Here is a 115343-nt window from a genome sequence, read left to right on the forward strand (position 1 = left end):
GTGGGTGGGGTGGGTGGGGGGCGGGGCGGGCGCGCGGCGGGGGGGGGGGGGCCCCCCCCCCGCCCCCCCCCCCCCCCCCCCCCCCCCACTACCGCCATCTGACGTTACTTCGCCTTCAGGACCACTTTGGTGCTGATCGCGGTCTCGTTCGGGATGGTCTTGGTGTCGGCCCAGTCGCCGCCGCCCACGCCGAAGTCCAGACGCTTGACCGTGGCCTTGCCGGCCAGCACCGGCTGCGCGCCCGGGGTCCAGGTGAAGGTGAGGGTGACCGGCTTGCTGACGCCGCGCAGCTCCAGCGTGCCGTCGGCCGCGTACTGGTTGTTGCCCAGCGAGCGGAACTTGGTGGCGCTGTACTTGGCCTGGGCGAACTTGCCCACGTTGAAGAAGTCCGCGCCCTGCAGGGTCGAATCGCGGTCGCTGTTGCCGCTCTTGGCGCTGGCCAGCGGAATGGTCACTTCCAGCTTGGCGTCATCCAGCTTGGCCGGATCGAAGCTGAGCTTGGTATCAAAGCCCGGGAAGGTGCCGGTAAACACTTCGCCGTCGTACTTGGTGGCGAAGGCCAGCACCGAGCCGGGGGCCTGCACATAGTCAGCGGCCAGTACCGGTGCGGTAGCCAGCAGCCCGGCCAGGGCAGCAGCAACCGCGGCGGGAGAGGTGAGCTTGATGTTCATGGTCAATCCTTCTGGGGGGAGGCAAGCCAGCGCTGCGGGAGCATGCGCGCAAGCGTGGCATCGCGTTGGTAAAAATGGTGATAAAGCGCGGCACCGGCATGGGCCACGACCACGGCGATCAGGAGCCAGAAGCCCCACTCATGGATCGCGTGTGAGATCTGGGTAACCCGTTCGTCCGGTGGGCTCAACTTGGGTACGTCGACCAGCCCGAACCAGCGGAACGGACGCAGGCCGCTGGCCGAGTCGTAGAGCCAGCCCGACAGTGGAATGCCGAACATCAGCACGTACAGCAGCCAATGCGTGGCCGAGGCAATACGCTCCTGCCAGGTCGGCGTGCCCGGCACCGGATGCGGTGCACCGGCATACAGGCGCCACACCAGGCGGGTCACGACCAGCGCCAGTACCGTGATGCCGATCGACTTGTGCATGGTGTAGACCCAGAAGTACTTCGGGGTCCTGGGCAGTTCGCCCATGGTCAGCCCGACGATGCCCAGGGCGAGGATCAACACGGCGATCAGCCAGTGCAGGGTCTGGCTGACGCTACCCCATCGGGTCGGGGTGTTCTTGGCGGTCATGGCGTGGTCTCCTGGACCGGCTGTGGGGTATCTGAGTCGGTCGGGGCGGCGGGAGTTCCCGGCGCCTCGGCAGGGGCGGCATCGGCAGGATCGCCGGCGTTGCGATCACGCACGGCTTCGGCCTCGATCCGCAGCTGCACCTCATCGCCGATCATCGAGGCCCAGCCATTCACGCCGAAGGCGCTGCGGCTGAGCGTGGCGGTGGCCGAAAAGCCGGCCGTACGACGGAACGGGGGCAGTGGATGGCGCTTGAGCGAATTGAGGGTGACCGCGAGGGTCACCTCGCGGGTCACCCCGCGGACGGTGAGCTGGCCGGTAACGTTGGCGTGGGTCGGATCAATGGGCTCGACGTGTGTGGAGACGAAGCGTGCCTGAGGAAATCGCTCGCCATCGAGCAGGTTGCGCGCCAGCGTGGCGGTGTTCCATTTGGCATCGCCCAGGTCCAGCCGCTGGATCGGCACGCTGACCTCCAGTCGCGCGCTGCGCCAGTCCTCCGGGTCGAACACCAGCACGCCTTCGCTGCCCGATACCGTCCCCAGCGCATGTGAGAAACCGGCATGCTCGACCGCGAACAGTACACGGGTGTGCACCGGATCCAGCCGATAGCTGTCGGGCGCGGCAAGGGCAAGCAGCGGGGTGGCGGCCAGCAGCAGCGAAAGGGTCAGGCGCTTGAACACGTCGCAGCCTCCATCAGGGTCTGGAGCGATCATACGCACAGCCATGTCATGGGGCGCAGCGTCATGGCTGCAACAGATCGTGGTGCGCCCGGCAACAGCGCCGAGCGCTTGTGCTGCGTGCCATGTGATCGACGGAAACAGCCCGTTCCATCCATGGCCGCCGGGCCAGAATGCGGACACCGTCCTGATCGCTGTGTGACAATCCGGATCAACAGGGAGATTCGGATCGATGAGCACGCGCCGCTGGGGTGCAGGCATCGTGCTGTTGGTGCTGTGGTTGTGCGCAGTGCCGTCAGTGTTGGGCGCCGCAGGGACATCGGCAGAAACGCCACGTTTGCGCCGCCTGAGCGCCGCCGAAGGCATGCCCTCGCGCATGGTGCTGGCTGTCGCCCAGGATCGCCAAGGCTATATCTGGGCGGGCACCGATGATGGCCTGGCCCGTGTGGACGGGGTCGGCCTTCGGGTCTGGCGCAATGACCCGGCCGACCCGGGCTCGCTGCCCGGCAATGAGGTGGAAACCCTGTTGGTAGACCCGCTGGACCGGGTATGGGTGGGCAGCAATGGCGCTGGCTTGAGCATGCTCGGGCCGGATCGCACGGCTTTCGTGCGGTTCCCCGGCTTGAACGAGGCATGCGAGGGTCAATTCTGGTCGTTGGCCTACGCCTCGCGATCGTTGTGGATCGGCACCAACCAGCACGGCGTGTGCCGGCGCAGCGAAGATGGCACGCTGGTGAACTACCAGGCAGACCCGGCCGATCCGCGCAGCCTGCCGGACAACACCATCTACAGCCTGCTGTCCGACCCGCAGGGACGGGTCTGGATCGGCACATCCAACGGTGTGGCGCGCTGGGATGGCGATGGGTTCACCCGCATCGCGCCTGCGCTGCTCAGTGGAAAAAGCGTGTTCCGCCTGACCCGTGAGCCTGACGGCACGGTGTGGGCGGGCACCGAAGGCGGCCTGTTCCAGATCGGTACCGATGACCAGGCCCGGCCCGCGCCCTGGACGCTCAGTGCGGACGTGCGTGCGGCCACGGTCATCCATGATCGCAACGGAGGCTACTGGCTGGGCACGGCCGATGGGCTGTACCGCGGCGACCACCGTGCGATGCGTCTGCTTGCCGGGGATGCCGGCAGCGGCTTCCTGACTGCACGCAGTGGCGTGCTGGACATGCTGCAGGACCACGAGGGGGGCCTGTGGGTGGCGATGCTGACCCAGGGCCTGGCGTATCTGCCACCGGACTGGAAGCGCTTCTCCAGCTGGTACCAGCTGGATGGAAAGCCGTTGGACAGCGTCTATCTGCTCGGGGCGGCAGCGGCAGGCGATGACTACTACATCTCCGGCGCGCACGGGCTTTACCGTCTCGATGCGCAGGGCGAGCTGCGCCAGATCGCCGACGACAAGCAGATCGGTGTCGGCGCAGCCTGGTCGCTGTTGCCGCGCGAAGACGGGGCCCTGTGGATCGGGCGTGCCGGTCGCTTGAACCTGTACCACCCCGCAACGCACACACTACGCGAATGGAAGATCGGCGGCGGCGCGGATGTGCGCCAACGCATCGATCTGATCCGGCAGGCGCCCAACGGCGAACTGTGGCTGTCGATCATGAATTTCGGCATCCAGCGCCGCGATGCGCAGGGCAATGTGCTGGACACGATCCGCAACGATCAGGATCGTGGGCTGGGCGAGGAGCCGGTGGAGCAGATGGTCTTCGATCCGCGCGGTCAGCTATGGGTGATGGGCGCCGGGGCGGGGCTGCAACGCTGGCGCGAGGGGCGCTTCGAGCGGGTGCCGGGTGTTTCCCAAGGCAGCATTTACGACGCGGCGTGGACCGGGCCGAATGAGGTCTGGCTGGCGCGGCAGGGGGCGCTGGAGCGCTATGGATGGGATGGGCTGACCATGAGTCTGCGCGAGCGGATCGGCGCAGCCCAGGGCATGCCCGCCATATCGATGGGGGGGCTGGCGCTGGGCAAGCACGGCCAGGTGTGGGCGACCACGCCACGCGGCCTGATCCGCTGGCACCCGGATGAGCGACGGCTGCGGCTTTACGACGAACGCGATGGACTGCCGGACGTGGAGTTCAGCAATCGCCCGCCCGTGCAGACGCGCGATGGACGCGTGCTCGCGGTGACCGCGACCGGGTTGGTCGGCTTCGACCCGGATGTGCCGGACCGGGGGCTGCCGCCCTCACAATTGGTGATCGACAGTGTGCAGGTTCGCCGCGACGACGCCGAAGGCCAGCAGATGCTGCCCACGCACGCGCCGATCGTGCTCGGCCCACAGGATCGCGACCTGATCATCTCCGCGCGCCTGCTGTCGTACGCCAATCCACACGGCAACCGCTATCGCTATCGGGTTTCCGGCTATGACCAGAACTGGGTGATGCAGGCGTCTGATGGCGAGCGCCTGCTGTCGCGCCTGCCGGCCGGGCATTACCGCATCGAGGTGCAGGCGGCGACCTCGCAGGGAGCCTGGACGCCGCCCAGCACTCTGGCGCTGGAAGTGCGGCCGCCGTGGTGGCGCAGCAGCTGGGCGATCGTGGGCTACGTGCTGCTTGGCCTGATGACGGTGGCGGCCCTGGCGTACGTGGCGCGTGTGCGCCTTCGGCGTCGCCAGCAATGGCAGCTCACCGTGCACAAACAGCAGTTGGCCGAGCAGGCCTCGCAGGCGAAGAGCCGCTTCCTGGCGACGCTGGGGCATGAAGTGCGCACCCCCATGACCGGTGTGCTGGGCATGAGTGAGCTGCTGCTGGCCACCCCGCTGGATGAGGTGCAGCGCGGCTATGCCGGATCGATCCAGCATGCCGGCAAGCACCTGCTGCGACTGGTCAACGACGCCTTGGATCTGGCCCGTATCGAAGCCGGGCGCCTGGAACTGGACCTGCGCCCGTTCGACCTGATGTCGCTGATGGAACAGGTGGATGCGCTGATGGAGCCGATGGCTCATCACCGCGGCCTGGCATTCGAGCGCAGCTTCAACCTGCCCGGCCCGGTGCAGGTCAGTGGCGATGAAATGCGCGTGCGCCAGATCCTGATGAACCTGCTGGGCAACGCGATCAAGTTCACCGAACAAGGCCATGTCGGGCTGGGCGTGGAACTGTGCGCTGATGGGCGCGGGCTTGTCTTCGAGGTATCCGATACCGGACCGGGCATCAATCAGGATCAGCAGGCGCGGCTGTTCCATCGCTTTGAGCAGGCCGATGGGCCACGCACGGCGTCGCGATACGGCGGCAGCGGTTTGGGGCTGGCGATCTGCCAGGAACTGGCGGTGGCCATGGGCGGTCGCATCGGCATCGACAGCCGCCCGGGCCAGGGCGCACGCTTTACCGTCGAGCTGCCGTTGCCGTGGGCGCTGTCCGCTGCGGGCATGGCGCGCGACGCGGGCGCGGAACCCCGCACGCCGCTGCCGCCGCTGCGGATCCTGCTGGTCGAAGACGACCCCACCGTGGCCGACGTGATCGCAGGCCTGCTGCGCACGCGCGGCCACGACGTCGTGCATGTTCTGCACGGCCTGGGGGCCCTGTCCGAGGTGGCGGCGGGAAGCTTCGATGTCGGGCTTCTCGATCTTGATCTGCCGGCGCTGGATGGCATTGCCATTGCCGGACAGCTGCGTGCAATGGGATATGAGCTGCCGTTGATTGCCGTCACCGCACGCTCGGATGCCTATGCAGAGCAGCAGGTGCTCGCAGCGGGCTTCGATGGTTTCCTGCGCAAGCCGGTCACCGGCGACCTGCTCGTGGATGTCATCGCACAGGCGCGGGCTGGTCGGGCGCTGCATTACGGATCCTCACGCGGGCGGTGAGGCTTTCATCGCGTTTGTGTCTCGAACCTGAGATTTCAATCTAAAACTTCATTGATTGGGATGTGACGGCCGCACGTTCTGAGCGTCTGTGCAGCCACGGCTTCGTCATACCTTGCTGTTCGAGCAGCGAAGGATGGTTGGGGTACACGTGGCAGGAGCCCAGTGCGGCCATGCAGGCAAGGGCTGGATCGCCCTCATTCTCGTGCTTGCGCTGTTGCTGCCCGCACGCGCATTGGCCGATGGCCTGGTTACCCTGCCGTGGCCACGGCCGCTGGGCCCGGCCGATGCGTTGCCGACGGCGGCGATCCGGGCGATCGATGAAGACCAGGACGGCTACCTGTGGATGGCCAGCGACGATGGCCTGCTGCGCTTTGATGGGCATCGCTTCCGCGCGTGGCGCCGCGAGCAGGGCTTGCCGGACGGCGACCTGCGCGCCTTGCATGTGGACGCGCAGCAGCGCATCTGGTTGGCCACGGCATCGCAGGGGCTCGTCATGCTGTCGGCGGATCGTCGCGTCTTCCACAGCGAGACCGGCGAGCGCGGCGTGGTGTTGCCACGCATCGGTATCGTGCAGGTGACCGGCACGCCCGACGGCACCCTGTGGATCGCAACGAGCGGCCACGGCCTGTTCGCACGGCAGGCCGACGGCCGCTGGCACAGCGTTCCGCTGCAGCACGATGGCGCGCAGGTGAACCGGATCACCGCCTTGGTGGTCGATCGCCAGGGGCGGCTCTGGGTCGGCACGCCGCATGCCCTCATGCGCCGCGATGGCGTACGGTTCACCGCCCTGCCGCTGCCGGCAGGCGATCACCAGGGCCTTGCATCGCTGTGGGCCGATCCGCAGGGCGGCGTCTGGGGACATACCTGTTGCGATGTGCTCGGCTGGGACGAGGACGGCGCACGCATTCCATCGCCCCCGCAGCGGGGCATGCCGGTGCTGCGCAGCACCGAGGGTGAGCTGTGGACGACCGGCCCGACCGGATTGGTCCGGCATCGTATTGGCGACACCGCACAGCCGGTGCCGCTCCCCGGGCACGACGGCACACCGGTCCGCACGCGGGTGGTGACGGCCTTCCAGGACCGTCTGGGTGGATTGTGGTGGGCAGGGCAGGTTCAAGGCCTGTGGCATCTGCCTGCACGCTGGCGCCAGTTCGCGCGGCTCCCGGCGGCCGGCAACGGCAGCCCTGGAGTGGAGAGCGGGCACGTGTGGGCAGTGGCGCCCTCGCGCGGTGAGCGGTTGTGGGTCGCTACGGATGGCGGGCATGTGCAGCGTGTGGATCTGCGCACCGGCACCAGCCGGCTGAGCATCCACTACAGGCCCGAAGGCATGCGGCAGGCGGCCGTCGGCATGGCCGAGGATCTGCGCGGCCGTCTGTGGTTGGCCAGCGGCAACACGCTCTCCCGCTACGAACCCACCACCGGCGGGATGCGGCACTGGCTGCTGGATCTGGGCAGCACCGCAGGTGGTGTGGATCTGAAGGCATGCAACGATGATTCGCTGTGGTTGGCCCGGGTGGACCGGATACAACGGCGCGATGCCGATGGCGTGCTTCAACTGTCAGCGGTACCGCAGACGCTGGGGTTGGTGCCGCCCGCTGCGGGGCCACAGTTGCTGTGTGGTGAGGACGGCTCGCTGTGGGCGACCGATCGCGCCGGTATCAAGCGCTGGCTGCCGGCGCAGGAGCGTTTCGCGGCGGTCGTCGGCGGTCCGGTCGAGGAGGTGGGTGCCATTGCCCACGCGCGGGATGACCACTACTGGGCCAGCAGCCCCGGTGTGCTGCGCCGCTATCGCTGGGATGGGCAGCAGTTGCGTAAAACCCACAGCTTCAGCGCGGTGCATGGCTATCCGCAACTGTTGGTGCGGGCGCTGACGGTGGATGAACATGGCGTTGCCTGGGCGGGGTCCGCACGCGGATTGATCCGCGTCGATCCACACGGAGGCGGCGTCCGCCAGTTCGGCAGCGACGATGGCGTGCCCGCGCATGCGGTACTGCCCCGGCGGCTGATACGCACACCTGGCGGGCGCGTCGCTGCGGCCGTACACGAAGGCGGGCTGTTGCTGTTCGAGCCGGGCGCGGTCCAGGCCCCGGCACGCATGCCCGGCCTGGTGGTTCACGCGATCACGGCCCGGCGAGGCACCCGCCAGATCAGCTTGCCGGCCGGCACTGCGCCGGTGCCGCTCTCCGGTGCTGACCGACACATCCGGGTGGCGGTGCGGCTGTTGGGCGGCGCACCGACCAGTGTGCAGTACCGGTTCCGGTTGCAGGGCCACGATGCGGATTGGGTGTACAGCGGATCGGCCGGGCAGCGTGTTTTCGAGCGATTGCCCGTGGGTCTGCATACGCTGGACGTGCAGGCGCGGAAGGGCGATGGCGACTGGTCGTCCATCCGACACATCGCACTGCAGGTGTGCCCTGCCTGGTGGCAGACCCCTGTCACCCGTTGGAGCGCGGCTGCGGCCGGCGCAGCTCTGCTGTGGCTGGGTGCATGGGCAGCCCATGCGCGGCGCAGACGCCGGCAGCGCTGGCGCGCACTGCGCGAACGACAGCGCCAGGCCGAGCAGGCCTCACTGCAGCGCACGCGTTTTCTGACCGCGCTGGGGGCACGCATCCGTGTGCCGATGACCGCGGTGCTGGGCTGGAGTGAACTGTTGGCGCGCGCAGCCCTTGCGCCCGCCGAGCGCAGCCGGGTTGAGAGCATTCGTCAGGCCGGCGGCCATCTGCTGCGGTTGATGGATGACGCACTTGATCTGGCCTGCATCGAATCCGGACGACTGCAACCGCAGGCGGCGCCGTTCCTGCTGCAGCCGCTGCTCGAAGCGGTCCATGCCCTGTTGCTGCCGGTGGCACAGCGCAAGGGGCTGGTGCTGGCGTGGCGCAGCACGCTGCCGGCGTCTGCACGCTTCAACGGTGATGCTCGGTATCTGCGTCAGATCCTGCTCAACCTGCTGGGCAATGCGCTCAAGTTCACCGGACACGGTACGGTTCGGCTGGAGGTGCGCGCTGGCCGCCAGGGCGATGGGATCATGCTGCATGTGATCGATACCGGCCCGGGGATGAGTGCGACGCAGTGCGCGCGTCTGTTCCAGCCGTTTGAACAGGCTGATGGCGCGCAGACGTTGGCGCGCTACGGGGGCAGTGGCCTGGGCCTGTCCATCTCGCGCGATCTGGCGCGGGCGATGGGCGGCGATATCGACGTGTCGAGCCGGCCGGGCAAGGGGACGTCTTTCCGGGTCCTGCTACCGCTGCCGTGCTGCCCTGCGGCCCTGCCGGAGCCGGTGATCCCTGACGTCGTTGGCCAGGGGCCCGAGGACAACCTCCGTGTGCTGCTGGTGTTGCCGACCACCTCCGTGGCCGAGGTGCTGCAGGCGTTGCTGGCCTCGATGGGGCACGCGGTGGCGACGGCAAGCAGCATTGATGACGCTGCCGCTGCATCGGTGGGCGACGCGCGCTGGGATCTGGTCGTCAGTGATCTTGACCTGCATCTGGGCGCGGAGCGCAGCGCCGTGGCATTGCAGCGCCGATGGCCCGGCATTCCGCGCCTGGCGCTGACCCCGCGCGCGGACATGGCGGCCGAGCGTGACGCGGCGGCCGCCGGGTTCGATCTGTTCCTGCGGCTGCCGGCGAGCCGGGAGCGGCTGGCGGCGTGCCTGTCGCAATGCCGGAAGCGCGCATGAGCAGGGAGGTGCCGATGCGATGGGGGTGCGCCGTGCTTGGCTGGCTGTTGTCATGGGTTCCGGTGCTGGCACTGTGCAGTCCCGCACAGCGCATCACCACGGCCGACGGCCTGCCCGCCAACGAGGTGAACCAGGTCGTTGAAGATCGCCACGGCTACCTCTGGTTTGCAACTGCCGATGGCTTGGCCCGGCATGACGGCAGCGGCTTCCGCGTGTGGCGCATGGAGCATGGATTGGCCGACAACGACGTGCGGAGCCTGGCACTGGATGGGCAGGACCAGCTCTGGATCGGCACTGGCAATGGCTATCTGCAGCGCCTGTCGGCGGACCGGCAGCATCTGGCGCGCTGGGCAGGCCCGCGCGCCCAGGCGGCTGCCGCCAGCCCGGTGCTCGCGGTGCAGCCGCTGGTTGATGGCAGCGTCTGGTTCGGGACCCGCGATGCGGGTGCCTATCGGCTGGGCGTCGATGGGCGTCTGCGCCAGTTTCTGCCGACGGCCGATGGCCGTGGCCTGCCATCGGCCCGCGTGGACCAGCTGGTTGCAGATGCCGCCGGGGGCGTGTGGCTCGGCACGGCTGCCGGTCTGGCGCGCTGGCAGGACGACCGGTTCCAGCCGCCGGACATGCTCGGTGCGAATGCGCTGCCGGTGACCGCGCTGGGGCTCGACGCACAGGGGGCGTTGTGGTCCAGCACTTCCGTGGGCACCGACGTCCGTCAGCTGCCGTCGTTGCAGCCGGATGCGGGACGGGCTCACGCAGGCCACCGTTGGCTGGGTCACAGCCGGGACGGCGGACAATGGTTCTCCGATGGGATGCGGGTGTGGTGGCAGGACCGGTCGGGGCAGCACACCCATGCGATCGCGTTGCCTGGATTTGACCGACGCACCCGTCCAGGCATCGCGCGCGTGGTGGAAGATCGCCAGGGCCGGGCCTGGCTGCTCGGCAGCCATCAAGGCCTGTGGCGCCTCGGTGCGCAATGGCGGCATGTCCAGCGGTTCACGGCTCCGGTCAGCCAGGGCGGCGCCGCAGCGGCCGGCCTGGCTGCCGCGGCGGACGGTACGGCGTGGCAGGCGCGGGGCGGTTGGCTGACCAGGGTGTCGCCGACATCCGGATTCGACCGGCTGCGCTGGCCGTATGCGCATGATCCGGCGCGGACCGATCGCCACGCCGTGGCGGACGATGGTCGCGGCCAGGTGTGGGTGTTCGCCGCACCATGGCTGACCCGCATCGATGGCACACGGGGACCTCAGCAGCACTGGCGCGTGGCCGACGAACACGGCGCACTCCCCGACCCGCCATCAGGCGGCCACGCCGTGCTGCGCATCTGTGGTCACCATCTCTGGCTCGCCGGCCTGGGGCGGCTTGAACAGCGCACCAGGGCCGGCACCGTGCTCGGCACCTGGTCCTACGATGCGGTGCAGTTACGTCCGGGGGGCGCGCCCTTCGTTCTGCACTGTGATGCGACGGAACAGATGTGGCTGGGCGACCGGGATGGACTCAAGCGGTGGCAACCGGCCGTTGGACGCTTCGTTCCCGTGCCCGGTGCGGCCCGGCGGCAGGCCGGCGCGCTGCATGTGGCAGCCGATGGACGGCTCTGGGTGGCCGATGCAGAGGGCTGGGTGGCGTACCGGGACGACGCCGGCCGCCTGCAACGGTCGCACCAGTTCGATGCGGCCCAGGGGCTTCCAGCGGTACTACCGCGCGGTCTGGTCGACGCCGGCGACGGAACGTTGTGGGCCACCACCGCACGCGGTGTGGTGAGTCTGCAGCCGGACCAGCGCCGCATCCGGCTGTACACCGCCGAGGATGGAATGCCGATGATGGTCCTGGCCAGCGACCTGATCGTGGCAGGCCAATACCTCATGGCGATGGGAGTGGACGGCGATCTGCTGGTGCTCGATCCGGCAGGAATGGCGGCTGCCACGGTGCCGCCGATGCTGGTCATCGACCGGGTGCAGGTGCGTCGACACGGGCGCTGGATCGAGCTGCCTGCAGCCGACCCGCTACGGCTCAATGCCGATGATCGCGACATCCAACTTTCCGCGCGCCTGCTCACCGGCGGTCAGGGTGGGGTGAGTGACTACCGGTTCCGTCTGCGCGGCGAAGACCCGGACTGGGTCCGCGCGGGGCAGCGCGGCACACGCGGATTCCCACGGCTGCCACCGGGCGAGCACGTGCTCGAGTACCAGGCTCGCGGCGTGGATGGCCGCTGGTCGCCACTGCAGTCCACCCGGCTGCAGGTGGCCTACAGCGGCTGGTCGCATCCGGGGGCCTGGGCGTTGCTGCTGCTGGCAACACTGGGGGCGGTGATGCTCATCGCGTGGCAGGTGCGTCGTCACTGTGCCAGACACCTCGCACGCCAACGCGCCGCGCGGCGGCAGGCGCGTGCCGAACAGGCGGCCCAGGCCAAGGCGCGTTATCTGGCCACCCTCGGCCATGAGATACGAACCCCGTTGACCGGCGTTCTGGGAATGAGTGAACTGCTGTTGACGGCGTCGTTGCCACCGCCGGCGCGTGCGCAGGTGCTGCATATCCAGCAGGGAGGGCGCGACCTGCTGGAGGTGGTGGATGCCGCGTTGCAGAACGCACGCCTGCAGGCCGGCAAGCTGCCGCTGCAGCCACGCTGCTTCGACATCGCCGCGTGGTTGGACGACCTCCACGTGACCCTGGAACGCGTGATGGCCCCGCACGATTGTGCGCTCACCGTATCCCGGCAGCTTCCGGCCGGGGCACACGGCGAAGGCGATCCGGAGCGCGTGCATCACGTGCTGGAGAGTCTGCTGCTGGCGCTTGCCGCGCATGTCAGCGCGGCGCGGATCGTGCTGCGCGCAGCCTCGCTGCCGGGGCGCGCCGGGTTGGTGATCGATGTGATCATCACCGTCGGCGCGGGTCCGGCGCCAGCGCTGTCGACGCTGCGCGACGCGCTGGCCGACACTGACATCCTGATGCGGGCCCTGCATGGCCGGCTGCACGTGTCTGCGCGCTACGACCATACCTGGCAGGCGGCGCTCAGCCTGCCACTGCCCTGGGCAACGCGTGACCCCATCGTCGCGCACGCCTCCCTAGCCGATGCGCTGCAGGTTCTGCTGGTGGAAGACGATCCGCTTGTTGCCGAGGTGATCTGCGGGCTTCTGCGGGTACAGGGCCACGCCGTGAACCATGCAGCCCACGCCCTCGCCGCCCTGTCGCGGCTGGCGGAGGCCGGGACGCAGTTGATCCTGCTGGATCTGGATCTGCCCGGAATCGATGGGCTGTCGCTGCTGCGGTTGATCCGCCAGCAGGGGCATTGCCAGCCGGTCCTGGTGGTTACCGCGCGCCGCGATCCGGACCTGGTCGCACAGGTCACACTGGCCGGCGCGGAGGGCCTGCTGCACAAACCCTTGGCCGGCGATGCACTGCAGGCGGCGTTACGGCGGGTACGACCGTGTTGAGTGGATCGTGCCGGCGCAGGGAACCGTTTACTATGCGAGGCATTGCCGGGCGGCGGCAGGGGATCCACTGACAGACCCGGGAGAGCCATTGGTGTTGCGTGTGCTGTGGCCGTTGCTGATCGGCCTGTGTGTGCTCTGGTCGACCTGCGTGTCGGCCCAGCCGGTACCGCCGACGCCGCGGCAGCTCACCGTGTTCGATGGCCTGCCCTCCAATACGGTCAACCGCATGGCCGAAGATCGCTTCGGCTATCTGTGGATCGCCACCAACGATGGCCTGGCCCGCTATGACGGCCGCAACTACCGCATCTGGCGTGCCGAGGACGGCCTGCGCGACAACCACGTCTGGACCGTGCACGTGGATGCGCGCAACCAGGTCTGGATCGGCACCGAAAATGCCGGGCTGGCGATGATGTCGGCCGATCGGCGCGAGATCCGCTTCTATGATCGCCACAGCCATCCGGAGATCGGCAGCAACACGATCTGGAGCCTGGCCTCCACGCCGGACGGGGCGATCTGGTTTGGGACCTACCAAGGCGGCCTGCATCGGCTGGATCGCGACGGCACGCTGACCCGTTACATGCCCGAAGCGGGCAACCCGCGCAGCCTGCCGGCGGCATCGGTCGGGTATCTGACCACCACGCTCGATGGCAGCCTCTGGGTGGGCACCAAGGCCGGGCTGGCGCGCTGGACCGGCCAGGATTTCGATCCGGTCCCGGATGCGCAGTTCGCGCCCCGGGTGATCAACGGCCTCACCGCCGAGCCGGATGGCAGCCTGTGGATCAGCAGCAATGCCGGGGTCACGGTGCGGCGGCCGGACGGCCGTTTCGAACCAGCGCCGTGGAAGGTCACCGAGGGCGACCAGATCCTGGGCATGATGCTGCGCGATGAGCAGGGCGGTTACTGGCTCGACACCCGCTCCGGGCTGGGCCGGGCCATGAACAACCAGTACCAGCAGGTACCGCTGTACAGCGCGGTGGCGCGTGGGCAAGTGCGGCCCAACTGGACCGGTGCCTACGAAGACCGCGAAGGCGGCATCTGGCTGGCCAGTACGAATGGTGGGCTGTGGCATCTGTTGCCGCGCTGGTGGCAGTTCTCGGTACTGTCGCGGCTGGAGGACGATCCGGCCTCATTGCGCAATGCCTATGTGCTCGGCATGGGCGCGGCAGCCGATGGCGGCGTGTGGACGGTCGGTACCCACGGTGCGTTGGACAAGTTCGATCCGGTGAGCGGCGAGATCCAGCAGCATCGCACCTGGGTGGATGGCACGCAGTGGCTGCAGTCGGTGCTGGAAGATCCCCGTGGGCAGGTCTGGATCGGCTCCTGGGACGCGCTGCTGCGGTACGACCCGAAGCAGGATCGGATGCAGCGCTGGGATCGGGACGCGGCGGTCGATGCAACGATGGAGGGCGCGATCGAATCGATGGCGCTGTGCGATGGCCAGCGGCTGTGGACGTCGTCGACGAGCGGGCTGCAGCAGCGCGATCTGGATGGGCGCGTGCTGCACCGGGTGACGTTGGGGCATGCCGGGCTGGCGGCTACCCAGATCGCGCAGGACATCCAGTGCGGTCCGCAGGACCGGCTCTGGGTGGGGACCGGGCAGGGGCTGCTGCACTGGGTGCCGGCGCGCTCCCGTTTTGAGCCCGTGCCCGGGGGGCCGGCCGGTGGCGTGCATGCGCTGGCCTTCGCGGCCGATGACAGCGTGTGGCTGTCAGAAGAAGGCAAACTCTCGCAGTATCGCTGGGACAGCGGGCGACTCACGCTGCAATCGGTGATCGGCAGCAGTGCCGGGTATCCCGAGGTGACCGCGACCGGGCTGGTCGTGGACCACCAGGGCGTGGTCTGGGCGGCGAATGCACGGGGGCTGATCCGTGTCGATCCGGTCACCGGCAGCGTGCGCCCGTACGGCGTGCATGACGGCCTGCCCAGCCAGGAGTTCCGTCGCCGCACGCTGACGCTGACGCCGAGCGGGCGCATCGTCGGCGGCACCCCGGCCGGCGTGGTGGTGTTCGATCCGGAACAGGTCAAGCCGGCTACGCGTCGCGCCCCGCTGGTGATCGAACGGGTGGAAGTGCGTCGCGGTGAGAAGGTGCTCGACCTGACCCACGTAACACCGCTGGACGTCGCCGATGGTGATCGCGATCTACGCATCGTGGCGCGGTTGCTGTCCTTCGCCGATTCCACCTCGAACAATTACCGCTACCGGCTGGCTGGCTACGATCCTGACTGGGTGGAAGTGGGGCCGGCAGGCGAGCGTCTGTTCTCGCGCCTGCCGCCTGGTCGTTATCGATTGGAGGTGCAGGCGCGCTCGGCCGATCACATCTGGTCGCGCGTGCAGGTGCTTGAGTTCCGCGTGCAGCCCCCGTGGTGGCGCAGCCTGACGGGATTGCTGCTGCTGACCTCGGCGGTGTTGCTGTTGCTGAGTCTGTTCGCGTGGCTGTACCGGCGCCGGTTGCAGCGCCGGCATGCGTACCAGCTGGCCCTGCAGAAGCAGGAGCTGGCCGAGCAGGCCTCGATGGCCAAGACCCGCTTCCTGGCCAACCTGGGGCACGAGGTACGCACGCCGATGACCGGCGTGCTGGGCATGAGTGAGCTGCTGCTGTCCTCGCCGTTGAATCCACAGCAGCGCAGTTACACCGAATCGATCCGGCACGCCGGCGAACATCTGCTGCATCTGGTCAACGATGCGCTGGACCTGGCGCGGATCGAATCCGGCCGGCTGGAGCTGCAGGCGCAGCCGTTCCACCTGCAGCGCCTGGTGGATGATGTGTGCACCTTGATGGCGGCACTGGCCGAGCAGAAGGGGCTGCATTTCGTGGTCGACAACGCGTTGCCGGTGGGCACCAGTACGGTGGGCGACGAACTGCGCGTGCGCCAGATCCTGCTCAATCTGCTGGGCAACGCGGTGAAGTTCACCAGCCATGGCGAAGTACGCCTGATCGTGCGCGGGATCACCGCCGAACGGGGCCTGCATATCGAGGTGGCAGACACCGGACCGGGCATCAGCAGTGATCAGCAGGAACGGCTGTTCCGGCGTTTCGAGCAGGCCGATGGCGCACGTACTGCCGCGCAGTACGGCGGCAGCGGGCTGGGCCTGGCGATCTGCCGCGAACTGACGCTGGCGATGCAGGGGCAGATCGGTGTGCGCAGCCAGCTCGGCGTCGGCACGCGCTTCACGGTGACGCTGCCGCTGGCCCTGCAGTCGGGTATGGCGGCCGAGGTGGTCGGTGCCGAGGGCGAGCGGTGGGTGCTGACGCCCTTGCGGATCCTGCTGGTGGAGGACGATCTGACCGTGGCCGAGGTGGTGCGCGGACTGCTGTCGGCGCGCGGCCATGAGGTGGTGCACGCCGAGCATGCCCTGTCGGCACTGCGCGAGGTCAGCGAGGCGCTGTTCGACGTGGTGCTGATGGATCTGGATCTGCCGGGACTGGGCGGCATCGCGCTGGCCGAACACCTGCGCAGCCAGGGCTTCGAGATGCCGTTGATCGCGGTGACGGCGCGCACGGACCCGGCGATCGAGGAGCAGGCGCGCGCAGCAGGTTTCAACGGGTTCCTGCGCAAGCCGGTGACCGGCGATCTGCTGGTGGAGGCGATCGCGCGCGTGTTGCACGCTACCCGGTAGCGGCGGTGCGTTGGTCCGCTGACCGTGCGTGCGTGCAGTTACGTAGCCGCCGTCATTCGGCGACCTCTTCAACGTCGCGCGGGGAGGGGCGGGTATCGGGCAGCTGCCAGAAGATCAGCGTGGAGGTCAGGGTGATCGCACCCACGCAGACGAACGTGGCGTGCAATGCGGCCGTGGCCCCGTGCGCGACGTCGAGGTGGTTGAACGCGGCGAGCAGGCTGCCCGCCGCCGCGGCACCAAACCCGGTGGCGAGCATCATCACCATCGACAGCAGGCTGTTGCCGGCGCTGGCGAAGTCGCGATCCAGATCGCGCAGGGTGACGGTGTTCATGACGGTGAACTGCAGCGAGTTGACGGCGCCGAACAAGGCCAGCTGGATGACGCGGACCCACACGGGCTGGCCGGGCGTCATGAAGATGAAACTGGCCATCGCCAGGCCCACCAGCACGGTGTTGACCATCAGCACGCGGCGGTAGCCGAAGCGTTCGACGAGTTTGACCGCATAGCGCTTGGAGACCATGCCGGCGGCGGCGACCGGGATCATCAAGAGGCCGGCGTTCATCGGGCTCATGCCCATGCCGACCTGCAGCAGCAGCGGGATCAGCAGCGGCATGGCGCTGCTGCCGATGCGCGAGAACAGATTGCCGAGGATACCGATGCGGTAACTGGGCACATGGAACAGCGCGAGCGAGAACAGCGGCGCCGTGGAGTTGGCCGCGTGCAGCCAGTAGCCGACCAGCGCGGCGAGGCCGGCGACGGTCATGAGCATCACCAGCGCATGCGGTGTCGCCATGCCGGAGATGCCGTCCAGCGCGAGGGAGAGCACGACCATGCCGAAGGCGAGCATGAGGTAGCCGGCGATGTCGAAGCGGGTGCGGTGTTCGGCATAGTGATCCGGCATGATTTTCATGGCGGCGACGTAGCCGATGATGCCGATCGGCAGGTTGATCAGGAACACCCAGTGCCAGGAGGCGACTTCAACCAGCCAGCCACCGAGGGTGGGGCCGATGAGCGGGCCGATCAGGGCGGGAATGGCGATGAAGCTCATGGCGCGCAGGAATTCTTCGCGCGAGACCGAGCGCATGACGGCCAGGCGGCCAACCGGCAGCAGCATGGCCCCGCCGATGCCCTGAAGGACGCGTGCGCCGACAAGCTGGTGCAGCGTCTGGGCGAGGGCGCAGGCGAGCGAGCCGAGGGTGAACAGGATGATGGCGACGAGGAAGGTGCGTCGGGTTCCGAAGCGGTCGGCGATCCAGCCGGAGGCGGGAATGAAGGTGGCCACGGCGAGGGCGTAGCTGAAGACGACGGACTGCATCTGCAGGGGGCTTTCGCCGAGGCTGCGGGCCATGGCCGGCAGGGCGGTGTTGACGATGGTGGAATCCAGCATCTGCATGAAGATGGCCAGCGATACGAGCCACAACAGGGGCCGGATCGAGGCGTAGCTGCTGGTGGTCATGGTGCGGGGCCTTCGTCAACGAGGGCGATATGATCGCCGATGTGGGATCAGGATGTGGTCAAAGCCGAAGCCGAAGCCGAAGCCGAAGCCGAAGCCGAAGCCGAAGCCGAAGCAATAGTGCGGTCGGTGTCCCGGAGAGGGTCGGGCACGGGTGGGTTGGCGGGACACGCCGTAAACCCGTCCCTGGGGGCTCATGTCGCGCCATCCATGGCGCTCATGGTCCCGCCAACCCACCCGTGCCGCACCCATGACAGTGGGCTGGCTGCCACGGGAAGTGCTGGCAATCACGCGCTCGTCTTGGTGGCGCGAGTGGATGTGATGCCGGCAATGAATGTGATGCCGGGAATGCCATCGGTAGATCCACGCCATGCGTGGATGGCCGCGCACAGCGCGGCAATGATCGGCGCCGATCAGCTGCAGACGAGATGCCCGATTCGTATCAAGGGTGGAAACGAGCGCACGCGTTCTGGATGCAGAACGCGTGCGTCGTCGGTCAAGCCCGGGTAGTGCCGGCCGCTGGCCGGCTACCTGCCGATGGAGATCAGCGCCGACTCAAGCGATGTACGGCGTCGACCAGAACCTGCACGTGGTCGGGATTCATGTCCGGCGACATGCCGTGGCCGAGGTTGAAGACGTGGCCTTCGCGCGAGCCGCCGTTGCCTTGGGCGTAGCTGTCCAGAACGAGCCCGGCGGCGCGTTCGATGGCGGCGGGGTTGCCGTAGAGGGTGGTGGGGTCCAGGTTGCCCTGCAGGGCGACGCGGCCACCGGTGCGGGCGACGGCATCGGCGAGGTCCAGGGTCCAGTCGACGCCGAGGGCGTCGGCGCCGGTGTCGGCCAGGGCGCCGAGGTGCAGGCCGGTGCCTTTGCCGAACAGGATCAGCGGGGTGCGCTCGGCACCTTCACCGCGTTCGAGTTCCTGGGCGATGCGGGTCAGGTAGCGCAGCGAGAATTCGCGATACATGGTCGGGCTGAGTACGCCGCCCCAGGTGTCGAAGACCTGCAGTACCTGGGCGCCGGCCGCGCGCTGGGCGGCCAGGTAGGCGATCACCGCGTCGGTGACGACCGAGAGCAGTTGGTGCAGCGCGGCGGGTTCGTTCAGGGCCATCGCCTTGATGCGGGCGAAGTCCTTGCTGCCGCCGCCTTCGACCATGTAACAGGCCAGCGTCCAGGGGCTGCCGGAGAAGCCGATCAGGGGCACGCTGCCGTCCAGTTCGCGGCGGATCACGCGGACGGCGTCCATCACGTAGCGCAGTTCGGTTTCCATGTCCGGCACCGCCAGCTTGGCGATGGCGGCCACGTCGCGGACCGGGTGGCGGAACTTCGGGCCTTCGCCTTCGACGAAGTACAGCTCCAGGCCCATCGCGTCGGGGATGGTGAGGATGTCCGAGAACAGGATGGCGGCATCCAGGTCGAAGCGGCGCAGCGGCTGCAGGGTGACTTCGCAGGCGATGTCCGGGTTCTTGGCCATGGCCAGGAAGCTGCCGGCCTTGGCGCGGGTGGCGCGATACTCGGGCAGGTAACGACCGGCCTGGCGCATCAGCCAGACGGGGGTGCAGTCCACCGGTTCGCGGCGCAGGGCGCGCAGCAGGCGATCATGGCGGGAGGGGCTGGTCACGGAACGCTTCCTTGGGATCTGGTGGCGCAAGGCCGAATGGGGTCGTGGCGGTAGGGCGATGGCGGTGGGGGGGGCGCTCACGTCGGCGGATCACCGCTGGTATAGGTCACTTCGTAGCCGCGGTGCAGGTGCGCGTCGCGCGCCTTCTCGAACGCGGCCAGCGCCAGGTCTTCCTCCAGGTACAGCTCGCGGCGCAGTTGCCCGCGCCCGCCGATCGGGCCGGACTCGAGCAGCAGCTCCCAGCCACCGAACAGGTCCGGTTGCAGGGTGAGTTGGAGATAGCGGGCCGGATCGGCACCGCGGGGGTGTTGGTGCAGGAAGACGCGCATCACCCGATTGTAGCCGTGAACGCCGGAGGCGGCCGTCGGCGACGGGCAGGTGCGGCGCAACGTCGCAGGCTCAGCCGGCGGCGAGTACGCGCAGCACGTCGGCCTCGTCGACATCGCCGACCACTTCGGCACGGCCGATGCCACGCCACAGCACCAGACGCAGGCGGCCGGCCACGTTCTTCTTGTCCAGCCGCATCCGGGCCAGCAGGGCTTCGGGCTGCAGGCCCGCCGGAATGGCGACCGGCAGTTCGTAGCGCAGCAGCAGCTCGCGCAGCTGCCCGGTGTCGGCGTCGTCACTCATGCCCAGCTGGGCCGACAGGCGCGCGGCCAGGACCATGCCGACCGCGACGGCTTCGCCATGGTTGAGGTTGTCGTTGCCCGGTGCGCCGTAGCCCTGTTCGGTTTCGATCGCGTGGCCGAAGGTGTGGCCCAGGTTGAGCAGGGCGCGCTCGCCTTTTTCCAGCGGATCGCGCGCGACGATCTCGGCCTTGTGCTCGCAGCTGCGGGCGATGGCCTGGGCCAGCGCGGTGTCATCGCCGGCCAGCAGCGCGGCGTGTTCGGCCTGCAGCCACTGGAAGAACAACGGGTCGCGGATAGCACCGTACTTGATCACCTCGGCCAGACCGGCCCGCAGCTCGCGTGGCGGCAGGGTACGCAGGGCGGCGGTATCGGCAATGACGGCGCGCGGTGGATGAAACGCCCCGACCAGGTTCTTGCCTTCGGGAATGTCCACGGCAGTCTTGCCGCCGACCGAGGAATCGACCATCGCCAGCAGCGAGGTCGGCAGTTGCACACAATCCACGCCGCGCATCCAGCAGGCCGCCGCGAAGCCGGCCAGATCACCAGCGACGCCACCGCCGAGGGCCATCACGCAGGCATCGCGGGTGGCGCCGAGCGCGGCGAGCGCCGTGATCGCATCGCCGAAGTGGGCCAGGGTCTTGGAGGCTTCGCCGGCCGGCAGCACCAGCTCACCGATCAGCAGGTCCGGGCGCGCGGCCAGCAGCGCCGATGTCACCCCGGCCAGATACAGCGGCGCTACCGAGGAATCGCTGAGCAGCAGCACATGGCGACCGCGCACATGGCGGGCCAGCAGCTCGCCCTGGCCAAGCAGGCCCGGGCCGATGTGGATGGTGTAGGGGGTGTCGCCGCTGACGGCAACGGTACGCGGGGCGGGGATCATTCAGGTGTGTCCTGTCGCTGCCACTGCGCGGCCAGGCGCAGCACCAACTGCGCGGTGGCCTCGGCGGGCGTGTAGAGATCGGTATCCAGGGTGAGGTCGGCCAGGCTCTGGTACAGCGGGTCACGGGCGGCGGCCATCTCGTGCAGTACTTGTTCGCGGTCCGGTCGCTGCAGCAGCGGGCGGCCGCGGTCACGGGCCAGCCGCTCCAGCTGGGCCGGCACACTGACCCGCAGGTACACCACGAAACCGCGGCGGGCGATCGCCGCGCGGTTGTCCGGATCCAGCACCGCGCCACCGCCGGTGGAAATCAGTTGACCGTGGCCATCCAGCAGGGCGTGCAGGACCTGACGCTCATGCTGGCGGAAGCCGGCTTCGCCGGAGTGTTCGAAGATCGCCGGAATGCTGGCCCCGGTGCTGTCCACGATGGCCTGGTCGGCATCCACGAAGTCCAGCGTGAAGCGCTCGGCCAGCCGGCGCCCGATGCAGGTTTTGCCGGCGCCCATCGGGCCAATCAGGATGAGGTTTGGAGCGGGATTCATTACCCTCGATCCTAACATCTCCGTGCCATCGCCTTTACGCGTCTGCCCCCATGGTGGGTCGGCGCGGACTGTCCCGCGCGCCATCGGAGCGGCCCATGTCCGTCGCCAAAATCATCGAGATCAACGCGTCCTCCACCACCAGCGTGGAAGACGCCGTACGCAGTGGCCTGAAGAAGGTGTCCGAGACGGTCAAAGGCATCCAGGGTGCCTGGATCAATGAAACCAAGGTGGTGACCGATGGCGAGGGCAATATCACCGAGTGGCGGGTGAACCTGCGGGTGACCTTCCTGGTCAGTTGAGCCCCAGGGGGCTAGCGGCCGGTCGAACGCCTGCGATCAGCGGGTTGCGATGATCCGGCGCTGCTCGTCCAGTGCGATGACCGTGTCTGCCAGCGCGGGCAGGGTACGCAGCGCCTGGCGGCTGACCCGCTCGTAGTACTGCACAAAACGCTCCAACTGGGAGCGACTCATACTGCTGCGGTCAGGCTGGGCTGCCTGCAGGTTCTGCTCCTGCTGCCAGCGCCAACGCGGGATCACCGAAAAATCGGGCGGCTGCAGGAACCAGAGCCGGTCGCAGCGCTGCCACAGCGCGGGGTAGTCGGTGGCAAGGGCGTGGTTGCACCAGTGGCGCCAGCGGCCGTCCGCATCGGCCTCGCGCTCCAGCGCGTTGAGCGGTGAGTCCAGATCGGTTTCGTCCTGCGCCGGGGTTCCGAGGAACCAGCCTTCGAACACCAGCAGGTCGAGTGGCCCTTCGATGCGCGGCCAGTCCTTTTCGGGCAGGCGCTCGTCGGCGAGTTTGTCGAAGCGGGGCAGGGCGGCCTGGCCGCCGGCCGCAACGGCGTCCAAGGTGGCATGGGCCAACGCCAGGTCATGGGTGCCCGGCGGGCCGCGGGTGAGCAGTAGTGGGTGGACCTGCCGGGCCAGACGCTGGCGCTGGGCGCGGGTGAAGTAGACATCGTCGATGGAAAGCATGGCCGCACGCAGGCCGCGCATTTCCGCCAACGCGACCACCTGGGCGGCCAGCGTCGATTTGCCGCTCCCCTGCAGGCCGCTGATCGCCAATACTGGGAGGGCCGCACCGCAGTTCATTGCGTCGTCCAGCGCCTGCGCAACCAGTGCATCCGGAAAACCTTTGATCGGGGGCATGTACGCAGGTGCAGGCATGCAGCGACAATAAACCCAAACCGCGTGACAAGAAAACCGCCATGACCGATCTGTATGCCGAAGCGTTATCCACCTTTGCCGGGCTGTTCGAAGAAGCCAAGGCGAGCCGCGAAGTCGAACCCAATGCGATGACGGTGGCCACGGCCGATCAGAACCGCCAGCCCTCGGCGCGCACCGTGCTGCTCAAGGCATTCGATGCGCGTGGCTTCGTGTTCTATACCCACCTGGACAGCCACAAGGGCCGCGAGCTGCAGCTCAATCCGCAGGCCGCGCTGCTGTTCCTGTGGCGCAGCCTGCGCGAAGCCGGCATCCAGGTGCGTATCGAAGGCCGCGTGGAGCAGGTCAGCGACGCCGAGGCCGATGCGTACTTCGCCTCGCGCCCGCGCATGAGCCAGATCGGCGCGTGGGCGTCGCTGCAGTCCAAGACGCTGGCCTCGCGCGAGGAATTCGATGCGCGCGTGGCGACCACCGAGGCGAGCTTCGACGGCCGCGATGTACCGCGCCCGGACGGCTGGAGCGGCCTGCGCGTCGTGCCGCAACGGATCGAGTTCTGGTACGGCGCGCAATTCCGCCTGCACGAGCGCTGGTGCTATGAGATCGGTGTGGACGGGCAGTGGAGCAAGCGGATGCTGTTCCCCTGATCTAGCTCGGCGTTGTGTCGCGCAGCCAGCGCCACAGCGTGGTGCGCGATACGCCCAGCTGCGCACAGGCCTGTTCGCGGTTGCCGCCGCAGTCGGCCAGCAGCTGCTGGAGTGCGGCGGCATCCGGCCGCACCGTCGAGGCAGCGGTGAGCGCAGCCGGGGCGGCGGCGCCTGGCGCCATCAGCGGGCGCTGCACCGCATGCAGCTCCGGCAACCACTGCAGCATCTGAGGTAATGACAGCTCACCCGGCTGCTGCTGCCAGTGGATGCGCAGGCGATCGACCATGTTGCGCAGCTCGCGCACATTGCCCGGCCACGGGTACTCACGCAGCCGCGCCAACGCCTCGGAAGACAGCGGTGCGTCCATCGCGGCCAGCTGCCGGAAGAAGTGGTTCACCAGCAAGGGCACATCCTCGCGGCGGTCATGCAGCGTCGGCAGCGCGATGCGCAGTGCGGCCAGGCGGTAGTACAGATCGCGGCGGAAGCGCTGGGCGTCCACCAGCGATTCCAGGGTCTGCAGCGTGGCCGCGACCACGCGCACATCCACCGGCGTCGGCTCGGTCGCGCCGACGCGCAGCACTTCGCGCTCTTCCAGCACCCGCAGCAGACGGGTCTGCATCGGCAGCGGCAGTTCGCCGATTTCATCCAGGAACAAGGTGCCGCCCTCGGCGGCTTCCACCAGGCCGACACGACCGCCACGACGCGCGCCGGTGAACGCACCTTCGTTGTAACCGAACAGCTCGGCTTCCAGCAGTGACTCGCTGATCGCGCCGCAGTTCAGCGCGACGAAACGCCCCCGGCGGCCACTGGCGGCATGCAGCTGCCGCGCCACCAGTTCCTTGCCGGTGCCGGTGGCGCCGGTGATCAGCACGGTGCTGTCGTAGGGCGCATACAGCGCGATGTGCTCGCGCACCTGCTGCATCGGCGCGCTGTCGCCAAGCAGAGCGTGGTCCGTATCGCGGTGCTTGGCCGGTGCCCGACGCCGCAGTGACGGCGCACCGGAGCGGGCCAGGGTCTGGGTCAGCTCCAAGGCATGTTCGAAGGCTTGCCGTACCGAGTCGGCCGAGTACAGCAGCACACCGGGCAGGCCCACCTGCTCGGCATAGTCGATCGCCATGCCGGTGCCGACGATCACCTCGATACCGTTCGCGCGCAGGTCGGCGATGCAATCGCGCGCATCCTCACGGGTGACGAAGCGGCGGTGCTCGATATCCAGCCCGAAGCTGTTCTGGAAACTGCCGAAGGTCGGCACATCGGTGGCGTGGGTGACCAGGCCGATCCGCGGGGCGATCCGGCGCGCGCGCGCCAGCGCTTCCATCAGGTCGAAGCCGTTGGCCTGGATCGGCACCAGTGGCACCTCCAGCCGGCTACGCAGGTAGGCCGCATTCGAGCCGCCGGCGATCACCACATCACAGTGTTCGCGGCGCAGGCGCTGACCGATCACATCCACCGCCTCCTCGAAGCCGAGGTTGATCGGCACGATGCGGGCGCGGCGGTCGAATTCCGGGATCACATCGCCCAGCAGCCCGGTCAGGCGGGACACGCTGACCGTCCAGATCACGGGCAGCTGGCCGCCATCCGGATCGGCGAGGCGGGAACGGTGGCGGGGCAGGCTGATCGACATGGACATGTTTCGGTGTTTCAGTTCCAGCCATGTTACAGATGTTTCAATGTTTCAAGGTGAAACGTTATGGTCATCGCGCTGCCTCAATGAAATCAGACACTTGCGAGCTGGCACGGCCCTTGCGCCTATCCACCCGTCAACCACGATGGAATGCCGCATGAGCACCCCTGTTTCCTCCGCTGGCGCCCGTTTCCGCGCCGCACTGGCCGCCGAATCGCCGTTACAGGTGATCGGCGCGATCAACGCCAACCACGCGCTGCTGGCCAAGCGCGCCGGCTACCGGGCGATCTACCTCTCCGGCGGCGGCGTCGCGGCCGGCTCGCTGGGCCTGCCGGACCTGGGCATCAACACCCTGGAAGACGTGCTGATCGACGTGCGCCGCATCACCGATGTGTGCGACCTGCCGCTGATGGTGGACATCGACACCGGTTTTGGCCCCAGCGCATTCAACATCGCGCGTACGGTCAAATCGCTGATCAAGGCCGGTGCGGCCGCCTGCCATATCGAAGACCAGGTCGGCGCCAAGCGCTGCGGTCACCGCCCGGGCAAGGAGATCGTGTCCCAGGGTGAGATGGTGGACCGGGTCAAGGCCGCCGCCGATGCCAAGACCGATCCGGATTTCTTCCTGATCGCGCGCACCGATGCCATCCAGGTCGATGGCGTGGATGCCGCGATCGAACGTGCCATCGCCTGCGTCGAGGCCGGTGCCGACGGCATCTTCGCCGAGGCCGCCTATGACCTGGACACCTACCGCCGCTTCGTCGATGCGGTGAAGGTGCCGGTGCTGGCCAATATCACCGAGTTCGGTGCCACCCCGCTGTTCAGCCGTGATGAACTGGCCTCGGCCGGCGTCGCCATCCAGCTGTTCCCGCTGTCCGCGTTCCGCGCCGCCAACAAGGCGGCCGAGAACGTGTATGCGACCATCCGCCGCGAGGGCCACCAGCGTAATGTGGTGGAGGCGATGCAGACGCGCGAAGAGCTGTACGACCGTATCGGTTACCACGCCTTCGAGCAGCAGCTCGATGCGTTGTTCGCCGCCAAGAAGTAAGACCGCACACTGTTTTCTGGAGGGATCATGAGCGACACCACTACCGCCCCCGGCTTCAAGCCGAAGAAATCCGTCGCCCTGTCGGGCACCGCCGCCGGCAATACCGCGCTGTGCACCGTCGGCCGCAGCGGCAACGACCTGCATTACCGCGGGTATGACATCGCCGATCTGGCCAACACCAGCGAGTTCGAGGAAATCGCGCATCTGCTGGTCCACGGCAAGCTGCCGACCCGCGCTGAGCTGGTCGCCTACAAGACCAAGCTGAAGTCGCTGCGTGGCATCCCGGCCGCGGTCAAGGCCGCGCTGGAAGAGCTGCCGCCGTCGGCGCACCCGATGGACGTGATGCGCACCGGCGTCTCCGTGCTCGGCTGCGTGTCGCCGGAGAAGGACGACCACAACCATCCCGGCGCGCGCGACATCGCCGACAAGCTGATGGCCTGCCTGGGCTCGATGCTGCTGTACTGGTACCACTGGAGCCACAATGGCCGCGCGATCGACGTGGAGACCGACGACGACTCCATCGGTGGCCATTTCCTGCATCTGCTGCACGGTGAGAAGCCGCAGGATTCGTGGGTCAAGGCGATGCACACCTCGCTGATCCTGTATGCCGAGCACGAGTTCAACGCCTCGACGTTCGCCTGCCGCGTCATCGCCGGCACCGGCAGCGACATGTACAGCGCGATCACCGGCGGTATCGGTGCCCTGCGCGGTCCCAAGCATGGCGGCGCCAATGAAGTGGCCTTCGAAGTGCAGAAGCGCTACGACAGCCCGGATGATGCCGAGGCCGACATCAAGGCCCGCGTGGAGCGCAAGGAAGTCGTCATCGGTTTCGGCCACCCGGTGTACACCGTCAGCGATCCGCGCAACAACATCATCAAGGACGTCGCGCGCGACCTGTCCGCCGAGCAGCAGAACGTCAAGATGTACGACATCGCCGAGCGTCTGGAATCGGTGATGTGGGACATCAAGAAGATGTTCCCGAACCTGGATTGGTTCAGCGCGGTCAGCTACCACATGATGGGCGTGCCGACAGCGATGTTCACCCCGTTGTTCGTGATCGCGCGCACCTCCGGCTGGAGCGCGCACATCATCGAGCAGCGTATCGATGGCAAGATCATCCGCCCGAGTGCGAACTACACCGGCCCGGAAGACCAGGCCTTCGTGCCGATCGACCAGCGCAAGTAAGACAGACGTACCGCACCCGGTCGCGGGTGCTTTGCGGAGCAGGCCGGCGCGATGCCGGTCTGCTCCGTTGCGGCGTCGCTACTCCTTCTTCGCCGGTGTCACGACGCCCCGGCCCGCCAACAAGCAGCTATCGCCAGCCATGAATACTCAGTACCGCAAGAACCTCCCCGGCACCGCGCTGGACTATTTCGATACCCGTGCCGCGATCGACGCGCTGCAGCCCGGTGCCTATGCCACGCTGCCGTATACCTCGCGCGTGCTGGCCGAAAACCTGGTGCGCCGCTGCGATCCGGCCACGCTGGAGGCCTCGCTGCGCCAGTTGATCGAGCGCCGCCAGGACCTGGATTTCCCGTGGTTCCCGGCCCGCGTGGTGTGCCATGACATTCTCGGCCAGACCGCCCTGGTCGATCTGGCTGGCCTGCGCGACGCCATCGCCGATGCCGGCGGTGACCCGGCGCAGATCAATCCAGTGGTGCCGACCCAGCTGATCGTGGATCACTCGCTGGCGGTGGAATTCCCCGGCTTCGACAAGGCTGCGTTCGAGAAGAACCGCGCCGTCGAGGACCGCCGCAATGAAGACCGCTTCCACTTCATCAACTGGACGAAGAAGGCCTTCAAGAACGTCGACGTGATTCCGCCGGGCAACGGGATCATGCACCAGATCAACCTGGAGAAGATGTCGCCGGTCGTGCAGGTGCGCGATGGCGTGGCCTTCCCGGATACCTGTGTGGGCACCGACAGTCACACCCCGCACGTGGACGCGCTGGGCGTGATCGCGATCGGCGTGGGTGGCCTGGAAGCGGAGAGCGTAATGCTCGGTCGCGCCTCCTGGATGCGCCTGCCCGACATCATCGGCGTGGAGCTGACCGGCCGCCCGCAGCCGGGCATCACCTGCACCGACGTGGTGCTGGCGCTGACAGAGTTCCTGCGCAAGGAGCGTGTGGTCGGCGCGTGGATCGAGTTCTACGGTGAAGGCGCCAATGCGCTGACCATCGGTGACCGCGCCACCATTTCCAACATGACGCCGGAGTTCGGTGCCACCGCGGCGATGTTCTACATCGACCAGCAGACCCTGGACTACCTGCGCCTGACCGGCCGCGAGGATGCCCAGGTCGCACTGGTGGAAACCTACGCCAAGGCCACCGGCCTGTGGGCCGACGATCTGGTCACCGCGCAGTACGAGCGTGTGCTGCAGTTCGACCTCTCCACCGTGGTGCGCAACATGGCCGGCCCGTCCAACCCGCACAAGCGCGTGGCGACCACCGACCTGGCTGCGCGCGGCATCGCCGATGAAGGCAAGCTGGCCTCGGGCAAGCAGCAACAGGCCGATGGCCTGATGCCCGATGGCGCGGTGATCATCGCCGCGATCACCAGCTGCACCAACACCAGCAACCCGCGCAACGTGATTTCCGCGGCGTTGCTGGCGCGCAATGCCAACCGCGCCGGGCTGACCCGCAAGCCGTGGGTGAAGAGCTCGCTGGCGCCCGGTTCCAAGGCCGTGCAGCTGTATCTGGAAGAAGCCGGCCTGCTGACCGAGCTGGAGCAGATGGGCTTTGGCATCGTCGCCTTTGCCTGCACCACCTGCAACGGCATGAGCGGCGCGCTGGACCCGAAAATCCAGCAGGAAGTGATTGATCGCGATCTGTATGCCACCGCCGTGCTCTCGGGCAACCGCAACTTCGACGGCCGCATCCATCCCTACGCCAAGCAGGCCTTCCTGGCCTCGCCGCCGCTCGTGGTCGCGTACGCGATCGCCGGCACGGTGCGCTTCGATATCGAGAAGGATGCGCTCGGTCATGATGCCGACGGCAACCCGATCACCCTCAAGGACCTCTGGCCGAGCGATGCCGAGATCGATGCGGTGGTCAAGGCCTGCGTCAAGCCGGAACAGTTCCGCAAGGTCTACGACCCGATGTTCACCTTCAAGGTGGAACACGGCGCACCGATCAGCCCGCTGTACGACTGGCGCCCGCAGAGCACCTACATCCGCCGCCCGCCGTACTGGGAAGGCGCGCTGGCCGGCACCCGCAGCCTGACCGGCATGCGCCCGCTGGCCGTGCTCGGCGACAACATCACCACCGATCACCTGTCGCCGTCCAACGCGATCATGGCCAGCAGCGCGGCCGGCGAGTACCTGGCGAAGATGGGCCTGCCCGAGGAAGACTTCAATTCCTACGCGACCCACCGCGGCGATCACCTCACCGCGCAGCGTGCCACCTTCGCCAACCCGAAGCTGATCAATGAAATGGCGGTGGTCGATGGTCAGGTCATGCAGGGTTCGCTGGCGCGCGTGGAGCCGGAAGGCCAGGTCACCCGCATGTGGGAAGCGATCGAAACCTACATGGGCCGCAAGCAGCCGCTGATCATCATCGCCGGTGCCGACTACGGCCAGGGAAGCTCGCGTGACTGGGCCGCCAAGGGCGTGCGCCTGGCCGGCGTGGAAGCCATCGCCGCCGAAGGTTTCGAGCGCATCCACCGCACCAACCTGATCGGCATGGGCGTGCTGCCGCTGGAGTTCAAGGAAGGCGTCAACCGCAAGACCCTGGGCATCGATGGCACCGAAACCTTCGACGTGCTCGGCGATCGCGTGCCGCGTGCCGAACTCACCCTTGTCATCCACCGCCGCAACGGTGAACAGCTGCGGGTGCCGGTCACCTGCCGGCTGGATACCGCCGAAGAGGTCTCGATCTACGAGGCCGGCGGCGTGCTGCAGCGGTTCGCGCAGGACTTCCTGGAATCGGCGCAGGTCGCCTGATCCCACCCGCATCACGACGGCCCGGCAATGGGCCGTCGTTCCCTCAGGACTTCGATATGGCGTTTCTCCCCCAGCTCCGCATTCCCGCCACCTATCTGCGCGGTGGCACCAGCAAGGGCGTGTTCTTCAAGCTGACCGACCTGCCCGCTGCCGCGCAGGTGCCCGGCCCGGCGCGCGATGCGCTGCTGATGCGCGTGATCGGCTCGCCTGATCCGTATGCCAAGCACACCGATGGCATGGGTGGCGCGACCTCCAGCACCAGCAAGTGCGTGATCATTTCCGCACCGTCGGTGCCGGAGCACGACGTGGACTACCTGTACGGGCAGGTCGCGATCGAGACCGCCTTCGTGGACTGGAGCGGCAACTGCGGCAACCTCAGCACGGCGGTGGGCCCGTTCGCGGTCAGCAACGGCTTCATCGACCCGGCGCGCATCCCGCACAACGGTACCTGCACCGTGCGCATCTGGCAGGCCAACATCGGCAAGACCATCCTGGCGCATGTGCCGATCGTGGACGGCCAGGTTCAGGAAGACGGTGATTTCGAACTGGATGGCGTGACCTTTCCGGCCGCCGAGATCCAGCTGGAGTTCCTGGACCCTTCCGATGAGGGCGAGGGCGGGGCGATGTTCCCGACCGGCAATCTGGTCGACACGCTCGACGTGCCGGGCGTAGGCAGCTTCCAGGTCACGATGATCACCGCCGGCATTCCGACCATCTTCCTCAATGCGGCCGACCTGGGCTACACCGGTACCGAACTGCAGCCGGCGATCAATGAGGACAAGGCGGCCCTGGCGCGTTTCGAAGCGATCCGCGCTCACGGCGCGGTGCGCATGGGGCTGATCGAGACCGTCGAACAGGCCGCGACCCGTCAGCACACGCCGAAGGTGGCCTTCGTCGCCCCGGCGCAGGATTACGTGTCCTCCAGCGGCAAGCAGATCGCCGCCGGTGAGATGGACCTGCATGCGCGCGCGCTGTCCATGGGCAAGCTGCACCACGCGATGATGGGCACCGCCGCGGTCGCCATCGGGACGGCGGCCGCCATCCCGGGCACGCTGGTGAACCTGGCGGCCGGTGGTGGTGAGCGTGAATCGGTGAATTTCGGTCATCCCTCCGGCACGCTTCGCGTGGGCGCGCAGGCGGCGCTCGTTTGCGGTCAATGGACGGTGACCAAGGCCATCATGAGCCGCAGCGCCCGCGTGTTGATGGACGGTGCAGTACGGGTGCCTGCCACTACCTTGTAGTTCCAACAGGAGAATCGCGATGTCCGGTCATGACAGTCACAGCAACCAGCGCCCCGCGTGGGACACGGTCCTGACCGACATCGTCGATTACGTCCGCGACTATCCGGTCAGGTCGCCGCTGGCATACACCACCGCGCGGCACTGCCTGATCGATACGTTGGGCTGCGGACTCGCGGCGCTTTCGTTCCCGGCCTGCAGCAAGCTGCTCGGGCCGGTGGTGCCGGGCATGCGGGTGATCAACGGCGCGCGCGTCCCCGGGACCCGCTTCGAGCTGGATCCGGTGCAGGGCGCCTTCAACATCGGCGCGATGATCCGCTGGCTGGATTTCAACGACACCTGGCTGGCCGCAGAGTGGGGGCACCCTTCGGACAACCTCGGCGGCATCCTCGCCACCGCCGATTGGCTCAGCCGCAATGCCGAGGCGCTGCGCAGGGCGCCACTGACCATGCGCGATGTGCTGGAGGCGATGATCAAGGCGCATGAAATCCAGGGCTGCCTGGCGTTGGAGAATGCGTTCAACCGGGTCGGGCTGGATCATGTGGTGCTGGTCAAGGTCGCCTCCACGGCGGTGGTGTCGCACATGCTCGGCCTGGATCGCGAGCGCATGCTCAATGCGCTGTCGCTGGCCTGGGTGGATGGGCAGTCGCTGCGTACTTATCGGCACGCGCCCAACACCGGCTCGCGCAAGAGCTGGGCAGCCGGTGATGCCACCAGCCGTGCGGTGCGCCTGTCGCTGATGGCCGCGGCCGGGGAGATGGGCTATCCCAGTGCGCTGACCGCGCCGACCTGGGGCTTCTACGATGTCTCCTTCGGCGGGCAGCCGTTCCGCTTCCAGCGGCCTTACGGCAGCTACGTGATGGAAAACGTGCTGTTCAAGATCAGCTATCCGGCCGAGTTCCATGGCCAGACCGCGGTGGAAGCGGCGATGCAGGTGCATGCGCAGATGCGCGCCAGCGGCAAACGCAGCGAAGACATCGCGCAGATCACCCTGCGCACGCAGCAGGCCTGCCTGCGCATCATCGACAAACCCGGCCCGCTGCATAACCCGGCCGACCGCGATCACTGCGTGCAGTACATGGTGGCGATCGGGCTGATCTTTGGCCGGCTGGTCGCCGAGGACTACGAAGACGACGTCGCCGCCGACCCGCGCATCGATCCGCTGCGGGCGAAGATCACCTGCGTCGAAGACCCGCAGTTCACGGCCGACTACCTGGACCCGGACAAGCGCAGCATCGCCAATGCGCTGCATGTGACCTTCGCCGATGGCAGCACGATGGAGGCCGTGGTCGAGTACCCGCTGGGCCACGCCCGGCGCCGGGTCGAGGGCATCCCGCGGCTGGAGGACAAGTTCCGCCGGCACCTGGCCGGGGCGTTCCCGACCGTGCAGCAGCGTCGGATCCTGGACGTCTCGTTGGACCCCGTGGCGCTGGAGGCGATGCCGGTGCACGAGTACGTGGACCTCTACGTCGCCGGGTAGGGCCGACCGTTGGCCGGCTGCCCTTGGCGGTGGCCCTGCCGGCCACCCATGACGCCCCATCGTCCGCGGTCGCCCGCGAACGAGCGGGGACGGCCCGTATACTGGCCGCCTTGTTCAAGGAGTGACGTCATGGCTAGCCGCAGTCGGTTCGGGCAGTGGAGCTGGAAGGGAATCGCGGGCCTGGCGCTGGTCGCCGGCCTGGCCATCGGCGTCGGCGGTTGCAAGCGCAACGAGAGCGGGCAGCTGCCCGCACCGTCCGGCGCGCCGATCACGGCCAAGGCCGAGGCGGTCACCGAGTTCACCCTGGTCCGGGCCTATCCCGATCAGAAGAGCGACGGCCTGTCGCTGGCGCTGGAGTTCTCGCGCCCGCTGGTCGGCACCCAGGATTTCGACGCGCTGGTCCGCTTCGCCGAGAAGGTCGGCACCGAGGACAGCAGCTGGTCGCTGTCCGAGGATGGCAAGACCCTGCGCTATCCGTTCGTGGAGGCGGCCAAGGAATATTCGCTGATCGTCTCGCCCGACCTGCTCGCCGCCGATGGCAGCCGGATCGGCAAGGAGCTGCGCCAGAAGGTCTTCACCGGCGAGCTCAAGCCGGTGGCCGGGTTCGCCTCGCAGGGCAGCGTGCTGCCGGCCAAGGACAGCCGCGGCCTGCCGGTGGTCTCGGTCAACGTGCCGGAAGTGGACGTGGAATTCCTGCGCGTACGCGAGAAGGAACTGCCGAACTTCTTCAGCCAGTACCAGCGCGGCGGCCGCCGCGGCAGCTGGGAGCTGGACAGCGACTACGGCGACAAAACGCCGATGTCGCAGCTGGCCGAGCCGGTCTACGTCAACCGCTTCGTGATCGGCGGCAAGCAGAACGAGCGCGTCCTCACCTACCTGCCGACCCAGGACATCAAGGAGCTGCAGCAGCCCGGCCTGTACTTTGCGGTGATGAAGCGCAGTGGCTCGTTCGAAGGCGAGTATGACACCGCCTTCTTCACCGTCAGCGACATCGGCCTGCATACGCGTGCCTACAAGGACAAGCTGTTCGTGCACACCGCCTCGCTGCAGAGCGGGGCGTCGTTGAAGAAGATCGAGCTGCGTATCCTCGATGGCAAGGGCGAGGTGGTGCTCAAAGGCGCGACCGACGGCAATGGCAACGCGCTGCTCAACTACACGCTCGATGCCAGCCATGTGCTGATCGCCAGCAGTGGCGGCGATACCTCGATGCTGCCCTTCAATCAGCCCGCGCTGGACCTGAGCGAGTTTGCCGTGGCCGGGCGCGACAACGCCTGGTTCGACGTGTTCACCTGGTCGGGCCGCGATCTGTACCGCCCGGGCGAGACCGTGCGCATTTCCGCCCTGCTGCGTGACAACGACGGCAAGCCGGTGAAGCCACAGCCGGTCTTCCTGCGCCTGAAGCAGCCGGACGGCAAGACCTTCCGCGAGACTCGCCTGACCCCCGGCGAGCAGGGCTACTTCAGCTTCGAGCAGCTGATCCCGGCCGAGGCGCCGACCGGGCGCTGGCAGGTGGAGTTCCGCACCAACCCGGCCAGCAAGGAAGCGATCCAAGGCATGACCCTGCGCATCGAAGAGTTCCTGCCCGAGCGCATGAAGCTGGACCTGGACAGCGCGCAGAAGACGCTCAAGCCGGGTGAGCCGCTCAAGCTGCAGGCCGATGCGGCGTATCTGTACGGGGCCCCGGCCGACGGCAACCGCTTCACCGCACGCCTGGCCGTGGCGGCCGAGCAGTCGCCGGTCGAGTCGCTGCCGGGCTACTTCTTCGGTGATCCGACCACCGCGCTGCCGCGCGAGGCGCGCGACGTCATCGATACCCAGTTCCCGGCCGACGGCAAGCTGCGCCAGGACGTGGAGCTGCCGGCCGAGGTCAAGGCGACCGCACCGATCGCCGTGGTGCTCTCCGGCAGCGTGTATGAAACCGGTGGCCGCACCGTGACCCGCACCTTGAAGCGGGTGATGTGGCCGGCCGCTGCGCTGGTGGGTGTGCGCCCGCTGTTCGATCCCAAGGACGGCGCCGATGCCAACAGTAATGCGCGCTTCGAACTGATGCGCGTGGACGCGGCGGGCAAGCCGCAGCCGGCCAAGGGCCTGAAGGTCACGCTGGTGCGCGAGCTGCGCGATTACCACTGGACCTTCAACGACAACCGCTGGGATTACGACTTCACCCGCCGCTTCGAGAACAAGGACACCCGCACCGTCGACGCCGGCAGTGCGGCGGTCGGCGTTGATTTCCCGGTGGAGTGGGGCGAGTACCGGCTGGACGTGTTCGATCCGGCCACCGGGCTGACCAGCCGCTATCCGTTCAATGCCGGCTGGAGCTGGAACGACGACAACCGCGGCCTGGATGCACGCCCGGACAAGATCAAGCTGGCGTTGGACAAGACCGCCTACAAGGCCGGCGATACCGTGCGCGTCACCGTGACCCCGCCGCATGCCGGCAAGGGCGTGCTGATGGTCGAGAGCGACAAGATGCTCTACGTCCAAGATATCGACGCCAAGCCGGGCAGCACCTACGACATTCCGGTCACCGCCGAGTGGGAACGTCACGACGTCTACATCACCGCGCTGGTGTTCCGTGGCGGTAGTGCGCCGAGCAAGATCACCCCGGCCCGTGCGGTCGGCGTGGTGCATGTGCCGATGGACCGCAAGGCGCGGCAGATCGCAGTGGGCCTGGTGGCCCCCAAGCAGATGCGCCCGGAGCAGACGCTGCCGGTCACCGTGAGCGCCCCGCAGCTGGCCGGCAAGGTCGCACATGTGACCGTTTCGGCGGTGGACGTGGGCATCCTCAACATCACCCGCTTCCCGGTGCCCGATGCCGCCGGCCACTTCTTCGCGCAGCGTCGCCTGGGCGTGGATGCGTATGACATCTACAGCCGCGTGATCGAGAGCTTCGACGGCAGCAGCGGCAAGCTGAAGTTCGGTGGCGACATGGCGCTGGCGGCGATGCCGCAGGCCAAGCGCCCGACTGCGCGCGTACAGACCGTGGACCTGTTCTCCGGCCCGGTGAAGCTCGATGCCAAGGGCATTGCCCGGATAGCGTTGAAGGTGCCGGATTTCAACGGCACGCTGCGCGTCTCGGCGCTGGTCTACGCCGATGACCAGTACGGCAAGCGCGATGTGGAAACGGTAGTGCGCGCGCCGATCCTGGCCGAAGCCAGCATGCCGCGCGTGATGGCGCCCGGCGATACCAGCACGGTGACCCTGGACGTGCAGAACTTCACCGGGAAACCGGGCGAGTTCAAGGTGCAGGTCGATGGTATCGGCCCGCTGACCCTGGGCGAATCCAGCCGCACGCTCAAGCTCAATGCGGACGCCAAGAGCACGCTCAGCTTCCCGCTGACCGCGCGCGAGGGCTATACCGTGGCCAAGGTGCGGGTGCGCGTGGACGGCAACGGCTTCAAGGTCGATCGCCGCTATGACCTGCCGGTGCGCGCGGCGTGGCCGCAGGTGCTGCGCGCACAGACCCGCACGCTGGATCCGCTGGCCGCCGTCACGATGGAGGCCGGACTGGCCGATGGCCTGATGAACGATTCGGTGACCGCGCGCATGCTGGTCAGCGCGCTGCCGCCGATTCCCTTCGCCAGTGCCTTGAACGGCGCGCTCAACTACCCGTATGGCTGCGCCGAGCAGACCACCAGCAAGGGCTATGCCGCGCTGATGCTGGATGAGGCGACCTCGGCCATGCTGGGCGCGGACGGGCTGGATGCCAAGACCCGTCGTGAGCGCATGGAAGGTGCCTTCGGCCGCCTGGCCTCGATGCAGGTCGCCAACGGCAACTTCTCGATGTGGGGCGACGACGGCTACATCAATCCGTGGCTGACCCCGTACATCGCCGAGTTCCTGCTCGACGCCAAGGACGCCGGATTCGCGGTCCCGGACAACGTGCTGCAGAAGGCGCTGAACCGCCTGAGCGAAGATCTGCTGTCCGGTGGCAACCAGTTCTATGGCGAGGACCGCCGCGAGAACCTGAAGTTCGCCAACCAGGCGTATTCGGGCTACGTGCTGGCCCGGGTCAACCGTGCACCGCTGGGTACCCTGCGCGCGCTGTACGACAACGAACGCAGCAAGTCGCTGACCGGCCTGTCGCTGGTGCACCTGGGCATCGCGCTGTCCCTGCAGGGCGATCACAAGCGCGGCGATGCGGCCATTGCCGCTGGCTTTGCCAAGCGTGCGGACGACCGTCCGGCCTACTTTGGCGATTACGGCAGCGCGGTGCGCGATGACGCGTTGATGATCGCGCTGCTGCACGAGCGCAAGCTGTCCAAGCCGGCCTACGATGCCCGTGCGATCGATCTTGGTCGCGCGCTGGATGCCCGCCGCAACAGTGGCTGGATGTGGCTGAGCACCCAGGAGCAGGTGGCGCTGGCCCGCATGGGCAAGGCGTTGTCGGCCAACCAGAAGAAGCTGGTCTCCGGCGAACTGGTGGTGGGCGGGGAGAGCGAGAGCATCTCCGCGCGCCGCATGTTCGGCCGCAGCTTCGACTACGCCGCGCTGGCCAAGGGCGTGCGCTTCACCCCGCAGGGGGAGCCGCCCATGTTCGCCAGCCTGGAAGTGGCCGGCATTCCGCGCACTCCGCCCGAGCCGGACAGCCGCACGCTCGGCGTGGAGCGCAGCTGGTACACCACCGATGGCAAACCGTGGACGCCGCGTCCGCTGAAGGAAGGCGAGGCCCTGATCGTGCGGGTCAGCGTCACCCCGAACGTGGACATGCCCGATGCACTGCTGACTGATCTGCTCCCGGCCGGGCTGGAGATCGAGAACTTCAACCTGGGCGATGCCAAGCAGTGGGCCGATGTGGTGGTCGACGGGCTGAGCGTCAACGATCGTGGCGATGCAGCCAACATCAAGCACGAGGAGTTCCGCGACGACCGTTACGTGGCCGCGCTGAAGCTCTCGCGTGGCAGCACTGCCAAGGTGTTCTATCTGGTGCGCGCGGTGACGCCGGGCACGTATCGCGTGCCGCCGCCGCTGGTGGAGGACATGTACCGTCCGGACCTGCGGGGCGTGGGGCGCAGCCTGCCGGCATCGCTGACTGTGGTGCAGCCCTGATCGTAGGCGGGCCGTCTGGTTGACGGCCCGCTTGCCTCGCTGCTGAATTGATATGACGTCTCTTTTTTCCAAGCAGTCATGGGCAACCGTGCGACGCAACGTGCTGCCCTGCCTGCGATGGGCCATGGCCGCGGTGCTCACGCTGCTGTTGGTGCTGGATCTCGCGTTTCCGCCCCCGCTGCCCAGGCAGCGCGACACCAGCACCCTGGTGGTCGCGCGTGATGGCACGCCGCTGCGCGCGTTCGCCGATGCGGACGGGGTGTGGCGTTACCCGGCCTCCGCCGACAGCGTCTCGCCACTGTACCTGCAGGCACTGCTCAACTACGAAGACCGCTGGTTCTGGCGGCATCCCGGCATCAATCCGTGGGGGCTGTTGCGGGCCGGCAAGCAGTGGCTGTTCGCGCAGCGGATCGTCTCCGGCGGCTCGACCCTGACCATGCAGGTCGCCCGCATCCTCGACCCGCATACGCGTACGCCGTGGGGCAAAGCCAAGCAGCTGCTGCGCGCGGTGCAGCTGGAGCTGCACCTGAGCAAGGCGCAGATCCTGGCGCTGTACCTGGAGCGCGCGCCCTACGGTGGCACCATCGAAGGCGTGGAGGCGGCCAGCTGGGCCTATCTGGGCAAGCCGGCCTCGCAGCTGTCGCATGCCGAGGCCGCGCTGCTGGCGGTGTTGCCACAGTCGCCCAGCCGGTTGCGTCCGGACCGCCATCCGGAGGCGGCGCAACGTGCGCGCGACAAGGTGCTGGAGCGGATGGCGTCGCTTGGCGTGTGGTCACGAGAAGAGGTCGACGATGCGCGCATCGAGGCGGTGGTCACCCGTGCGCTGCAGCCTCCGTTGCATGCGGCATTGTTGGCCCAGCGCCTGCGCTCGGCGCAGCCGCGGGCGGCGCGGATCGAGAGCACGCTGGATATCGGCCTGCAGCGCACGCTGGAAGAACGCGTGTCTTCGTATTTTTCGCAGCTGCCCGAGCGCACCTCGGCGGCCCTGTTGGTGGTGGACAACCGAACGCTTGAGGCACGCGCCTATGTTGGCTCGGTGGCCTTCGGCGACAAGCAGCGGCTCGGCCATGTGGACATGGTGCAGGCCTGGCGCTCACCGGGCTCCACGCTCAAGCCGTTCCTGTACGGCATGGCGCTGGATGATGGCCTGATCCATTCGGAAAGCCTGATGGTGGACGCGCCGCAGAGTTTCGGTGGGTACCGGCCCGGCAACTTCGACGCGGCCTTCAACGGGCCGGTCAGTGCCTCCACGGCACTGCGTCTGTCGCTGAACGTGCCGGCGGTGGATCTGCTGGACCGGGTCGGCTCGGCACGTTTCGCCGCACGCCTGTCGCACGCCGGCATCAATCTGCGCTTTCCACACGGCAGTGCGCCGAACCTGTCGCTGATACTCGGCGGTACCGGTGCGCGGCTGGAGGACCTGGTCGGTACCTTCGCCGCGTTCAACCGCAACGGCATCGCCGGTCGAGTGCGATACACCGCCGCGGACGCCGTGATCGAGCGACGCCTGATGTCACCGGGCGCGGCGTGGATCACCCGCGAGATGCTCGAGTCCAATCCGCGCCCGGGCTATGGCGCCGGCACATTCGACGTCACCGGCCGCCCCCGTGTGGCCTGGAAGACCGGCACCAGCTACGGCTACCGCGATGCCTGGGCGATCGGCACGACGCGCCATTACACGGTAGGTGTGTGGGTGGGGCGCCCGGATGGCACGCCGCTGCCCGGGCAGTACGGTGCGGTGACCGCCCTGCCGCTGATGTTCGAAGTGATCGACAGCCTGCCGCGCCACGCCGGCGATGCCAGTGCAGCGCCGATGCCGGCAAGCGTGGCACAGGCCGATATCTGCTGGCCGACCGGCGGCTTGGCGGAGCAGACCGCAGCGCCCCTGTGCCAACGCCGGATGCCGGCCTTCGTGCTGGACGGGGTCGTGCCGCCGACCTTCGCCGAACGCGAGGCGCGGCTGTGGCAGCCGGGTCTGCAGCGTTTCCAGGTGGATGTGCGTACGGGGCTGCGGCTGTCGCCGGAGTGCAGCCGGCCCCATGCGGCGGAGCCGCGTGAGATCGCGCGCTGGCCGGCGCTGTTGTCGCCGTGGCTGCCGCAGGCCCAGCGTCAGGCCTCGCAGTTGCCTGCGTTGTCTCCGGACTGCAGCGACGACGGTCGCGAGAGCGGCGGGACCCTGCATATCGAGGGGCTCAACGATCGCGCCACCCTCGCACGCGCCCCGAATGCCGAGCACGGCGTGCGCCTGCAACTGCGTGCACTGGGCAATGAAACGACGGTGGATTGGCTGCTGGACGACCGCTGGATTGCCCGCACCGAAGGGGCACGCCTGTTCCAGCGCGACTTTGATGAAGTCGGTGAGCACACGTTGACCGCGCTGGCCGCCGATGGCGCGTGGACGCAGGTTCGGTTCCGGATCCTGCACTGACGTTGCGCTGCGCAGATTCTGGTGGTGCCGGCCGCTGGCCGGCACTGCACTCCGTTCGGATAGTGCGGGGAGCCGGCCAGCGGCCGGCACTACAGCACCAGGCGCCGGCCAGCGGCCGGCATTACTCCCCGATCCAGCCGTCCAGCAGATCGGCGAATTCGTCGGCGTGTTCTTCTTCCTGCGCCAGGATCTCTTCGAGGATGCGCTTGGTCGTGGTGTCCTTGTCGCCCACGAAGTTGATCATCTCGCGGTAGCTGTCGATCGCGATGCGCTCGGCAATCAGGTTCTCGCGGACCATGTCGCGCAGGTCGCTGCCTTCCTTGTACTCGGCATGCGAGCGCGCGGTGAGGGTGTCCGGATTGAGGTCGGGCTCGCCGCCCAGCTGCACGATGCGTTCGGCCAGCTTGCCGGCGTGCGCCTGCTCCTGCTGCGCGTGCTCCAGGAACTCGGCCTTGATCGAATCGGCGAGCATGCCCTTGGCCATGAAGTAATGGCGGTAGTAGCGCAGCACGCAGACGTACTCGGTGGCGAGCGCATCGTTGAGCAGCTTGATGACCGCTTCGCGGTCGGCACTGTAGCTGTCGGTGATGGCGCCATCTTCGATGTCCTTGCGGGCCTTGGCACGCAGGGTGGCGGTGTCGCTGATGCCCGGCGGGCGGCTGTTGTCCGGGGTGGCGTTCGGGGTGTTCTTGGCTGGCTTTGACATGGCTGGCCGGGTTCCTCTCTTGCGTGGGTCTAGCGGGGGAGATGCTCCAGCACGTACTGCGCCGAAGACACGTCGAATTTTCCGGGTTCCTCGATGAAGGTCTCGCGCACGACACCGTCTTCGACGTACAGCGCGAAGCGGCGCGAGCGGATGCCCATCCCCGAGCTGCTGGCATCCATTTCCAGGCCCAGCGCACGGGTGAACTCCCCATTGCCGTCAGACAGCAGCTGCAGGCCGTCGGGCACCTGCTGGCTCTCGCCCCAGGCCTTCATCACGAACGGATCGTTGACCGCCATGCAGAACACCTCGATCCCGCGGTGGCGGAATTCGGGGAAGTGCTCGATGAAGCCGGGCAGGTGCCGGGCCGAACAGGTCGGGGTGAATGCGCCGGGCACGCCGAACAGCACCGCTTTGCGCGAATCGAACAGGGCATGGGTATCGATGGTTTCCATGCCCTCGCGGATGCGCTTGAGGGTGACTTCGGGAATGCGGTCGCCAACGTGGATGGTCATGCGGACTCCTTGGACACAGGCAGGGTAGTGAGGGGCATGGGATGGCCATGTCAACGTTGAAAAGCCGCCGTGAAGACCCATCTGTAGCGGGAAAGGCGGGCGACGGGGGCAGCGTAGCCGCCCGCGATGTCCGCCGCATTGCGCAGGATCATTCGCGCCCGGCGTCACGGTGGGCCGGTCTGCAGCAGCTAGAATTGCGCGGACGGCGCCCGCCCACGCGGGTGGCCGAACTTAGTCGAGGTGTTTGGATGGAATTCAAGGATTACTACGCCACGCTCGGGGTGGAACCCACCGCGGGCGATGCTGAGATCAAGACCGCGTACCGCCGCCTGGCGCGCAAGTACCACCCGGATGTGAGCAAGGAAGCCGGGGCCGAGGACAAATTCAAAGCGGTCAACGAGGCTTACGAGGCGCTGCGCGATCCGCAGAAGCGCGCGGCCTATGACCAGCTCAAGGCGCAGGGCTACCGGCCCGGCGAGGAGTTCCATGCCCCGCCGAACTACGGCGGTGGCCAGGGCTATGACTTCGAAGAGGTGTTCGGTGGCGGCGCCGGTGGCGGCGGCTTCAGTGACTTCTTCGAAAGCCTGTTCGCGCGCCAGCGCGGCGGCGGTGGTGGCCGCGCCAGTGGCTTCGGCGGCGCCAGCCAGGGCCCGCAGCCGACCCGCGACACGCGCGCCAAGCTGTCCGTGCCGCTGGAGGCTGCCTACCAGGGCGACAGCCTGCGCATCAACGTGGGCGGCAAGCAGCTGGACGTGCGCGTGCCCAAGGGCATCCGGCCGGGCCAGGTGATCCGGCTGGGCGGGCAGGGCACCGGTGGCGGCAACCTGCTGCTGGAGGTGGAATACGCCGAACACCCGCAGTTCGAGGTGGATGGCCGCAACATCCTGTACACGCTGCAGGTGACCCCGTGGCAGGCCGCACTGGGGACGAGCATCAGCGTGCCGACGCTGGGCGGAGCAGTGGAGCTGAAGGTGCCGGCCGAGTCCGATGCCGGCCGCAAGCTGCGCCTGCGTGGCCGCGGCCTGCCGGGCAACCCGGATGGCGATCAGATCGTGGAGCTGGAGATCATCGCGCCGGCGCCCACCGATGAGGCGCAGAAGAAAGCGTACAAGACGCTGGCCAAGGCATTCGGCGAGAAGCTGTGATGCAAGGCGTTTGCCTTCGCGGTAGGAGCCGACCGTTGGTCGGCTCACCTTGCTGTCGGCTTACCGTGCCATAGGCTCACGCCGTCGGCGGCTCCTGGTGGCTGAAAACGCGCTCCAGCACCTCGGACAGCTCGTCTTCGGAAAAAGGCTTGGTGATGTATGCCTTGGCCCCCTGGCGCATGCCCCACATGCGGTCGGTGTCCTGGTCCTTGGTGGTCACCAGGATCACCGGAATGTGCTTGGTCGAGGCGTCGCGGGCCAAGGTACGGGTCGCCTGGAAGCCATTGAGATTGGGCATCACCACGTCCATCAGCACCAGATCGGGCAGCTCGGCCTTCGCCGTTTCCACCCCGGCAGCGCCATCGGTGGCGGTCAGGATCTCGTGCCCGAGTTTTTCGACGATCCGCTGTATCCCCAACAGCTGCGACGGTGAATCGTCGACGATCAGAATGCGTGCCATGGTGTTCCCCGTGTGATGCCCGCAGTGTAGTGCGGGCCTCGCATTGGCGTGAAGCACCGGGCGTGCCGTCCGTCGCCCGGCTGCCACGCTCAGTCGATTCGTACCACCGTGCGGCCGTGGTTGCCGCCCGCGAGCAGCGCATCGAACGCCGCCGGCAGGCCATCCAGCCCGACCTCGCCGGTGCAGATCGTCTCCAGATGCGCCGGCTTCCACTCGCCGCCCAGCTTGTCCCAGACCGCTTCGCGCAGATCACGTGGTGCGCCGGAGGACGACACACCCAGCAGCGATACGCCGCGGATGATGAAGGGCATCACCGTCATGTCCAATGCCGGGCTGGCGGCGAGACCGGCACTGACCACCGAACCGTAGGGCACGGTCTGGGCCAGCAGGCTGGTCAGCATCGCACCGCCGGCGTTGTCCAGGCCACCGCCGAACCGCGCCGATTCCATCGGGCGGGAGGTCGCCAGCACATCACGCGGCAGAACCTCGCGGGCCCCCAGGCCTCGCAGATAGCCGGCCTGGTCGGCCTTGCCGCTGATCGCATGCACCTCGAAACCGGCCCGGGTGAAGATATCCACCGCCAGCGAGCCGACCCCGCCGGTGGCCCCGGTTACTGCCAGCGGCCCGTGGGCGGGGGTCTGCCGGTTGTCCAGCATCCGCACCAAGGCCAGCGCGGCAGTAAACCCGGCCGTCCCCAGGATCATCGCCTCGCGCGGGCTCAGCCCGGCCGGCTGGGGGATCACCGCACTGGCGGCCAGGCGCACATACGGGCTGTAGCCCCCATCGCGGGTCTCGCTGAGCCCGCACCCGGTGGCGAGCACCGCATCGCCTTCGCGGTAGGCCGGGTCGGTCGAAGCGACCACCGTGCCGGCCACGTCGATACCGCCGACCAGCGGGAATCGCCGCAGGATCTTGCCCTTGCCGGTGCCGGCCAACGCATCTTTATAGTTGACCGAGGACCAGTGCGCGCGGAGGACCACCTCGCCTGGGTTGAGCTGGTCCAAGCCGATCGGTTCCAGCGCGGCGTGGTGGCCGGTATCGTCCTGGTGGATGCGGAAAGCGTTGAACCGGTCGGGAATTGCCATGAAGATGCCTGACGGGGGGAAACCACCACCATACCCGCTGCGGTTATGAATCGTTCCCCGAGATGCGTGACCCCTTCCAATCCTGTCGATCTGCCCCATCTAGTAGAATCGACAACGTTTTAACGGTTGACGGTGCGGGAGTGGCCCGCAGGCAACCTTACCTTGATGGAGCGTGCATGGCCTGGAATACACCCGGCGGCAACAAGGGCGGACAAGGCCCCGACGAGAATCGACGTGGGCCGTTCGGTCCTCGCGGTGGCGGCAATGGCGGCGGTTGGGGCGGTTTGCCCGGTCCGCTGAAAGACCTGTTCGATGGCGGCATCCTGCGCTGGGTTGCAGTGGCTGCGGTGTTGCTGCTGCTGTTCTCCAGCTTCCAGCTGATCGGCGAACAGCAACGCGGCGTCGTGCTGCGCTTCGGTCAATTCCATCGCATCCTGCAGCCTGGCCCGAACTTCAAGCTGCCCTGGCCGCTGGAATCGGTGACCAAGGTCAATGCCACCGAGATCAAGACGTTCAGCAGCCAGGTACCGGTCCTGACCCGCGACGAGAACATCGTCAACGTCTCGCTCAACGTCCAGTACCGTATCGATGATCCGCGCCTGTACCTGTTCGGCTCGGTCGATGCCGACCAGGTGCTCGAACAGACCGCGCAGAGCGCGGTGCGTGAGCAGGTCGGTCGTGCCGACCTCAACAATGTGCTGAACAACCGTGGCCCGCTGGCCGTGGCCGCCGAAGAGCGCCTGCAGGCCTCACTCGGCAGCTACCGCACCGGTCTGTCGGTGACCGGCCTGACCCTGCCCGATGCCCGTCCGCCCGAGGAGGTCAAGCCGGCCTTCGACGAGGTCAACGGCGCCCAGCAGGTCAAGGAGCGTCTGATCAACGAAGCGCAGGCCTACGCGGCCAAGGTGGTTCCGGAAGCGCGCGGCCAGGCCTCGCGGGCCCGGACCACCGCTGAAGGCTACAAGCAGGCCGTGGTCGCCAAGGCCGAGGGTGATGCCGAGCGCTTCAGCCTGCTGCAGGTCCAGTACAAGGACGCCCCGGAAGTCACGCGCAAGCGCCTGTGGCTGGAAACCGTGCAGAAGGTGCTCTCGGAGAACCGCAAGATCATCGGTGGCGATGGCCGCCAGCTGATCTACGTGCCGATGCCGGGCGACAACCGCACCAGCAGCACCAACGCCGCCCCGGCGGTGACCCCGGAAGTCATGCTGCCGTCGCTGCCTGCCAGCACGGCCGTGGATGGCGTTCGCAATGCGGAGCGTCCGACGACGCGCCCGACCGGTCGTGAGGAGGGCAGCCGATGAGAAGTTCACTGTGGATTGGTCTGGCCGTAGCGGTCCTGCTCGGCCTGCTGGGTTCGGTTTACGTGGTCCGTGAGGACCAGACCGCGATGGTGCTGAACCTGGGCAAGGTGGTCCGTGCGGACATCAAGCCGGGCCTGCACTTCAAGGTGCCGCTGGTGGAAACGGTGCGCGTGTTCGATCGCCGCTTCCAGGTGCTCGACACCGCCCCGGCGCGTTACTTCACCGCTGAGCAGAAGGATGTCAGCGTCGACTTCTTCGCCATCGGTTACATCTCCGACGTGCGCGCGTACTTCCGTGCGACCGGCGGCGACGCCCGCGTGGCCAATGCCCGTCTGGCTCCGATCATCACCGACTCGCTGCGCAACCAGATCAACTCGCGCTCGTTGCAGCAGCTGGTGTCCGGGGATCGCAGCGAACTGATCGCCAACCAGCTGACCGGCATCAACGAGTCGGTCAAGGCGCTCGGCATGCAGATCATCGACCTGCGCATCAAGCAGATCGACCTGCCGACCGACAGCCAGGTGATCAACGATGTGTACGAGCGCATGCGCGCCCAGCGTAAGCAGGAAGCGGCCAAGCTGCGCGCCGAGGGTGAAGAGCAGTCGCTGACCATCCGTGCCCAGGCTGATCGCGAGAGCACCGTGATCGTGGCCGAAGCCGAGCGCGACGCCCAGCAGCTGCGTGGTGCCGGCGATGCCGACGCCGCCCGCATCTACGGCAAGGCCGGCTCGGCCGACCCGTCGTTCTACGCGTTCTACCGCAGCCTGGAGGCCTACCGTGGCTCCATGACCGACGGCAACGGCGTGATCGTGCTCGACAAGAACGACCCGTTCCTGCAGTACCTCAAGAGCGATCGCTGAGGCCGCAGGCGGTAGTCATCCACGGGGACCCGGTGCAGACCGGGTCCCCGTTTTGTTTGTGGAGATGTCATGAAAGATCTGTTCTCGGCCCTGTGCCTGGTCGCCGTGCTCGAAGGCCTGTTCCTGTTCGCCGCCCCGTTGGCCTGGAAGCGGATGGCCGAGCAGTTGCTGATGCTGCGCAGCAGCGCCCTGCGCACCTGGGGCGGGGTGATCCTGCTGGCGGGCCTGACCACCCTGTGGTGGTTGAAGCACTGAGCGGGTTACCGCCACGCGCCGGCACTCCCCGGGCGGCGGTCCTGACCGGCCGGTGAAGTCCACCGGCCCCCGGGGTGGCAGCGGCCACCGGAAACCCGGATAATGCACAAAAGCCGGACGGGCACTCTGTTTCAGAGTCACTCGTCCGGCTTTTTCCGTGTCTGGGTACCCCAGTGTCGGCGCGCTCCCCGCTGGAGCCCGCCACCCCGCGCTGAGCGGCCACCCCGGCATGGTCCCAAACCCGCGGCCCCGATGGCCGCACAAAAACCAGGAGTTACCCGTCATGGGTCAGTCAGTTGTCGTGTTGGGTGCCCAGTGGGGCGATGAAGGCAAGGGCAAGATCGTCGATCTGCTCACCGAGGAAATCGGCGCTGTCGTGCGCTTCCAGGGCGGCCACAATGCCGGCCACACGCTGGTCATCAATGGCAAGAAGACCGTGCTGCACCTGATTCCGTCGGGCATCCTGCGTGAAGACGCGCTGTGCCTGATCGGCAACGGCGTGGTGATCTCGCCGGCCGCGCTGCAGAAGGAAATCGCCGAGCTGGAAACCTCCGGCGTGGAAGTCCGTTCGCGCCTGAAGATCTCCCCGGCCGCGCCGCTGATCATGCCGTACCACATCGCCCTGGACCAGGCGCGCGAACGCGCTGCCGGCGGCAAGGCGATCGGCACCACCGGCCGTGGCATCGGCCCGGCGTATGAAGACAAGGTGGCGCGTCGCGGTATCCGCATCGCCGACCTGCATTACCCGGCCCAGCTGGAGGAACTCCTGCGCACCGCGCTGGATTACCACAACTTCGTGCTGACCAATTACCTCAAGACCGACGCGGTCGACTTCCAGAAGACCTACGACGAAGCACTGGCCTTCGGCGAATACGTCGAGCCGATGAAGTCCGACGTTGCCGGCATCCTGCACGACCTGCGCAAGCAGGGTAAGCGCGTGCTGTTCGAAGGCGCCCAGGGCGCACTGCTGGACATCGACCACGGCACCTATCCCTACGTCACCAGCTCCAACACCACCGTCGGTGGTGCACTGGCCGGTGCCGGCGTCGGTGCCGATGCGATCGACTACGTGCTGGGTATCGCCAAGGCCTACGCGACCCGCGTCGGCGGTGGCCCGTTCCCGACCGAGCTGGACGATGAAGTCGGCCAGGGCATCCGCGACCGCGGTGCCGAGTACGGTGCCTCGACCGGCCGCCCGCGTCGTTGCGGCTGGATGGACATCGTCGCGCTCAAGCGCGCCGTGGCCATCAACGGCATCAGCGGCCTGTGCATCACCAAGCTGGACGTGCTCGATGGCATGGAAAAGCTGAAGGTCTGCATCGCGTACGAGTACCGCGGCAAGCGTACCGAGTACGCCCCGCTGGACGCGCAGGGCTGGGAAGAATGCACGCCGGTGTACCTGGAGTTCCCGGGCTGGACCGAGAACACCCATGGCATCACCAACTGGGATGATCTGCCGCCGGCCGCCCGCGCTTACCTGCGCGCGCTGGAAGAGCTGGCCGGTTGCCCGGTGAGCATCGTCTCGACCGGCCCGGACCGCGACCACACCATGGTGCTGCAGGATCCGTTCGCCTGATCAGGTGGGCACTGACGGGCGATGCCTGGCGGTGCCACCCGGGGTAAATGAAAAAGCCCCGCGCGAGCGGGGCTTTTTCGTGGGCGCCATGCGCGCGATACCATGGCATGCTGTGCGGCCTCTCAACAATCAGATGGGGCAGCATGGAATCTGCTGATGACGCCACCACCGGCATGAACACTGCGAACCGCGCGCTGCATGCGGTGGTCACCGAGCTGGAAGCGCTGTTGCGCGGCGACGGCGAAAACCACTGGGCCGATTGGATGCAGCGGGTCATCATCCAGCTTGAGCAGGGCGATCCAAGCGCGCCGGAGAGCCTGCTGCGCGCCTATGGCGGCATGGGATCGTTCAACGATCTCGCGCTCGGGCAGGACTACAGCAATGGCCACTTCCAGTGGCGAGCGGACGCGGGTGAACTCAATGAGCGTCTGGACGCATTGCGCGGCCGTGCCTGGGAACTGGCACGGGCGATCCGGGATGCAACAGCCAGCCCGCGTTGATCACAGCGCCTGCCGGCCCGTCAGCACCGGATAAGGGTTGATCGATTCGCCCTTCCACCACTGCTTCTCCGGCCCCAATACATGGATCTCGAAATGCAGATGGGGGGCTTCGGGGCTCGCGTTGCCCGTGCTGCCGACATAGCCGATGACCTCGCCGCGCTTGACCGTCTTTTTCTCCGCCAGGCCGTCGGCGTAGCGGTCCAGATGGGCGTAGTAATAGCAGTAGCGACCGCTCGGTTCGAACTGGTACACGGTCAGTCCACCCCGCACGCTGTCGAACAATTTCTCCACGGTACCGTCGGCGACGGCCAGCACCGGCGTGCCGTCCGGCGCGAGGATGTCGATGGCATCGTGCACGCGGCCCTCGCTGCGCGCATCGGTGAAGGTGTCCTGCAATTGGTCCGCGCCGATGCCCTGCACCGGCAGCAGCAGGGCGCCGCCGGCATCTGCTGGAGGCGCAGCGAGACCGCCCGCGTCAGGCGCAGGCGGTGCGGGCACGGTCTGGATCGGTGCCGGTGTCGCGGCCGGCGTGGAAGCAGGCGGCGGTGGCGCATCGAGTGCGGCACGGGTGGAACTCGTCGCCGATCCCACCTTGGCCGGTTCGGCGGCGCCAAGGCGGGCGGACGGCCCCGGCCCCAGCAGCCAGTAGCCGACCACGCCGATCACCAGCCCTACCGCCAGCAGTCGCAGGGTCTTCATGCGCTTACTCCTGCATTACGACGGGCACGGACGCATCCACCGCATCGGCCACCTGCAGCGCATCCCAGTTGGTCAGGCGCACACAACCATGCGACTCGGTCTTGCCCACGTGGCCAGGCTCGGGCGTGCCGTGCAGACCGTAATGCGGTTTGGAAATGTCGATCCAGACCACGCCGACCGGATTGTTCGGGCCCGGCGGCAGCACTGCCTTGCTGTCGCCGGCCTTGGCGTCCCAGAACAGCTTGGGGTTGTAGTGGAAGGTGGGATCGCGCGAGATGCCGAGGATCTTCCATTTGCCAATCGGCAGCGGGTCATGTTTGCTGCCCGACGACACGGGGAACTGGGCGTAGACCTTGCCATCGGCATCGAACAGCCGGAGCGTCGAGTCGGATTTGTCGATGACCAGCTTGCTGGCTTTGGCCAAGGGCGTAACGGCGATGTTCGGCACCTGGATCACGCTGCCGGCCTTGCCCAGGTCCACACCGGGATTGAGCGCTTTCAGCAGGTCGGGCGAGGCGTGGAAGCGTTCGCCCAGTGCTTCTTCCACGGAGCCGAAGCCCAGCGATGTCAGCTTGGCCTGTTCGGCCGGCCCCTTCGGCACGGGCTGGAACGGGCCGGCCACATCCTCGGCGGTCAGCGTGTAGCGCACCAGCGGCGGGGCGCTGTCCGGCTGCAGGGCCTTCCAGGTCGCATCGTCCAGCTCACCGCTCACCTTGATCCCGCGGGCGGCCTGGAAGCCGGACACGGCCCGCTTCTGGTTGGAACCCACTTCGCCATCGATCTGCCCCGGAGAGAAGTGGGCGCGGTCCAGCAGCACCTGGGCATGCAGGTCCGAGCGCGGCCCGGTGGCCAGCGGCGTGTCGGCCGCGGCGGTAGCCGGTGTTGTCGCGGCCGGTGCTGTCTGGGCGACGGCCCAGACGGGGGCGGCAAGCGCCAAGGCGAGGGCGGACACGCGGGCGATCTGATGCAGGCGAGGGGTCATGGGATATTCCAGGAGAGACATGCTTCCACCATGCCTGCCGGGCATGCGCAGTGGCCGTGAAAAGCCTGACGCGCGGCTGAGTGGGGTCCTGGGTCCCGCCAATGTGTCCGCTACGTGAACCCATTCACCCGTCGACACGCCTACGGATCAAGGCCGCCCAGGGAAGGCCGATACCAGTGCACCCCCCACGTTTGGAAGTTGTCATGGATTATTTGCGGAACGTCAGCGTCGTCTGGCGGCTTGGCCTGGGCTTCGGCCTGCTGCTGCTGCTGGTGGCTGCGGTCGTCGCCATCGGCGCGACCGGCAGCGCGGAACAGAAACAGTCGATGCAGCAGGTGGTCGAGGTCAATGTGGCCAAGGTCCGGCTGCTGTCGGAAATGCTCGATGCCAACAACCAGATGATGGTGGTCCGCCGCGAGATGCTGATCCGCCAGGGCGATCGGCTGGCCGATGACGAAGTGCGCATCGCCAACCTGGTGAAGCGTTACGAGGCCAGCTGGACTGCCTACCAGGCGTTGCCCACCAATGCTGATGACAAGGCGATTGGGGACGCCATCGCGGCTGCACGCGCGGTCGCGCGCCCGCTCAACAAGCAGATGAGCGAACAGCTCAAGCAAGGCGATTTCGCCGGTGCCACCGCGTTGACGCTGGGCGCCGTGCAGGAAGCGGCCAACGCCTGGAACAAAGCCCTCGGCGATGGCGTGAGCTACGAAGAAACGCAGAGCCGTCAGGCGGCCGCGGAGGCGATCCGGCTGGGTGAGCGTACGTTCCTGCAGTTGCTGGTGCTGGGCGCGATTGCGCTGGTGGTCGGCATCACGGCCTCGGTGTTGATCGGACGCAGCTTGACCGGCCCGCTGGCCCGCGCCGTCGGTCTGGCGACCCGCATGGCCAAGGGCGACCTGGAGCAGGACTTCCGCCTGGGCGGCCGCGACGAGATCACCCAGCTGGGCAACGCCATGGCCACGGTCCGCCAGACCGTCCAGGGCGCGATCACCGCGCAGCTGGACATGGCCCGCCAGCATGAAGCCGGCGCCATCAGCTACCGCATGGACGAAGCCGCCTTCCCGGGCGATTTCGGGCGCATGATCCGCGCGACCAACGAGCTGGTCGGTTCACACGTGGCCGTCGAGTTCCACATGGTCGAGGTGATGCAGCGTTATGCGATCGGCGACCTGAGCCGTGATCTGGACACCTACCCGGGCGAAAAGGCCGTGCTGACCACCACCATGGCCACCGTCAAGGACAGCCTGATGGCGATCAACCAGCAGATCGAGACGCTGGCATCGGCTGCACGTGCGGGCGACTTCTCGGTGCGTGGTACCGAGCAGAGCTTCCAGTTCCAGTTCCGCGCGATGGTCGCCCAGTTGAACGGGATGATGGCCAGCTCGCAGAGCAGCATCGCCGACCTGTCGCAGGTGCTGCGCGCGATCTCCACCGGCGATCTGACCTCGCGCATGGATGGCCACTACGAAGGTGTGTTCGCGCAGATGCGCGACGATGCCACCGTCACCGCCGTGCAGCTGACCGGCATCGTGCAGCAGATCCAGGGCGCGGCGGGCAGCATCAACGATGCCGCACAGGAACTGGCCGCAGGCCACAGCGACCTGTCGCGTCGCACCGAGCAGCAGGCGGCCAATCTGGAAGAGGCCGCCGCCTCGATGGAAGAGCTGACCTCCACGGTCCGCCAGAACGCCGAGCTGGCCAACCAGGCCGACCATGAAGCGCATGCGGCCGGTGCGGCGGTCAAGGCAACCGAGCAGGCCATCGCGCAGATGGCCGCCGTCATGAGCGAGATCGACCAGTCCTCGGCGCGCATCTCCGAGATCTCCTCGGTGATCGATGGCATCGCCTTCCAGACCAACATCCTGGCCCTGAACGCAGCGGTGGAAGCGGCCCGCGCCGGTGAGAACGGACGTGGCTTCGCGGTCGTGGCGACCGAGGTGCGCACGCTGGCGCAGCGTGCCGGTACGGCGGCCAAGGAGATCAAGGACCTGATCGATGAGTCCAGCAGCAAGGTCAAGACCGGGCTGAGCGTGACCGTGCAGTCCGAGGCGGCGATCGCCCGCCTGACCCAGGCCAGCTCGCGCACCAATCAGCTGATGAGCGACATCGCCGCCGCGACCAAGGAACAGGCCGCCGGCATCGAGCAGGTCAACCAGGTGGTCGTGCAGATGGACCAGGTGACCCAGCAAAACGCGGCGCTGGTGGAAGAAGCCACCGCTGCCAGCCGCGCACTGGAAGAACAGGCGTATGCACTGACCGAATCAGTGGCGGTGTTCAAGCTGGACAACAGCGCGGCAGGCCTGCGTCGCCCGGCGGCATTGCGGGCAGCATGACGACACGTGTGCGCTGAGTAATACAGAAAAGCCCCGCTTCGGCGGGGCTTTTTCATGCCGATCCGGCCGGCCGACGCAGCGGCGCGCCCGGCTCAGTCCTCGTTCTCTTCCGCTGCTTCGCGACCCTGCTGGCGGATCAGCGCCTCTTCGCGCGCATCGTTGATGGCGTGGCGGACGCCATCCAGATCGATGGTGCTCTCATCCTGCTCGAATTCACCGGTCAGTACGCTGTCCGGCAGCAGATCGCCAGCCTCGAACAGCGCCCACATCTCCTCGCCGTACCAGGTCTCCAGCAGCTCCGGCGCCCAGCGGCCCAGATACGCGGTGAGGTTGTTGACGTCGCGCAGCAGCATCGTACGTGCGGCATTGTTGCCCGCCGCACTGACCACCTGCGGGAAATCGATCACCACCGGGCCTTCCGGGCCGACCAGCACGTTGTACGGCGACAGATCGCCGTGGATCAGCCCGCAGCACAGCATCCGCACGACCTGGCGGACCAGAATCTGGTGGAACTCGCGCGCCTGTTCCGGGCTGAGTTCAACCTCGCCCAGGCGCGCGGCGGAATACCCTTCAGCATCGGTGACCAGCTCCATCACCAACACGCCGTGGAAGTAGCCATAAGGCTCCGGCACGCGCACGCCGGCATCGCGCAGCTGGTACAGCGCATCGACCTCGGTGTTCTTCCAGGCCGCTTCCTGCTGCTTGCGGCCGTAGTTGCTGGCCTTGCCCACCGCGCGCGCTTCGCGGCTGCCACGGACCTTGCGGCCTTCCTGGTACTGGACGCGCTGCTGGAAGCTGCGCTGGGCCATGTCCTTGTAGACCTTTGCGCAGCGCACATCGTCGCCGCTGCGGACCACGTATACCGCTGCCTCCTTGCCGCTCTTGAGCGGGCGGAGCACTTCATCGATCACGCCGTCGTCGATCAGCGCCTGCAAGCCTTGGGGGGTCTTCACGGTATCTCGGGAATCGGCTGGCGCGGGGCCTGCCCTGGAGGGGGAGGGATTTTCGCATCTTCGGGCCGATGGAGCCATCGACACGGCGCCCGGCGGTCGGGTTGTTCAGCTGCGTGCACGCTGGTGCCCGCTTGAAATCTGCTTCACATCCGCGCGGCAGGCTGGGGTCACTTCCCAAGGAGTGCCACCCATGATGCTGTCCCTGCTGCGCCGCACCGGTGCCGTTCTGGCCCTGCTGCTCGCTGTCCCTGCAGTCCACGCCCGCCCCGCGGCGGCCGATACGGTACTGATCGTGGTCAGCGGCGAAGGCCGTGACCAGGGCAAGACCCGCCCCGGTTTCGAGATGGACGAGTTTGCCCAGGCCTACCTGATCTTCCGCGACAACGGCCTGGCCGTGCAGGTGGCCAGCCCACGCGGCGGGCCGGTGGAGGCCGACAAGTTCGACCCGAAGGAGCCCTTCAACGCGCGCGTGCTGGCCGATCCGGCGGCGACCGCGTTGCTGGCCGATACCCGCGCCACCGCGACCCTGCGTGCGGCCGACTATGCGGCGGTCTACGTGGTTGGCGGCAAGGGCGCCATGTTCGATCTGCCGACCGATGCGGCGCTGCGCGGCCTGCTCGGTACGCTGCACGACGGTGGCGGCGTGGTCGCCGCCGTCTGTCACGGCCCGGCAGCACTGGTGGATGTGCGGCTGGCGGACGGATCACTGCTGGTCGCCGGGCGCCGCATGACTGGATTCACCAATGCCGAGGAGGGCGTGTTCGGCAAGCGCTGGGTCAAGGAGTTCCCGTTCCTGCTGGAAACAGCGCTGCGCGAGCGCGGCGCGCGCTGGGAGCAGGCGCCGCTGATGATGCCCAAGCTGGTGGTGGACGGGCGTCTGATCACCGGGCAGAACCCGTACTCCACGCCGGCGGTCGCCGAGGCGATCGTGCGCGCCACCGGTCGCACCCCGGTCGCCCGTACTCCTTGGCGTGATGAAGCCAGCATGGCGCTGGTGCAGCGCCTGCTCGACGGCGAGGGCGACGCGGTCAAGCGCGAGCTGGCGAGCAATCGCACCGGCTATCACGATCAGTTGATCGGCGTGCTCGGCTACTACCAGCTGCAGGCCGCGCAGGACGATGCGGCCGTGCGTGACGCCCTGGCGATCATGCAGCTGGCCGCGCCGTACATGAGCGAGCCGCAGCTGCCGCTGGGCATCGCGCAGGCGCACTGGCGGCTGGGCGAGGTGGAACAGGCGCGCAGCGTGCTCGGCAAACTGCTGGAAACGCACCCTGACATGGCCGAAGCTAAGCAGCTCAAGGACACGATCGAAGGCTGACGCCATGCATGACGGCCTGCACATCCTGGTCATCGAGGACAACCCGGCGCTGCGCGCCGGCATGGCCACGCTGCTGGAGGCGCGCGGCCATCGCGTGGCCTTCGCCGCCGATGGGCTCAGCGGCCTGCAGATGGCGCTGGACGAGCCGCCGGACGTGCTGGTGCTGGACCTGACTCTGCCGGGGATGGACGGTCTGGGTGTGTGCAGCCATCTGCGCGAGCGGGCCGACCGTCACATCCCGATCCTGATGCTGACCGCGCGCGACACGTTGGCCGACAAGCTGGTCGGCTTCCAGTGCGGTGCCGACGACTATCTGGTCAAACCGTTCGCCGGTGAGGAACTGCTGGCGCGGTGCCTGGCGCTGGCGCACCGGCATGTGCGGCGCGAGGGTCACCTGCTGCGCATCGGCTCGCTGGAAATCGATCGCCGCAGCGGCAGCGCGACCCGCAGCGGCCAGGCGCTTGAGCTGCCGCAGACCGCGTATCGCGTGCTGGTGCTGCTGGTCGAGGCATGGCCGCGTACGGTGACCCGCAGCGAGCTGATCCGTCGGTTGTGGGGCGATGAGGCGCCACCGTCGGATCCGCTGCGCTCGCACCTGTATCTGCTGCGCCAGATCCTGGACAAACCGTTTGATCGGCCCATGCTCAAGACCGTGCACGATGTTGGCTTCAAGCTGGAGGCCGACGCATGACGACGCGTGTGCATCGCCTGCGCAACCGGTTGATGTTGGCCTTCGCGGTGTTCGCACTGGCGGTGGCCAGCCTGTTCGGCCTGTACGTGGCGGTGTTCGTGTACAGCGTGGAGGATCGCTTCTTCGACGCGATGCTCGAACAGGAAGCGCAGCAGCAGCTGGATCAGCGCGCCGCGAGTGGCAGCTGGTCGCCGCCGCGCAATACGTTCATTACCGTGCACGAGAGCAGCGCCACGTTTCCGGCTGATCTGAAAACCGCGTTCGATGCCGAGCCGTGGCGGCACGAGTTCGCCGGCACCCAGGGACGTCACTATCACCTGCGCGCGCTGCAGCCGGGCGGCGCCGGTACATCAGGATGGCTGGTCGCCGAGGTCAGCCAGCAGCTGGTGGTGCGGCCGATGCGCCGCCAGATTCTGGGTCTGCTGGCCTGGTCCGGGCTGGCCGTGGTGGTCGTTGCCGTGCTGGCCGGTGCGTGGCTGGCACGACGTACCACACGTCCCTTGTCCAGACTGGCCGCACTGGTCGATGGGATGGCGCCGGATCGGCTGCCAATCGGGTTCGCGCGCGACTTCCCCGATGATGAAATCGGCGTGCTCGCGCGGGGGCTGGACAACCTGACCGGGCGGGTGCGCGCCTTTGTTGCCCGCGAGCATGCCTTCACCCGGGATGCCAGCCATGAGCTGCGCACGCCGCTGGCGGTGATCCGCAGCGCGACCGAACAGCTGGCCAACGAAGCGGGGCTGTCCGCGGCCGGACGGCTGCAGCTGGAGCATGTACAGCACTCAGCGCGGCAGCTCGAACAGACCGTGATCACGCTGCTCACCCTGGCCCGCGAAGAAAGCGTTGAAAAGGAGGCGCTGCCGCTTGCGGTGCTGCCGGTGCTGGAACAGGTGGTGATTGAACAGGCGGCGCTGCTGGACGGCAAGCCTGTGCAGGTGCGGGTCGATGTGCCCGATGACGTACGCCTCACGGTGCCCGGGCCGGTGCTGCACATGCTGCTGGCCAATCTGGTCGGCAATGCGTTCGCGCACACGCGGGCAGGCGAGGTGCACATCGATGTCGGGGCCGGACGGCTGCGCATCCGCAACACCGCCGCGGCCGGTGACCCTGACACGATCGTGCGGCCTTTCGCCAAAGGCGAAGGCAGTGCCGGCTTCGGGCTTGGCCTGGCGATCGTGCACCGGCTGTGCGACCGCTTCGCCATCGACCTGCGTATCGAAGGAACCGAGCACACCACGGTCGCCAGCTTCAGCGTGCACTGAGGCGACGCACCGGTCCGCTTCCGTCCACCGCCAAAGTGCGCGATGCTCTGCCGAACGGGGAGGGGCGCATGGGGAACAGCGACGAAGGCAGTATCCACGGTGACGTACCGGCTGGCATCGCCTCCACCGCCGGCGGTGAGTCGCACACACCGCTGGCGGATCAGACACCGACCGACTGGTCGTTGCTGCCGGTCACGCATGGCAACGAAGACTCGATGGTGGCGGTGATCTGGCGCCTGCTCCGACAGGAGCCGGCGTTGATGGTGAGCGCGGGCTACGTGTTCCTCTCCGCGCTGGGGCTGTGGTCGAGCTATTTCTTCTACTTCAAGTTCCGGCTGTCGATCCTGGATTACCTGCAGGTCAGCGACTTCCTGGTGGCCGGTCTGCGTGATCCGGCTTACATCCTGATCCTGCTGCTGGGCGCGCTGCTGGCGGTTCTGCTGGGCTGGCCGGAAACACTGCGGCGGCGCAATCCGGCCAAGGTGGCGCGCCTGCGTGCACGGCATTGGGGATGGCGGATGCTGTTCTCTGAATCGCCGTGGATGAACTGGGAGTTTTCCGGGTTCCGCCCGCTGACCGGCATGTGCATGGGCGTGGTCTGCTTCATGGCCATCGGCGCGGCACTGTATGCGCTGAACAAAGCCGAAGCCATCCGCGATGGCCACGGGGGCACGCCGGTGCAGGTGATGCTCACTGGCGACGCTGCCGCCCTGCCAGGGTCGGCGAAGCTGCTGGGCTCCAGCAGCGCGTTCGTGTTCCTGTGGTGGCCGGCGCAGCGGCGTGCCGAAGCCGTGCCGATCGGCTCGATCCGTCGGCTGCAGTCGATGGCTGTCCCCGTGAAGCCGGCGCCGGTGCCCAAGCCGGCCCCGGCGCCCTCAGCGCCGCGCTGAGATCAGCGCGGCGCACCGCGCACAGCTCAGGCGAGCGTGCGCACCTTGGGTTCGCGCGCCCACTGGCGTGTGGCGGCTGCGGCCAGGAAGCCCTTGGCGTCCTCGGCCTCCACCACGCCCGCATCGTTGCCGACGCGGGCGATCTTCAGCAGCGACTGTGCACCGTCGTCGGCGGCGATCGCTTTGAGATGGGCCCAGGCGTCGCTGACGAAATCGATCGCAGCGGACTCCTTGCTGAGCTTCTTGGCAGCATCATTGCTCAGCACCACCGCGACCGCATCGAACACGACCGACGGCGTGCCCGCCAGCTGGCCATCAGCGGCCAGCGTCTTGCCGTCACTGAGCTTGGCGCCCCCGATCTTGGGCGCAACCAGCTTGACGCTGGCACCAGCCTTGTCGGCCGCCTTGCGCAGGTTGGCGATCAGCGCCGCATCGGAACCCTCGTCAAACAGGATGCCGATGCAACGGCCCTTGAGCAGGTCCTTGGTGCGGCCGATGATGCGCACTTCCGGCGCCTTCGGGAAATCCTGCGCCGGGGTCTGCGTGGCGGCGGGCTCAGGCAACGCGGGCATCGCCAGCCCGTCGGCAACCCGCTTGGCCAGCGTGTCGTCGATGTTGCGCAGGTGACTCACGGTACGCTCGCGCACCTTGACCGTCTCCACCTTGGACAGCTCGAACACCAGCGCCGAGGCCAGATGCGCCTGCTCCGGCGCCTCCAGGCTACGGAAGAACATGCGGGCCTGGCTGTAATGATCGGCAAAGCTGTCCGCGCGCACGCGGCCCTTGCGGCCGTCGTCCGGCGCGGTGGCGTGACTGGGGAAGCCGTCGGCGCTCTCACGCGGGCTGTCGCCCTGCAGCGAACTCGGATCGTAGGCGACCCGTCCCTTCGGAATGTTCATCTGCATGTGGCCGTCGCGCTGATGGTTGGCGAACGGGCACTTGGGGGCGTTCACCGGGATCTGGTGGAAGTTGGGACCGCCCAGGCGGCTGAGCTGGGTATCCAGGTACGAGAACAGGCGACCCTGCAGCAGCGGATCGTTGCTGAAGTCGATGCCCGGCGGCACGTTCGCCGGGCAGTAGGCGACCTGCTCGGTCTCAGCGAAGAAGTTGTCCGGCCAGCGGTCCAGCACCATGCGCCCGATCACGGTCAGCGGCACCAGCGACTCGGGAATGATCTTGGTCGAATCCAGGTGGTCGAACGGGAAGGCCTCGGCCTGTTCCTCGGTGAACAGCTGCACGGCCAGCTCCCACTCGGGAAAATCGCCGGCGGTGATCGCTTCGAACAGATCGCGGCGGTGGAAGTCGTTGTCCGCGCTCTGCAGCTTGACTGCCTCGTCCCACACGGTGGACTGGATGCCCAGCTTCGGTCGCCAATGGAATTTGACGAAGGTCGACTCACCCGCATCGTTGATCAGCCGGAAGCTGTGGATGCCGAAGCCCTCGATGGTACGCAGCGATCGCGGAATCGTGCGGTCGCTCATCGCCCACATGATCATGTGCATCGATTCGGGCATCAGCGAGACGAAATCCCAGAAGGTGTCGTGCGCGCTGGCCGCCTGTGGGAAGGCGCGGTCCGGCTCCATCTTCACCGCATGGATCAGGTCGGGGAACTTGATCGCGTCCTGGATGAAGAACACCGGGATGTTGTTGCCCACCAGATCCCAGTTGCCCTCCTTGGTGTAGAACTTCACCGCAAAGCCGCGCACATCCCGCGGGGTATCCACCGAACCGGCGCCGCCAGCCACGGTGGAGAAGCGGGTGAACAACGGCGTGCGCACTCCGACTTCACTGAGGATACGGGCGCGGGTGTACTCGCCGAGCGAGCGGGTCAGCTCGAAGTAGCCATGGGCGGCGCTGCCGCGCGCATGCACGATGCGTTCGGGGATGCGCTCATGATCGAAGTGGGTGATCTTCTCGCGCAGGATGAAGTCTTCCAGCAGAGTCGGCCCGCGCGGGGTGGCGCGCAGCGAGTTCTGGTTGTCGCCGACCGGGATGCCCTGGTTGGTGGTCAGCACGGGATGGCCATTGCCTGCACGCTGGTGCAGTTCATTCCCTTCGCCACGGACATCGGTGGCAGGTGCTGGGGCGTTCTTCGTGCTTTTCTTGCTGGCGGCCATGAGGCGACTCCGGGAGCTGGCGGGAAGGGGATCACCTCACACTGGCCGCCAGGGCGTTAATCGAGGGTGCGAAAACGCGGCGCTGCTTGCACCCGCGCTTCACATGCGGCGCCTCGGCGCTGGGTCGGCGGCGCCCGGGCGGGTATCCTTGACCGCGTGTCCCTCCGTCTTTCCCAGCCGCATGCGCGTTGAACCCGCCGACATCGAAGCCCTGTTTGATGCCATCCCCGACGTCCTGTTCTTCATGAAGGACTGCGACGGGCGCTATACGCACATCAACCAGACCATGCTGCGGCGGTTGGGGCTGAAATCCCGCAAGGACGTGATCGGACGCACTGCAGCAGAGATCTACCCGACCGGTTTGGGGGCCGATTACGCCACCCAGGACGAGCAGGTGCTGGCCGGCAAGGTCATCGAGAACCTGATGGAGCTGCACCTGTTCGCCAACCGCGAGCCGGGCTGGTGCCTGACCTGCAAGCGGCCGCTGCTGGTGGACGGGCAGATCCGCGGATTGATCGGTATTTCCCGCGACCTGGGTCAGAAGGACAGCCTGGGTACCCAGTACGAACAGCTTCGCCTCGCGCTGGCGCATCTGAATGCGCATTACGCCGAGAATGTGCGCATGCAGACCCTGCTCGACATCACCGGGTTCTCGTTGTCCAAACTGGAGCGCACCTTTCGCAAGGTCTTCCAGATGACCCCGCAGCAGGTGCTGACCCGGCTGCGCATCCAGATGGCGGTGCACCTGCTGCATGGCCCGGACAGCATCGCCAGTATCGGCCAGGCCTGCGGGTTCACCGACCAGAGCGCGTTCACCCGCAAGTTCAAGGCCGAGGTCGGGCTGTCGCCACGCGCCTACCGCGTCCAGATCGGCGAGCGCGCCGCTGCCTGAGGCGGGGTGGGGCTTGTGGCCTATGCCGCCGCGCGGCCGACAGGGTATGGTGACGCACTTGTTGCCCGCCAATCGATTCCGATGCCCGCATCCCAGACTCCGGCTCCTGCCACTCCGCCCGCCGATACCCGCTTGGGTCACGCGCTCAAACCCCGCCAGCTGATCATGATGGGCCTGGGCAGCGCGATCGGCGCTGGCCTCTTCCTCGGCTCCGGTGTGGGCGTCCAGGCCGCCGGTCCGGCGGTGCTGCTGTCCTATCTGGTCGCCGGCGCACTGGTGATCATCGTGATGAACGCGCTCGGCGAAATGGCCGCGGCCAAGCCGACCAGTGGCGCGTTTTCGGTGTATGCCGCTGACGCCATGGGCGCCACCGCCGGCGCCACCGTGGGGTGGCTGTGGTGGGTGCAGTTGGTGATCGTGATCGCCGCCGAGGCGGTGGGCGCGGCCGGGCTGCTCGCCACCGTCTGGCCGGCCATTCCGGTTCCGATGGCAGCGCTGGCCTTCATGCTGTTCTTTACGGCGATCAACCTGCTCGGGGTGAAGAATTTCGGCGAGTTCGAGTTCTGGTTCGCGATCCTGAAAGTCGCCGCGATCGTCGGCTTCATCCTGATCGGCGTGGCGCTGCTGATGGGCTGGCTGCCCGAGGTCACCTCGCCTGGCCTGCGCAACTTCACCGAGCACGGCGGCTTCATGCCCAAGGGGCTGGCCGGTATCGGTGCGGCGCTGCTGGTGGTGGTGTTCGCCTTTGGCGGCACCGAGATCGTGGCGGTGGCGGCGGCCGAAACCGAAGATCCGGAGCGCAGCATCGCCCGTGCGATCCGTACTGTGGCCTGGCGCATCCTGGTGTTCTACATCGGTTCGCTGAGCGTGATCATCGCGGTGGTGCCGTGGACCAGCGAGGCGCTGAAGTCGCCGTTCGCTGCCGTGCTGGAAGCGGCCAAGATTCCAGGCGCGGCAACGGCGATCACGCTGATCGCGGTGATTGCGCTGTTGTCGGCGCTCAATGCGAATCTCTACGGCGCGTCGCGGATGATGTACTCGCTGGCGCAGCGCCGTGAGGCGCCGGCCGTACTGGGCTGGACCGATCCGCGCCAGGTGCCGATCATCGCGGTGCTGGCCAGTGTGCTGTTCGGTTTTGCGGCGACGGTGATGGAGTTGGTGTTCCCGGACAAGGTGTTGCCGGTGCTGCTCAACATCGTGGGCTCGACGTGTCTGTTGGTGTGGACGATTTCGTTGTTGTCGCAGTTGATTCTGCGTCATCGGGCGAATCGGGAGGGGACGCGGTTGCCGTTCCGGATGGCGGGGTATCCGTATCTGACGGTGATCGGGTTGGGGGTGTTGGCGTTGATTTTCGGTCTGCTGCTTTCCGAGTCCCACACGCGGTTGCAGTTCCTGTCGATGGCGGCGCTGACGGCGGTGATTGCGGTGAGCAGTGAGGTTGCGCGCCGGGTGCGTGCTGGTCGGGGCGGCTGACGTTCGGCAGCCGGCAGCCAACAGCTAACAGCCAACAGCCAACAGCCAACAGCTGCAGGTTCGGGCCTCCGCTTGACTGGGCGGGTACGGGTGGGTTGTCGGGACCCGCTGCAAGTACGTCCTTGTAAGCTCGTATGCCGCCATCCATGGCGGCATACGGTCCCGCCAACCCACCCGTGCCCACCCTTTGACAGAGGGCTGGTGGGCAATGGGAAGGCAAAAGCAGAACGCAGAACGCTGCCAAGCTGATGCTGGGATGTTCGATGCACTGATGCTGGCAACTGGCAACTGGCAACTGGCAACTGGCAACACAACACAACACAACACAACGCTCAAAGCTCGACACTGAATGCGCAATGCGCAATGCGCAATGCGCACTTAGCACTTAGCACTCAGCACTCAGCACTGAATGTTGGCCGCCGATGCTGATGCTATCGACAGTCATCCGATGAGTGCATGAGGTGTTGGTGCTCGTCGCCATCGCACGGCGATTGCATCTGCTTTTCCAGTAGCAGCCGACCCACTGTCGAGGGCGGGGGTGTGTGGGTTGGCGGGACCGTTGGAGCGGCATGGATGCCGCTCACGAGCCTCCAGGGACGGATTTACGGCGTGTCCCGCGGACCCGCACACCCCTGCCATGCCACAGCATCTCGCCGACGTTGATCTCGGCGGTTGCACCAAAGTCTCGGAACATGCAGCAACACAAAAAACGGCCCGCTCGCGCGGGCCGTCTGCTGTTGCGTCAGGGCAGGGAGGCTTAGACCTCCACGCCCTCGTCTTCCTTGTACGCATCGACCGGGATGCAGGCGCACATCACGTTCTTGTCGCCGTAGACGTTGTCCACGCGCGCCACCGGCGGCCAGTACTTCTGCTGGCGCAGGCTGGCCAGCGGGAAGGCCGCCAGCTCACGCGGGTAGGCGTGCGACCACTCGCTGGCCGACACCACCGCAGCGGTGTGCGGGGCGTGCTTGAGCGGATTGTCCTCGCGGTCCAGACGGCCGTCTTCGATCGCCGCGATCTCTTCGCGGATCTGGATCATCGCGTTGATGAAGCGATCCAGTTCATGCAGCGATTCGCTCTCGGTCGGCTCCACCATCAGCGTGCCGGCGACCGGGAAGCTCAGGGTCGGGGCGTGGAAGCCGAAATCGATCAGGCGCTTGGCCACGTCCTCGGCGCCGATGCCGGAGGTCTTCTCCAGCGGACGCACGTCCAGGATGCACTCGTGCGCCACTAGGCCGTTGCGGCCGGTGTACAAGGTCTTGAAGTGCGGGGCCAGGCGCTTGGCGATGTAGTTGGCGTTGAGCAGGGCCACCTGGGTTGCCTTGCGCAGGCCGGCGGTGCCCATCAGCGTGATGTACATCCAGCTGATCGGCAGGATCGAGGCGCTGCCGAAGCTGGCCGCGCTGACCATGCCGACATCGCCTTCGCCGCCCAGCACCTTCGGCAGGAACGGGGCAAGGTGCGACTTGACCGCGCACGGGCCGACGCCCGGGCCGCCGCCGCCGTGCGGGATGCAGAACGTCTTGTGCAGGTTCAGGTGCGAGACGTCCGAGCCCCACTTGCCGGGCTTGGCCACGCCGACCAGGGCGTTCATGTTGGCGCCGTCGGTGTACACCTGGCCGCCGTGCTGGTGCACGATCTCGCAGATCTCCACCACCTCTTCCTCGAACACGCCGTGCGTGGACGGGTAGGTGATCATCAGTGCGGCCAGGCGGTCGCTGTACTTCTCCGCATTGATGCGGATGTCGTCCAGGTCGACGTTGCCGTTGGCGTCGGTCTTGGTCACCACGACCTTCATGCCGCACATCTGGGCCGAGGCCGGGTTGGTGCCGTGCGCCGAATCGGGGATCAGGCAGACGTCGCGATGGCCTTCGCCGCGCGAGCGGTGGTAGGCGCGGATCGCCAGCAGGCCAGCGTACTCGCCCTGCGCGCCGGAGTTCGGCTGCAGGCTGACCGCGTCATAGCCGGTGCACTCGACCAGCATCGCTTCCAGGCCGTCGATCAGTTCCTTGTAGCCGGTGGCCTGATCGGCCGGGGCCAGCGGATGGATGTTGGCGAACTCCGGCCAGGTCACCGGGATCATCTCGGCGGTGGCGTTGAGCTTCATGGTGCAGCTGCCCAGCGGGATCATGGTGCGATCCATCGCCAGATCCTTGTCGGCCAGCGAACGCAGGTAACGCAGCAGTTCGTGTTCGCTGTGGTGGGTGTTGAACACCGGGTGGGTCAGGAACTCGCTGGTGCGCACCAGGTCGGACGGCAGCGCATCGGCGGTGGCCGCATCCAGTGCATCCACGTCGACCGTGGCACCGAAGAGCTGGCCGAGCGCGACGATGTCGGCGCGGGTCGCGGTTTCATCCAGGCTGATGCCGACTGCATCGCTGTCGATCGCGCGCAGGTTGATGCGCGCCGCCGCAGCCTTGGCGTGGATCGCCTTGGCGTCCACATCCTTGACGTGCAGGGTGTCGAAGAAGTGCTCGCCCACGTTGACGCCGGCGCCGCGCAGTGCGGCGGCCAGGATCGCGGCTAGGCGGTGGGTACGGCGGGCGATGCGGGTCAGGCCTTCCGGGCCGTGGTACACGGCGTACATCGAGGCCATCACCGCCAGCAGCACCTGGGCGGTGCAGATGTTGGAGGTCGCCTTCTCGCGGCGGATGTGCTGCTCGCGGGTCTGCAGGGTCAGACGGTAGGCGGCATTGCCCTGCGCATCGACCGAGACACCGATCAGGCGGCCCGGCATCGAGCGCTTGTACGCATCGCGGCAGGCCATGAAGGCGGCATGCGGGCCACCGAAACCGAACGGCACGCCGAACCGCTGCGAGTTGCCGACCACGATGTCCGCGCCCCATTCGCCGGGGGCGGCGATCAGGGTCAGTGCGAGCAGATCGGTGGCCACGGCGACCAGGCCGCCGCGCGCGTGCACGGCATCGGCCAGCGCCTTGTAATCGCCGATATGGCCGAAGGTATCCGGGTACTGCAGCAGCACGCCGTAGGCTTCAGCTTCCATCGCCTCGGCCGGCGTACCCACGCGCAGCACGATGCCCATCGGCTCGGCGCGGGTGCGCAGCAGTTCCAGCGTCTGCGGGTGCACGGCGTCGTGCACGAAGAAGGTATCGGACTTGGATTTGGCCGAGCGCTTGGCCAGCGTCATCGCTTCGGCTGCGGCAGTGGCTTCATCGAGCAGCGAGGCGTTGGCGATCTCCATGCCGGTCAGGTCCGCGCACAGCGTCTGGAAGTTGATCAGCGCTTCCATGCGGCCCTGCGAAATCTCGGCCTGGTACGGGGTGTAGGCGGTGTACCACGCCGGGTTTTCCAGCACGTTGCGCAGGATGACGTTTGGGGTCAGCGTGCCGTAGTAGCCCTGGCCGATGAAGGTGCGGAACACCTGGTTCTTGTCGGCGATGGCGCGGATCTTGGCCAGCGCCTGCACTTCGGTCAGCGACTCGGGCAGGTCGAGCGGTGCTGGCGACTTGATCCCGGCCGGGACGATCGCATCGGTCAGCGCGTCCAGCGAGGCGTGGCCGACCACGTCGAGCATCTGCGCGATTTCGGCGTCGTTGGGGCCGATATGGCGTTCGACGAACGCGTGGCTGTGTTCAAGCTCGCGCAGGGAGGGGGTGTTCTGGGACATGGCTGGCATCCGGAAGAGAGGGCACGCACGTTCGGAAGGCGGCCGGGGCCAGGGCGCGTCGCGGGCGACAGCGATCCACCGGACCTTGCGGTCTTCCTGGGTGCCCCTCTGTCCTTTTGCCTGAGAGTTTAAAAGCGCGCATCTGCGTGCTTCGTGCCCCTTCGGCGCCGGCAATGGGCCGGTCTCTCCAGAGTTTTGGTACGGGTGGTATCGGGCCTGAGCGATTACGGGCGTTGCGCCTTCGGCAGCGGGTGTCCGCTTCTCCCACCATGTAGCGCGGCGATTATAGCCCAGCGCTTTCACTCGCTGGGCCTTTCCAGCACCTGAATACGGGGGCGCACGGACCCCGGAAACTGCACCTGGCCATGGTGCCGGGGGCGGCAAAGGCCTATGATCACTGGATCCTCGTATTCATCTGGCGCTGCCCGTCCCGGGCCGGCGCCCGCCGTGCATTGCGCATGGCCGCTGACGGAAGCCCGCATGACGCCCGCCTCACCCTCGACCCGCCGCCTGGCCCTGCTGCTTGCAGGCCTGGCGATGTTCGGTCCGTTCTCGATCGACACCATTTTCCCGGCCTTCCTGCTGCTGGGCGAGCGCATGCAGGTGGACCAGGTCGCGGTGCAGCAGACCATCAGCGTCTACCTGCTGTTCTACGGCCTGATGAGCCTGGCGCACGGCCCGCTGTCCGATGCGTTTGGCCGCAAGCGGGTGATCATCGGCGGGCTGGTGCTGTTCATCGGCGCCTCGATCGGCTGCGCGCTGTCGCGCGACATGACCACGCTGCTGGTGTTCCGCGCGCTGCAGGGCGTTACCGCGGGCGTGGGCGTGATCGTCGGCCGCGCGGTGATCCGCGATCTGTACCACGGTGCCGATGCGCAGCGCCTGATGAGCCAGGTCTCGATGATCTTCGGCGTGGCCCCGGCGATCGCGCCGATCATCGGCGGCTGGATCCTGCTCGGCGGCGGCGACTGGCCGCTGATCTTCTGGTTCCTGGTGCTGTTCGGCGTGGTCCTGCTGCTGGCCACGGGCAAGTGGCTGCCGGAAACCCATCCGGCCGAGGCGCGCACGCCACTGTCGATGCGTGAACTGCTGCGCAGCTATGCGCGCATGGGCTCCAACGCGCGCCTGCTGCGGCTGTCGGCCGCCGGTGCGCTGAATTTTTCGGGCATTTTCCTGTACATCGCCTCGGCGCCGGTGCTGGTGATGCAGCACCTCAAGCTGGGCGAGGGCGGGTTTGCCTGGTTGTTCATTCCGACCATCGGCGGCATGACGATGGGCTCGTTCCTGTCCGGGCGGATGGCCGGGCGGATCCTGCCGCAGCGGCAGATCGCGATCGGATTCGGCCTGTGTGCGCTGTCGGCGGTGCTCAATATCACCTACGTGCTGTCCGTGCAGCAGATCGCGCTGCCGTGGGCGGTGATGCCGATCTTCCTGGGCGGCGTGGGCATGGCGCTGATCTTCCCGGTGCTGGCGCTGGCGGTGCTGGACATGTACCCGCACCAGCGCGGCCTGGCCTCTTCGATGCAGATGTTCATCCAGCTGATGATCAACACCGTCGTGGCCGGTGTGGTCTCGCCGATGCTCAGCAGCAGCCCGGTGCATCTAGCGCTGGGCTACATGGGATTCTTCGCGCTGGGCGGCTCGTTCTGGTACTGGGAACGGTATTGCGAGCGCCGCCGCGCCGTGCTGACGCCGATCGAGTAAGCCCGGCAGGCAGCGGGCCCACCAGGGCCCGTGCGGTATCCTTTGCCCTTTGATGCAGTCCGGAAGCCCTTGATGTCGACCACCTCCAAACTGCGCCGCGACATTCGCCGGCGCCGTGAAACCCAGGCCGCCAACCGCGAGCAGGCCGCCACCCCGCCCGTCGAGCCGCATGCCGAACTGCGCGACCAGCAACGCACGCTGCTGGCCGGTGTGGTGCGCCGCGATGGCGAGTGGGTGTTGGGGATGGATGGACGCATCGCAGGCCAGACCACCAGTGCGGCACGGGTGCTGGCGTTGATCATGCAGGCCGCCGAACTGCACGAGCGGCAGGGTACGCCGGTCCGGCTGGTGTACTCGGATGCGTTGAAGGATGCCGCCCATGCCGAGGCCAAGGCCGACGGCATGGACTTCGAGCAGTTCAAGACCGAGCTGGCGGCAGCACTGAAACCCAAGTCGTAGCGCCACGTCCTGCCTGGATGCACATGAAAAAACCGGCCTTTCGGCCGGTTTTTTCGTTGCGGGCTGCGGCCGGGGAGGGCCCGGCCCAACCGGTTACGGTGCCGCGGGCGCCGTCGGTGCGGCCGGGGCTGCAGCCGTGGCCGCCGGTACCTGCCAACCACACATCTGGCCCTGGTTCTGCTGCTTGAGCCACTCGTTGACCGGGGTGAAGTACTCGATCATCGGGCCGGCATCGAGCTTGTCGCCGCCGGTGATTTCCTTCAGCGTGGCCTGCCAGGGCTGGCTGGCGCCCTTGCTCAGCATTGCCCAGAACTTCTGGCCGGCCTCCTTGTTGCCGTAGAAGCTGCACTGGTGCAGCGGGCCCTTGTAGCCGGAGGCATCGCACAGGCCCTTGTAGAACTGGAACTGCAGGATGCGCGCCAGGAAGTAACGGGTGTACGGGGTATTGCCTGGCACGTGGTACTTGGCACCTGCGTCGAAGAACTCCTCACCGCGTGCGCTGGCCGGGGCGACGCCCTGGTACTTGGCCTTCAGGTCCCACCACGCCTGGTTGTAATGGTCCGGGGTGATCGAGCCATCGAACACACCCCAGCGCCAGCGGTCGATCATCAGCCCGAACGGCAGGAACGACACGCCGCTCAGGGCCATGCGCATCTGCGCGTTGATGGTCGCCTCGCGGCTTTCCTGCGGGGTGTCGACCAGGCCGATCGAGTTGAGGTACTGCGGCGTCATCGCCAGCACGATGGTGTCGCCGATCGCCTCATGGAAGCCATCGTTGGCACCGCCCTGGAACAACGGCGGCAGCGGGTTGTAGGCCAGGTCGTAATAGATGTGGCCCAGCTCGTGGTAGATGGTGGTGAAGTTTTCTTCGTTGGGCTTGATGCACATCTTGGTGCGCACGTCGCCTTCCATGTTCATGTCCCACGCGCTGGCGTGGCAGACCACGTCACGGTCCAGCGGCTTGATGAACTGGGTCTTGTCCCAGTAAGACTTCGGCAGTGCCGGCATGCCGAGCGAGACATAAAAGTCCTGCGCGCGTTCGGTCATCTGCTTGGCGGTGCGCAGTTCGGCTTCACGCTGCGCCTTATACAGCGCTTCCACGTTCGCGCCGCTGCCGGCCTTGGCCAGTGCGCCACTGAGGTTGGTCTGGTACTGCTTTTCCAGCGCGGCGGTGATGTCCAGGTTGCCGGCACCGGGATACGGTTCCAGCTGGTCCCACAGGTTGGACCAGTCCTGCTGCCACATGTTGCCGGTCAGGTGCGCGGCAATCAGGCCGCCGTTGACCTCGGCTTTGTCCTTGCCGTACGTGCCGTCGAGCTTGGTACGCGCATAGCAGTGCAACTGCTCGTACATCGGCTTGACCTGGTCCCAAAGGCGGTCGGTTTCCGGACCGATCTGGTCGGCGGGCATGTCATAGCCGCTGCGCCACATCTGGCCGGCGTCGGCGAAGCCCATTTCCTTGGCGCCTTCATTGACCAGGCTGACGAAGCGTTCGTAGTCGGCACGCATCGGCTTGGTGGTGCCGTGCCAGCCCTGCCAGGCGTCGAGCTGCTTGTCGTAGTCGCGGCTGCGGGCGAGCACCTGTTCCAGGTCGCCGAGCTGGCGGCAGGTCTGCGGGTTGGCTTCATCGGTGCAGTATTTGCCGGAGCCGTAGGCGCCTTCCATGCGGCTGGCGATGCGGGTCAGCTCGGAGAGCTTGGCCGGGTCGCGCGGGGCGGGCATGGAGGTCATCAGCTTGAGCAGGTGGATCTGGCGCTTGGTGTCTTCGCTCATCGGCTGGCCGTCGTACTGGCCGGCCTGGGTGATCCATCCGTTGAGCACGGTGAGCCAGCGTTCGTTGGCCTTGGCCGCGACGCGCTCGGAATCGTCGTTGATGTAGGTCGAGGACAGCCACTGGGCCGAGGTCATTTCCGGGTACATGGCTTTGTACTCGGCGTTGACGCGGGCGATGAACTGGTCCGCGGTTTCCTTGGATTGGGTGGTGCCCGTGGCCGGTGCATCGGCGGGGGACGGTTCCTTCTGGCAGGCCGCCAGCGTCAGTGCGGCAGCACTGACTGCCAGGGCCAGCAGGAGCGGGCGGTGGTTCACGGGCACATCCTTGGGTGGTGACAGACCGGCGAAGGCTAGTGAAGCGCCGGGCGCACCGCAAGGGGCAGGGCAGCAGGCGTCGGGTGGGATCGTAGCGCCAACGTCAACGGCGTGGCGTCATTGCATCGTGGTTTGGGTCGGTGTGGGCGGGTGTCGGGACCCGCCGTGAACCCGTCCATGGGGGCTCGATATGCGCCATCCATGGCGCATAACGGTCCCGCCAACCCACCCACACCGCCCCGTCGACAGTGGGTCGGTGCGCATGGGAACAACAACGGCGTTCAGAGCCAAGTTGGCTGTCTAAGCGAATGTTCTGCCTTTGCCTGCCTCGACCCAAACGGAAGACCGAAACGCTGGACAGCTCTTCGCTGAAGGCACCGGACCCTACGCGCCGAGCGGATCAAACCTCGCACGAGGCAAACAGATCCCGGTCGCGTTCATACATCGACGTTTTGACCTGCATCAGTCCGAGTACCGACGGGAACAGATTGTCGTGGTCGGTGTACTTGTCCGCGCGCTCCCGCACGCAGGCCAGGTTGAGTCCGCGATTGGCTGCGAAGGACGGCGAGAACCACATCGTCATCGGCACGCGGGTCTGCTCCTGCGGCGCGATCGCATACGGCACGCCATGCAGATACAGGCCCTTTTCGCCCAGCGATTCACCGTGATCGGAGAGGTAGATCATCGCCGTGTCGTAGTCGTCCATGCCTTTCAGCGTGCCGATCGTGCGCGACAGCAGGTGATCGGTGTACAGCAGCGCATTGTCGTAACTGTTGGTGATCTGCTCACGGCTGCACTTGCCCAGGTCCGGCGTATCGCAGGTCGGCGTGAAGCGACGGAAGCGCGCCGGATAGCGTTCGAAGTAGCTCGGGCCGTGGTTGCCCAGCTGATGCAGCACCACCACACGGTCACCCGGTCTGGCGCGCACCTGGGTGGCCAGATCGTCGATCAGGATCTCGTCCATGCAACGCCCGTTGGCACACAGGGTCGGGTGCTTGGCATCGTCCAGTGCCTGCATTTCCAGACCCTCGCACACACCCTTGCAGCCGGACTGGTTGTCCCGCCACAAGGTGCTGATGCCCGCGTGGTCCAGCACGTGCAGCAGTGACTGGTGTGCGCGGATCTTCGTTTCGTCGTAGTCATGCCGCCCGTATGGCGAGAACAGGCAGGGCAGGGATACTTCCGTACTGGTGCCGCACGAATGCATGTCCGGGAAATTGATCACTCCGGTCTGGGCCAGTTCCGGCGTGGTCTGCCTGGCATAGCCGTTGAGGCCCCAATTCTGCGCGCGTGCGGTTTCGCCCATCACGATCACCAGCAGGCGCGGGCGGCCGCCTGCCGCACGTGGGGTCGCTTTGGCATCCATGCCGATCGGCAGCTTGGGAGCGCGCTGGATCGGATTGTCACCGCGCAGTGCCTTGGGCAGGCCGAGCAGGAAGTTCCCGGGCGTGGCCAGGTAACGCACTTCGCGCTGGTTGCGCATCAGCGATGACATCTCCTGGAAGGAGAGCATCGCTCCACCAAAGGCAGTCAGTGCGGACAGCAGCAGGAAGGCGATACGCCACAGCACCGTCCTGCCCAGTGTTCGCCGGCGAAGGCGCACGCGCCACAGCAGCAGCATGGGGGCGAGGGCCAACAGCAGCAGCGGCAGGATCAGCGTAGGCGTGATCAGCTCGCCGCTTTCCTTGTGATCGGTCGCCAGCACGTTGCGCAGCATGTCCGCATCCAGATAGATGTGGTAACTGCTCATGTAGTGCGCGGCCAGTGCGGTGCCGAGCAGCAGCACACTGATCACGACTTTGGCATTCCAGCGCCAGACCAGCAGGCCCATCAACAGGCTGTGCGCGCCGACCAGGAACAGCAGCAGCGAGAGCGCGAAGCGGATGCTGCCCGGGTGGGTCGCCATCGCGCTGTGCCAGAACAGGCCATTGCAGGCCAGCGCGAAGAACACGCTGGTGAGCACGATCAGGGTCTCGGTCGTGCACTGCGGGCGCCACGCACGCAGGGTGGCCAGTGCGGGCAAGCGCGCAACGCGTGGAAGGGTGGCGCTCATGCTGCGTCTCCCTGCCCGGTGCCCGGTGCAGCGCTGCGCTCGCGCAACCGGACGCGTTCAATCAGCAGATACAGTCCCAGCGATACCGCCCAGCAGGTGGCCAGCGTCCACAGGTCGTGCGAGAGAAAGTGCGCACCGCGCAACTGCTGCGAGAACCCGAACAGCCCACCGGCCAGCAGGCCGACCCCGAGGCCGCGCCAGCGCCAGCCCGGGCGCACCATCAGGGCGAAGAAATACAGGCTGGTCCAGGCGAAGCCAGCACTGGAGTGCCCGCCGGGAAAACACACGCCGCGCGGCATGCCGGTCGGGCGGATCGAGAACAGGCCGATGAATGGACGGGTGCCGCCGTAGCGGGCCAGATCCCACGGACAGTCCATGTTGGTCAGTGACTTGAGCAGCGAGACCAGACCGGTCCCCAGCGCGACCGCCAGCACCAGGTACAGCAGCGGCCAGCGCCATGCGGCCGCGCGCTCACTGCGCCAGGCCTGGGTGCACAGCACGATCGCCGCCAGTGCCGCGGCACTGCTGGCCCATTTGCCGGCCTGATGGATCAGGTGAGTGGTGACCCAAGCGTTCTGCAGCGCCCACTGCTGCCCTTCCAGGCGATACCACTGGTCGGCCAGCCACTGGTCGCCCCCGGCGCCCATCAGCGCAGCGCTGGCGAGCAGGGTCAACGCCAGTGGAGCCCAGAGGTGATCGCGGAGGAAGCGCGGCGTGGCTGTCGCTACTGGCGCGGAGGAAAGGGCAACGGTGGACGCTGGGAACATGGACAAAGGGGCCGGCGGGAGATTCCGGCGCCATGGTCGTCAGCGGGGTGTCGGAGAGCGGTCGGAGCGATGTTGCCCGTCAGTTAAGCGCGGCCCATCGCTCAGTCTTCTTCGTCCCGCCCGGTGTCGGTGGCCGTCACTGCGGCATGGCAGTCCGCTCGCCACGCGGTGCCGGGGAACAGCAGCCAGCGGTTGCGGTTGGCGCTGCCGATCTCAATCACCGCCGAGGGCTCCACGCACGGGCTGATCGCCTCATCAAGCACCAGCAGCCAGCGCTGTCCTGGCGCCTGCGCCAGCCACGGGCCGGCGGCCTGCCATTGCTGCTCCCATGGCGTCTTGAAGCCGAAATCGGTCACCGGGCGGTCGGCCTGCAGCAGGTTCTGCTCGCGCCAGGCCACGACACCCAGCTCGGCCTCCGGCCCGATCCGTGCGCCCACCCGCTGCATCACGGCGGAGGCGGAGCTGTACGGATCCAATGTAGGCATCAGCACCCAGCCGTACAGATTCCAGAGCAGGAAGGCGGTCGTCACCACCAGTGCGCCCGCGCGACGTTGGCGCCACCACAGTGCCAAGGCCAGCAGCGCCACGCCAAAGGCGATCAGCCAGTCGCCCAGCACGGGCAGCAGTGCATCCGGCATGGCACGTCGGGCCAGCTGGAGGTGCGCCCATGCGCTGCCGCTCCAGAGCTGTGTGCCGATGTACAGCGCCGCTGCGCCCAGCACGGCGACATACGCCCACAGCAGCCAGCGCAGCCCGGCCCGGCGCAGCAGCCCGGGCAGCAGCGGTGCGGCGGCCAGGCATAGCGCGGGCAGCATCGGGAAGAGGTACACCTCGCGCTTGCCCGGGCTGGCGCTGAAGAAGACGAGTACCAGCAGCGCCCAACCCAGCAACAGCCACCAGCGCCCGTCCAGGCGGTTGAGCCGGCGCCACCACGCGGGAATCAGCGCCGGCAACAGCAGGCTGCCGGGCAGCCACAAGGTCGCCATCACCTGCAGGTAGTACCAGGCTGGCTTCACATGGTGCCAGGCGTTCGCGTAGCGGGTGCCGGTCTGCTTGAACAGCAGTTCGCGTGCGTAGGCGTGCAGGGCGGGATCGGGCGAGTGCAGCAGCGCCACCCCCAGCGGGGCCAGCCAGACCGCCGTGCCGAGCAGGAAGGCCGGCAGCAGCCACCACAGATCGCGCGCGGTGCCCGGCGGCAATGCCGTGCCACGGGCACGCCAGCGCCACAGGGCAGACGGCACCAGCACCAGCAGCGGCAGGAAGCCAACGCCCTTGGTCACCGTGCCCACCCCGGCGGCGAACCCGGCCAACCACAGCGCCGGCCGGTTGCGGCCTTCCAGCAGGTGGCGCAGCAGCCCCCACAACGACAGGGTGGTCATCGCCACCAGCACCATGTCGATCTGGGCCCGTTTGGCCATCAGGCCGAACTGCAGGCAGCTGAACAACGCGAGCATGGCCCACCAGCCGACGGGCCGGGTCCACAGCCGCCGGCCCAGATCCCAGGTCAGCCAGAGGGTGAGCAGCGCGGCCAGCAACGAGGGCACCAGGAAGGCGAGCGTCCAGCCGCCGAACACCTGGTGGCTGGCGGCCTGCATCCACATGAAGACCGGGGGTTTTTCCGCATACAGTTCGCTGCCGCGGTGTGGCAGCAGCCACTGGCCGGACTCGACCATGGCACGGGCCGCGAGCACGAACCGGGGTTCATCGGGCGGGGAAGGCTGGCGCAGGCCGATGCCGGCGGCCAGCGCCAGCAGCAGGGCGAGGCAGACCAGCACACGCGGCCACCGCCGCAGGAAGAAGGAGTCGGGCACGCGCAGGCTCGTCGGCAAAACAGCCACTGTCTCCCCGACAGCGTAGGAAAAGCGTCGTAAACCACCCCATTGCGACCGGATTCCGACACGGTTGCCGCTACCATGCGCTCAACCGGTCAAGAGAGTCTCCCATGCGGCTGCTGGTCATTGAAGACAACCGTCAGCTGGTTGCCAATCTATTCGATTATTTCGAGTCGCGGGGCCATGTGCTCGATGTCGCGCCCGACGGCGTGACCGGCCTGCACCTGGCCGTGTCGCAGCCCTATGACGCGCTGATCCTGGATTGGATGCTGCCGCGCATGGAAGGCCCGGAGGTGCTGCGGCGGCTGCGCGCCGACCACGGTTCGGAAGTGCCGGTGATCATGCTCACTGCGCGCGACGAGCTGCCGGACAAGATCGCCGGCTTCCGTGCGGGCGCTGATGATTACCTGACCAAGCCGTTCGCGCTGCCCGAGCTGGAAGTGCGGCTGGAAGCCTTGATGGTGCGGGCCAAGGGACGCAACCCGCGCAAGGTGCTGGAAGTGGCCGACCTCAAGCTGGATCTGGCCACGCTGGAGGCGCATCGCGACGGCAAGGCGCTGCACCTGTACCCCGCCTGCCGCAAGCTGTTGGAAGTGCTGATGCGGGCCAGCCCGGGTGCGGTGACCCGCCAGCAGCTGGAGTTCGCGCTGTGGGGCGACGAGTTGCCTGATGGTGATCTGCTGCGCTCGCATGTCTACGAGCTGCGTCGCAGCGTGGATGGCCCGTTCCAGCAGAAGTTGATCCACACGTTGCCGCGCGTCGGCTACCGTTTGGGCGTGTCGGCCGGGGACAGTGCAGATGACGCGGCATAAGCGCACGCCAACGCCAACGCCAGCGCCGATGCACCGGCGCATGGTCTGGTGGTTGCTGGGCTACCTGGCGCTGATCTCGCTGGCGGTATTCAGTGTCGGCAACTACGTGCATGAACACGCCGAGCATTCGGCATGGCGTGCGCTGCTCAACTCCGAGCTGGACAGCATCGTCAACCACATCGAACACGAGCCGCATTACCGCTGGCAGGATTCGGACACGCTGCGGCTGTTCACCATCGATGGCAGCGCACAGGTGCCTGAGAGCCTGCGTACCCTGCATCCCGGGCTGCACGACGGCGTGGAGGTCAACGGTCGTGCCAGCGCCGTGATGGTCCGGCAGACCACGCAGCTGGGGCGACTGGCGCTGGTGCTGGACATCAACGACTTCCATGAGCTCGAACAGTTCGCCACGCGCTGGGTGCTGCTGGCCGGCGTGCTGATGATCATCGTCACCGTACTGATGGCGTCCTTCGGCGTCGGTCGTCTGGTACGGCCGCTGAGTTCGCTGGCCAAACGCATCGACGACCTGCACCCTGGGGTGCCCGGGCAGCGGGTGGAGGTGGACCCGCGCGCCAGCTCCGAGCTGTACGTGATCGCCAATGCGTTGAACGACTATCTGGCGCGCAACGAGCAGTTCGTCGAACGCGAGCGGATCTTCATCAGCACGGCCAGCCATGAACTGCGCACGCCGATCGCGGTGATCACCGGGGCTGCCGAGCTGGCGCTGGGCCAGCCGGACATTCCCGACCGCGCCCGTCAGCAGATGCAGCGTGTGCATCGCACGGCCCAAGGCGTGGAGCAGTTGATCCAGCTGTTGCTGGTGCTGGCGCGCGATCCGGCGCGGTTGGCCGCCCTTGGCGAGCGCATTGCGCTGGACCACCTGGTCCCGGACATCATCGAAGACCATCGTCATCTGATGGGCGACAAGGACCTGCGCATCGAGATCGATGGTCTGGCGCGGGTGGATATCGTCGCGCCACTGGGCGTGGTCCAGGCGGCGATCGGCAATCTGCTGCGCAACGCAATCGAGAACAGCGGCCGCGGCACCATCCACATCAAGGTCTCCGACCAGGCAGTGGTGACGCTGCAGGATCCGGGGCTGGGCATGAGCCCGGAGGAAATCGCGGCCGTCCACGCCCGCATGGCAAGGGGCGACCGCAACGAGCAGAGCGGGATCGGATTGGAGCTCATCGCCCGGCTCTGCGAACACCTGGGCTGGGCGCTGCAGATCGAGCCCTGCGTGCCACGCGGCACCTGCGTGGTTCTGGATCTCGGTGCGTCGCTGCCGGGCAGTGGCGAGCGTTTGTCGCTGCCTGCGACGTAATCAGCCCGCGCGCTGCGCTGCAAAGTGTGGCGTCGTGAAGACAATGTTAAGCTCCGGAGGCGCCGCTCTATGCGGCGCTTTTTTTTATCCCTTCGATCGACAGAGGATGGCGTGATGCCGACCGAACCCAGTACTGCCCTGATCACCAACGACATTGTCGGCCTCGGCCTGATCGCCGCCACCCTGGCCGTGATCTTCTGGGCCGCCAGCGGCCCGACCCCGCTCCTCAAGAAGATTTTCGCGTGGGTGCCAGCGCTGCTGCTGTGCTATTTCATCCCGGCCATCTACAACACGGCCGGCCTCATCGACGGCCACAACACCTCGCTTTACAACCCGATCGCGCGTGACGTGCTGCTGCCCGCCGCGCTGGTGCTGCTGACGCTCTCGATCGATCTGAAAGGCATCATGAAGCTGGGCCCGAAGCTGCTGGTGGTGTTCTGCGCCGGCACGCTGGGCATCATTCTCGGTGCGATCGTGTCGTTCCAGGCGATGTCCTGGATCCACCCCGCGACGGTGGCGGGCGATACCTGGAAGGGCATGGCCGCGTTGGCCGGCAGCTGGATCGGCGGCGGTGCCAACATGGTGGCGATGCGCGAAGTGTTCGGCACGGATGCGACCACGTTCGGCCAGTTCGCGGTGGTCGATGTGGCCTGCGCGAGCCTGTGGATGGCGGTGCTGTTGTTCCTGGCCAACCGCGCCCAGCAGATCGACACGCGCAATGGCGCCGATACCCGCGCCATTGATGAGATGAAGGCGCGGATTTCCGCCTACGAGGCGCAGAATGCGCGTATTCCCACCCTGACCGACCTGATGGTGATCGTCGGCGTGGCCCTGGGCGGCGTCGGCTTGGCGCATGCCATCGCGGCGCCGCTGAGCGGCTGGTTCAAAGCCAATGTGAGCTGGGCCAGTCAGTTCAGCCTGGACAGCGCATTCGTCTGGGTGGTGCTGTTGTCCACGGCGCTCGGCCTGGGCCTGAGCTTCACCCGTGCGCGGCGCCTGGAGTCCGCCGGTGCCTCGCGACTGGGCACGTTGTTCCTGTATTTCCTGATCGCCTGCATCGGCATGCAGATGGACCTGCTCTCGCTGCTCGATCGTCCGTGGCTGTTCGCGCTCGGCGCGATCTGGATGCTGACCCACATCCTGGTGCTGTGGATTGCGGCCAAGCTGCTGCGCGCGCCGCTGTTCTTCTTCGCGATCGGCTCGCAGGGCAACATCGGTGCAGCCGCATCGGCACCCGTGGTCGCCGCCGCGTTCCATCCGTCGCTGGCGCCGGTCGGCGTGCTGCTGGGCACCGTGGGCTATGCCACCGGAACCGGCCTGGCCTATGTGACCGGGCTGATCCTGAAATGGATGGCGGGCGCGTAACGCACGCTGGCCATGACGTTCCTGCAGGCGGCCGTAAGGGCCGCCTCTTTTTTGGGCGGTTCGCCCCTCTGCGTGGCCAGTATGCAGCCCCATAAAAACGGCGGCGCTTTCGCGCCGCCGTGTTGGAGTTCATCCGCTGCCGGGCGTCAGCAGCAGCGTCCGCCGTTCTTGCCGCTGTAACGCGCCTCCTGGCGCTCGCGGAAGAACGTCTTGTAGTCCATCGGCACACGGTCGGGATGTTTTTCCAGCACGTGTCGGACGTAGTTGTCGTAGTCGGGAATGCCGCAGCACAGCCGCGCGGTCTGCACCAGGCGCCGCCAGATGCGGCGGTGGGCCTGGTACTGACCGGCGGGGACGAGTTCGGTACTCATCACAGGTCCGCCATCTGGTGCGGCTGCAGTGCCACGTACGGGGTTTCCTTGTCGGTCCGCTGCGGGGTGCGGCGGGCCATGAAGATGGTCTTGATCGCGTAGAACAGGATCGAGAACACCACGAACAGGAACAGCACGGTCAGGCCGGTGTTGACGTAGGCGTTGACCACGATCTGATGCATCTGGCCGACGGTCTTGGCCGGTGCGGTCAGCGTGCCGCTGGCGATCGCATCCTGGTACTTGTGCGCCTGGGCCAGGAAGCCCTGGGCCGGGTTCTTGTCGAAGATCTTGATCAGGCCCGCATACGTGGTGCAGATCAGCAGCCACACCGCCGGCACGCCGGTCACCCAGGCGAAGCGGTCACGCTTCATCTTGAACAGCACCACGGTGCCGAGCATCAGCGCGATACCGGCCAGCATCTGGTTGGAGATGCCGAACAGCGGCCACAGGGTCTGGATGCCGCCGAAGGGATCGACCACACCCGTGTAGAGCAGGTAGCCCCACAGCGCCACGCAACCGGCGGTGGCGATGATGTTGGCGGTCCACGACTCGGTCTTCTTCAGGGCCGGGATGAAGTTGCCCAGCAGGTCCTGCAGCATGAAGCGACCGGCACGCGTACCGGCATCCACCGCAGTGAGGATGAACAGTGCTTCGAACAGGATCGCGAAGTGGTACCAGAAGGCCATCATCGCGTTGCTGCCGCTCGGGATCGCCTCGTGCAGAATCTGCGCGATACCCACCGCCAGCGTCGGTGCGCCGCCGGCGCGGTGCAGGATGGTCGGCTCGCCGATCGCCGCGGCTGTGGCCTCCAACTGCTCGGGGGTGATGATGAAGCCCCACGTATTGCTGATGTAGGCCGCAGCGGAGACCGCATCCGGGCCGATCACGGCCGCCGGTGCGTTCATGGCGAAGTAGATGCCCGGATCGATGATCGAGGCGGCCACCAGCGCCATCACCGCGACGAACGATTCCATCAGCATGCCGCCGTAGCCGATGTAGCGCATGTGGCGCTCATTGGCGAGCAGTTTGGGTGTGGTGCCCGAGGCGATCAGGGCATGGAAACCGGACACCGCGCCGCAGGCGATGGTGATGAACAGGAACGGGAACATCCCGCCTTTCCAGACCGGGCCGTCGCCGCTGGCGGCGAACTGGGTCAGCGCCGGCATCTTCAGTTCCGGCATGACGATCAGGATGCCGATCGCCAGCGCCACGATGGTGCCGATCTTGAGGAAGGTGGAGAGGTAATCGCGCGGGGCCAGCAGCAGCCACACCGGCAGCACCGAGGCGACGAAGCCATAGCCGATCAGCATCCAGGTGATCTGGATGCCGGTGAAGGTGAAGGCCGGGCCCCAGACCGGATCGGCGGCGACCTTGCCACCGAACCAGATGGCGGCCAGCAGCAGGATCAGGCCGACCACGGAGATCTCGCCGATCTTGCCCGGGCGGATGTAGCGCATGTACACGCCCATCAGGATCGCGATCGGCATGGTCGCGATAACCGTGAACATCCCCCACGGGCTCTCGGCCAGCGCCTTGACCACCACCATCGCCAGCACCGCCAGGATGATGATCATGATCAGGAAGGCACCGAACAAGGCGATGGTGCCGGGCACCGGCCCCATTTCCTCGCGCACCAGATCCCCCAGCGAGCGGCCGTTGCGGCGGCTGGAGAGGAACAGGATCATGAAGTCCTGCACCGCACCCGCCACGACCACGCCCACGACCAGCCAGAGCAGGCCGGGCAGGTAGCCCATCTGCGCGGCCAGCACCGGGCCGACCAGCGGGCCTGCACCGGCGATGGCGGCGAAGTGGTGGCCGAACAGAACGTGCTTGTTGGTCGGAACGTAATCCAGACCGTCGTTGTTGATCACCGCGGGCGTGGCCCGGGTCGGATCGAGCTGCATCACCTTGTCGGCGATGAACAGGCTGTAGAAGCGATACGCGATGAGATAGATGGAGACCGCAGCGACGACGATCCACAGCGCATTGATGGGTTCACCGCGGCGCAGTGCGACGGTGCCTAGACAGAATGCGCCAAGCAGTGCGATGACTGCCCAACCCAGTTTCGAAAAACCTTTCATGAGATTGCGTCTCCCTGGAGATCGTCGTAAGAGTCCGCCTTGGCACTGACGGGGTCAATGCAATGGCGGGGGCTTGCCGCTAGTACTTTGGTCGTAGGGTGGGTGTGGCACGTGCCTGTGCACGTCGCCGGAACATCACGCTTGGAACAATCGGTTGCGGGCATGACCGTTGGCCGGGGGGACGACTGCGCCCATCTTGTACCCAGTTTCCTCAGTCTGGAGTCACCATGAGCAGCCCAATCCCGGTGCGCGTGCTGCGCACCATCCGTGGCATGGCCACCTCCGATGGCGCCGGCGTGCGCCTGACGCGGGTGATCGGTGGCCCCTCGCTCCCTGATCTGGATCCGTTCCTGCTGCTGGATGAATTCGGCACGGACCGCGCCGAGGACTACATCGCCGGCTTCCCCAGCCATCCGCACCGTGGGTTCGAGACCGTGACCTACATGCTCGACGGACGCATGCGGCACAAGGACAACCACGGCAACGAGGGCCTGCTCACGCCGGGCAGCGTGCAATGGATGACGGCCGGCCGCGGTCTCATCCACTCGGAGATGCCCGAGCAGGAATCCGGGCAGATGCGTGGGTTCCAGCTGTGGGTGAACCTGCCGGCGCGCGACAAGATGACCGACCCGAAGTACCAGGAGTTCGCCCCGGACCACATCCCGGTGACCGCGCCCGCCGACGGCGTGCAGGTGAAGGTGATCGCCGGTCAGGTGGGTGACACCGTTGGGCCGATCGTGCAGCCGGCCACTGATCCGGTGTACCTGGACATCACCCTGGATGCACGCGCGGGCTGGAGCTACACGCTGCCGGACGGCCACAACGCCTTCGCGTACGTGTTTGAAGGCGGGCTGGAGATCGGCGAGGGCGAGGATGCGCGCCCGGTGGCCAGGCAGGAAATGGCGGTGCTGGGCGGCGGCGAGCAGGTGACGCTGCGCGCGGGCGACACCGGTGCGCGTCTGATCCTGGTGGCGGGCCGCCCGCTGCGTGAGCCAGTCATGCGGCATGGGCCGTTCGTGATGAATACCAAGCAGGAGCTGATGCAGGCCTTCGTGGATTTCCAGGAAGGCCGCTTCTGAGGCACGTGGGCACCGCTCGCTGGCCGGCAAACGCATGACACCTGACGGTGTGGGAGGCGCCGGCCAGCGGCCGGCGCTACCGTGGATGGCCGGATGAGTGCGGTGCACCGTCCCGGCCTCGTGCTTAGCGCCCTGCTGCGACGGCGGAGGGCGTCAGGTTCATGCCCTGCGCCAGCGATTGCAGCAAACCCAGTTCGCTCTTGTCGCCAGCGTACAGCGCGATCTGCGCGAAACGGTTCTTGTCGAACTTCACCATCGTGATCCGGCGCGTCTCATAGCCCGGCGGTTTCTGTCCACCCAGGTCGGGCTGGTACCAGTACAGCGTTTCACCGGCGAAGCTGCCTTTTTCCTGGCGCAGCGAGCGGTTCAACGGCAGCTCCGGGTTGCGGGCGCTCAGGGTCAGGCTCAGGACCTCACGCCCATCGGCGGCGGTGGCCTTGCACAGGATGAAGTCGCGCTGGGCGAGCGCCTGCCATTGCAGGCCGCTGCTGGCGGGCAGGGACGGGCATTCGCTGGTCGATTGCGCCGCAACGGCGCCGGCAGTGACCAGCAGACACACACATACGACAGCGCGCAGGACGTTCATGGTTCCCCCAAGGTCGATGATCGCGTCCTTCGCTGACAGGCCGTCCGGTGGCCGTCGACAACCCAGGCCGTGGTGGCGCATTCCCCGCGCGCGTACCGGATGACTCGCTGCCGTCAGTGTCGGACGAGTGATCCGGACCTTAACGGAATGTGACTCAGTGTACAAATAACGGTTTCAGGTGAACCTGTCTGTCGCGACGCAGGTGGTCCAGGTTGGCCCGGCCCGGATCAGAAGGCGGGCAGGGGAATGAACTCTTTATCGTCGCCCGGGATGGTGCCGAAGCGGCCGGCTTCCCAATCGTGCTTGGCCTGCTCGATCCGTTCGGTGGAGCTGGAGACAAAGTTCCACCAGAGGTGGCGCGGGCCGTCGAGCGGTTCGCCGCCCATCAGCATCGCCTTGATCGGGGTCTTGGCGCGCAGGCGGCCGCGTGCACCGGGCTCGGGAATGATCAGGTGCTGGGCAGGGACATCCACACCATCGAGCTGGGCCTGTCCTTCGAGGATATAGAGCGAGCGCTCGGCGTGACCAGTATCCAGGTCGATTTCCGCATCCGCGTCGAGATCGATGGCGACGTTGAGGGTGTCAGCAAACACCTTGACCGGCGATTCTTCGCCGTACGCGCGGCCGGCGATGACGCGCAGCCAGGCACCGTTGCGGCGTTGCTGGGGCAGGGTCGCGGCAGCGTGGTGGTAGAACGCGGGGTCGGTCTCTTCGGCACTCTTCGGCAGCGCCAGCCAGGTCTGCATGCCGTGCAGCGGATGGTCATGCTCGCGTTCGACGGCGGGCGTGCGTTCGGAGTGGGCGATGCCGCGGCCGGCGGTCATCCAGTTGACGTCGCCGGGGCGGATCACCTGGTCCGAGCCGAGGGTATCGCGGTGGCCGATGGCGCCGGACCACAGGAAGGTGACGGTGGCCAGGCCGATATGCGGATGGGGGCGTACGTCGATGCCGGTGCCCGGGGAGAGCACGGCCGGGCCCATCTGATCGACGAACACGAACGGGCCGACGCTGCGTGCCTGCAGGGTCGGCACGGCGCGGCGCACCTGCAGGCCACCGATGTCATGGATGCGGGGGGCGATGATGGTCGTCATGCGGGCGGTCTCGCTGGCGGGGACAGAGCGGGAGGATCGCATGCGGGGTGTGGGGGTGGGAGGCCTGTATCGGTAACAGGTTGTTCTGGTTGCACGCAGGCGGACACAAAAAAAACGCCAGCGTGCGCTGGCGTTTTCGCGATCCTCAGATCACCGGTTCGCGCAGTGCCGGCGAATCCCAGCCCGGGCGCGGGGCGAAGCGATCGCCATAGCGCTGCTGCAGGACCTTGAGCCGTTCGACCAGGACATCGGCGCCGGTGGCGCGGATGTACTGGATTGGACCGCCGCGGAACGGGGCGAAGCCGGTGCCGAAGATCACGCCGGCATCCAGCAGGTCCGCATCGGCGACAACGCCATCGTGGAGGCAGGCGACGGCTTCGTTGAGCAGCGGCAGGATCAGGCGGTCTTCGAGATCGGCAGGGACCTCGTAGCTGGCGGGGACGTCGGGCTTCTGCGCGCGGCCGTTCTCCCATTTGTACAGGCCTTGACCGTCCTTCTTGCCGCGCTTGCCCTGTTCCACCGTCGCCAGGGCGGCAGGTACCTGCAGGCCGAGGAAGGGTGCCAGTTCCTTGCCCACGCCGGCGGCCACATCCAGGCCAACGGTGTCGAGCAGTTCGATCGGGCCCATCGGCATGCCGAACTTGACCGCGGCCTTGTCCAGCACCGGACCCGGCACGCCGTCGGCATACGCGGTGGCGGCTTCAAGCATGTACGGGAACAGCACGCGGTTGACCAGGAAGCCCGGGGTGCCGGCGACCGGCACCGGGAACTTGCCCAGTGCCTTGCAGAAGGAGGCCAGGCGGCGCTCGGTCTCCGGTGCCATGCCGTCGTGATGGATGATTTCCACCAGCGGCATCTGCGCGACCGGGTTGAAGTAATGCAGGCCGGCAAACTGCGCCGGGCGCTGGATGTGGTCGCGAAGTTCGTCCAGCGGGATCGAGGACGTGTTGGTGGTCAGCAATGCATCGGCCTTCATCCTCGGCTCCAGCGACTGGTACAGCTCGCGCTTGGCCTCCGGGTTTTCGATGATGGCTTCGATCACCAGATCGGCCTGGGCCACGCCCTCACCCGCGAGATCGGCCTTCAGGCGCGCGGCCACGGCCGGGCGCTTGCTGTCGTCCTTCACCCGCTTGGCGAACAGCGCCTGCGCACGTTCCATGGCCGGGTCGATGAAGCGCTGCTCGCGATCCTGCAGGGTCACGTTGAAGCCCTTGTAGGCCGACCATGCCGCGACGTCGCCGCCCATCACGCCGGCGCCGACCACGTGCACGTGCTGGATGCCGTGGTCCTTGCCGCCCAGTGCCTTCAGGCGTTCGGTCAGGAAGAAAATGCGGATCAGGTTGCGTGCGGTCGGGGTGCCGGCCAGCTTCACCACCGCACGGCGTTCGGCATCCAGACGCGTCTGGATCGGGCTGCCGCCGGTGCGTGCCCAGGTGTTGATCAGTGCGTAGGGAGCGGGGTAATGCTCCTTGCGCGCCTTGCGGGCGACCTGCTTGGCCATCTGCGGGGCGAGCAGCTTGCGCGCCAGCCAGGTGTTGGTGATCCACGCGGTTGCGCGCTGCTTGAATGGGCGGGTAGTGCCCTTCAGCGCGAGCGACACGGCGGTATCGAGCAGCACGGCCGGTGCGACGACCTTGTCGACCAGGCCGATGTTGCGCGCGGCCGAGGCCGACAGGTTGCGGCCGGTCAGCATCATGTCCATCGCCGCCGGGGCGCCGACCAGCTGCGGCAGGCGCGAGCTGCCGCCCCAGCCCGGGAAGATGCCCAGCTGGGTTTCCGGCAGACCGATGCGGGTGGAGGCATCGTTGGAGGCGACGCGGTAGCGGCAGGCCAGCGCCAGCTCGGTGCCGCCACCCAGGCAGTGGCCGTGGATCGCCGCAACGGTCGGGCAGGGCAGTTCGGCCAGCTTCTGGTACGTGCTCTGGCCACGGCGGATCGCGTCATTGACGGTGCCGCGGCGGTCGAATTCCTGGAATTCCTTCAGGTCTGCACCGGCGATGAAACCGGCGGCCTTGATCGACTGGATCACCACCGCCTTGGGCGGGTCCATCGCGATCCGCTCGATCAGGTCGCCCAGCTCGAGCAGCACGTCCTGCGACATGGCATTGACGCTGCTGTCGTGGCGGTCGAGGCTGAGCACGACGACGCCATCGTCACGGATCTGCGGGTGCCAATGCGAGAAGCGGAGCCCATCGAAGCCTGAGAGCATGGGAACGTTCCATCCGGTTGTGTATGGAGAAGGGGGCTATGATCCAGAGGTTGTTTCCTCCCCGTCAAATCCCTATAGCTGGGGGAGAGAAGCCGTCGATCCATTGCCTGGATCGGAAACCTTAACGGAACGGTGGTTAAAAGCTGGTGCGGCGCAGTGTGATCGAGCGCTGAACTTTTCCCGGGATTGGCAGTCTCATTGCCCGACGTCGGTTGGGCTGACAGGAGTGCGGCCCCCCATGGCCGAGGTTGAAACACCACAGGAGCTGGACCTGGAGCTGGTCCGACGTGTGCAGCGTGGCGAGAGCGCGGCGTTCGATGTCCTGGTGCGCAAGTACCAGCATCGGATCATCGCGCTGATCGGGCGCTACATCGCGGACTGGAGTGAATGTCAGGACGTGGCCCAGGACACTTTCGTCCGCGCGTATCGCGCGATCGGCAGTTTCCGCGGCGACGCCCAGTTCTATACCTGGTTGCACAGGATCGCCGTGAACACTGCCAAGAACCATCTCGCCGCCCACAACCGCCGCCCGCCCACCGATGACATCGAGATCGGGGACGCCGAACAGTTCGACAGCGGTACGCGTCTGCGCGACACCGACACGCCCGAGCGCGAGTTGATGCGGCAGGAGCTGGAACAGACGGTGATGAAGGCGGTCTCCGCGCTGCCTGAAGAACTGCGATCGGCCATCACCATGCGCGAGGTGGACGGCCTGAGCTACGACGAAATCGCGCAGAAGATGGGGTGTCCAATCGGCACCGTGCGGTCGCGGATCTTCCGTGCCCGCGAGGCGATCGACACTGAACTTCGGCCGCTGCTCGATGTGGGCAGCGCCACCCGCGAGAAGAGCCGCGCATGAGCCACGATATGTCCAATGATGCTTCCCGGGGCACGTCCCCCGATAAATTCGACGCCCATTACCGGCAGCAGCTGTCTTCGTTGATCGACGGTGAGCTGTCGGCCGATGAAGCCCGTTTCATGCTGCGTCGGCTGGAACACGATGAGGCCTTGTCCAGCTGCAACGAGCGCTGGCAGATGCTCGGCGATGTGCTGCGCGGGCAGGCCTGCGCACCGGCGCCGGTCGATTTCGCCGAGCGGGTCCGCGTTTCCGTGGCCGCTGAGCCGGCACCAGCGATGCAGGCCAATGTCGAGCGCAGCCAGGACCGCAAGGAACGCCGTGGCGGCTGGCGTCGTTGGGGCGGTGGCGCGGCACTGGCCGCTTCCGTCGCGGCCGTGGCGATGTTCATGACCCGCGAGCAGCTGCCCGACCCGGCAGCGCTGGACGCGCCGACCACCATCATCGCCAGCCAGGCCGAGCTGCCGCCCGCGCCCGCGCCGACAACGGAAGCCGCTGCCGCTGAGCAGGCGCTGGCCGTAGCGGCGGTGCCGGCTGCCGCCGTGGCGGCCGCCAGCCGCCGCCAGGACGTGGCCAATGCGCGCCGCGCCAGTGCCACCCGCACCCAGCAGGCCGCACGCAGCGCTGCCGAGCGCAGTGCCGAGCCGCAACGTGCGGTCGCCAGCCAGGTGCCGCTGACGCCGGCGGTACCGGCGGCCACCGCGCGCCAGTTCCCGTTCGGTGAGGTGGGCAACCTGCAGGCCAAGCCCTGGCCGCGGTCCAGCCTGGCCCCGGCCGCGGGCGGCGCGCTCAATGCCAGCTTCTCAACGCAGGCCCCGCAGGCAGCGTTCTATCCGTTCGAGCCGCGTCTGCAGGAGTCCGCCGAGTCGGCTGAGCCCGCCCGCCGGCACCGCGACTGAGCATCGTCGCCCTGACGTTCCGCTCCGGCCTGTGCGCCGGAGCGTTTCCCCCGCTTTGTTCCCTGACCCGGAGGTTCGTGTCTGATGACCGCCCGTATCCGTACCCATGCCCTGGCGCTGATCGCCATGACGCTCCCGCTGGTGGCCTGTGCGCAGTCGCCCTCGCCATCGCCTGCGACTCCGGCCGCACCGGCCGCCGCCGCACCACGGGCGCCTGCGCCGCAACTGGTCAGTGGCCTGCCGGACTTCACCAACCTGGTCGAACAGGTCGGGCCGGGCGTGGTCAACGTCGAAACCACCATCGTGCGCAGCAACCGCCAGGCCCGCGCCATGGGCCCGGGGGGCGATGATGAGATGCCCGAGTTCTTCCGCCGCTTCTTCGGCCCGGACTTCCAGATGCCGGGGCAGGGCCCCGGTGGCCAGGACGACAGCCCGCGCATCCAGGGCCGTGGCATGGGCTCGGGCTTCATCATCTCGGCCGATGGCTATGTGCTGACCAACTATCACGTGGTTGCCGACGCCAGCGAAGTGAAGGTCAAGCTCGGCGACCGCCGCGAGTTCACCGCCAAGGTCATCGGCAGCGATCAGCAGTACGACGTTGCGCTGCTCAAGATCGACGGCAAGAACCTGCCGACGGTGCGGGTGGGCGATTCCAATACGCTCAAGCCGGGTCAGTGGGTCGTCGCCATCGGTTCGCCGTTCGGCCTGGATCATTCGGTCACCGCCGGCGTCGTCAGCGCGGTCGGCCGCAGCACCGGGGGCGCCGATCAGCGCTACGTCCCCTTCATCCAGACCGACGTGGCGATCAACCAGGGCAATTCCGGTGGCCCGCTGCTCAATACCCGGGGTGAAGTGGTCGGCATCAACTCGCAGATCTTCTCCGCCTCCGGCGGCTACATGGGCATCAGCTTCGCGATCCCGATCGATCTGGCCATGGGCGCGGTCGAGCAGATCAAGAAGAACGGCCGGGTCAGCCGCGGCCAGCTGGGCGCCATGGTCGGAGCCGTCACGGCCGATGTCGCGCAGGGCTTCAAGCTGCCCGACAGCCGGGGCGCGTTGGTGAACCAGCTGGTTCCCGGCAGCGCCGCAGCCAAGTCCGGCCTGGAGGTCGGTGACGTGATCCGGTCCGTGAACGGCACGCCGATCAATGTGTCCAGCGACCTGCCGCCGATGATTGGTGCCCTGCCGCCGGGAACCAAGGTGCGCATCGTGGTGCTGCGTGAGGGCAAGGAACGCGAGATCACCGCCACGCTGACCGAGCTGGCCGAAGACGCCGAACGCGGCAACACGCCCCAGGCGGCCGATGCGGCCAAGCCGGAAACCGGCGCCAACGCCCTGCTGGGGCTGGAGGTGGCCGATCTGACCGCGCCGCAGCGCCAGCAGCTGGGCCTGGCCTCGGGGGAGGGCGTGCGCATCACCCGGGTCACCGGTCAGTCGGCCCGGGATGCGCGCCTGTCCCAGGGCATGGTGGTGCTGCAGGTCGGACGGACGCCAGTGGGCAGTGTGGCCGCGCTGAACAAGGCGTTGAGCGGTTACAGCAAGGGCGATGTGGTCATGCTGCTGGTCCGCGCCAACGGCAACAGCGCCTTCGTGCCGGTCAAGGCCGGCCAATAAGCCCGCCCCGCCTGCGTTTCCGGGCCCGCTTCGGCGGGCCTGGTCGTTTCTGGGGGGGCGTTGGCGACAATCGCTACGGGGCCCACGCGGGATCGGGCCGGCCATGCGATAATCCGCAGTCATCCTGACGACGCGACGCGCCGCCGCCACCTATGTCTTCTGATTCGATGCGGTTCATCCGCAACTTCTCCATCATCGCCCATGTCGACCACGGCAAGTCCACGCTGGCCGATCGCATCATCCAGCTTTGCGGTGGCCTCCAGGCCCGTGAGATGGAGGCGCAGGTGCTCGACTCGAACCCGATCGAGCGCGAGCGTGGCATCACCATCAAGGCGCAGTCGGTCTCGCTGCCGTATGTCGCCAAAGATGGCCACACCTACCACCTGAACTTCATCGACACCCCCGGGCATGTCGACTTCTCCTATGAAGTCAGCCGCTCGCTGGCCGCCTGCGAAGGCGCGCTGCTGGTGGTCGATGCGGCCCAGGGCGTGGAAGCGCAGTCCGTGGCCAACTGCTACACGGCCGTCGAGCAGGGTCTGGAAGTGGTGCCGGTGATCAACAAGATCGACCTGCCCACCGCCGACATCGACCGTGCCAAGGCCGAGATCGAGGCCGTGATCGGCATCGATGCGACCGACGCCGTGGCGGTCAGCGCCAAGACCGGCCTGAACGTGGGCGACGTGCTGGAAGCGATCGTGCATCGCATCCCGCCGCCGGTGCCGCGCGATACCGACAAGCTGCAGGCGCTGATCATCGACTCGTGGTTCGACAACTACCTGGGCGTGGTCTCGCTGGTGCGCGTGATGCAGGGCCAGATCAAGGCCGGCGACAAGCTGCAGGTGATGTCCACCGGCCGCAACCACCAGGTCGACAACGTCGGCGTGTTTACCCCCAAGCGCAAGGTGCTGCCGGCACTGAACGCCGGTGAGGTGGGCTGGGTGACGGCCAGCATCAAGGACGTGCACGGTGCGCCGGTCGGTGACACCCTGACCATGGCCGCCGATCCGGCCGCCAAGCCGCTGCCGGGCTTCCAGGAAATGCAGCCGCGCGTGTTCGCCGGCCTGTTCCCGGTCGATGCGGAGGATTACCCGGACCTGCGCGAAGCGCTGGACAAGCTGCGCCTGAACGATGCCGCGCTGCGTTTCGAGCCGGAAAGCTCCGAGGCGATGGGCTTCGGCTTCCGCTGCGGCTTCCTGGGCATGCTGCACATGGAAATCGTGCAGGAGCGCCTGGAGCGCGAATACAACCTGGATCTGATCAGCACCGCGCCGACGGTGGTCTATGAAGTACTCAAGACCGACGGCAGCATCATCAACATGGACAACCCGGCCAAGCTGCCGCCGGTGAACATGGTCGATGAGATCCGCGAGCCGATCATCCGTGCCAACGTACTCACCCCCGAGGAGTACATCGGCAACATCATCAAGCTGTGCGAAGAAAAGCGCGGCAGCCAGATCGGCATCAACTACCTGGGCAGCCAGGTGCAGATCAGCTATGAGCTGCCGATGGCCGAAGTGGTGCTGGACTTCTTCGACAAGCTCAAGTCGGTCAGCCGCGGCTACGCCTCGCTGGACTATCACTTCGTGCGCTTCGATGCCGGTCCGTTCGTCCGCGTGGACGTGCTGATCAACGGCGACAAGGTCGATGCGCTGTCGCTGATCGTGCACCGCAGCCATGCCGACCGCCGCGGCCGCGAGCTGTGCGAGAAGATGAAGGATCTGATCCCGCGCCAGCAGTTCGACGTGGCCATCCAGGCTGCCGTCGGCTCGCAGATCATCTCGCGCACCACGGTCAAGGCCATGCGCAAGAACGTGCTGGCCAAGTGCTATGGTGGCGACGTTTCGCGCAAGAAGAAGTTGCTCGAAAAGCAGAAGGAAGGCAAAAAGCGCATGAAGCAGGTCGGCCGCGTGGAAATCCCGCAGGAAGCCTTCCTAGCCGTGCTGCAGATGGACAAGTAAGGCCGGATGGCCTTCCCGGTGGCGGCAGGCGGCACCCTCCCGGTGTCGCCGGGCGCGCAGGGAACCACCCCCGCACCGCTGCAATCGTTCCCAAGGACACTGCATGAAATTGTTTGAGATCCTCCTGGTCGTACTGACGCTGGCCTCGGGCCTGATCCTGCTGGGCGAGAAGCTGTATTTCGCCAAGCGCCGCGCCCAGCGTGCCGGCCTGCTGGATACCGAGCCGGTGATGGTCGACTACGCGCGGGCGTTTTTCCCGGTGCTGGCGATCGTGCTGGTGGTGCGCAGCTTCATCGCCGAGCCGTACAAGATTCCGTCCAGCTCGATGATGCCCAACCTGCTGATCGGCGATTTCATCCTGGTCAACAAGTTCTCCTACGGCCTGCGCCTGCCGCTGAACAACGCCAAGGTGGTGCCGTTCGGCGAACCCAAGCGCGGCGATGTGGTGGTGTTCCATTTCCCGGGCCATTCGGACAACGATCCGGCCAAGGGCGAGAACTTCATCAAGCGCGTGATCGGCGTGCCGGGTGACCAGATCGAATTCCAGGGCAACGGGCTGATCCTCAATGGCGAGCCGGTCACCTACGATAACAAGGGTCTGTACGCCGGCCACAATGGCCAGGGCGAGGGCAGCTCGCTGCTGGTCGAGCACCTGCCGGGCCGCACCCACACCGTGCTCGAGACCGATTACGCTCGCGGGCAGGGCCAGTGGACCGTGCCGGCTGGCAAGTACCTGGTCATGGGCGACAACCGCGACAATAGTGACGACGGCCGCTTCTGGGGCCTGCTGCCGGAGGAGAATCTCCGTGGCAAGGCCTTCCTGATCTGGCTGAACTGCTCGGGCTGGTTCTGCAAGGACGGCTTCGAGCCGTCGCGGATCGGTACGGCCATCCATTGATTCATGGCACACGCGTATCTGGGGAGAAACGCAATGAAGAGCATGACATCGCAGCGCGGCATCACCTTGACCTCGTTCCTGGTGGTGTTGATCGTGGTCACCTTTGGCCTGTACATCGGCATGAAGCTGTTCCCGATGTACCAGGAGTACTACGCCGTACGTTCGGCGATGAAGAGCCTGGCCAAGGAACCTGGCGTGGGCAACATGGAGCCGCGCCGCGTCCAGGACATGTTCTTCAAGCGTCTGTACATCAATTACGCCGAGAACGTGAAGCCCGCCAACGTGAAGTTTGATCGTATCGATGGCGGCTGGAACATGAAGGTCTACTACGAAGTGCGCCGGGAACTGATCGGCAATCTGGACGTGGTGGGCAAATTTGATTCGAACCAGGAATTGACCCGTAGCGGTGCCGACTAAGACCTTCCAACGCGGTGACCTGATTGGTCACGCATTCAACGATCCGGGCCTGCTCAAGCAGGCCTTGACGCATCGCAGCGCCGGCTCGCCCAACAACGAGCGACTGGAGTTCCTCGGCGACAGCATCGTCAACATGATGGTGGCCCAGGCGCTTTACGAACGCTGGCCCAAGGCTGACGAAGGCGCGTTGACCCGCGCCCGCGCCGAGCTGGTGCGCGAAGGCGCGCTGGCGGTGATCGCGCGCGAGCTGCAATTGGGCGATCGCCTGATCCTGGGGCCCGGCGAGATGAAGACCGGCGGGCACCGTCGCGACTCCATCCTGGCCGACGCGCTGGAAGCGGTGGTCGCGGCGATCTACCTCGATGCCGGCTTTGCCGTCTGCCAGACCGTGGTGCTGCCGTGGTTCCTGGCCTCGATGCAGGCCCTGCCGGCCACCGGCAAGCCCGAGAAAGACCCCAAGACCCGCCTGCAGGAATGGCTGCAGGCCCGACAGAAGGCGTTGCCGCTGTACGAGCTGGTGTCAGAATCGGGTGACGATCACGCCAAGACCTTCCGGGTACGCTGCGGCGTAACCGACCCCGCTGTCAGCACCGAAGGCGAAGGTGCCTCGCGACGGCTGGCCGAACAACAAGCGGCTGCCGCCGCCCTTGAGCAACTGGATTCCAAGTGAACGAAGCTATCCCCCATCGTTCCGGCAGCGTGGCCGTCATCGGTCGCCCCAACGTCGGCAAATCCACCCTGACCAATGCCCTGGTGGGCGCCAAGGTCAGCATCGTCTCCAACCGTCCGCAGACCACGCGGCACCGGTTGCTGGGTATTGCCAGTTACCCGGAAGGCCAGATCGTGCTGGTCGATACCCCCGGCCTGCACCGTGCGCAGAAGCGCGCCATGAACCGGGTGATGAACCGCGCCGCGCGCGGCTCGCTGGAGGGCGTGGATGCCGGCATGCTGGTGATCGAGGCCGGCCGCTGGGATGACGAAGACACCCTGGCCTTCAACGTGCTCAGTGACTCGGGCATCCCGGTGGTGCTGGTGGTCAACAAGATCGACCGCCTGAAGGACAAGGGCGCGCTGCTGCCGTTCCTGCAGCAGGTCACCGAAGGCCGCACGTTCGCGGCGGTGCACCCGATCTCGGCGCAGAAGCGCAACGGCCTGGAATCGCTGGTCCGCGACCTGATGAAGTTGTTGCCGGAAGCCCCGCCGATGTTCGGCGAGGACGAGATCACCGACCGCAGCCAGCGCTTCCTCGCCGGTGAGCTGGTCCGCGAGCAGCTGATGCGCCAGTTGGGCGAGGAGCTGCCGTATGCGACCACGGTCGAGATCGAGCGCTTTGTCGAAGACGGCAACCTGCTGCGCATCGGCGCGGTGATCTGGGTCGAACGCGAAGGCCAGAAGGCGATCGTGATCGGCAAGGCCGGCACCCGCCTGAAGGAGATCGGCGCCAAGTCGCGCCTGCAGATGGAGCGCCTGTTCGGGGCCAAGGTCTTCCTGGAAACCTGGGTGCGCGTGCGCGAAGGCTGGTCCGACGACGAAGCCGCGCTCAAGGCGTTCGGCTACGAATAAGCCGGCCACTCCGGCCCCGGGGCGGTTGAGTCATGCGCATCGAGGATGAGCCGGCCTTCGTACTGCACGCCCGGGCCTGGCGGGAGACCAGCCTGCTGGTCGAGGTGCTGACCGAGCAGTACGGCCGGATCGGAGTGCTCGCGCGGGGCGTGTCCAGTCCGCGCAGCCAGGCGTTGCGCGCGGCCCTGCAGCCGCTGCAGTGGATCCGCCTCACTGCCGTGCAGCGGGGCGAGCTGGCCCAGCTGCGCGGTGCCGAGGCCTTGGATGCCGCGCCGCGGTTGAACGGCGAAGCGATGCTGGCCGGGTTCTATATCAACGAACTGATGATGCGGCTGGCGCCCCGCCAGGATCCGCTGCCCGAGCTGTACGACCATTACGCGCAGGTGCGTGCGCGGCTGCGTGACGGGGAGCCTTTGGCCTGGACGCTGCGCCGTTTCGAGCGTGACCTGCTGGAGGCCTTGGGCTTCGGTTTCGACCTGCTGCACGGCAGCGACGACGAGCCGGTCGATCCGGCGGCGCGGTATGAGCTGGATCCGCAGGAGGGGCCTCGCCGGCTGCTCAGCGATCGGGGCGTGGATCAGCGCCGTGGTACCGCCACCGGCAGCGCGCTGCTGGCGTTGGCCGCCGATGAAATGCCCGGTGCCGAGGATCTGGGCAGCCTGCGCCGGCCGATCCGCGCGGTGCTGATGCACCATCTGGGCGGGCGGGGGCTGAAATCATGGGAAATGCTGGAGGACCTGGCCCGGCGGCGCACGTAGGCGCTGGCGGGTCGTTGCACCGTTGCGGGGTGGCTCACGCGGCGCCGGTGCCCCGGCTGCCGCCCGTGCTCACTGCAGCAGGGCGTCTACCGCGACGCGGAAGCGGCTCTGCGCACCGGTAGACTCCGGCGCCTGGTGCAGCTGACGGACTGCCCGAGCCAGGCGTGCGGCGCCGACGAACCCGCAGCTGGCCTGCAGCCGATGCAACTGCCCGCGCAGGGCCCGCACATCGTCCTCGCGCAGGGCCTGGGCCACGGCGTCGCGGACGCCGGGCAACTCGGCCAGGAACAGTTCACGCAGCGCGATGAGGTGGTGGCGCTGCCCGTTCAGCGCAGCCAGGGCAGTGATTTCATCCCAGTCCTGGCGCTCGCCTTCGACCTCGTCGGACCCGGCAACCGCCGGGGCGGACAGACTGCCAGCGGTATGCACCAAGGCGCGGCGGACGGCCTTGAGCAGATGCTCGCGGCTCAGCGGCTTGACCAGGGTTTCACTGAAACCGGCATCGCGCAGGCGGGAGTGGATCGAGGTGTCGCCGTCGGCGGTATGCGCCAGCGCCGGGGTGTCCGGGCGCGAGCGGCGCAGTTCCTGCAGCAGCTGGGTGCCATTGCCGTCAGGCAGGTTGACGTCGATAAGCCATAGGTCGTGCTGGTTGCCGCGGGCGCGGTCCATGGCCGTGGCCAGCGAATCGGCGGTATCCACCTGCGCCGGCAGGGTTTCCAGCGCGGCCTTGAAGAAGCCGCGGCTGATGGTGTCGTCCTCGACGAGCAGGAATCGGGGCATGGGATCCCTCGGGGTCATCTGCATTTGGGCTGCCTCCATGTCAGCTGCCTCCATATTAAACGCGAAGTCCTCGCATGCAAGCGGTTTCAGCGGGCGGCAAGTCAGTCGGCAGTTGGTATCTGCGACAATACGCACCCTTTTTGCCCGCAGCCTGTTGCCACGTGGCCCGAACCCGCTCCCGACTCGACCGTACCCCCTTCCAGACCGACATCCTCGACCTCAGCCATGACGGCCGTGGCGTTGCCCGCCGAGACGGCGAGGGTGGCAAGGTCACCTTCATCACCGGCGCGCTGCCGGGTGAGGTGGTGACCGCCGAGCCGACCGCGCGCAATCGACATTTCGATGAAGCCCGGACCGTGGAGGTGGTGAAGGCCTCGCCGCAGCGGGTGACCCCGCGCTGCCCGCATTTCGGCGTCTGCGCCGGCTGCGTGCTGCAGCATCTGGAGGAGTCGCAGCAGATCGTGGCCAAGCAGCGGGTGCTGATCGACAACCTGACCCGGATCGGCCACGTCACCCCGGGCACCGTGCTGCCGCCGCTGGTCGGCGACAGCTGGGGCTATCGTCGCAAGGGCCGCTTCTCGGTGCGCCGCGTCGAGAAGAAGGACAAGACGCTGGTCGGCTTCCGTGAACTGGACCCGCGCTTCGTCGCGGATCTGAGCCAGTGCCTGACCGTGATTCCCGAGATCGGCATGAAGGTCGGGGTGCTCTCCGAGTTCATCGAAACGCTCGATGGCAAACGCGATATCCCTCAGATCGAATTCATCGCCGGCGATGACGCGATCATGCTGACCATCCGTCACATGCAGCCGCTCAGCGACGCCGACCGTGCTGCATGGACCGCCTTCGGCCAGGAACACGGCTTCGCGATTTCGCTGCAGCCCGGTGGCGTGGAGTCGGTCCGCCCGCTGTGGCCGGCCGAGGTGCCGCTGTCGTTCAAGCTGGCACCGTGGGATGTCGAGCTGGCGTTCCGCCCGCTGGATTTCATCCAGGTCAACGCCAAGCTCAACGTACAGATGATCGCCCATGCATTGGCCCTGCTTGATGCCGGCCCGGACGAACGCGTGCTGGATCTGTTCTGCGGCCTGGGCAATTTCACTCTGCCGCTGGCGCGTACCGTGCGCAACGTGGTCGGCGTGGAGGGCGATGCCGGCCTGGTGGCGCGTGCGCGTGAGAACGCGGTCCGCAATGGGCTGGAGAATGCCGAGTTCTACGCCGCGGACCTGACCCAGGACCAGCGGCAGGCCCCGTGGATGCGCCAGGGCTTTGACAAGCTGCTGCTGGATCCACCGCGCTCAGGCGCCATCGAAGTGCTGCAGCAGCTGCCGCTGAAGCAGTTCAAGCGGATCGTCTACGTGAGCTGCCATCCCGGCTCGCTGGCACGCGATGCCGGCTACCTGGTCAACGAGCAGGGCTTCACCCTGGTCTCGGCTGGCGCGATGGACATGTTCCCGCACACCGCGCACGTGGAAAGCATCGCGGTGTTCGAGAAGCGCTGACGGCGTTCGACCTCAGCGGCCGTCATCCGGCGCGGCGTTCTGCCACTGGCCTTGTGCATCGAACACATAGGTCTGCGGTTGGGTGCCGCGCTCGGTATCATCCCCGGCGGTGACATCGCAGCGGATCTCCGGCGACTGCGTGCTGTGCAGTTCGCAGTCGTCGACCGCAAGAATCTGCACGCGCTGCTGGAAGGCGCGCAGTTCGTCGCGGGTGGCGGCATCGGTGATGGATGCGGCACGATGACCGAGCTGTTCGATGAGCAGTTCGCGGACACGCTCGCGCGGGGGAACTGGCGCATCGACATCAGCCCGCTGCATCGTCCAGCCCATGCCCTGCGGAACGAAGCGCAGCATCCGGTAGCGGTTCTTGAGCCCGATCTCCATGCCGACCAGGCACTCGTAGGCACCGGTGACCGTCGTGCTGGCAAAGCACGGCCCATGTTCGAACCCGCGCGGGGTGAACATCGATTGCAGCATCAACGCCTGGGTAGTGGTGGCCGGCTTCTTCTCGGCGTCGATCATGGCCATGATGGCCGCTTCGATCTGCGCAGGGGCCGGTGGCGTCGCGGCGACCCCGGGCAGTGGCAGCAGCGTCAGCAACAGGGTGGGGAAAAGGGGTTTCATCGGGCGTCCATGCAGGGCAGCCGGCCAGTATAGAAGCCGGCCGTGGCCGCAGTGCGGTGATCGCCGCATACTGTGCGCATGGGCATTGAAATCGAACGCAAATACCTCGTCACCGGTGAGGGCTGGCGCACTGCGGCACACGCCGTCATCCCGATGGCGCAGGGCTATCTCAACGACACCGCCGCATTGGACAGCGGCGCACAGAAGGCCTCGGTGCGCGTGCGCATACAGGGCGAGCAGGCCTTCCTCAACATGAAATCGCGCGAGATCGGGCACACCCGGCAGGAGTTCGATTACCCGATTCCGGTGGAGGATGCGCGCGCGCTGCTGGCGCTGTGTGTCGGTGGGCTGATCGACAAGCGTCGGCACCTGGTTGAACACGAGGGGTTGGTCTGGGAGGTGGATGAATTCCTGGGCGAGAACGCCGGGCTGGTGGTGGCCGAGGTCGAGCTCGAGCACGCCGATCAGGCGATCACGCTGCCCGACTGGGCCGGCGCTGAAGTCACCGACCAGGTCCGCTACTACAACCTGGCGCTGGCCGCGCATCCCTTCTCGCGCTGGTCCAGTGCTGAACGCGGCTGACCGGTAGACCTTGTAAACGCCCGGCAGCACCCACAATCTGGCCGGATGAAAATCGATATCTGGTCGGATGTGGTGTGCCCCTGGTGTTGGATCGGCAAGCACCGGTTCCAGCAGGGTCTGGCGCTGTTGGGTGATGACGCCCCCGAGGTGGAGGTGCACTGGCACCCCTTCCTGCTGGATCCCGACGCGGGAACCACCCCTGTACCGCTGCGCGAGGCCTACGAGGCCAAGTTCGGCAGCGCAGAGCGCACCCAGCAGATCCTGACCCAGACCCAGACCACGGCACGCGCCGAAGGGCTGCCGATGGATTTCGACCAGGGCCAGGTCCGGGTGACCACGCTGCCCGCACATCGGTTGATGTGGCTGGCCGGGCGTGAAGGCGTCCAGGCGGCGGTCGGCGAGGCGCTGTTCCGCGCGCATTTTGTGGAGGGCCGCAATCTGGCCGAGCCGCAGACCCTGATCGCCGCCGGCGCCGCCGGTGGCCTCAGCGCCGAACGCATCACCGGGCTGCTGGCGGGTGAGGAAGGGCTGGAGGAGATCCAGGCCCAGCTTGCCCAGGCGCAGGCACTGGGTATTCAGTCGGTGCCCACCTTTGTGATCAACGATCAGTACGCCATCCAGGGTGCCCAGCCGGCCGAGGCCTTCGCCGAGGCGTTGCGCCAGATCGCAGCGCAGAGCCCGCCAGCAGGGGCTGGTGGGCAAGGCGATGACTGCGGCCCGGACGGCTGCAAGGTCTGACGCTGCGCGCGGGTTCTGCGACAATGCGGCGGTGCGCCATCGTGGCGCCCCGTATTGGAGACATCCCATGCTCGTGATCGGCGTTGCCGGGACCGAACTCACCGCCCAGGAACGCGAATGGCTGCAGCACGACGCCGTGGCCGGCGTCATCCTGTTCAAGCGCAATTTCGCCTCGCGTGAGCAGGTGGGCGAGCTGTCGGCGGCCATCCGCGCCGCCGCGCCGCGCCCGCAGCTGATCTGCGTGGACCAGGAAGGCGGTCGCGTGCAGCGCTTCCGTGAGGGTTACAGTGCGCTGCCGCCGCTGCAGGGCTTCGATGCCCTGTATGCCACCGATCCCGAGGCTGCGCTGGCCCTGGCCGAGCAGCATGCCTGGCTGATGGCCAGCGAAGTACGTGCCAGCGGCGTGGACCTCAGTTTCGCCCCCGTGGTCGATCTGGGCCGTGGCAACCTGGCCATCGGCGATCGCGCGTTCAGCGCGGACCCGCAGGTCGTCGCTGCGTTCACCGCCGCCTATGTGCGCGGCATGCACAGCGTCGGCATGGCCGCCACGCTCAAGCATTTCCCCGGGCACGGCACCGTGCTGGAAGATACCCATTTCCACGATGCCAGCGACCCGCGTTCGCTCGATGAACTGCGCGCGCTGGACCTGATTCCGTTCGCGGCCGGCATCACTGCCGGCGCCGATGCGGTGATGATGGCCCACGTGGTCTACCCGCAGGTCGCGCCGGAACCGGCCGGCTACTCGCCACGCTGGATCCAGCAGATCCTGCGCGAGGAGATGGGCTTCCGTGGCGTGGTCTTCTCCGACGACATCGGCATGGCCGCCTCGTTCTCGGCCGGTGGCGTGAAGGCGCGCGTGGATGCGCATCTGGATGCCGGCTGTGACGTGGTGCTGGTCTGCCACCCCGAACTGGTGGAAGAATCGCTGCGCGCGGTCGAAGGCCGCACCCTCAACACTGCTGCGCTGCTCGGCCTGATCGGCCGTGGCGCGCTGGGCTGGGACGGCCTGTTGGCCGATTCCCGCCATGGCACTACCCAATCCCGTTTGCTTGACACCCTTGGAAGAACCGTCTGATGCCCAACCTCACCATTTCCCAGGCCCTGGCCCAGGCCGACCTGCTGGTCGATCGTCCCACCATCGACAAGGCCATCGCTGGCATCGCTGACGCCATTGCGCGCGATTACAAGGGCGAGGTCCCGCTGTTCATGTCGATCATGCACGGCGCGCTGCCGTTCGCCGGCCAGCTCGCGCTGGAGCTGGGCGCACGTGGCCAGGATGTGCAGTTCGATTACCTGCACGCCACCCGCTACCGCGGTGAAACCACCGGCGGTGACCTGGTCTGGAAGCACAAGCCGGCCACCTCGCTGTTCGGTCGCCGCGTGCTGCTGGTCGACGACATCCTCGACGAGGGTTACACGCTGCAGGGCGTGCGCACCTGGTGCCTGGAGCAGGGCGCCACGGATGTGCGCATCGCCGCGCTGACGGTCAAGCTGCACGACCGCGCACTGCCGGACGTCAAAGCCGACTATGCCGGCATCGACCTGCCGGACCGCTATGTGTTCGGGTTCGGCATGGACGTCAATGAGACGCTGCGCTGCGTGCCGGCCATCTACGCGATGAAGGAATGATGGAGCACATCTCTCTCGCCGTCATCGGCGGCACCGGCGTCTACAAGCTGGCCCAGCTCGACGATGTAAGCAGTCATCAGGTCGAGACGCGCTACGGCACGCCGTCCGGTCCGATCCGCGTCGGCACGCTGCTGGGCCAGCGCGTGGCCTTCCTGGCGCGTCATGGCGAAGGCCATTCGCTGCCGCCGCACAAGATCAACTACCGCGCCAATCTCGCCGCGCTGCAGCAGATCGGTGCGCAGCGCGTGCTGGCGCTGAACACCGTGGGCGGGATCACCGAGCACTTCGGCCCACGCGTGCTGGCCTGCCCGGACCAGTTGATCGATTACACCTGGGGCCGCATCTCTACCCTGTGCGAAGAACCGGGCACCGAGGTGGTGCACGTGGACTTCGGCCATCCGTACACGCCGATGCTGCGCAGCAAGGTACTGGCCGCGGCGAAAGTCACTGGCGTACGCCTGCAGGACGGCGGCTGCTATGGCGCCACTCAGGGCCCACGGCTGGAAACCAATGCCGAAATCGCGCGCATGCGCCGTGATGGCTGTGATCTGGTGGGCATGACCGGCATGCCCGAAGCCAGCCTGGCCCGCGAGCTCGGCCTGGACTATGCGTGCCTGGCGATCGTGGCCAACTGGGCCGCCGGCTGTGGCGATGGCGATGAAATCACGATGGCCGAAGTGCTGGCCAATGTGGACGCTGCCTCCTCCGGCCTGCCCGAATTGATCGGTGAATTGGCACGGGGGTGATTGTCATTCCGGTACAAGGTTTGCATACTCCGCCAGTGCGCTGGTTGAGCGTACACCACCCATTCATAGAAGAAGGTCTCGCATCACCATGCCGAACGGTACCGTCAAGTGGTTCAACGACGCCAAGGGATTTGGCTTTATCTCGCCGGAGGACGGCAGCGCCGACGTCTTCGCGCACTTCTCCGCGATCAACTCCAAGGGCTTCCGCAGTCTGCAGGAAGGCCAGAAGGTCACCTATGACGTGACCCAGGGCCCGAAGGGCGCCCAAGCCTCGAACATCGTGCCGGCTGAGTGATTCTCTCGGCTGCGCATTGAAAACCCCGCTTCGGCGGGGTTTTTTTTCATCAGTGAGTACACGCATGTCTCCACGCCGCACCATCGCCATCGTCGGCTACGGCACCGCCGGGCAGGCACTGTCGATCCTGCTTTCACGCGATCATCACGATGTGCACGTGTTCGAGCGTGCCGCAACACCCGGCCCGGTCGGCGCCGGTTTCCTGCTGCAGCCCAGCGGCCTGGACGTGCTGTGGCAGATGGGGCTGCTGCCCGATGTGCTGCGCCACGGCGCCAGCGTGCGACGGCTGTACGGCGAGACGCCGTGCGGACGCGCGGTGATGGACATGCGGTATGCGCAGCTTGATGAGCGGTTGCATGGCGTGGGAATGCAGCGGGGTGCGTTGTTCTCGCTGCTGGCCGAGGCGTGGGACCACCCCGGCAATCTTCAGCCAGATACGGCAATCGTGACGGTGGATGCCACGACGGGGCGACTGCGCGATGCGCGCGGGGGCTGGCATGGCCCCTACGATCTGGTGATTGCTGCCGATGGTGCGGCCTCGACGCTGCGCACGCAGGTGCAGGCCAGCACGCTTGACCGCGAATACCCGTGGGGAGCGTTGTGGTGCCTGTTGCCGCGTGAGGATTGGCCGCACGTGGATGAGCTGCGCCAACGTTATGTCGCGGCCCGCAAGATGATCGGGCTGCTGCCGGTCGGCACCCGTCCCGGCCATGATGCACCGCAGTTGAGTTTTTTCTGGAGCCTGCCGCGTGACCAGTTCGCGCAGTGGGAACGCGACGGGATGGCACGCTGGCTCGATGAGATCGCGACCTTGTGGCCGCAGGCGCACGCGCGCCTGGCCGGTGTGCGTGAGCCGAACCAGCTGGCTCGCGCGGGCTATCGCGATGCAGTGATGTCGTGCTGGCATCGCGAGCGGCTGGTGCTGGCTGGCGATGCCGCGCATGCGATGAGCCCGCAGCTGGGGCAGGGGGTGAACATGGCGCTGATGGACGCACTGGCCCTGCGCGATGCCCTGCGCGCGCACGGAGCGTTGGAGGCCGCACTGCAGGCCTACCAGGTACAACGGCGCGCGCACGTGGCGATCTACCAGTACTGGAGCCGATGGCTGACGCCGTTGTTCCAGTCAAACCGTGATGCCTTGGCGCGCGCACGTGATGTGCTGTTCCAGCCCATGGGGCGCATGCCGGGTGGGCGCGGCCACATGTTGCGCGTGCTCAGTGGCACACAGCGCGGTTGGCTGGGGCGCTTGCCGTTGTCACCAGGATTCGTCGACGCATTGGGCGACGCACACGCGCGTGATCGCATCAGCTGATAACCACGCGCAGCACTGCATGCGCGGCGATGTGAAGGCGTGAATAACATTCATTGACGGTGGACTCACCGCCCGCATGGGACAACACTCAGGCAAACGCAGCAGGCGTGTGCGTGTTCGATACGCGTCATGTTGCTTCCGCTGGTGCTCTGTCCGATTCCTGATCGCCAGGAGTAGCGCCACCGACCGGTGGTACTGTGGGGCTGCGTTTGCGACTCACGGTCCTTTGGACCGATCGCAACCCAAGGAGATTGAAATGCTGTTCTCGGCCGAAACTCTGGAAAGTGAAATCCGCAAACTTCGCGGACTACTGCAGATGCTGCATGAGGATCAGCCGGATGTGATGGAAGACGTGTTCGAATTCCATGTCACCAGCCTCATTACGCACGCCGTGCCGGAGCACCATCCGCGCATCCGTGCCGCCGCACACGACATGCTGACCGCGATCCAGCGGCAACCGGTGCGTCCCAATCCGAATGCACCGGATATCCGGTTGATGCCGGACCTGCTGGTGGCTTCGGCCGCCTGAGCATGCGGTGCATGCCGTTGCGCGCTGGCCAGGCTAGTGCGCCGGCAGTGCGATGGCCTGGTCTTCGACGCAGGCCACCAGGCGCTCTCCGGCGTCCATGACGGGCGCAATGCCTGCGGTGAACCGGGAGAACGCCGGCAGTATCGTCAGTCTTTCGCGCAACCAGAACGCCGGCCAGCGCCGTTGCATGCCCGGCAGGCGTGCCAGTGGATGCAGATGGCCACACAGCACGTGCAGTCCCGGATGCGGCTGTGGCGCATGACGGAGCAGAAAGGGGCCTTCCTGCACACGCTCGCCGAGCAACTCGATACCCAGGTCTGCCTTGGGCAGCACGCGGTCGTGATTGCCTTCAAGCGCGCCGATCCACAGGTCCGGGTGCTGCTCGCGCCAGCCCTGCCACTGGCGGTACCACGCCGCGCGATGCGCTGCGCCATGCAGCACGTCGCCCAGGATCCACAGTTGGCGCACGTCGTGCTGTTGCAGCAACCGGCCCAACTGCTCCAGATCATCCTGCGTGCCACCCCGGGGCAGACCGATGCCTGCGCGCCGGAACAGATCGGCCTTGCCCAGATGCAGATCGGCGATCAACAAGCCGTGCCGCGCAGGCCAGTACATCGCACGCGCGCCCAGCAGGTGCACCGTTTCGCCAGCGAGGTGGATCGGCAGCTCAGGCGCCATGACGTTTCTCCAATTGCTGTGCCGCGCGCAGTACGCGGGTCTTCCAGTCTTCGTTGCTGAGCTGACCGCGCAAACGCTCGGCCCACAGCGGGAAAGACAGCGGTCCGAGGCTGGTGGGGTGTTGCAGGCTCAGTGTGCGTGCCTGGCAGGACGACAGCGCGCGGGCCAGACTGTCAAGATCGAGTTGATCGTGCAGCACTTCGTGTTCGGCCAGCGTCAGCAGGATGTGATCCGGATCGTGCTGGCGCAGCACGTCGTACAGCAATCCACTGGAGGCCTGCAGCTGACGCAGGCTGCGCGGCGTGCGTCCTGGCAAGGCTGGCACCAGCATGCCGGACACGCGCGCGATGTCGCGGAACTGGCGTCGTGCGAGCTCACCCAGGTTGAGGCTCTCGCGCAGGTCCCTGAGCAAGCCCTCCGGCTCAAGCAGCGCGCGCACGCCCGCCGCATCGATTTCGACAGCGCGCGCAGGTGAGAGTACGAAGCCATAGTCGTTTGCCGCGTAGCCGAAGGTATTGGTGTGCAGCCGTGTCCAGCGCATCGCCATCAAGGCGGCCAGTCCTTCATTGACCTGCCGCCCGGCGAAGGGATACACGAACACGAACTGGCCCTCGCGGCGGCGGACATGCTCCACCAGTAACCGATCCGGTGCGGGCAGCGCGGACAGGCGTGCCTGCAGTGACAACAGCGGCACCAGCCATTGCAGCTCAGGGCTGTCCGGTGGGCTGGCCAGCACGGTCTCCATTTCATGCCCCAGCGCTTCGGAGAGTGGCAGCCGACCGCCCTGCCAGCGCGGCACCACGCCATCGCCGCCGCGTGCCACGCGCACGTAGGCGGTCAGATTCTCCAGGCGCACCAGCTCCAGCAGGCGGCCGGCGAACTGGAAGCGGTCGCCGGGGCGCAACCGGCTGAGGAACTGTTCCTCCACTGCGCCGAGCCGGCCGCCGCGCAGGAACTGCACCATGACGCTGCCATCGCTGGTGATGGTGCCGATCGACAGTCGATGCCGCAGCGCGACGCGGCGGTCATGTACGCGATACAGGCCATCGTCATCGCGCACGACCTTGTGGAAGTCCGGGTACTGCGACAGCGCGCGCCCGCCCTGCACGATGAACTCCAGCACGCCCTCCCAGTGCGCGCGGTCCAGCCCGGCGAAGGCATGCGTGCGTCGTACCTGGTCGAACAGCGCATCGGGGTCGAAGCCACCGCCGAGCGCGCAGCTCACCGCATGCTGCGCCAGTACATCCAGCGACAACCGTAGTGGTCGTCGTGCTTCGATGTGCCCTTGGGCCAGCGCGCGACGTGCCGCGGCATACTCGACCAGCTCCAGCGCATGCGAAGGCACACACACGATGTGCCCGGATTCGCCGGGGCGATGTCTGGCGCGCCCCGCACGCTGCAGCAGACGTGCGATGCCCTTGGGGCTGCCGATCTGCAGCACCTGATCGACACTGGGGAAATCAACGCCGAGGTCCAGACTGGAGGTTGCCACCACGCAGCGCAGCCGGCCTTCGCGCAGGCCTTCCTCGGCAGCGCGGCGCAGGGCCGGGTCGAGCGAGCCGTGATGCAGCGCGAGTGTGTCCGGGTCTTCCGGCCACACCGCAGACAGCGCCTGATGCCAGAGCTCGGCGTGGGCACGCGTGTTGGTGAACAGCAGGCTGGTGTGCACTGTCAGCAGTTTTTCCAGCACGCGCTGCAACTGCGACAGACCCAGGTGGCCTGCCCACGGGAAGCGCTCGCCCTGAGCGGGCAGCAGCGTCTCCACACTGATCGGGCGCGGCCGCGCGCCGGCCACCAGCGGGGCATCGGGCACATCGGGCAACAGCACCTCGCGTGCTTCGTCCAGGTTGCCCAGCGTTGCCGACAGCCCCCACACCTGCAGCGCGGGCAGGGCATCACGCAGGCGGCGCAGGTTCAACTGCAGCAGCACGCCACGCTTGTTGCCCAGCAGTTCATGCCACTCATCCACCACCACGCAGCGCAGGTGCTGCAGGCGCGCCATCGTGTCGGGATAGCTGAGCAACAGCGCCAGCGACTCCGGCGTGGTGACCAGCACATCGAGGCGGCCCTCGCGCGCCAGCCGCTTGTCGCGCGCGCTGGCATCGCCGGTACGCAGGCCCACCTGCCAGCCCAACCCGAGGGCATCCAGCGGCTCACGCAGCGCGCGCGCCGTGTCGGCGGCCAGTGCGCGAAGCGGGGTGATCCACAGTACCTGCAGGACCGGTACCGGAGTCTTTGCGCGGCCGCGGGTGGTACGCGGGGGTGGATCGTTGAGCGCCTGCAGCAGCGGACCACCGAACATCGCCAGCGTCTTGCCGCTGCCCGTCGGGGTATGCAACAGGCCGGACTCGCCGGCCAGGTAGTGCCGCCACATCGCTTTCTGGAAGGGCAGTGGCGCCCAGCCCCGGCTGGCGAACCATGCCGTCAGGCGGGCCATGGCCTCGCGTCGGGTCACCGCGCCAGCGCCTGCAGCTGGGCCAGCGTGTCGGCCTCGCTGGCCGGCTTGTCATGCCGCCAGCGCAGGATGCGCGGGAAGCGTACGGCGATGCCGGATTTGTGCCGTTTGCTGCGGTTCACCGCTTCGAAGCCAAGCTCGAACACCTGCTCGCCACGCACGCTGCGCACTGGCCCGAAGCGCTCGATCGTGTTCGCGCGGATCCAGCGGTCCAGCGCCAGGATTTCCTTGTCGTCCAGACCCGAGTATGCCTTGGCCACCGGCACCAGCGTTTCGCCGTCCCACACCCCGAAGGTGTAATCGGTGTAGAGCGTGCTGCGCCGGCCGTGGCCGGACTGCGCGTAGATCATCACTGCATCGATCGTCAGCGGGGCGATCTTCCACTTCCACCAGTCGCCGCGTCGGCGCCCGGCCTGGTAGACAGAGTCGCCGCGTTTGAGCATCAGCCCTTCCACACCGCGCTCGCGGGCCAGATCGCGCTGCGCGGCTGCCTCGCTCCAATCCGCCACGCGGACCGCCGGCGACAGCATCAGGCGGGGGTCGTCCAGCGCGGCAAGCACCTCGGCCAGGCGCGCCCGCCGTTGTGCGAGCGGCCAAGCGCGCAGGTCGTCACCACCCAGTTCAAGCAGATCGTAGGCGAGCACACGCACCGGCGTATCGCGCAGCGTCTTCGGGCCAGGCTTGAGGCGCTGGATGCGCGTCTGCAGCGCGGTGAAGGGCAACGGCAGATCATCGCCGTCGGCCCAGGCCAGCAACTCGCCATCGATCACACAGCCATCGGGCAAGGCCATCGCCGCCGCTTCAATCTCCGGGAAGCGGCCATCCAGGCGTTCTTCGCCGCGCGACCACAGCGCGACCTCACCCTGGCGGCGCAGGACCTGAAGGCGGATACCGTCCCATTTCCACTCCAGCAGCCAGTCGTCGATCGGTCCGAGCGTGTCGACCTCCGCCTCAAGGGGGGAGGCCAGGAAGAAGGGGTAGGGCTGCTGGCGATCTTCCGGCCGCTCTTCCGGGGACAGCAACGCGGCCAGCAGGCCGGGCGTGGGTACCCATGTGCCCAGCATGCGCTGTGCGATGCGCGCGATATCGATGCCGGACCATTCGGCCAGTGCCTGCTGCACCAGCCGCTGTGACACCCCCACGCGCAGCGCGCCGGTCAGCAGCTTGTTGAACACCAGCCGCTCGTCGAAGGCAAGCTGTTGCCACGCCTGCGTGATCGCGGCGTGGCGCACCGGCTCGGGTTGATTGGCGACCGGCAGCAGCTTCTGCTCGATCCAGTCGGCGAGCGCGATATCCGCACCGGTCTGCAGCGGATCGTCCATCAGCAGGGTGAGTGTCTCGGCCAGATCGCCGACCTGGTCGTAGCTGTCGTCCACCAGCCACGCCGGTGTGTCGGACATCTCGGCTACCCACGCGCGCAGTTCGGCATTGCCGGCGATCTTCTGCCGCGCACTGGTTACCTTGCCGCCGGCCAACAGGAACAGGGCCCATGCCGCGTCGTGCGCAGGCGCCTGCTGGAAGTAGCGCACCAGCGCAGCGCGCTTGTCGCCGGTGGCGGTGCTGCGGTCCAGTTCGCTGTAAAGCGCGGCGAAGCGTTTCATTCTTCGTCCCCGTAGCCGGTGGCGAAGGCCTCGGCGGCGACACCCCGCTCGCGCAGGAACCGGATCAGCGCATCGGTATTGCCGTGGGTGGCGATGACGCGGCGTGCGCCGGTCTCGGCGATGGTGCGCAGCAGGTCGGGCCAGTCGGCGTGATCGGAGACCACAAAGCCGCGATCGTAGTTGCGCCGGCGGCGGTTGCCACGCACCCGCATCCAGCCCGAGGCAAAGCCCAGCTGCGCGCGCTTGAAGCGGCGCATCCACGCGCTCCCGGCGGCCGAGGGTGGAGCAAGAATCAGCTTGCCGGCGAACTCGGCGCCGCGCGCCTGTTCGCTGACCGGCTCGGTGGCCAACATGGGAATGCCGGCCTGGCGATAGACCGCGACACCGGTGGCGATCGCGCCATGCAGCAGGGCGGGCTGGTCATCCAGTGGCAGCAGTTCGGCAAGGATCCGCTGCGCTTTGCCGAGCGCGTAGCACAGCAGCACGGCCGCCTCGCCGCGCGCTTCGCACTCGCGCCGCCAGGCCACGATGTCGGCGGCGACCTGGGCGGTGTCCGGCCAGCGGTAGACCGGCAGGCCGAACGTCGCTTCGGTGATGAAGGTGTCGCAGGGCACCACCTCGAATGGGTCGCAGCTCGGATCGTGCTGGCGCTTGTAGTCGCCCGATGCCACCCAGACCCGTCCGGCATGCGCGATCCGCACCTGCGCCGAGCCAAGCACATGCCCGGCCGAATGCAGCGAGACGTCGGTGTCGCCCAGCGTGAAGCGCTCACCGTAATCATGTGCGGTGCAGTCCACATCGCCCAGCCGCCAGCGCAGGATCGGCAGGGTCTGTGTGGTGCAGTGGTAGTGGCCCATCCCGTTGCGCGCGTGATCGCCATGGCCGTGCGTGATCACCGCCCGCGGTACCGGGCGCCAGGGATCGATATGGAAATCACCGGCCGGGCAGTAGAGGCCCTCCGGGCGCAGCACCACCAGGTCGTCGTTGTCGGCATCCACGTTCATGCCTGCACTGTGCCGCCGCCCTCGTGCAGGAGGTGAGAATCCGCATGAACGGAGGCCCAGCCGGGGATGCGGCAGAATCGAGGTCTCTGTCTGCAAGGAGGGTGCCCCGATGAGGCCTGCACTGCCCGCGTTCGAGACGCACGAGGTGAGCAACCAGCCGCCGCCCTTCGTGGGCCGCAACCTATGGGCGGACGATGTGGCGCTGGCCGATGCAGTACAGCGCGAAGGCGGCGCTGCGTTCGTGGGCCAGCTGGCGCGGTATGGCGTCCTTGCAGGCGATGAGTTGTATCGGATCGGTTTCGATGCCAACCGCGACCGACCGCGGCTGCGCACGCACGATGCGCAGGGCCATCGCATCGATACGGTCGAGTTCCATCCGGCCTACCACCGGTTGATGACCGCGGCGAAGACGCATGGCGTGGCCGGGCTGTCGTGGCACGACGGCCGTCCTGGCGCACATGTCGCGCGCGCGGCGCTGAGCTATCTGCACCATCAGGCCGAGGCCGGCACCAGTTGTCCGCTGACGATGACCCACGCCGCCGTTGCGGTGCTGCGGCAGGCGCCGTCGCTGGCCGACTGGGCGGACAAGGCGGCAGCCCCGCACTACGACCCGCGCGACGTGCCGATCGCCGACAAGGCCGGGATCACGCTGGGCATGGGCATGACCGAGAAGCAGGGCGGTTCGGACGTGCGCAGCAACACCACCCGCGCCGAGCCCCAGGCCGATGGCAGCTATGCGTTGGTCGGGCACAAGTGGTTCTTTTCCGCGCCGATGTCCGATGGGTTCCTGGTGCTGGCGCAGGCACCGGGTGGCTTGAGTTGTTTCCTGATGCCGCGGCGCCTGGCCGATGGCAACCGCAATGCGTTCCACCTGATGCGTTTGAAAGACAAGCTCGGGGACTGGTCCAACGCCTCCAGCGAAGTGGAGCTGTGCGGGGCCCTGGCGCAGCGTGTCGGCGAGGAAGGGCGAGGGGTGGCGACCATCATCGGCATGGTGATGATGACGCGGCTGGACTGCATGCTTGGCGCCGCGGCGGAAATGCGCATGGCGCTCGCGCAGGCGCTGCATCACACGCGGCACCGCAACAGCTTTGGCAGGCGGTTGTGCGAGCACGCGCTGATGGCCAATGTGCTGGCCGATCTGGCAATCGAGTCTGAAGCGGCCACGGTGTTTGCGATGCGTGTCGCGCGCGCCGTGGACCAGGCCGGCAACGATCCGCAGCAGGCTGCCTTCGCACGCATCACCACCGCCGTGGGCAAGTACTGGGTGTGCAAGCGGGCTGCCGTGTTCGTCAACGAAGCGCAGGAATGCCTCGGTGGCGCCGGCTATGTGGAAGAGTCGATGCTGCCGCGGCTGTATCGGCAGGCCCCGTTGAATTCGATCTGGGAAGGCAGCGGCAACATCCAGTGCCTGGATGTGCTGCGTGCCCTGTCGCGCGAACCACAGGCAATGCAGGCGCTGGACGCCGAGCTCGATGCGGCGGCCGGCGTGGATGCGATCTATGACGCCGCGCTGCGGGTGTTGCGCACGCAGCTGGCGGCAACGCCGGAACAAGCGCAGGCGCGTCGCATCACCGAACGCTTGGCGCTGGTGTTGCAGGCCGCCGTACTGCTGCATGCGCGCAGCCCGAACGCATCGGTCTTCATCCGCTCACGGCTCGGTGCCGAGCATGGGATGGCGTTCGGGACGCTGTCGGCGGATGTGGACTTCGGCGCCGTCCTGAGCCGCGCACTGCCGTAACGCAAACGCCCCCTCCGGGGAGGGGGCGCTGCGACAACCGCAATTCGAACAGCTTGCCTGACTCAGCGCTTGGCTTCGTTGGCGTTCTTCTGCGCGTCGTCGGCAACATCACGCGCCTTGTCGGCCACCTTCTGCGCGGCATCGGCGGTGGAGTCGCTGGCGTGGGCCGCGGCATCCTTGGCAGCGACCTTTGCTTCGCCCGCGGCTTCGGAGGTGGCGGCAGCGGCGCGGTCGAGTGCCTGCTGGGTATCGGCGGCAGCGCGCTCGGACGCGGCAGCCGCGTCATCGGCGGCATTGCGGGTCGCTGCGGCAGCCTTGTCGACGGCTTCGCGCGCGGCGGCGTTGGTGCTATCGGCTGCCTGGGCGGCATCGCGACGGGCCTGTTCGGCCTCCGGGCCCTTGCACGCGGCCAGGCCGAGCAGCAGGGAAGCGGCCAGCAGGGAGGTGGTCAACGGACGGATCTTCATGTGGCGCTCCGGTAAGGCGATGGATGGGAGGCCAGCCTATTCATGCGTCTGTGAAGAACCGGTGGGTGGCGGGGCCTGCTCAACACGCGCCCAAAGAAAAAGCCGCTGGCGAACCAGCGGCTTCTTCAGACTTGCTTGAAGAAAGAAGTTATTACTTCTTGGCTTCTTCAGCAGCGTCCTTGGCCTTCTCGGCGGTGCCTTCGGCAGCCTTGGCAGCGTCGGCAGCCTGGTCGGCAGCAGCGTCGGTGGCAGCGCCAGCAGCCTGGGCAGCGGCATCAGCCGAAGCGTCAGCAGCGGTGGTGGCGGTGTCAGCAGCAGCCTGGGCAGCGTCAGCAGCCGGGGCGCCAGCAGCAGCGGCCTGGTCGGCAGCGGCCTGGGCGTCAGCGGCAGCTTCGTTGGCCGAAGCGGCGGCGTCAGCAGCCTGCTCCTGCTTCGAGCAGGCGGTCAGAGCCAGGCCCAGGGCCATTGCGATCAGCAGCTTGTTGATGCTCATTGTTGTGAATCCTCGTCGTTAGATTAGGCAACGCGCTATTGCGCGCCCGGCAACATGATGACAAGCCAAGATTGGCTGTCAAGCGATCGCGCATTCAGTTTTGAGAAATGCGCGTTAAATCAAATCAAATCAATTCGATAGCGATGGCGGTTGCTTCGCCGCCGCCAATGCACAGGGTAGCAATTCCGCGCTTGGCCTCACGCTTGCGCAATGCGTTCACCAGTGTGACCACCAAGCGCGCACCCGAGGCACCGATGGGATGGCCCAGTGCGCAGGCGCCGCCGTTGACGTTGACCTTGTCATGCGGGATGCCCAGTTCGCGGATCGGCGCCATCGCCACGACGGCAAAGGCCTCGTTGATCTCGAACAGGTCCACCTGGTCCAGCGTCCAGCCGGTTTTTTCCAGCAGCTTCTGGATCGCTCCGATCGGGGCGGTGGTGAACCACTCCGGCGCCTGCGAATGTGTGGCGTGGCCGACGATGCGGGCCAGCGGCTGCAGCCCGCGGGCGGCGGCGTCCTCTTCGGTCAGCAGCACCACGGCAGCAGCGCCGTCGGAGATGCTCGAGGAACTGGCCGCGGTGACCGTGCCGTCCTTCTTGAAGGCCGGACGCAGGGTCGGGATCTTGATGACGTCCGAACGGCCCGGCTGCTCGTCCTGCGCGAAATCGACCTCGCCCTTGCGGGTGCTCACCTTCACCGGCACGATTTCATCGTCGAACGCGCCATTGGCCTGCGCAGCCAGCGCGCGGCGCACGGATTCGATGGCGAAGGCATCCTGCTCCTCGCGGCTGACCTGGAACTTGTCGACGGTGCACTCGGCGAACTCGCCCATTGCTTTGCCGTCATAAGCGTTGACCAGGCCGTCGTGGGCCATGTGGTCGACCGCCTGGAAATTGCCGAAGCGGTTGCCGGTACGCGAGTTGGGGAGCATGTGCGGGGCGTTGGACATCGATTCCATGCCGCCGGCAACCACGATGCTGGCCGAGCCGGCCTTGATCAGGTCATGCCCCAGCATGATGGCCTTCATGCCCGAGCCGCACACCTTGTTGAGGGTGGTGGCGCCGGTGGAGACCGGAATCCCGGCGGCGATCGCGGCCTGGCGGGCCGGCGCCTGGCCGAGATTGGCCGGCAGCACGCAGCCCATGATCACTTCGGAAACGTCCGCAGCCGGGATCCCGGATTGTTCCAGGGCCGCGGCGATCGCGGTGGACCCGAGGGTCGGGGTCGGCACGCCATTGAACTGGCCCAGGAAGGAGCCGATGGCGGTGCGCTTGGCGGCGGCGATGACGATGTTGGACATGTGCAATCTCTTTGATGCGTGAGCGAAGAGCGGAATGGGAACGCGGGCGTTGGAAGCCGACGCATTTCCCGGCAGACTGCGTGGGGGTCGGTCCAGTATAGAGGGTCGGCATTGACCGCCGGTGTCTGCCCGGGAGGCCGACAGGTGGGGAAGGTCCATTCACAAGGGGAGCGGGGATGAAACAGGTTGTGATCGGCAGGTCGGCCCTGGCCGCGGCATTGGCCTTGGCGTTGAGCGCGTGCGGAGGCGGGGGCAGCAATGTCCGGGGGGACCTGGAGCCGTCGCCTCCACCGACCACCCCGCCGACGCCGCCCCCTACCACCCCACCGACGCCACCGCCGACCACGGCACCGCCGGCACAGCCGGCCTTCGATGCGCACCTGAGCATCATCCAGGCCGGTCCCGCGCAGGCGGCCGGCTGGACTGGCGCGGGCGTGCGCATCGGCGTGGTCGATTCAGGCGTCAACCGCAGTCATCCGGCGCTCAACGGGCGCGTCGTGGCCAGTTACAACTACGTCGATCCGCGGGTGAACAACCTCAACGTGGACGACGTGGTCGGGCATGGCACCGTGGTGTCCCAGCTGGCTGCCGGTCGGCGGGTCGGGAGCTGGCCAGGCGGTGTGGCCACGGACGCGCAGATCGTGTCGGCACGGATCATCGCCGACAAAAGCCCGGTCGATGATGGTTCCGGCAGCGGCAACCAGGTCAGCGGTGCGCTGGGCCTGGCGCCGGTGCACCAGGATCTGATCAATGCCGGCGTCAAGATCATGAACAACTCGTGGGGCGGTCTGTACTGGACCAATCCGGCCGCCACCGTGCCGATCGCCCAGGAGTACCGTCCCTTCATCATCGGCAATGGCGGCCTGGTGGTGTTCGCAACCGGCAACGAGAGCAAGGCCAATCCGTCCAGCATGGCGGCACTGCCCAGCCAGCCGGGTACCGGCGGCAGCCTGCCGGCAGCGGATCTGGAGCGTGGCTGGCTCAGCGTGACCGCGGTCGATACCGCGGACCCGAGCAGGCTGGCCTCCTATGCCAACGCGTGCGGCGTGGCGGCACGCTATTGCCTTGCCGCCCCCGGCACCGCAGCGTATGTGGATCCGGCCAACACCGGCGGCACGCCCACGTACTACTACGGCTCGGGCACGTCCTATGCAGCGCCGCTGGTCTCCGGCGCGGCCGCGCTGGTGTGGCAGAAGTACCCGTACTTCACCAATGACCTGGTGCGTCAGACCCTGCTCGGCACGGCGACCGATCTCGGCGCAGGCGGCGTGGACAGCACGTTCGGCTATGGCCTGCTCAACATCGCCAAGGCGATCAACGGGCCGGCCCGGTTCGACTGGGGTGACGTCACCGCCAATGTCGCGACGGTCGGTCTGGACTCGGTATGGGCCAACGACATCAGCGGCACGGGCGGGTTGATCAAGCAGGGCATCGGATCACTGACCCTGGCCGGTTCCAATACCTACAGCGGGGACACCCGCATCGAGCGTGGCACGCTCGCGCTGCGCGGGGGGGCGTCGATCACCTCCGATGTCCTGATCGTGCCGCAGGCCGATGCACCCGGCAACGCCGCCCTGCAGTTCATGAACGGCACGACGCGGGTGGCTGGCAACGTGGACAACGGTGCCAGCGTGATCCTCCGCAGCGCCAACATCGATGCCACTGTCGAGGGCAATTACGTGCAGCGTGCCGGTGCACAGCTGGTGGTGGCGCTGGGTGCCAATGCGCTCAAGGTCACCGGCACGGCGTCGCTGGCGGGCAATGTGCACGTGGACAGCATCCTCAGCGGTTACGTGCCCGCCGATGGACGCTCCCAGGCGCTGCTGCAGGCCGAGGGTGGCGTGAGCGGCACGTTTGCCAGCGTGACCAATGCGCTGGCGACGGGCACGCTGCTTCAGACCAGCCTGCGCTATCAAAGCAACGACGTCAGCCTGATCACCGACCGGATCAATGTCATCAGTGCGACCCAGCAGGCCGGTCTGAGCGGGATTACGCTGGCCTCGGCGGCCCGGGTGGAATCGGCGTTCGAAGTCCTCGATGGCAGCGGTGGCGCGTTCACCGGCTTCGCGGGGGCGGCCGGTGAGCTGCAGCGTGTGGAGGGTGCCGGTGCGTTGCAGGCGAGCCTGGACAGCCTGTCCGGCAAGGCCCATGCGCTGGCCACCGCATCGACCTTCGACAGCATCGACATGAACCGCCGTGCGCTGTCGGCCCGCGTTGGCGAGGTGCAGGCCGCACCGCGTCTGCGCGGTACCTGGCAAAGCGCGCTGGGCGAGGCG

Annotated in this window: 89 protein-coding genes and 1 riboswitch (1 of these 90 cut by a window edge); of the genes, 52 read left to right on the plus strand and 37 right to left on the minus strand. The window is 67.2% G+C overall.

Annotated elements, in window-relative coordinates:
- Positions 1 to 104: 104 nt before the first annotated feature.
- The 3 genes from AC13F7_RS04470 to AC13F7_RS04480 are packed head-to-tail and all read right to left on the minus strand — an operon-like array spanning position 105 to position 1923.
- The gene (locus tag AC13F7_RS04470; RefSeq protein ID WP_481469677.1) at positions 105 to 671 is read right to left on the minus strand and encodes a YceI family protein; all 567 of its coding nucleotides are present in this window, start codon (positions 669 to 671) and stop codon (positions 105 to 107) included.
- A gap of 2 nt (positions 672 to 673) precedes the next feature.
- On the minus strand, positions 674 to 1246 hold the full coding sequence (locus AC13F7_RS04475; RefSeq protein WP_482999366.1) for a cytochrome b: 573 nt from the start codon (positions 1244 to 1246) through the stop codon (positions 674 to 676).
- A complete protein-coding gene (locus AC13F7_RS04480; protein ID WP_482999367.1) occupies positions 1243 to 1923 on the minus strand; it encodes a YceI family protein in 681 nt (226 codons plus the stop codon). Before AC13F7_RS04480 ends, AC13F7_RS04475 begins: the two co-directional genes overlap by 4 nt.
- A gap of 229 nt (positions 1924 to 2152) precedes the next feature.
- Here AC13F7_RS04480 and AC13F7_RS04485 point away from each other — a divergent pair, with 229 nt between their 5' ends.
- The 4 genes from AC13F7_RS04485 (at position 2153) to AC13F7_RS04500 (ending at position 16442) form a co-directional block, all read left to right on the plus strand.
- Entirely contained in the window at positions 2153 to 5719 is a 3567-nt protein-coding gene (locus AC13F7_RS04485) for a hybrid sensor histidine kinase/response regulator (RefSeq protein ID WP_482999368.1), read from the plus strand.
- A 148-nt stretch (positions 5720 to 5867) separates the two neighbouring features.
- The gene (locus tag AC13F7_RS04490) at positions 5868 to 9395 is read left to right on the plus strand and encodes an ATP-binding protein (RefSeq protein WP_482999369.1); all 3528 of its coding nucleotides are present in this window, start codon (positions 5868 to 5870) and stop codon (positions 9393 to 9395) included.
- The gene (locus AC13F7_RS04495; RefSeq protein ID WP_482999370.1) at positions 9392 to 12823 is read left to right on the plus strand and encodes a ligand-binding sensor domain-containing protein; all 3432 of its coding nucleotides are present in this window, start codon (positions 9392 to 9394) and stop codon (positions 12821 to 12823) included. The genes AC13F7_RS04490 and AC13F7_RS04495 overlap by 4 nt, the downstream gene beginning before the upstream one ends.
- A gap of 88 nt (positions 12824 to 12911) precedes the next feature.
- Positions 12912 to 16442 carry a sensor histidine kinase gene (locus AC13F7_RS04500; protein ID WP_482999371.1) on the plus strand — a complete coding sequence of 1177 codons (3531 nt, stop codon included), beginning with the start codon at positions 12912 to 12914 and terminating at the stop codon, positions 16440 to 16442.
- A 52-nt stretch (positions 16443 to 16494) separates the two neighbouring features.
- Here AC13F7_RS04500 and mdtD read toward each other — a convergent pair whose 3' ends face one another.
- The 5 genes from mdtD to AC13F7_RS04525 all read right to left on the minus strand — a co-directional run bounded on the left by mdtD (position 16495) and on the right by AC13F7_RS04525 (position 21561).
- Entirely contained in the window at positions 16495 to 17898 is a 1404-nt protein-coding gene (gene mdtD / locus AC13F7_RS04505; RefSeq protein ID WP_482999372.1) for a multidrug transporter subunit MdtD, read from the minus strand.
- Positions 17899 to 18439: 541 nt separating this feature from the next.
- Positions 18440 to 19513: a uroporphyrinogen decarboxylase gene (gene hemE, locus AC13F7_RS04510; RefSeq protein ID WP_481469664.1), complete on the minus strand. Its 1074-nt coding sequence runs from the start codon at positions 19511 to 19513 to the stop codon at positions 18440 to 18442.
- Positions 19514 to 19590: 77 nt separating this feature from the next.
- Positions 19591 to 19842, minus strand: a complete 252-nt coding sequence (locus AC13F7_RS04515; RefSeq protein WP_481469663.1) for a WGR domain-containing protein — start codon at positions 19840 to 19842, stop codon at positions 19591 to 19593.
- A 70-nt stretch (positions 19843 to 19912) separates the two neighbouring features.
- Entirely contained in the window at positions 19913 to 21022 is a 1110-nt protein-coding gene (gene aroB, locus AC13F7_RS04520; protein ID WP_482999373.1) for a 3-dehydroquinate synthase, read from the minus strand.
- Positions 21019 to 21561 carry a shikimate kinase gene (locus AC13F7_RS04525; RefSeq protein ID WP_482999374.1) on the minus strand — a complete coding sequence of 181 codons (543 nt, stop codon included), beginning with the start codon at positions 21559 to 21561 and terminating at the stop codon, positions 21019 to 21021. Before AC13F7_RS04525 ends, aroB begins: the two co-directional genes overlap by 4 nt.
- A 95-nt stretch (positions 21562 to 21656) precedes the next feature.
- Between AC13F7_RS04525 and AC13F7_RS04530 the strand changes: the two genes are divergently transcribed.
- Positions 21657 to 21860 carry a dodecin family protein gene (locus AC13F7_RS04530; protein WP_312237607.1) on the plus strand — a complete coding sequence of 68 codons (204 nt, stop codon included), beginning with the start codon at positions 21657 to 21659 and terminating at the stop codon, positions 21858 to 21860.
- A 36-nt stretch (positions 21861 to 21896) separates the two neighbouring features.
- Here the strand turns inward: AC13F7_RS04530 and AC13F7_RS04535 are convergent, their stop codons facing one another.
- Positions 21897 to 22724 carry a kinase gene (locus AC13F7_RS04535; protein ID WP_482999375.1) on the minus strand — a complete coding sequence of 276 codons (828 nt, stop codon included), beginning with the start codon at positions 22722 to 22724 and terminating at the stop codon, positions 21897 to 21899.
- Positions 22725 to 22765: 41 nt separating this feature from the next.
- On the opposite strand from AC13F7_RS04535, the gene pdxH reads away from it, so the two are divergent.
- On the plus strand, positions 22766 to 23365 hold the full coding sequence (pdxH, locus tag AC13F7_RS04540) for a pyridoxamine 5'-phosphate oxidase (RefSeq protein ID WP_346471743.1): 600 nt from the start codon (positions 22766 to 22768) through the stop codon (positions 23363 to 23365).
- A gap of 1 nt (position 23366) precedes the next feature.
- Here the strand turns inward: pdxH and prpR are convergent, their stop codons facing one another.
- Positions 23367 to 24983 carry a propionate catabolism operon regulatory protein PrpR gene (gene prpR, locus AC13F7_RS04545; protein WP_482999495.1) on the minus strand — a complete coding sequence of 539 codons (1617 nt, stop codon included), beginning with the start codon at positions 24981 to 24983 and terminating at the stop codon, positions 23367 to 23369.
- Between the two features lie 163 nt (positions 24984 to 25146).
- Between prpR and prpB the strand changes: the two genes are divergently transcribed.
- The 7 genes from prpB (at position 25147) to pbpC (ending at position 40172) form a co-directional block, all read left to right on the plus strand.
- Entirely contained in the window at positions 25147 to 26037 is an 891-nt protein-coding gene (gene prpB / locus AC13F7_RS04550; RefSeq protein ID WP_256775797.1) for a methylisocitrate lyase, read from the plus strand.
- Positions 26038 to 26064: 27 nt separating this feature from the next.
- Complete coding sequence (prpC, locus tag AC13F7_RS04555) at positions 26065 to 27222, plus strand: bifunctional 2-methylcitrate synthase/citrate synthase (protein WP_346490187.1); 1158 nt, start codon at positions 26065 to 26067, stop codon at positions 27220 to 27222.
- Positions 27223 to 27361: 139 nt separating this feature from the next.
- Positions 27362 to 29977, plus strand: a complete 2616-nt coding sequence (gene acnD, locus AC13F7_RS04560; protein WP_482999376.1) for a Fe/S-dependent 2-methylisocitrate dehydratase AcnD — start codon at positions 27362 to 27364, stop codon at positions 29975 to 29977.
- A 56-nt stretch (positions 29978 to 30033) separates the two neighbouring features.
- On the plus strand, positions 30034 to 31218 hold the full coding sequence (prpF, locus tag AC13F7_RS04565) for a 2-methylaconitate cis-trans isomerase PrpF (RefSeq protein WP_482999377.1): 1185 nt from the start codon (positions 30034 to 30036) through the stop codon (positions 31216 to 31218).
- Positions 31219 to 31237: 19 nt separating this feature from the next.
- Entirely contained in the window at positions 31238 to 32695 is a 1458-nt protein-coding gene (locus AC13F7_RS04570; protein ID WP_482999378.1) for a bifunctional 2-methylcitrate dehydratase/aconitate hydratase, read from the plus strand.
- Positions 32696 to 32824: 129 nt separating this feature from the next.
- Positions 32825 to 37744, plus strand: coding sequence for an alpha-2-macroglobulin family protein (locus AC13F7_RS04575; RefSeq protein ID WP_482999379.1), 4920 nt, complete (start codon positions 32825 to 32827; stop codon positions 37742 to 37744).
- Positions 37745 to 37796: 52 nt separating this feature from the next.
- Complete coding sequence (pbpC, locus tag AC13F7_RS04580) at positions 37797 to 40172, plus strand: penicillin-binding protein 1C (RefSeq protein ID WP_482999380.1); 2376 nt, start codon at positions 37797 to 37799, stop codon at positions 40170 to 40172.
- 121 nt (positions 40173 to 40293) lie between these two features.
- On the opposite strand, the gene AC13F7_RS04585 is transcribed toward pbpC, so the two are convergent.
- Positions 40294 to 40878 (minus strand): ferritin-like domain-containing protein, encoded by a 585-nt coding sequence (locus tag AC13F7_RS04585; RefSeq protein ID WP_482999381.1) that lies wholly within the window; start codon positions 40876 to 40878, stop codon positions 40294 to 40296.
- Positions 40879 to 40907: 29 nt separating this feature from the next.
- Positions 40908 to 41390 carry a redoxin family protein gene (locus AC13F7_RS04590; RefSeq protein WP_482999382.1) on the minus strand — a complete coding sequence of 161 codons (483 nt, stop codon included), beginning with the start codon at positions 41388 to 41390 and terminating at the stop codon, positions 40908 to 40910.
- Between the two features lie 248 nt (positions 41391 to 41638).
- Between AC13F7_RS04590 and AC13F7_RS04595 the strand changes: the two genes are divergently transcribed.
- A complete protein-coding gene (locus AC13F7_RS04595; RefSeq protein ID WP_482999383.1) occupies positions 41639 to 42535 on the plus strand; it encodes a DnaJ C-terminal domain-containing protein in 897 nt (298 codons plus the stop codon).
- 76 nt (positions 42536 to 42611) lie between these two features.
- Here AC13F7_RS04595 and pilH read toward each other — a convergent pair whose 3' ends face one another.
- On the minus strand, positions 42612 to 42995 hold the full coding sequence (pilH, locus tag AC13F7_RS04600; RefSeq protein WP_123730488.1) for a twitching motility response regulator PilH: 384 nt from the start codon (positions 42993 to 42995) through the stop codon (positions 42612 to 42614).
- A gap of 89 nt (positions 42996 to 43084) precedes the next feature.
- Positions 43085 to 44080: a YhdH/YhfP family quinone oxidoreductase gene (locus tag AC13F7_RS04605; protein WP_482999384.1), complete on the minus strand. Its 996-nt coding sequence runs from the start codon at positions 44078 to 44080 to the stop codon at positions 43085 to 43087.
- A 176-nt stretch (positions 44081 to 44256) separates the two neighbouring features.
- On the opposite strand from AC13F7_RS04605, the gene hflK reads away from it, so the two are divergent.
- The 5 genes from hflK to AC13F7_RS04630 all read left to right on the plus strand — a co-directional run bounded on the left by hflK (position 44257) and on the right by AC13F7_RS04630 (position 48572).
- Positions 44257 to 45381 (plus strand): FtsH protease activity modulator HflK, encoded by a 1125-nt coding sequence (hflK, locus tag AC13F7_RS04610; protein ID WP_481470755.1) that lies wholly within the window; start codon positions 44257 to 44259, stop codon positions 45379 to 45381.
- On the plus strand, positions 45378 to 46241 hold the full coding sequence (hflC, locus tag AC13F7_RS04615; protein ID WP_019186091.1) for a protease modulator HflC: 864 nt from the start codon (positions 45378 to 45380) through the stop codon (positions 46239 to 46241). The genes hflK and hflC overlap by 4 nt, the downstream gene beginning before the upstream one ends.
- A gap of 69 nt (positions 46242 to 46310) precedes the next feature.
- Entirely contained in the window at positions 46311 to 46496 is a 186-nt protein-coding gene (locus AC13F7_RS04620; protein WP_121038863.1) for a DUF2065 domain-containing protein, read from the plus strand.
- A gap of 283 nt (positions 46497 to 46779) precedes the next feature.
- Positions 46780 to 48072 carry an adenylosuccinate synthase gene (locus AC13F7_RS04625; RefSeq protein ID WP_088432983.1) on the plus strand — a complete coding sequence of 431 codons (1293 nt, stop codon included), beginning with the start codon at positions 46780 to 46782 and terminating at the stop codon, positions 48070 to 48072.
- A gap of 173 nt (positions 48073 to 48245) precedes the next feature.
- Entirely contained in the window at positions 48246 to 48572 is a 327-nt protein-coding gene (locus AC13F7_RS04630; protein WP_482999496.1) for a DUF6966 domain-containing protein, read from the plus strand.
- On the opposite strand, the gene AC13F7_RS04635 is transcribed toward AC13F7_RS04630, so the two are convergent.
- Both AC13F7_RS04635 and AC13F7_RS04640 read right to left on the minus strand, forming a co-directional pair.
- Positions 48573 to 49271: a M23 family metallopeptidase gene (locus tag AC13F7_RS04635; RefSeq protein WP_481470753.1), complete on the minus strand. Its 699-nt coding sequence runs from the start codon at positions 49269 to 49271 to the stop codon at positions 48573 to 48575.
- A 4-nt stretch (positions 49272 to 49275) separates the two neighbouring features.
- Positions 49276 to 50253 carry a L,D-transpeptidase family protein gene (locus AC13F7_RS04640; RefSeq protein WP_482999385.1) on the minus strand — a complete coding sequence of 326 codons (978 nt, stop codon included), beginning with the start codon at positions 50251 to 50253 and terminating at the stop codon, positions 49276 to 49278.
- A 203-nt stretch (positions 50254 to 50456) separates the two neighbouring features.
- Between AC13F7_RS04640 and AC13F7_RS04645 the strand changes: the two genes are divergently transcribed.
- Positions 50457 to 52589 (plus strand): methyl-accepting chemotaxis protein, encoded by a 2133-nt coding sequence (locus tag AC13F7_RS04645; protein WP_482999386.1) that lies wholly within the window; start codon positions 50457 to 50459, stop codon positions 52587 to 52589.
- A gap of 92 nt (positions 52590 to 52681) precedes the next feature.
- Here the strand turns inward: AC13F7_RS04645 and AC13F7_RS04650 are convergent, their stop codons facing one another.
- A complete protein-coding gene (locus AC13F7_RS04650) occupies positions 52682 to 53542 on the minus strand; it encodes a PA4780 family RIO1-like protein kinase (RefSeq protein ID WP_123730495.1) in 861 nt (286 codons plus the stop codon).
- Positions 53543 to 53732: 190 nt separating this feature from the next.
- On the opposite strand from AC13F7_RS04650, the gene AC13F7_RS04655 reads away from it, so the two are divergent.
- From AC13F7_RS04655 to AC13F7_RS04670, 4 genes are all read left to right on the plus strand, one after another.
- On the plus strand, positions 53733 to 54860 hold the full coding sequence (locus tag AC13F7_RS04655; protein WP_482999387.1) for a type 1 glutamine amidotransferase domain-containing protein: 1128 nt from the start codon (positions 53733 to 53735) through the stop codon (positions 54858 to 54860).
- A gap of 4 nt (positions 54861 to 54864) precedes the next feature.
- Positions 54865 to 55551 (plus strand): response regulator transcription factor, encoded by a 687-nt coding sequence (locus AC13F7_RS04660; RefSeq protein WP_482999388.1) that lies wholly within the window; start codon positions 54865 to 54867, stop codon positions 55549 to 55551.
- Positions 55548 to 56813 carry a sensor histidine kinase gene (locus tag AC13F7_RS04665; RefSeq protein ID WP_482999389.1) on the plus strand — a complete coding sequence of 422 codons (1266 nt, stop codon included), beginning with the start codon at positions 55548 to 55550 and terminating at the stop codon, positions 56811 to 56813. Before AC13F7_RS04660 ends, AC13F7_RS04665 begins: the two co-directional genes overlap by 4 nt.
- A gap of 68 nt (positions 56814 to 56881) precedes the next feature.
- Positions 56882 to 57703: a hypothetical protein gene (locus AC13F7_RS04670; protein WP_482999390.1), complete on the plus strand. Its 822-nt coding sequence runs from the start codon at positions 56882 to 56884 to the stop codon at positions 57701 to 57703.
- Between the two features lie 26 nt (positions 57704 to 57729).
- Here AC13F7_RS04670 and AC13F7_RS04675 read toward each other — a convergent pair whose 3' ends face one another.
- Positions 57730 to 59820: a catalase gene (locus AC13F7_RS04675; protein ID WP_482999391.1), complete on the minus strand. Its 2091-nt coding sequence runs from the start codon at positions 59818 to 59820 to the stop codon at positions 57730 to 57732.
- Positions 59821 to 60001: 181 nt separating this feature from the next.
- On the opposite strand from AC13F7_RS04675, the gene AC13F7_RS04680 reads away from it, so the two are divergent.
- The gene (locus tag AC13F7_RS04680; protein WP_346471764.1) at positions 60002 to 60712 is read left to right on the plus strand and encodes an AraC family transcriptional regulator; all 711 of its coding nucleotides are present in this window, start codon (positions 60002 to 60004) and stop codon (positions 60710 to 60712) included.
- Between the two features lie 81 nt (positions 60713 to 60793).
- A complete protein-coding gene (locus AC13F7_RS04685) occupies positions 60794 to 62185 on the plus strand; it encodes an amino acid permease (protein ID WP_482999392.1) in 1392 nt (463 codons plus the stop codon).
- Between the two features lie 757 nt (positions 62186 to 62942).
- Here AC13F7_RS04685 and gcvP read toward each other — a convergent pair.
- Positions 62943 to 65822, minus strand: a complete 2880-nt coding sequence (gene gcvP, locus AC13F7_RS04690) for an aminomethyl-transferring glycine dehydrogenase (RefSeq protein ID WP_482999393.1) — start codon at positions 65820 to 65822, stop codon at positions 62943 to 62945.
- Positions 65823 to 65911: 89 nt separating this feature from the next.
- Positions 65912 to 66014: riboswitch (glycine riboswitch) on the minus strand.
- Between the two features lie 279 nt (positions 66015 to 66293).
- Here gcvP and AC13F7_RS04695 point away from each other — a divergent pair.
- Positions 66294 to 67517: a multidrug effflux MFS transporter gene (locus tag AC13F7_RS04695; protein ID WP_482999394.1), complete on the plus strand. Its 1224-nt coding sequence runs from the start codon at positions 66294 to 66296 to the stop codon at positions 67515 to 67517.
- Positions 67518 to 67589: 72 nt separating this feature from the next.
- On the plus strand, positions 67590 to 67976 hold the full coding sequence (locus AC13F7_RS04700) for a hypothetical protein (protein ID WP_481470745.1): 387 nt from the start codon (positions 67590 to 67592) through the stop codon (positions 67974 to 67976).
- 93 nt (positions 67977 to 68069) lie between these two features.
- Here the strand turns inward: AC13F7_RS04700 and AC13F7_RS04705 are convergent, their stop codons facing one another.
- The 4 genes from AC13F7_RS04705 to AC13F7_RS04720 all read right to left on the minus strand — a co-directional run bounded on the left by AC13F7_RS04705 (position 68070) and on the right by AC13F7_RS04720 (position 74695).
- Positions 68070 to 70064: a M2 family metallopeptidase gene (locus tag AC13F7_RS04705; RefSeq protein ID WP_481470744.1), complete on the minus strand. Its 1995-nt coding sequence runs from the start codon at positions 70062 to 70064 to the stop codon at positions 68070 to 68072.
- 400 nt (positions 70065 to 70464) lie between these two features.
- Positions 70465 to 72117, minus strand: coding sequence for a phosphoethanolamine transferase (locus AC13F7_RS04710; RefSeq protein ID WP_482999395.1), 1653 nt, complete (start codon positions 72115 to 72117; stop codon positions 70465 to 70467).
- On the minus strand, positions 72114 to 72884 hold the full coding sequence (locus AC13F7_RS04715) for a phosphatase PAP2 family protein (RefSeq protein ID WP_482999396.1): 771 nt from the start codon (positions 72882 to 72884) through the stop codon (positions 72114 to 72116). The genes AC13F7_RS04710 and AC13F7_RS04715 overlap by 4 nt, the downstream gene beginning before the upstream one ends.
- A gap of 101 nt (positions 72885 to 72985) precedes the next feature.
- On the minus strand, positions 72986 to 74695 hold the full coding sequence (locus AC13F7_RS04720) for a glycosyltransferase family 39 protein (protein WP_482999397.1): 1710 nt from the start codon (positions 74693 to 74695) through the stop codon (positions 72986 to 72988).
- A gap of 131 nt (positions 74696 to 74826) precedes the next feature.
- Here AC13F7_RS04720 and AC13F7_RS04725 point away from each other — a divergent pair, with 131 nt between their 5' ends.
- The 3 genes from AC13F7_RS04725 (at position 74827) to AC13F7_RS04735 (ending at position 78217) form a co-directional block, all read left to right on the plus strand.
- A complete protein-coding gene (locus AC13F7_RS04725; protein WP_482999398.1) occupies positions 74827 to 75528 on the plus strand; it encodes a response regulator transcription factor in 702 nt (233 codons plus the stop codon).
- Positions 75515 to 76852: a sensor histidine kinase gene (locus AC13F7_RS04730; protein ID WP_482999399.1), complete on the plus strand. Its 1338-nt coding sequence runs from the start codon at positions 75515 to 75517 to the stop codon at positions 76850 to 76852. Before AC13F7_RS04725 ends, AC13F7_RS04730 begins: the two co-directional genes overlap by 14 nt.
- A gap of 114 nt (positions 76853 to 76966) precedes the next feature.
- The gene (locus tag AC13F7_RS04735) at positions 76967 to 78217 is read left to right on the plus strand and encodes a DUF819 family protein (RefSeq protein WP_482999400.1); all 1251 of its coding nucleotides are present in this window, start codon (positions 76967 to 76969) and stop codon (positions 78215 to 78217) included.
- 146 nt (positions 78218 to 78363) lie between these two features.
- Here AC13F7_RS04735 and AC13F7_RS04740 read toward each other — a convergent pair whose 3' ends face one another.
- Together AC13F7_RS04740 and AC13F7_RS04745 are read right to left on the minus strand one after the other, a co-directional pair.
- Positions 78364 to 78588, minus strand: a complete 225-nt coding sequence (locus AC13F7_RS04740) for a YbdD/YjiX family protein (protein WP_019183464.1) — start codon at positions 78586 to 78588, stop codon at positions 78364 to 78366.
- On the minus strand, positions 78588 to 80669 hold the full coding sequence (locus tag AC13F7_RS04745) for a carbon starvation CstA family protein (protein WP_481468918.1): 2082 nt from the start codon (positions 80667 to 80669) through the stop codon (positions 78588 to 78590). The genes AC13F7_RS04740 and AC13F7_RS04745 overlap by 1 nt, the downstream gene beginning before the upstream one ends.
- 227 nt (positions 80670 to 80896) lie before the next feature.
- Between AC13F7_RS04745 and AC13F7_RS04750 the strand changes: the two genes are divergently transcribed.
- On the plus strand, positions 80897 to 81748 hold the full coding sequence (locus AC13F7_RS04750) for a pirin family protein (protein WP_482999401.1): 852 nt from the start codon (positions 80897 to 80899) through the stop codon (positions 81746 to 81748).
- A 124-nt stretch (positions 81749 to 81872) separates the two neighbouring features.
- On the opposite strand, the gene AC13F7_RS04755 is transcribed toward AC13F7_RS04750, so the two are convergent.
- From AC13F7_RS04755 to AC13F7_RS04765, 3 genes are all read right to left on the minus strand, one after another.
- Positions 81873 to 82334 carry a hypothetical protein gene (locus AC13F7_RS04755; protein ID WP_482999402.1) on the minus strand — a complete coding sequence of 154 codons (462 nt, stop codon included), beginning with the start codon at positions 82332 to 82334 and terminating at the stop codon, positions 81873 to 81875.
- 227 nt (positions 82335 to 82561) lie between these two features.
- Positions 82562 to 83425 (minus strand): pirin family protein, encoded by an 864-nt coding sequence (locus AC13F7_RS04760; RefSeq protein ID WP_482999403.1) that lies wholly within the window; start codon positions 83423 to 83425, stop codon positions 82562 to 82564.
- 145 nt (positions 83426 to 83570) lie between these two features.
- A complete protein-coding gene (locus AC13F7_RS04765) occupies positions 83571 to 85634 on the minus strand; it encodes a 3-hydroxyacyl-CoA dehydrogenase NAD-binding domain-containing protein (protein WP_482999404.1) in 2064 nt (687 codons plus the stop codon).
- Positions 85635 to 85872: 238 nt separating this feature from the next.
- Here AC13F7_RS04765 and rpoE point away from each other — a divergent pair, with 238 nt between their 5' ends.
- The 9 genes from rpoE (at position 85873) to recO (ending at position 94597) form a co-directional block, all read left to right on the plus strand.
- Positions 85873 to 86493, plus strand: a complete 621-nt coding sequence (gene rpoE, locus AC13F7_RS04770) for an RNA polymerase sigma factor RpoE (protein WP_123730518.1) — start codon at positions 85873 to 85875, stop codon at positions 86491 to 86493.
- The gene (locus AC13F7_RS04775) at positions 86490 to 87389 is read left to right on the plus strand and encodes a sigma-E factor negative regulatory protein (protein ID WP_482999405.1); all 900 of its coding nucleotides are present in this window, start codon (positions 86490 to 86492) and stop codon (positions 87387 to 87389) included. Before rpoE ends, AC13F7_RS04775 begins: the two co-directional genes overlap by 4 nt.
- Positions 87390 to 87473: 84 nt before the next feature.
- Positions 87474 to 89003, plus strand: a complete 1530-nt coding sequence (locus AC13F7_RS04780; protein ID WP_346471784.1) for a DegQ family serine endoprotease — start codon at positions 87474 to 87476, stop codon at positions 89001 to 89003.
- Positions 89004 to 89170: 167 nt separating this feature from the next.
- The gene (gene lepA / locus AC13F7_RS04785) at positions 89171 to 90961 is read left to right on the plus strand and encodes a translation elongation factor 4 (protein ID WP_481468962.1); all 1791 of its coding nucleotides are present in this window, start codon (positions 89171 to 89173) and stop codon (positions 90959 to 90961) included.
- 103 nt (positions 90962 to 91064) lie between these two features.
- On the plus strand, positions 91065 to 91859 hold the full coding sequence (gene lepB / locus AC13F7_RS04790) for a signal peptidase I (RefSeq protein WP_123730522.1): 795 nt from the start codon (positions 91065 to 91067) through the stop codon (positions 91857 to 91859).
- A gap of 33 nt (positions 91860 to 91892) precedes the next feature.
- The gene (locus tag AC13F7_RS04795) at positions 91893 to 92276 is read left to right on the plus strand and encodes a DUF4845 domain-containing protein (RefSeq protein WP_482999406.1); all 384 of its coding nucleotides are present in this window, start codon (positions 91893 to 91895) and stop codon (positions 92274 to 92276) included.
- Positions 92266 to 92946 carry a ribonuclease III gene (gene rnc / locus AC13F7_RS04800; RefSeq protein WP_259259534.1) on the plus strand — a complete coding sequence of 227 codons (681 nt, stop codon included), beginning with the start codon at positions 92266 to 92268 and terminating at the stop codon, positions 92944 to 92946. The genes AC13F7_RS04795 and rnc overlap by 11 nt, the downstream gene beginning before the upstream one ends.
- The gene (era, locus tag AC13F7_RS04805; RefSeq protein ID WP_346471785.1) at positions 92943 to 93839 is read left to right on the plus strand and encodes a GTPase Era; all 897 of its coding nucleotides are present in this window, start codon (positions 92943 to 92945) and stop codon (positions 93837 to 93839) included. The genes rnc and era overlap by 4 nt, the downstream gene beginning before the upstream one ends.
- Positions 93840 to 93871: 32 nt before the next feature.
- Positions 93872 to 94597, plus strand: a complete 726-nt coding sequence (gene recO / locus AC13F7_RS04810) for a DNA repair protein RecO (RefSeq protein ID WP_482999407.1) — start codon at positions 93872 to 93874, stop codon at positions 94595 to 94597.
- Between the two features lie 69 nt (positions 94598 to 94666).
- Here recO and AC13F7_RS04815 read toward each other — a convergent pair whose 3' ends face one another.
- Positions 94667 to 95401, minus strand: a complete 735-nt coding sequence (locus AC13F7_RS04815; protein ID WP_482999408.1) for an Hpt domain-containing response regulator — start codon at positions 95399 to 95401, stop codon at positions 94667 to 94669.
- A gap of 137 nt (positions 95402 to 95538) precedes the next feature.
- Between AC13F7_RS04815 and rlmD the strand changes: the two genes are divergently transcribed.
- Positions 95539 to 96873 carry a 23S rRNA (uracil(1939)-C(5))-methyltransferase RlmD gene (rlmD, locus tag AC13F7_RS04820; protein WP_482999409.1) on the plus strand — a complete coding sequence of 445 codons (1335 nt, stop codon included), beginning with the start codon at positions 95539 to 95541 and terminating at the stop codon, positions 96871 to 96873.
- Positions 96874 to 96885: 12 nt separating this feature from the next.
- On the opposite strand, the gene AC13F7_RS04825 is transcribed toward rlmD, so the two are convergent.
- Positions 96886 to 97497: a hypothetical protein gene (locus AC13F7_RS04825; RefSeq protein ID WP_482999410.1), complete on the minus strand. Its 612-nt coding sequence runs from the start codon at positions 97495 to 97497 to the stop codon at positions 96886 to 96888.
- 78 nt (positions 97498 to 97575) lie between these two features.
- On the opposite strand from AC13F7_RS04825, the gene AC13F7_RS04830 reads away from it, so the two are divergent.
- The 8 genes from AC13F7_RS04830 (at position 97576) to AC13F7_RS04865 (ending at position 103328) form a co-directional block, all read left to right on the plus strand.
- On the plus strand, positions 97576 to 98079 hold the full coding sequence (locus AC13F7_RS04830) for a CYTH domain-containing protein (RefSeq protein WP_481468898.1): 504 nt from the start codon (positions 97576 to 97578) through the stop codon (positions 98077 to 98079).
- A gap of 45 nt (positions 98080 to 98124) precedes the next feature.
- Positions 98125 to 98817, plus strand: a complete 693-nt coding sequence (locus tag AC13F7_RS04835) for a DsbA family oxidoreductase (RefSeq protein WP_482999411.1) — start codon at positions 98125 to 98127, stop codon at positions 98815 to 98817.
- Positions 98818 to 98884: 67 nt separating this feature from the next.
- On the plus strand, positions 98885 to 99892 hold the full coding sequence (gene nagZ, locus AC13F7_RS04840) for a beta-N-acetylhexosaminidase (protein WP_482999412.1): 1008 nt from the start codon (positions 98885 to 98887) through the stop codon (positions 99890 to 99892).
- Positions 99892 to 100446: a hypoxanthine-guanine phosphoribosyltransferase gene (locus tag AC13F7_RS04845; RefSeq protein ID WP_482999413.1), complete on the plus strand. Its 555-nt coding sequence runs from the start codon at positions 99892 to 99894 to the stop codon at positions 100444 to 100446. The genes nagZ and AC13F7_RS04845 overlap by 1 nt, the downstream gene beginning before the upstream one ends.
- Entirely contained in the window at positions 100446 to 101192 is a 747-nt protein-coding gene (locus tag AC13F7_RS04850) for an S-methyl-5'-thioinosine phosphorylase (RefSeq protein ID WP_482999414.1), read from the plus strand. Before AC13F7_RS04845 ends, AC13F7_RS04850 begins: the two co-directional genes overlap by 1 nt.
- A gap of 88 nt (positions 101193 to 101280) precedes the next feature.
- Entirely contained in the window at positions 101281 to 101487 is a 207-nt protein-coding gene (gene cspE, locus AC13F7_RS04855) for a transcription antiterminator/RNA stability regulator CspE (protein ID WP_019183439.1), read from the plus strand.
- 64 nt (positions 101488 to 101551) lie between these two features.
- Entirely contained in the window at positions 101552 to 102799 is a 1248-nt protein-coding gene (locus AC13F7_RS04860) for an FAD-dependent oxidoreductase (RefSeq protein WP_482999415.1), read from the plus strand.
- A gap of 256 nt (positions 102800 to 103055) precedes the next feature.
- On the plus strand, positions 103056 to 103328 hold the full coding sequence (locus AC13F7_RS04865; protein ID WP_481468888.1) for a hypothetical protein: 273 nt from the start codon (positions 103056 to 103058) through the stop codon (positions 103326 to 103328).
- Between the two features lie 33 nt (positions 103329 to 103361).
- Here AC13F7_RS04865 and pdeM read toward each other — a convergent pair whose 3' ends face one another.
- From pdeM to AC13F7_RS04885, 4 genes are read right to left on the minus strand one after another with little or no spacing between them, the layout of a single operon-like run.
- Positions 103362 to 104006 (minus strand): ligase-associated DNA damage response endonuclease PdeM, encoded by a 645-nt coding sequence (pdeM, locus tag AC13F7_RS04870; RefSeq protein ID WP_481468886.1) that lies wholly within the window; start codon positions 104004 to 104006, stop codon positions 103362 to 103364.
- Positions 103996 to 106443, minus strand: coding sequence for a ligase-associated DNA damage response DEXH box helicase (locus AC13F7_RS04875; RefSeq protein WP_482999497.1), 2448 nt, complete (start codon positions 106441 to 106443; stop codon positions 103996 to 103998). Before AC13F7_RS04875 ends, pdeM begins: the two co-directional genes overlap by 11 nt.
- A 14-nt stretch (positions 106444 to 106457) precedes the next feature.
- On the minus strand, positions 106458 to 108062 hold the full coding sequence (locus tag AC13F7_RS04880) for an ATP-dependent DNA ligase (protein WP_481468884.1): 1605 nt from the start codon (positions 108060 to 108062) through the stop codon (positions 106458 to 106460).
- Positions 108059 to 109066, minus strand: coding sequence for a ligase-associated DNA damage response exonuclease (locus tag AC13F7_RS04885; RefSeq protein WP_481468882.1), 1008 nt, complete (start codon positions 109064 to 109066; stop codon positions 108059 to 108061). The genes AC13F7_RS04880 and AC13F7_RS04885 overlap by 4 nt, the downstream gene beginning before the upstream one ends.
- Before the next feature lie 109 nt (positions 109067 to 109175).
- Between AC13F7_RS04885 and AC13F7_RS04890 the strand changes: the two genes are divergently transcribed.
- Positions 109176 to 110807 (plus strand): acyl-CoA dehydrogenase family protein, encoded by a 1632-nt coding sequence (locus AC13F7_RS04890; protein ID WP_482999416.1) that lies wholly within the window; start codon positions 109176 to 109178, stop codon positions 110805 to 110807.
- A 62-nt stretch (positions 110808 to 110869) separates the two neighbouring features.
- Here AC13F7_RS04890 and AC13F7_RS04895 read toward each other — a convergent pair whose 3' ends face one another.
- The 3 genes from AC13F7_RS04895 to AC13F7_RS04905 form a co-directional block, all read right to left on the minus strand.
- Positions 110870 to 111274: a hypothetical protein gene (locus AC13F7_RS04895; RefSeq protein ID WP_346468254.1), complete on the minus strand. Its 405-nt coding sequence runs from the start codon at positions 111272 to 111274 to the stop codon at positions 110870 to 110872.
- Between the two features lie 151 nt (positions 111275 to 111425).
- The gene (locus tag AC13F7_RS04900; protein WP_088434503.1) at positions 111426 to 111767 is read right to left on the minus strand and encodes a hypothetical protein; all 342 of its coding nucleotides are present in this window, start codon (positions 111765 to 111767) and stop codon (positions 111426 to 111428) included.
- A 124-nt stretch (positions 111768 to 111891) separates the two neighbouring features.
- A complete protein-coding gene (locus AC13F7_RS04905; RefSeq protein ID WP_482999417.1) occupies positions 111892 to 113067 on the minus strand; it encodes a thiolase family protein in 1176 nt (391 codons plus the stop codon).
- A 176-nt stretch (positions 113068 to 113243) separates the two neighbouring features.
- On the opposite strand from AC13F7_RS04905, the gene AC13F7_RS04910 reads away from it, so the two are divergent.
- Positions 113244 to 115343, plus strand: the 5' portion of a protein-coding gene (locus AC13F7_RS04910; RefSeq protein WP_482999418.1) for a S8 family serine peptidase. 768 nt of this gene lie beyond the right edge of the window; the window shows 2100 of its 2868 coding nt (coding positions 1-2100); its start codon is at positions 113244 to 113246; its stop codon lies beyond the right edge, outside the window.

The sequence above is a fragment of the Stenotrophomonas sp. K-6 genome (assembly GCF_056861555.1).

Coding starts and splice junctions, on each gene's coding strand:
- AC13F7_RS04570 (WP_482999378.1), top strand. CDS start 31,238: ATGTCCGGTCATGACAGTCACAGCAACCAGCGCCCCGCGTGGGACACG.
- AC13F7_RS04495 (WP_482999370.1), top strand. CDS start 9,392: ATGAGCAGGGAGGTGCCGATGCGATGGGGGTGCGCCGTGCTTGGCTGG.
- cspE (WP_019183439.1), top strand. CDS start 101,281: ATGCCGAACGGTACCGTCAAGTGGTTCAACGACGCCAAGGGATTTGGC.
- AC13F7_RS04760 (WP_482999403.1), bottom strand. CDS start 83,425: ATGACGACCATCATCGCCCCCCGCATCCATGACATCGGTGGCCTGCAG.
- AC13F7_RS04745 (WP_481468918.1), bottom strand. CDS start 80,669: ATGAAAGGTTTTTCGAAACTGGGTTGGGCAGTCATCGCACTGCTTGGC.
- AC13F7_RS04530 (WP_312237607.1), top strand. CDS start 21,657: ATGTCCGTCGCCAAAATCATCGAGATCAACGCGTCCTCCACCACCAGC.
- AC13F7_RS04640 (WP_482999385.1), bottom strand. CDS start 50,253: ATGACCCCTCGCCTGCATCAGATCGCCCGCGTGTCCGCCCTCGCCTTG.
- AC13F7_RS04715 (WP_482999396.1), bottom strand. CDS start 72,884: ATGTTCCCAGCGTCCACCGTTGCCCTTTCCTCCGCGCCAGTAGCGACA.
- AC13F7_RS04825 (WP_482999410.1), bottom strand. CDS start 97,497: ATGAAACCCCTTTTCCCCACCCTGTTGCTGACGCTGCTGCCACTGCCC.
- AC13F7_RS04685 (WP_482999392.1), top strand. CDS start 60,794: ATGCCCGCATCCCAGACTCCGGCTCCTGCCACTCCGCCCGCCGATACC.
- AC13F7_RS04735 (WP_482999400.1), top strand. CDS start 76,967: ATGCCGACCGAACCCAGTACTGCCCTGATCACCAACGACATTGTCGGC.
- AC13F7_RS04725 (WP_482999398.1), top strand. CDS start 74,827: ATGCGGCTGCTGGTCATTGAAGACAACCGTCAGCTGGTTGCCAATCTA.
- AC13F7_RS04660 (WP_482999388.1), top strand. CDS start 54,865: ATGCATGACGGCCTGCACATCCTGGTCATCGAGGACAACCCGGCGCTG.
- lepB (WP_123730522.1), top strand. CDS start 91,065: ATGAAATTGTTTGAGATCCTCCTGGTCGTACTGACGCTGGCCTCGGGC.
- AC13F7_RS04605 (WP_482999384.1), bottom strand. CDS start 44,080: ATGGCAATTCCCGACCGGTTCAACGCTTTCCGCATCCACCAGGACGAT.
- AC13F7_RS04515 (WP_481469663.1), bottom strand. CDS start 19,842: ATGCGCGTCTTCCTGCACCAACACCCCCGCGGTGCCGATCCGGCCCGC.
- AC13F7_RS04845 (WP_482999413.1), top strand. CDS start 99,892: ATGCCCAACCTCACCATTTCCCAGGCCCTGGCCCAGGCCGACCTGCTG.
- AC13F7_RS04765 (WP_482999404.1), bottom strand. CDS start 85,634: ATGCTCTCAGGCTTCGATGGGCTCCGCTTCTCGCATTGGCACCCGCAG.
- pbpC (WP_482999380.1), top strand. CDS start 37,797: ATGACGTCTCTTTTTTCCAAGCAGTCATGGGCAACCGTGCGACGCAAC.
- AC13F7_RS04655 (WP_482999387.1), top strand. CDS start 53,733: ATGATGCTGTCCCTGCTGCGCCGCACCGGTGCCGTTCTGGCCCTGCTG.
- gcvP (WP_482999393.1), bottom strand. CDS start 65,822: ATGCCAGCCATGTCCCAGAACACCCCCTCCCTGCGCGAGCTTGAACAC.
- AC13F7_RS04675 (WP_482999391.1), bottom strand. CDS start 59,820: ATGGCCGCCAGCAAGAAAAGCACGAAGAACGCCCCAGCACCTGCCACC.
- AC13F7_RS04470 (WP_481469677.1), bottom strand. CDS start 671: ATGAACATCAAGCTCACCTCTCCCGCCGCGGTTGCTGCTGCCCTGGCC.
- AC13F7_RS04475 (WP_482999366.1), bottom strand. CDS start 1,246: ATGACCGCCAAGAACACCCCGACCCGATGGGGTAGCGTCAGCCAGACC.
- lepA (WP_481468962.1), top strand. CDS start 89,171: ATGCGGTTCATCCGCAACTTCTCCATCATCGCCCATGTCGACCACGGC.
- prpC (WP_346490187.1), top strand. CDS start 26,065: ATGAGCGACACCACTACCGCCCCCGGCTTCAAGCCGAAGAAATCCGTC.
- AC13F7_RS04635 (WP_481470753.1), bottom strand. CDS start 49,271: ATGAAGACCCTGCGACTGCTGGCGGTAGGGCTGGTGATCGGCGTGGTC.
- pdxH (WP_346471743.1), top strand. CDS start 22,766: ATGACCGATCTGTATGCCGAAGCGTTATCCACCTTTGCCGGGCTGTTC.
- AC13F7_RS04860 (WP_482999415.1), top strand. CDS start 101,552: ATGTCTCCACGCCGCACCATCGCCATCGTCGGCTACGGCACCGCCGGG.
- AC13F7_RS04740 (WP_019183464.1), bottom strand. CDS start 78,588: ATGAGTACCGAACTCGTCCCCGCCGGTCAGTACCAGGCCCACCGCCGC.
- AC13F7_RS04625 (WP_088432983.1), top strand. CDS start 46,780: ATGGGTCAGTCAGTTGTCGTGTTGGGTGCCCAGTGGGGCGATGAAGGC.
- AC13F7_RS04755 (WP_482999402.1), bottom strand. CDS start 82,334: ATGAACGTCCTGCGCGCTGTCGTATGTGTGTGTCTGCTGGTCACTGCC.
- AC13F7_RS04670 (WP_482999390.1), top strand. CDS start 56,882: ATGGGGAACAGCGACGAAGGCAGTATCCACGGTGACGTACCGGCTGGC.
- AC13F7_RS04750 (WP_482999401.1), top strand. CDS start 80,897: ATGAGCAGCCCAATCCCGGTGCGCGTGCTGCGCACCATCCGTGGCATG.
- nagZ (WP_482999412.1), top strand. CDS start 98,885: ATGCTCGTGATCGGCGTTGCCGGGACCGAACTCACCGCCCAGGAACGC.
- AC13F7_RS04595 (WP_482999383.1), top strand. CDS start 41,639: ATGGAATTCAAGGATTACTACGCCACGCTCGGGGTGGAACCCACCGCG.
- AC13F7_RS04780 (WP_346471784.1), top strand. CDS start 87,474: ATGACCGCCCGTATCCGTACCCATGCCCTGGCGCTGATCGCCATGACG.
- AC13F7_RS04775 (WP_482999405.1), top strand. CDS start 86,490: ATGAGCCACGATATGTCCAATGATGCTTCCCGGGGCACGTCCCCCGAT.
- hflK (WP_481470755.1), top strand. CDS start 44,257: ATGGCCTGGAATACACCCGGCGGCAACAAGGGCGGACAAGGCCCCGAC.
- AC13F7_RS04895 (WP_346468254.1), bottom strand. CDS start 111,274: ATGAAGATCCGTCCGTTGACCACCTCCCTGCTGGCCGCTTCCCTGCTG.
- AC13F7_RS04485 (WP_482999368.1), top strand. CDS start 2,153: ATGAGCACGCGCCGCTGGGGTGCAGGCATCGTGCTGTTGGTGCTGTGG.
- prpB (WP_256775797.1), top strand. CDS start 25,147: ATGAGCACCCCTGTTTCCTCCGCTGGCGCCCGTTTCCGCGCCGCACTG.
- aroB (WP_482999373.1), bottom strand. CDS start 21,022: ATGATCCCCGCCCCGCGTACCGTTGCCGTCAGCGGCGACACCCCCTAC.
- AC13F7_RS04850 (WP_482999414.1), top strand. CDS start 100,446: ATGGAGCACATCTCTCTCGCCGTCATCGGCGGCACCGGCGTCTACAAG.
- pilH (WP_123730488.1), bottom strand. CDS start 42,995: ATGGCACGCATTCTGATCGTCGACGATTCACCGTCGCAGCTGTTGGGG.
- AC13F7_RS04585 (WP_482999381.1), bottom strand. CDS start 40,878: ATGTCAAAGCCAGCCAAGAACACCCCGAACGCCACCCCGGACAACAGC.
- AC13F7_RS04700 (WP_481470745.1), top strand. CDS start 67,590: ATGTCGACCACCTCCAAACTGCGCCGCGACATTCGCCGGCGCCGTGAA.
- recO (WP_482999407.1), top strand. CDS start 93,872: ATGCGCATCGAGGATGAGCCGGCCTTCGTACTGCACGCCCGGGCCTGG.
- AC13F7_RS04630 (WP_482999496.1), top strand. CDS start 48,246: ATGAACACTGCGAACCGCGCGCTGCATGCGGTGGTCACCGAGCTGGAA.
- acnD (WP_482999376.1), top strand. CDS start 27,362: ATGAATACTCAGTACCGCAAGAACCTCCCCGGCACCGCGCTGGACTAT.
- AC13F7_RS04590 (WP_482999382.1), bottom strand. CDS start 41,390: ATGACCATCCACGTTGGCGACCGCATTCCCGAAGTCACCCTCAAGCGC.
- AC13F7_RS04880 (WP_481468884.1), bottom strand. CDS start 108,062: ATGAAACGCTTCGCCGCGCTTTACAGCGAACTGGACCGCAGCACCGCC.
- AC13F7_RS04890 (WP_482999416.1), top strand. CDS start 109,176: ATGAGGCCTGCACTGCCCGCGTTCGAGACGCACGAGGTGAGCAACCAG.
- hflC (WP_019186091.1), top strand. CDS start 45,378: ATGAGAAGTTCACTGTGGATTGGTCTGGCCGTAGCGGTCCTGCTCGGC.
- AC13F7_RS04795 (WP_482999406.1), top strand. CDS start 91,893: ATGAAGAGCATGACATCGCAGCGCGGCATCACCTTGACCTCGTTCCTG.
- AC13F7_RS04830 (WP_481468898.1), top strand. CDS start 97,576: ATGGGCATTGAAATCGAACGCAAATACCTCGTCACCGGTGAGGGCTGG.
- AC13F7_RS04535 (WP_482999375.1), bottom strand. CDS start 22,724: ATGCCTGCACCTGCGTACATGCCCCCGATCAAAGGTTTTCCGGATGCA.
- AC13F7_RS04620 (WP_121038863.1), top strand. CDS start 46,311: ATGAAAGATCTGTTCTCGGCCCTGTGCCTGGTCGCCGTGCTCGAAGGC.
- AC13F7_RS04835 (WP_482999411.1), top strand. CDS start 98,125: ATGAAAATCGATATCTGGTCGGATGTGGTGTGCCCCTGGTGTTGGATC.
- AC13F7_RS04900 (WP_088434503.1), bottom strand. CDS start 111,767: ATGAGCATCAACAAGCTGCTGATCGCAATGGCCCTGGGCCTGGCTCTG.
- AC13F7_RS04695 (WP_482999394.1), top strand. CDS start 66,294: ATGACGCCCGCCTCACCCTCGACCCGCCGCCTGGCCCTGCTGCTTGCA.
- rpoE (WP_123730518.1), top strand. CDS start 85,873: ATGGCCGAGGTTGAAACACCACAGGAGCTGGACCTGGAGCTGGTCCGA.
- AC13F7_RS04815 (WP_482999408.1), bottom strand. CDS start 95,401: ATGCAGATGACCCCGAGGGATCCCATGCCCCGATTCCTGCTCGTCGAG.
- AC13F7_RS04905 (WP_482999417.1), bottom strand. CDS start 113,067: ATGTCCAACATCGTCATCGCCGCCGCCAAGCGCACCGCCATCGGCTCC.
- AC13F7_RS04680 (WP_346471764.1), top strand. CDS start 60,002: ATGCGCGTTGAACCCGCCGACATCGAAGCCCTGTTTGATGCCATCCCC.
- AC13F7_RS04885 (WP_481468882.1), bottom strand. CDS start 109,066: ATGAACGTGGATGCCGACAACGACGACCTGGTGGTGCTGCGCCCGGAG.
- AC13F7_RS04865 (WP_481468888.1), top strand. CDS start 103,056: ATGCTGTTCTCGGCCGAAACTCTGGAAAGTGAAATCCGCAAACTTCGC.
- AC13F7_RS04575 (WP_482999379.1), top strand. CDS start 32,825: ATGGCTAGCCGCAGTCGGTTCGGGCAGTGGAGCTGGAAGGGAATCGCG.
- AC13F7_RS04525 (WP_482999374.1), bottom strand. CDS start 21,561: ATGAATCCCGCTCCAAACCTCATCCTGATTGGCCCGATGGGCGCCGGC.
- AC13F7_RS04875 (WP_482999497.1), bottom strand. CDS start 106,443: ATGGCCCGCCTGACGGCATGGTTCGCCAGCCGGGGCTGGGCGCCACTG.
- AC13F7_RS04665 (WP_482999389.1), top strand. CDS start 55,548: ATGACGACGCGTGTGCATCGCCTGCGCAACCGGTTGATGTTGGCCTTC.
- pdeM (WP_481468886.1), bottom strand. CDS start 104,006: ATGGCGCCTGAGCTGCCGATCCACCTCGCTGGCGAAACGGTGCACCTG.
- AC13F7_RS04645 (WP_482999386.1), top strand. CDS start 50,457: ATGGATTATTTGCGGAACGTCAGCGTCGTCTGGCGGCTTGGCCTGGGC.
- mdtD (WP_482999372.1), bottom strand. CDS start 17,898: ATGACCACCAGCAGCTACGCCTCGATCCGGCCCCTGTTGTGGCTCGTA.
- AC13F7_RS04730 (WP_482999399.1), top strand. CDS start 75,515: ATGACGCGGCATAAGCGCACGCCAACGCCAACGCCAGCGCCGATGCAC.
- AC13F7_RS04710 (WP_482999395.1), bottom strand. CDS start 72,117: ATGAGCGCCACCCTTCCACGCGTTGCGCGCTTGCCCGCACTGGCCACC.
- prpF (WP_482999377.1), top strand. CDS start 30,034: ATGGCGTTTCTCCCCCAGCTCCGCATTCCCGCCACCTATCTGCGCGGT.